Here is a 115,343-nt window from a genome sequence, read left to right as displayed (position 1 = left end):
TATGGCGGCGCGCGAACAGATCAATGCCGCGGCGCCCAAGGGCAAGGACGGTAAGCCTGCTTACAAGCTCTCAGTCAACGACTTCATCATGAAGGCCTGGGCGATTGCGCTGCAGCGCGTGCCGGCCGCCAACGCTACCTGGGCGGGTGACTCAATCCTCTACCACAAGCGTTCCGACGTTGCGGTTGCCGTGTCGGTGCCGGGCGGCCTCTTCACCCCCGTGGTGAAATCGGCCGACACCAAGACGCTGCGGGAGATTTCGGAAGAGGTGAAGGACCTTGCCGGTCGCGCCCGCAACAAGAAGCTGGCGCCGCATGAGTACCAGGGTGGTTCGACCTCTGTCTCCAACCTCGGCATGTTCGGCATCAAGCACTTCGCCGCAGTGATCAACCCGCCCCATGGCACCATCCTTGCGGTCGGTGCGGGCGAAGAGCGCGTCTATCCCGAAAACGGCCAGATCAAGATCGGCCAGTTCATGACGGCCACACTCTCCTGCGACCACCGCGCCGTCGACGGTGCCTTGGGTGCCGAAGTGCTGGGCGTGTTCAAGGGCCTGATCGAGAACCCGGTGATGATGCTGGCCTAGGGGCAGGGTGCATGAAGACCATTCTGGCCTATGGCGACAGCCTGACCTTTGGTGCCGACCCTGGCGGCGGGCCGCGGCATGCTTATGAAGACCGCTGGCCGACCGTGCTGGAGAAGGCGCTTGGCGGCCAGGCACGCGTCATCGCCGAAGGGCTTGGCGGCCGCGCCACCGCCTATGACGACTGGACGGCTGCGGCCGATCGCAACGGCGCGCGCATCCTGCCGACGCTGCTCGAGAGCCACAAGCCGCTCGATCTCGTTATCATCATGCTCGGCACCAATGACCTGAAGCCCTTCGTTGCTGGCTCGGCAGCCTATGCGGCACGGGGGGCACGGCGGCTGATCGAACAGACCCGCGGGCACTTTGCGTCCATCGGCGAAGTGGTGCCGCAGATTCTGCTCGTCTCGCCACCCGCCGTGGTGGAGACCAGCAACGAGAACATGCTGAGCAATTTCGGCGGGCTCGACCATCTCCTGCGCGAGTCGCAGGACTTTGCCCGCCACTATCGCCGCCATGCCGAGGAAACCGGCGTCGCCTTCTTCGACGCGTCTACCGTTGCCAAGGCCGATCCGCGCGACGGCGTTCATCTCGATGCGGCCAATACCCGCGCCATCGGCGAGGGCCTCGTGCCGCTCGTCAAACAGGTTCTGGGTCTCTGACCCCGTCTACTTCTGGAGGCCCATATGGCTGACCAATACGACCTTCTCGTCATCGGCGCCGGCCCCGGCGGTTACGTTGCTGCCATTCGCGGCGCGCAGTTGGGCATGAAGGTGGCCATTGTGGAGCGCGAGCACATGGCCGGCATCTGCTCGAACTGGGGCTGCATTCCCACCAAGGCGTTGCTGCGCTCGGCCGAGATCTACGGCCATATGAGCCATGCCAAGGATTACGGCCTCACCGCCACCCAGTTCGGCTTCGACCTTGATGGCATCGTCAAGCGTTCGCGCGCCATTGCGGCGCAGATGAACAATGGCGTCCAGTTCCTCATGAAGAAGAACAAGATCGACATCATCTGGGGTGAGGCGACCATCACGAAACCCGGCGAGATCAAGGTGGCCGCGTCCAAGAAGCCGGTGGTGCAACCACAGGGTCCAGTGCCCAAGAATGCCCTCGGCGAAGGCACCTACAAGGCCAAGAACATCATCATCGCTACCGGCGCCCGTCCGCGCGTGCTGCCCGGCATCGAGCCGGACGGCGACAAGATCTGGACCTATTTCGAGGCGCTTAAGCCGGCCGAAATGCCCAAATCGCTGGTTGTCATGGGTTCGGGCGCCATCGGCATCGAATTTGCGTCCTTCTATCGCTCGCTGGGCGCCGACGTCACGGTCATCGAACTCCTGCCACAGATCCTGCCGGTGGAAGATGCCGAAATTTCCGGCCTCGCCCGCAAGCGGCTCGAGAAGCGCGGCATCAAGTTCCTGACCGATGCCAAGGTCGCCAAGGTCGAGAAGACCGGTAGCGGCGTGGTTGCCCATGTCGAGACCAAGGACGGCAAGACCCAGCAGGTTGCTGGCGACAAGCTGATCTCGGCGGTCGGCGTGCAGTGCAACATCGAGGGCCTCGGTCTCGAGACAATCGGCGTCAAGACTGAGCGCGGCGCCATCGTAATCGACCATTATGGCGCGACCAATGTCGCCGGTATCTGGGCCATTGGCGACGTTGCCGGCCCGCCCATGCTGGCGCACAAGGCCGAGCATGAAGCGGTCATTACGGTTGAAAAGATCGCCGGCATGAAGGTGCATGGCCTCGACAAGACCAAGGTGCCAGGCTGCACCTATTGCGAGCCGCAGGTGGCGAGCGTGGGTCTTACTGAGGCCAAGGCCAAGGAATTGGGCCGCGAGATCAAGGTCGGCCGCTTCCCCTTTGTCGGCAATGGCAAGGCCATCGCCCTCGGGGAGCCGGACGGCTTGGTCAAGACCATCTTCGACGCCAAGACCGGTGAACTGCTGGGCGCCCACATGGTCGGTGCCGAAGTGACCGAACTGATCCAGGGCTTTGTGGTGGCGATGAACCTCGAAACGACCGAGGAAGAGCTCATCCACACGATTTTCCCGCACCCGACCCTGAGCGAAACCATGAAGGAAAGCGTTCTGGACGCATATGGCCGGGCGCTGAATATCTAGGGCGATCGTTGCCCCGCATCTCGGCACACCCAAGGAGTTATCCACATGGTCAAGGCAATTCAGGTCGGGCTGGGACACTGGGGATTTAGCTGGACCAAGGACGTTATCCCCAAAGTTCCCAACATCCACATGGTGGGCTATGTGGATAGCAATCCAGAGGCGACCAAGCGCGTGCAGAGCGAGCTCGGGATAGAGGAAAAGCGCCTGTTCAACGGCCTCGACGAAGCCGCGCAGGCAATTGAAGCCGACCTGGCCATCTGCACCCTGCGCACCGAGGCGCATTATCCCGTCGTCAAGCGCTGCCTTGAACTGGGCTTCAACGTGCTGGTGGAAAAGCCCTTCGCGTCGACCATCGCGCAAGCCAAGGAGCTCGTGGCGCTGGCCAAGCAGCAGGGGCGGGTGCTGATGGTGTCGCAGAACTATCGCTTCCAGCCCGCACCGATCGCCGCCGCCGAACTGATCGGGGCGCAAAAGTTCGGGCCGGTCAATCTGGTCTCAATCGAGTTCCGCCGCCATGCGCCGTCGCAGGGCTACCGCTATTGGGACATGCCCGATCCCCTGCTGGCGGATATGTCCATTCACCATTTCGACCTGATGCGCATGGTGCTCAACGACAATGCCAAGCGCGTCTCCTGCCGCACCTGGAACCCGGTAGGGAGCCCGTTCGGGCACCATCCGATCGGTGTCGCGACCATCGAATTCGAGAGGGGCACGATCGTCTCCTATCGCGGTTCGTGGATGAGCAGCGGCCCGGCCACGCCCTGGGCCGGCGAGTGGACGATGGATTGTTCGGAAGGCGAGATCATCTGGACCTCACGCGACAATTTCATGGGCCAGAGCAGGCCCGACAGGTTGAGCCTGCGCGAACGCGACAAGGAGCTCGAGCCCGTTGAACTGGCGCCGATTGAGCTGCCGGACCGGACCGGTACGCTCGGCGCCATTGCCAAGGTTATCGAGACGGGCTCCATCCCCGCGCGCTTCAGCTCCGGCGAGGACAACATCCACTCGCTTGCCCTGGTGCAGGCGACGATCCTTTCGGCATCCCGCAGTGGCGAATGGGTCGAGATCGAAGAAGTCATGCAATAGGCGGGGCACCGCCGGCACCAAGATCGGGTTGAACCGGCACTCTCAGGGAGCGATATAGGGGCCATACCCCAGTCAGGACCGCCATGGTTACGCTCATAGACAATTCGGCGCTCAAGCCGCGCCATCCCGAGAAGGCCAACCGGCCCGATAGCGTCGTCCTGCGCAAGCCGGACTGGATCCGGGTCAAGGCGCCGGGCTCGCCGGTCTACAAGGAGACGCAGCAGATCGTGCGCGAGAACAATCTCGTGACGGTCTGCGAGGAAGCCGGCTGCCCCAACATCGGTGAGTGCTGGAGCAAGAAACACGCGACCATGATGATCATGGGCGAAATCTGCACGCGCGCCTGCGCCTTCTGCAACGTCCGCACCGGCCTTCCCGGACCGCTCGATCCGCACGAGCCAGAAAACGTCGCCAAGGCCGTCGAGAAGCTGGGCCTCGAACATGTGGTGATCACGTCGGTCGACCGCGACGACCTGGCCGATGGCGGTGCGCAGCACTTTGCCGACGTCATTCTCGCCATTCGCGCCCGCAATCCGCGCACCACCATCGAAATTCTGACCCCGGACTTCCTGCGCAAGGAGGGCGCCCTGGAGGTCGTGGTGGCGGCCAGGCCCGACGTCTTCAACCACAATCTCGAAACAGTCCCGTCCAAATACCTCAAGGTCCGCCCGGGCGCGCGCTACTTCCACTCCATCCGGCTGCTGCAGAAGGTCAAGGAACTCGACCCTACCATGTTCACCAAGTCGGGCATCATGGTGGGCCTGGGCGAAGAGCGCAACGAAGTGCTCCAGCTCATGGATGACCTCCGCTCCGCCGATGTCGATTTCCTCACCATTGGCCAATACCTGCAGCCGACCAAGAAGCACACGCCGCTGATCCGCTTCGTGACGCCCGAAGAGTTCAAGTCCTACGCGACGGTGGCCACGGCTAAGGGCTTTGCCCTAGTATCCTCAAGCCCATTGACCCGCTCGTCGCACCATGCGGGCGAGGACTTTGCCCGCCTCAAGGCTGCCCGCATGGCAAAGTTGGGCCACTGATGAAGCGCTTCTTCGAGCGGCACGTCCCGCATCTGCCCCAGCGCATGTTCGAGATCGTTGCCGATCTCGAGGACTATCCGCGCTTCATTCCAAACTGTCGCGCCATGGAGGTTCGCAAGGACCCGGCTAGCGATGAACAGACACGCCTGGCCAAGATGACCCTGTTCTTCGGCCCCATCACGCAGGCCTATACCAGCCGCGTGGTTGCCGATCCCGGGGCGCTGACCATCAGGGCCAAGGCCGTTGATGGTCCGTTCGCCTACTTGGATAGCGTCTGGAGCTTCGAGCCGGAAGGCATGGGCACGCGGGTGCGCTTCGAGATCGACTTCAAGATCTCCAACCCCTTCATTGCGGCCATCGCCGAACCGGCCTTCGCCGCCAAGCAGCAAGAGATCATGCGGGCCTTTGCGGAGGAAGCGGACCGACGCTTCGGCGGCTAGTGCTGGTCGCTGGTGAGCACCTGCAGGACCAGTTCCATCGCAGCGTCGACGCTGGCGCGGCGGATGCCGTCCCGTCCCAGGTCACCAAAGCGGTGCTCGATGACGACGGTGGCCAGTTCCGAGGATACGGCAACATAGACCAGGCCCACCGGCTTCTTTTCGCTGCCGCCGTCTGGTCCGGCGATGCCGGTAACGGCAACAGCGTAATCGGCCCTCGCCGTGTTGCGCGCGCCGTCCGCCATTGCCCGGGCAACCTGGTTGCTGACGGCGCCGTAGTCGCGGATCAGTCGGGCCTGCACATGGATCATGCGGGATTTGGCGGCATTGGCATAGGTGACATAGCCGCCGTAGAAGGCGCCTGACGCTCCGGGTATGTCGGTGAGTGCCGCGGCGATCATGCCGCCTGTGCAGCTTTCCGCCGTGACAAGCGTCCGCTGTCGCTCGGTCAGCAGGTCGATGATCTGTTTGGCCGGCGCTGGCGCTGCAGCAGTTGTCTTTGTCGCCATCAATCCCCCCTTGGCAGTTCTATGCTTGCGCTGGCCATGGCCACGATACCTTCCTCCCGCCCGGTGAACCCGAGTCGTTCGCTTGTCGTTGCCTTGATCGCGATGCGTGACGTCGCGATGCCCAGCCCAGTGCCGATGACCTCCTGCATCGCCGGCACGTGGACCGCGATCCTCGGCGCTTCGCACACGATTGTCACGTCAAGATTGACGATGCGGCCGCCGCGCTCGGCAACGAGCTTGCCAGCATGCCTGAGGAAGATGATCGAGGCGGCGCCTTTCCACTGCGGATCGGACGGGGGGAAATGCACGCCGATATCCCCTTCGCCGATGGCCCCGAGGATGGCGTCGGTCAGCGCATGAAGGGCAACGTCAGCATCGGAATGGCCCTTGAGCTTCTTGTCATGCGCGATCCTGACCCCGCCCAGCCACACCGCATCGCCCGGCTCAAAAGGATGAACGTCAAAGCCAGTGCCGACGCGCGTTTCCATATCTATGTCTCCTTGGAGGATGCGCTCGGCGCGCCGGAAGTCTTCGGGATGGGTGATCTTGAAGTTGTCGGGCTCGCCCATCACCATGGCAACGCGCAGCCCGGCCCATTCGGCGATCTCGGCATCATCGGTGAACTGCCGGCGAATGGTGGAGGCGCGCATATGTGCCGAAAAGATCTGGCCGAAGCGAAAGCCTTGCGGGGTTTGTGCCGCGGCGAGTTGGCTGCGATCTTCAGTGGCGGCCACGTGCTGGCCATCGAGCGTGCGTTTGATCGTATCGGTAACCGGAAGTGCGGGCAGGGCGCCGTCATATTGGTCCAAGGTCGCCACCACGTCACCGACCAGGTCATGGTAGGCAAAGGGCCGCGCGGCATCGTGGATCAGCACGATGTCCGGCCTGGTTGGCGCGAGGGCCTTGAGGCCTTCAAGCACGGAGGCTTGCCTGGTTGCGGCGCCATGAACCAGCGGCAGGAGCCGGGCGTCAGTCAATCCCAACGCGTCATAGAGATCGCCATGGTCGGGATGGATGACGGGGAGAATGGTCGTGACATAGGGCAGGCTGAGAAAGGCGTCGACGGTATGGGCAAGCACCGCCCGTCCGCCGATCTTGCGATACTGCTTGGGTTCGCCTGAACCGTCCGCGCTTGCCCTTTCCCCCTTGCCAGCGGCTACGATGATAACGGCGATCGACTTTTGACGCATGGGAAAGGGGCACTCACGACTTGAAACCGTCACACGCTCGTGGTCTAGCGCCCGCCATGCCATGCGGCAAGTGCAGGGCAGAGACGCACAGGCGTCGGCAGTGTGCTCTTGCACCGCTGCCGGTTTTGACTATTGTGCAGGCACTGTTTCAACTCTGACTAATTCTGGTGCACAGCGTGTCGGGTAGCGCCTCTATATTGAGCATCGGGCCGCATCGGCTGCGTAACAATGCCTTCCTCGCGCCTATGGCCGGCATCACCGACCGTCCCATGCGCAAGCTGGCCGAGCGCTTCGGCGCCGGCATGGTGGTGTCCGAGATGATCGCCAGCAACGCCCTGGCCGTGGGCAATCAGGACATGGCCCGCAAGCTCGGTCGCCCTGGAGCGCTGCCGCACATGGTGCAGCTTGCCGGCTGCGAGGCCGAATGGATGGCGCGCGGCGCAAAAATGGCCCACGACGCCGGGGCCGACATCATCGACATCAATTTCGGTTGCCCCGCCAAGCGGGTGACCAATGGTTTTTCGGGCTCCGCACTGATGCGTGTGCCCGATCATGCCATGACGCTGATTGACGCCGTGGTGGGCGCCACGCCACTGCCGGTGACCGTGAAGATGCGGCTGGGCTGGGACGATGACAGCCTCAACGCCGCGGATATGGCGCGCCGCGCGGTCAATGCCGGCGTCCAGATGATCACCGTGCACGGTCGAACGCGGCAGCAATTCTACAAGGGCCACGCTCGCTGGGAACTGGTGCGCGCCGTGGTCGAGGCGGTGGATGTGCCGGTCGTGGTCAATGGCGACATCGTCGATCTCCATACGGCGCGCGAGGCGCTGCGCCTGTCAGGTGCTGCGGCGGTGATGCTGGGGAGGGGGGCACAGGGCCAGCCCTGGAAAGTGGCGCAGATCGGGGCAGGGCTGCTGGGACAGGCGGGTCCGGAGGCGCCTTCCGGCGCGGCAAGGACTGCTCTTGTTGCCGAGCACTACGAGGACATGCTGGCCGAATATGGCACGGCTGTCGGCCTCCGCGCTGCGCGCAAGCATCTCGACTGGTACATGGAGGCCGCGGGCATTGTGCTCGCCAAGCCCGAGCGGACGCAGTTTCTCAACAGTGACGATCCGGCTGATGTGCTTCGCCAGATCGGCCATATCTTCACCGACCAGGAAAAGGCTGCGGCATGAGCGGCACCGAAGCAAAGACCACGGCTCAGCCTTCCGAGTCCTTTCCCTCTACGGCCGTGCTGCAGGCCTTGCACCAGCCCATCATCGTCTGTGGCGAAGACCGGCAGATTACCTTCGTCAACTACGCGGCCGAGGCCTTTTTCGGTGCATCGCTGAGCGTGCTGTCGCGCCAGCGGCTTGATGATTTGATCGCCTTTGGCTCACCCATCATTGGGCTGGTCGAGGCCGTAGCGACCCGGCGCGCGCCGATGACGGAATACCGGGTCCGCGTCGGATCCTCGCGCTTCGGGGACGAACGCATCGCCGACGTGTTCGCCAGCCCGCTGTCGGACAATGACGGGCGCGTAGCACTCCTGATCCAGGAGCGCACCATGGCCGACAAGATCGACCGGCAGATGGTGTCCCGTGGGGCGGCGCGCTCGGTAACCGGCCTTGCCTCCATGCTGGCCCACGAGATCAAGAACCCGCTTTCGGGCATACGCGGTGCGGCGCAATTGCTGGAGCAGACCGTCAGCAGCGAGGAAATCCCGCTGGCGCGCCTCATCCGCGAAGAAACCGACCGGATTGTCCACCTGATCGACCGGGTGGAAGTATTCGGCGACGAGCGCCCCATGGAGCGCGAGCCCATCAACATCCACGTGGTACTCGATCGGGTAAAACTCTTGGCGCGCAATGGCGTAGCGCGCGGAATAGCCTTTTCCGAAGAATATGATCCGTCGCTGCCACCCGTCTTCGGCAACCGTGACCAACTGATCCAGGTCTTCCTGAATTTGGTGAAGAATGCCTCGGAAGCCCTTGAGCGGACGAGCAATCCAGAGATCAAGCTCTCGACGGCATTCCGCCCCGGTATCCGCATCGCTGTGACCGGCGTGTCCGAGCGCATATCGTTGCCGCTGGAGATCGTCATCGAGGACAATGGCCCCGGCGTGCCACCCGACATCCTGCCGTTCCTGTTCGATCCCTTCGTCACGACCAAGACCAACGGCTCAGGCCTTGGCCTGGCCCTGGTGGCCAAGATCGTGGGCGACCATGGCGGCGTGATCGACTGCGACAGCCGACCCGGCCGCACCAAGTTCAGAATTCTTCTCCCCGTCGCGAGTGGGGCATTTCAGGCACCAATCGAAGAGGAAGTGGCACAATGAGCCATGTTGTCCTGCTCGCCGACGACGATGCGGCCATCCGCATGGTCCTCAACCAGGCGCTGACCCGCGCCGGCTACGAGGTTCGTCCCACCGGCAATATCTCCACCATGTGGAACTGGGTCAGCCGGGGCGAGGGCGATATCCTCATCTCGGACGTTGCCATGCCGGACGGCAATGCCTTCGAGGTTATGCCCAAAATCAAGAAGCTGCGGCCGGACCTGCCCATGATCGTCATGAGCGCGCAGAACACGTTCATGACGGCTATCCGCGCGTCGGAGGTTGGCGCTTACGAATACCTGCCGAAGCCCTTCGATATCACCGAAGTTCTCTCGGTCGTCGCCCGCGCCCTGGCCGATGCCAAGAAGCCCGCCAGCGCCGAGCGCAAGGCCGAGGAGCCGGGCGAGACCATGCCGCTGGTGGGGCGCTCCACCGCCATGCAGGACATCTACCGGGCCCTGGCGCGCCTGATGCAGACCGACTTGACCGTGATGATCACCGGCGAAAGCGGCACCGGCAAGGAACTGGTGGCGCGGGCGCTGCATGATTTCGGCAAGCGCCGCAACGGCCCGTTCGTTGCCATCAACATGGCGGCCATTCCGCGCGACCTGATCGAGGCCGAACTGTTCGGACACGAGAAGGGCGCCTTTACCGGCGCCAACACCCGTTCCTCAGGCCGGTTCGAGCAGGCCGAGGGCGGCACGCTGTTTCTCGACGAGATCGGCGACATGCCGATGGACGCGCAGACCCGCCTGCTGCGCGTGTTGCAGGAGGGCGAATATACGATGGTCGGCGGGCGCAGCTCGATCAAGACCAACGTCCGCATCGTGGCGGCGACGCACCGCGATCTGAGCCAACTGATCCGCCAGGGCCTGTTCCGCGAGGATCTCTACTATCGCCTGAACGTCGTGCCGATCCGTCTGCCGCCGCTGCGGGAGCGGGTGGACGACGTGGGCGACCTGGCGGCGCATTTCCTCAAGGCAGCGCAGCGGGAAGGTGAGCCCATCAAGACCATCGCGCCCGACGCCATTCGCCTGATGCAGAACTACTCCTGGCCAGGCAATGTGCGCGAGCTGGAAAACCTGGTGCGACGCCTATCCGCCCTTTATGCCGACGAGAGCATCTCGGCCGAGATCGTGCAGAACGAACTCAACATCGCGGATCGTACGCCGACTTCTGCTGCGGCCGGGCCAATGGACGTGTCCATGGCGGTCGAGACGCATGTTGGCCAGCTCCTGCGCGAGTACGAGCCCAACCTGCCGCCGGCCGGCCTTTACCAGCGCGTCATCGACAAGGTCGAGGCGCCACTGATCGCCATGGCGCTCAATGCCTGCAGCGGAAACCAGATAAAGGCAGCGGACCTGCTCGGGCTCAACCGCAATACGCTGCGCAAGAAGATCCGGACGCACAGCATCGAGATAGTCAAGCACAGCCGGCGTAACTAAGGCGCGTCGATGATCTCACGCCGGCCCCTGCGCTCGCTGAGGGCGAGCGTCAGGCCCGCCGCGACGACGAGGAACGCGCCAACATAGACGGTGGTCGCCGGCATTTCCCCCCAGAATAGATAGCCGAAGACAAAGGCCCAGAGCAGGGCGCCGTATTCGACGGTGCCCAATACGCTCGCCGGCACGAGCCTTGCCGACTCCACGAGCGTGTATTGGCCAAGTCCACCGACCAGCCCCGCCGCGACGCAGAGCGCAATTTCGCGCAGCGCCATGCCCTCCCACAGCGGAATGGCGATGATGCCCATGGCGATGGCGTGGATCAGGTTCTGCGCGAAGACCTGAACGATGGTGCGGTCGCTCTTGGAGATCGTGCGCATCAGGATCATGGCAATTGCCCAGCAGAGCGCTGCTGCAAGCACCATGGCCACGGGCCAGCCAATGGTGAAGCCACCGGGATTGGCCGCCACAAGAACACCGAAAAAGCCGATCGACGCCGCTCCCACGCGCGCCAGCGTGAGTTGCTCCTTGAGAAAGATCACGGCCAGGATTGTGGTGAGGATGGGTGCGAAATAGTAGAGCGTGGTCATTTCGGCCAGCTGCAGGTCGCGCCCGGCGCTGTAGTACATCACCCAGGCGGCGAGCGTCATCAGCCCGCGTCCAAGGATCAGCAGGCGATTGCTGGAACGCCAGAGATCGGTGATGACGCTGGTCCGCCCGATGGCGATGCAGAGCGTCAGGATGACGATGCTGCGCACGAAGAGGATCTGCGGCGCCGGCAGCTCGGTGATGACGCCCTTGACCATGGCATCGTGCAGCGAAAACAGCGAATAGGCGCCGATGCCCAGCCCCATCCCCTTGAGGCTGGCAGCTTCGATTTGCACTGGCGCTTGGGCGTTCACGGTGGGACTCTGAGTAGGGATGCGTGTGGTGTGTGCCTGTTGCGCTCGGGTCTGTCTAGATCGAGCGCGCTAGGCGGCTGGACTCTGCGAGCGTAGATCTCCGGGCCTCATTCGCAGGAAAATGCTCCACCTGAGCGTTTTCTGGTCGTGAATGAGTGTCACATTTTGGCAACATTTATCTTGAAGGGTTGGAGGAATTGGTTCAGACTCTACCTCTTTGGTGGAGACGGGGTGCCTTCCGGCGTTCATGAGTGATGTAGCGGCAATCAGGGAGGGGGCGCCCAAGCGGGCCGGTCGCGAGGGCGCAAAGCGGTCGAACTCGGTCTTTGCGGCTGCCTACAACAACCGTCCCCTGCGCATCCTGGGCTTCATCATCGTCTCGGCATCCGTGCTGATGTCGTCGATTTCCTTCCTGATCCTCACCGGCGCGACCGACATCGAGCCCTCTGCCAGCGTGTGGACCATCATCTGGGTGGTCACGGGCGTCCTTGTGCTGCTCGTGCTGGCTCTCGTGGTCACCGAGGCGGCGCTGCTGATCCAGGCACGCATGCAGCGCCAGGCGGGTGCCGGCATGCAGATCCGCATGGTCGCGATGTTTGCGCTCGTCGCTGCAATTCCGGCGGCCCTGGTTGCAGTCGTTGCGTCCATCTCATTGAACCAGGGCCTGGACCAGTGGTTCTCCGAACGGACGCGGGCCATGGTGGAGAGCTCGCGGCTCGTGGCGCGCTCCTACCTGCTCGAGCATTCGCAGGTCTTGCGCGACGACGTGATCTGGGTGGCCACCGAGATCGAGCAGGCGCACGACACCTATGATGCGGATCCCGAGCGCTTCCAGCGTATCCTAACGGCCCTGGCGGTGACCCGCTCCTTGCCGTTCACCTCGCTCGTCAACGCCGAAGGCGAAACGCTGATGCGGGCCGAGATCGCCGTGCAGGGTGCCTATCCGCAGCTGCCCGAGGGCATCACCGATGGTCTCGTCGAAGGCATCCCGGCCGAGATCGCGCCTGGCCGCATCAATCTCATCGGCTCGGTGATCAAGCTGCGCGGCTACGAGAACACCTATCTCTTCGTGGCCCGGCCGGTCGAGGCCGAGGTGCTCGAATACATGCAACTCACCGACCAGAACATCACCGAGTACCGCGAATATGCGTCCAACCGGCTGGTGTTCCAGATCACTTTCACAATCATGTATATCGGCTTGGCGGTCGTGCTGCTGCTGGCGGCGCTCTGGATCGGCATTGCCCTCGCCAACCGCTTCGTCGACCCGATCCGAAACCTCATGATCGCCTCCAGCCGCGTCAGCCGCGGTGACCTCGATGTGCAGGTGCCGGTGCAGGAGGGCAGGGGCGACCTGCGTGATCTCAGCAACGGCTTCAACCGCATGACGCAGCAGCTCAAGTCACAGCGCGAAGCCCTGCTGACCGCCAACGAGATGAACGAAAAGCGGCGCCAGTTCACCGAAGCGGTGGTGGAGGGGGTGTCGGCCGGCATCATCGGGCTGGATCCGTTCGGCGCGGTGACGCTGGTCAATGCCCGCGCGTGCGAGATGCTGGGCCGCGACGAAATCGACCTTATGGGCGAACCCATGGAGAAGGTCATGCCGCAACTGGCGCCAACGCTGGAACGCGCCCGCTCCGCGCGGCGCGGGCAGGTGCGCGACCAGATCCAGCTCGGAAACGAAACGGACCGCCGCACATATCAGGTACAGCTGACCCGTGAGGGTTCAATCACCGAGTCGAAGGGCTACGTGCTGACCTTCGATGACATCACCGATCTCGAGTCGGCGCAGCGCACCAGCGCGTGGGCCGATGTCGCCCGCCGTATCGCGCACGAGATCAAGAACCCGCTGACGCCAATCCAGCTGTCGGCGGAGCGTCTGCGCCGCCGCTATGGCTCCAAGCTCGAAGATGACCGCGAGGTCTTCGACAAATGCATCAACACCATCGTGCGCCAGGTGGGCGATATCGGGCGTATGGTTGATGAATTCTCCGCCTTTGCCCGCATGCCGGAAGCCGCGCCCGAGCGCGCCGACCTGTCGGACACTGTGCGCCAGGCGGTGTTCCTGGAAAGCGTCCGGCTTCCGGAAGTAGATATCCGCACCGTTTTGCCGGAAGAGGCGATCTATGCCTGGTTCGACAACCGGCTGATTGCACAGTCGCTCACCAACCTTATCAAGAATGCCGTCGAAGCCTTCGAAGGTGTTCACCTTCCTGAGGACATTCAGCCGACGATCACGGTGGAAGCACACCTCGAACGCAATGAGGCGAGGGTCTCTGTTTCCGACAACGGCAAGGGCTGGCCCAAGGACAATCGGCAGCGTCTGCTGGAGCCCTACATGACCACGCGGGAGAAGGGCACCGGCCTCGGTCTCGCGATTGTCGCAAAAATCATCGAACAGCATGGCGGCATTGTCGAACTCGTCGACGCAGAGCCCGATCCGCATGGTCGGGTCGGCGCCTGCGTCACCTTCACGCTGCCGCTGCAGGCACCAATTCTAAACATTCAGGATACCGGCTCCAGCCACTCGGCGGCGGTTCCTGACAATCAGGGGGAACCGCTGGCGTCAGCTTCGGTTCAACACTAATGGCGCTCGACATTCTGATCATCGACGACGAGGACGACATCCGCGAACTGATCGCGGGCATCCTCGAGGACGAAGGCTTCGAGACCCGCCAGGCGCATGACGCCGACAGCGGGCTCAACGAGATCGCGCGTCGCCGTCCCAGCCTGGTGTTCCTCGACATCTGGATGCAGGGGTCCCGCCTCGACGGATTGCAGCTGCTCGACGTGTTTCAGAGTCAGCATCCCGACATGCCGGTGGTGATGATCTCGGGCCACGGCAATGTGGAAACCGCCGTCTCCGCCATCCGCCGCGGTGCCTACGACTATATCGAGAAGCCTTTCAAGATCGACCGGCTGCTCCACATCACGCAGCGCGCCATGGAAGCGACCCGCCTGCGCAACGAAGTGGCCGAGCTCAAGGAACGCTCGGCGACCAAAAGCGCGGAACTGGTCGGCACGTCGCCGTCGCTGCAGCAGGTGCGCGGCATTATCGAGAAGTCCGCGCCCACCAATTCGCGCATCTTCATTTCCGGACCTTCGGGCGCCGGCAAGGGGCAGGTGGCCCGGCTGGTGCATCAGCGCAGCCCGCGGGCCGAGGCGCCCTTTGTCGAGATCAATGCCTCGCTCTATGCTCCGGACGAAGTTGCCGTGGTCCTGTTTGGCCGCGAAACGCGCGACAAGACCGGCATTCTCAAGGTGGAGGTTGGGGCGCTCGAGAAGGCGCATGGCGGTACGCTCTATCTCTCGGAGGTGACGACGCTGCCGGCGCAGGTGCAGTCGGCGCTGCTCCGCACCTTGGTGGAGAATCGCTTCAACCGCGTCGGCGGCACGCAGGCCGTGCCAATCGACGTGCGCATCATCTCGTCGAGTTCGCAGAACGTGGCCGCCCAGATCGAGGCCGGCGAGTTCCGCTCAGACTTGTTCCACCGGCTTTCCATCGTGCCCCTGCCGCTGACCCCGCTCAAGGAGCGACGCGAAGACGTGCCGCCGCTGGTTGCCGTCTTCATCGAACAGGTCTGTCGCATGCACAATCTGCAGCGCGTGACCGTCGGCGACGATGCCCTCGCGGTGCTCCAGGCGCAGGAATGGCCCGGCAACGCCCGGCAGTTGCGCAACTCCATCGAACGCCTGTTGATCCTGATGAAGGACCAGCAGCCTGAGGACGGTGTCATCACCGCCTCGATGCTGCCATCCGACATCGGCGAAGTCTTGCCGACCGTTGGAGACACCGACTCATCGGCGCATCTGATGAGCCTGCCGTTGCGCGAGGCGCGTGAAGTTTTCGAGCGGCAATACCTGCTGGCCCAGATCGAGCGCTTCGGCGGCAACATCTCCAAGACTGCCGAGTTTGTGGGGATGGAGCGAAGCGCCTTGCACCGCAAGATCAAGTCGCTTGGTCTGTGACAGCCAGGTACCATGCAGCCATGCGAATGGCGCGGTAGGCATGCCAAGTGATCTATGCCATAGTGCCAAAAGAGATGCTCAGATTGCGGCGCGGCGCTAGCGGTCGCAAGGTCGAAAACCAGCAATCTCAGCGAAAACAGCGGCAAGCAATGCCGCGGAAAAGAGGCCCGAATGCCCAGCGAAAAGCAGCCCAACCTCCAGGACTCGTTTCTCAATCACGTGCGCAAGCAGAAGGTGCCCGTCACGATCTTTCTCGTGAACGGCGTCAAGCTGCAGGGCGTCATTACCTGGTTCGACAACTTCTGCCTGTTGCTCCGGCGCGATGCGCAGTCGCAGCTTGTCTATAAGCACGCGATCTCGACCATCATGCCAGGTGCGCCGATCCAGCTGTTCGACCCGGAACAGAACACGGACGACTGACGTTTGACGGGCCAGGCCCTACCGGTTCATACAAAGATGATCGCCTCGGCGGCGAAGCGATCAAGAAAGTTGCAATGACCGATTTCGACGACGACGATACCGACCACCGGGGCGGCCCACAGGCGTTTATCGACCGAAGGGCGCAGCCGACGCGGGCGGGGCTCGTCGTGCCCGACGTGCGGGGCATGGTGTCCCAGCACTCGATCGAGGCGCGCAAGGCTGAGTTCGAAGGCCTGGCCGGTGCGATCCGGCTCGAGCTGGTCTTTTCCGAGGTGGTCAAGGTCCGTGAGATCAAGCCGGCGACCTTTATCGGTGGCGGCCACACGGAAACGCTTGCCGAGCGGGTCAAGGCCGACAAGATCGACTTGCTGCTCGTCGACGCGCCACTGACGGCGATCCAGCAGCGCAATCTCGAGAAGGAAACCGGTGCCAAGGTGCTCGACCGCACGGCGCTGATCCTTGAGATCTTCGGCGAACGTGCCGCAACGCGCGAAGGCGTGTTGCAGGTCGAACTGGCGCATCTCAACTACCAGAAGGGGCGCCTCGTGCGCTCCTGGACCCACCTGGAGCGCCAGCGCGGTAGCGGTGGCTCCGGCTTCATGGGCGGTCCGGGCGAAACGCAGATCGAAAGCGACCGCCGCCAGATCAGCGATCGCATCGTCCTGCTGGAAGACCGGCTCGACAAGGTCAAGAAAACGCGGGCGCAGCAGCGCCAGCAACGCGCCGGCACGCCGATCGTAGCGCTGGTCGGCTATACCAATGCCGGCAAGTCGAGCCTGTTCAATGCCTTGACCGGGGCAGGGGTGTTTGCCGAGAACCTCCTTTTTGCAACCCTCGATACAACCGTCCGCCGCCTCGAGCTGCCGCATGGCCGCGAGGTGATCCTCAGCGACACGGTTGGCTTTGTCGCTGACCTGCCCACCGACCTTGTGGCGGCGTTCCGCGCGACGCTGGAAGAGGTGCTCGACGCGGACGTGATCCTTCATGCCCGCGACATCGCCAACGAAGACCATCCCGCCCAGGCACAGGACGTGCTCGCCGTGCTGGCAGAGCTCGGCGTGTCAGCGGAAACCACGCCGATCATCGAGGTCTGGAACAAGGTCGATCTCGTCAACCCAGACGACCTGACCGGCATCGCGCCTGCCAGCAAGGTAGCCAATGTCGTGCAGGTCTCGGCCAAGAGCGGGCAGGGCATCGAGCAGCTCAAACTGGCCGTAGAAGCCGCTCTGGCTGAAAAGAGCCGCACCTACCATGTGCATGTGCCGCACACGGCCGGCTCCGACATCGGCTGGTTGCATTCGCATGCCGAGATCGTTTCGCGCGATGAACCGACGGAGCAGGGCTCCGGCTTCACCGTTCGCATCGAGCCGCGGCACAAGACAGCGTTCCTAGAACGCTTCAACGGCCGGATCGACAGCTCCGACGCCTAGGTCTTGTCGGCGGCGCGCACTTCGTTCCAGTAGCGGTCGAGCCGCTCCAGCCCAGCGTCCTTTGGTTCAATGCCGTCCTCACGGCAGCGCGCCTCCACATGGTGAAAGCGCCGCGTGAACTTGAAGTTCGCGTCGCGCAGGGCCGACTCCGGGTCCACCCCAGCGTGCCGAGCCAGATTCGCGACGGCAAACAGCAGATCCCCGATTTCCTCCTGCACGGCCGCTGCATCACCCGATGCCTGGGCCTCGACCACTTCAGCCAGTTCCTCGTCAACCTTGGCCTTAACCGCGGCGAAATCGGGCCAGTCGAAGCCGACCTTGGCCGCACGCTTCGTAAGCTTGCCGGCGCGGGCCAGGGCAGGCAGCACCTGGGGTACATCGTCGAGTAGGGACGGCGTGCTGTCACCCTTGTTTTCCGCCTTGGCGCGGCGTTCCTGCGCCTTGATGGCCTCCCAGCGGTTCTCTGAGGCTGCCGATGTTCCAGCCTTGACGTCGCCGAAGACATGCGGATGGCGGCGGATCAGCTTCTCGGTAATGGCCTGGACGACATCGCCGATGTCGAAATGGCCAGCCTCCTTGGCCATCTGCGCGTGATAGACGGGCTGCAGCAGCAGGTCACCCAGTTCCTCGCGCAGGTCGGAGAAATCCTGCCGCTCGATGGCGTCCGAGACCTCATAGGCTTCCTCGATCGTGTAGTGCCGGATCGTCGTGAAGTCCTGTTCCAGGTCCCACGGGCAGCCCGACACCGGATCGCGCAGGGCCGCCATGATCTCGATGAGGCGGGAGATGTCACGAGATGGCTGCATGTTTGCCTCGCTGGAATGACTAGCTCAATAGGTAGTGTTTTAGGCCTTCAGAGGGGTAGACCCCCGCATGTCCGGAATTCGCATAATATATAGTGTAGCGCCCAAAACTCCTTCCATGGTTAACGGAAAGGGGGCTTGGAAAATGTTCAAGCAAATCAATGACCTGATCCTAAAACCGCTGTCAACGCGGTTGGGGACGATGGTCACCGGTGGCCTAATCGGCTTGGGCGCGAATGCGCAACATGCCGATTGGGTGGGCACCGGGATAGCAGGAGGGCTCCTGATCGGAGCCGATCTGCTGGCGGCGTGGCTGCGCAAGCGCTCGATAGAGCGGAAGGCAGTCGCCAAGGCGGTGGCGTCGTGAGTTGGTTCGGTGGATCGCTCAACGTCTCGTCCGGTGGTCACGTCTATGACAGGACCACCGGCACATGGGCTGGCGAAACGCAAGGGAGCGTCGGTGACGGCGTGGACCGAAGCGTGTCGTCCAGCGTGTCCACGGTGTGGCACGATGCAAATGGTCCAACCGGGGTGCAGTTCCATAACCCCGGGGACCACGGCGGCACTGGCAGCGTAAGCCAAGGCCACGTGGCCAGCGGGCCTGTGGCGGATCCGGTCGTCGCGGGCGGCAGCGGGCCGGGGGCGGGTACCGCAAACACGGACGGCCCCGGATCGGGCGGTACGGGTCCCGGCTCTGCGGGCGTTGTCGCACCTGCCGCGCCGCTCAAGGCGAAGATGAAGAGTACGACGACGCAGATAATGTTCGGTGTGCCGATCGTGCCAAACCCATGGGTGTCGAACACAGACCAATGGGAGGAGCGGTGGGGTGAGCCGGGTGACTGGCTAGGCGGTATCGCCGTTGGGGCAGCGGATATGCTGTTCAACGCGGGCCGTGCGTTGGATCACGCGACGGGCTCGGATGTCGTGTCGAACAAACGGCGCGACACGTTCAAGGTCGAAGATATCGCTGGCAAAGGTCAGCCGTACGTGAATGCGGTGACCGGCTGGATCGACGCGATGAATTCGCCGTTCGGGCCGGACAAGCCGATAGCCGGTATCTACAAGGGCGGCTTTTAGCCGCCGAAGAGTGCGTGGACGGCGCTCACCGCCACCCACGGCAGGAGCGGGGCGAGGCCCCAAACGAGCAATCTCAAAGCAGGTTTCGGCATGAAACGGCGTCCTTGCAAAGCATGTGCGCGGCGACGAGCCGCGATTTCACGTCTATGGAGAAAAGTGAGAAGCAAATGAAGAATGTCAATAGGAAGTCTACGAGCCCGGTTAAATATCCGCGCTCACGGCGTAATCATCCGATTATGCATCTGTCGTCAACGAAGCCCGGCGTGGCCCATCCGTTGGCGTTCATTCCCATCTTGCGAGAAGACAGCTTGGTGGGGCAGATCGATGCGGTTGTGGAAATGATGGAGACGAAGGAGCTCCTCATGAACGACGTAACAGCGCGGTTTACGGCGTGGTGTGTTCCCACGCTGGCACAAGAACGGTTCTTCGGTTCCCGTGAGGAGCTCGACCGCTCCTACATGGGCGAAAACTCGCTGGATGGCAGTGGGGTCACGCCGTATGTCGAGAATACAGTCGTAGGCGCGGGTGGTGCGGGCAACCTCCCGTTGTACAAAGCGGCGGGGCTGCATGCCAAGCCCGGCGACGTGGTGAACCTCGCATACTGCGAGAGTTATAACTTGGTGTACAATCACCGGGCAACACAGGCTTCTAAAAAGCTCGGCCATCGGACCAAGTGGGATGGCTCGCTCGCGCCAGCGTTCTGGCACCACCGCCAGTTCCCGCACATGGTGGCAGACTTTGACCAAGCCATGATTGAGGGGCAGGTGGCCCTGAACATCATCAATCCAATCGTGGATATTAAGGGGTTGTATCAGACGGCGGATGTGGGGACGGGCGGCAACGTGACGCCGTATGCTGCGTCGTCGGGGCCTGATATCGCCCGCGATAAGGTGCGCCCGTTGTTCGGGCCGATTACTGGTTATGGTCCGGGCCCGGCTGGTACTGTCTATGCAGAGATGCAGGACGCCGGGCTGTCGATGTCGCTGGCCGGGCTGGAGGAAGCCCGTAAGCTTCAGGCTTTCGCGAAACTGCGGCAACAGTTCGAGGGCCACGACGATGATTACATCATTGACATGCTCATGCAGGGCCTTTCCGTGCCCGATCAGCACCTGAAGCAGCCGTTTCAGGTGGCTGAACAGGTGGTCAAGTTCAGCCAGGGCAAACGCTACGCGACGGACAGTGGCAACCTGGACGATAGTGCCACGTCAGGCTTCGCCCGGGCCAGCATGCGGCTGCGTGTCCCGCGTATCAACACAGGCGGCGTGGTCGTGGTTCTGATGGAAATCGTGCCGGTCCAGTTGTGGGAACGGCAGGCGGATTGGTTCTTCCATAGCCGTCCCGAGAACGGGCGCGCTGCCCACGATTTCTGGCCGGATGCGGAGCGGGATACGCTGGACCGGCAGAAAGTCGATGTGGTGTACAATCGCGATATCGACGTTAGTCATAGCGACCCAACCGGGTATTTCGCCTTCGAGCCGATGAACGCGAAATATAATCGGGCACCGCCTATGATCGGCGGCAAGTTCTATCGGCCTGCGGCGGACACGCTGACCGACGACGCGCGTAAGCGGCTGTGGGCGGTGGAAGGCGTGGACCCGACCCTGACCGATAGTTTCTTCATTGTGAAGCTGCCGTTGCAGGTGAAGCCATTTCTCGACGAGGTTAACGATCAGTTCGAGGTCGCGGCGCGGGGTAACTGCGTTATCGACGGCAACACCCAGTTTGGCGGGCTGCTCATCGAGCAGACCGGCAACTATGAGAAGGTGGCGGAACAGGCGCCCACCGATCAAATCACGCAGGCTGAGAAGGATGCCAACCTATGACGGTGAAAATGCGCCACCTGGCCCGGTGGAAAAAAATGGGCATTGGGCTGAACCTGCCCGGAAAGCTCCGGGTGGTTGAGCTGGAGCTGAACGTGGATGTCCCAACGCGGTTCGACGTGGAACACGGGAAGGACGTTACGTTCCTGACTGTGGTGCAGCCGGGCGGGCCCGTTAGGGTGCAGTTCGCCGTAGAGGGTGACTGCACCGTGCTGCCGACCTCCTATCATCAGGAGGAGGGCGTGGGCGAAGTCTGGTACTTCACCGACGACGGCGAAATCCTGAATTTTGAGGTCACCACGCCGAGCTTCACCGAGCTGGAGCAGCGCATGGACACGACTCCAGAAATGGAGGTCGTGATCCTCAAGGCGCACCTGCGCGAAGAGCAGCGGAAGCGCGAAGTGGCAGAGTTGTTGCTGCGAAAGAAGCAGCGCGAGGAAGCGCGGGCGGCGGATGCCGACCCTGAAACCGGAGAAGTGACGGATGGAGAGCCTGTGGGAGCGTATACAGCGGCGCCAGAGGGAGGCGAGGGCGCTGGAGGTAGCACTCCACGCAAAGCGTAACTATCGGGGGGAGGTTAAGCTCCCCCCAAACACCGCGCCACCAGAATTGGCGGAGGAGGCAGGCCCAGAAGTGGGTCTGCCTCTAGCGTTAGCGGCGTTGGTGGATCGCCCGTTTCTCGAAACGGAACGCTATGCGGAGCAGCAGCGCCGCGCCGTCCGTGAGGGGGCACATCCAAAGGTGCTGAAATTCACCGACGCCTTCGTGCGGCGGTGCAAGCGCGTGGGCATTCCTATGTTTGCGCATTGTATCGTGCGGGGCGCGGCGCATCAGGCCGAGCTGTTCCGTACGGGAATGTCGAAGGATAGCCCCGACGATGGCCTTTGGCCGCATAGGGGCTGCGCCGTCGATCTGATCCATTCCGTCAAGGGGTGGAACCTCAATAGTGAGGAATGGAGGCTCATAGGGCACCTTGGGAAAGAGGTTTCCGATCAGATGGGCCTTTCTATGGAGTGGGGCGGGGATTGGAAGTTTTACGACCCCGCCCATTGGCAACTGCGCAAATGGCGCGATTTAGCGAGGGAATACCCATGGCCGACGAAGTGAATAAGGGCATCAAGGAACGTGTAAAGCGGGCCAAACTCGATCACGATCTGCACGTTGCGCTGCTCATGAAGCGCGAGGGCTTGAGCAAACCGGACGCAACGGTAATGGCGTATCTGGATGGCCTCAACGGCCTGAATGATCGCCTGAATCTCAAAGAGCCAAAGCTGATGTAAACCGGCGACGCGAGGCGCGGCTAACCTACGGGATTAGCCGCGCCTCAGAGCATCCTTGTCTTATATGCATTTATCGACACGCGGAAACGGGGTGGACGATGGCGTGCTTAGCACCAAATAAGTTACCGGACGGCACCGAGGTCGCGTGTCGAGAATGCAAGCTATGTCAGCTCAAGCTCAAGAATGATTGGGTGGGGCGCAACATAGCTGAAAGCAAAACGAGTAAGTTTTGCTACGTGATAACCGCAACCTACGGGCGCGGGAAGGTCGGGGAGGTGCTCCACGAACGCGCTGTGATCCTGACGTATTCGGACTGCCAGAAATTCCTAAAGCTGCTGCGGCGGCATGGGTACGAGGTCCGGTTCTTTATAACCGGCGAGTATGGCTCCGAAAAGCAAAGGGCACATTGGAACATCATCGTCTACAGCGACAACCCATTACCGCAGTTTGCGGGGTGGGACCAGTATGGGCGCTGGACGAAAAAAGCGCGGTACAAGCAGCGTTTCAATTGGGTGCGCTGCGGCAGCGAGGGGAATCCGATCTACTTGCAGAATAAGGAACCGGCCTATTGGTGGCCGCACGGCTTCGTCCATATAGACGAAGTGAACGTGGCGAGTGTCCGCTATGTATGCAAGTACGTGCTTAAAGACTTCGATGCCAACGGCAAACAGGGCCATAAGGGCCAATCGAAGGCACCGCCGCTAGGAACGGCGTATTTCCGGCAGGTGGCGGAGAGGTATGTGGCGCAAGGGCTCGCCCCGCAGTCGCCAGAGTATCGGTTCCCGGAGGCGAAAACCCGCCAGGGTGAGCCGATCCGGTACTGGCTCAAGGGCAGGGCGCTGGAGTTGTATCTCCAGCACTATATCGACGCTTGGGTGTCGCAGCGTCCGAACGACACTCGGCCACTAAGTGAGCTAGTGGACCTGTACGAGAAGTACGGCAGGGTTGTGAACGACGAGCAGCGCATGCTGCTGCGGCAGGAGTTCCCCCAGGGCGAAAGCCGCCAGCCGATCCCGACCGGAAGGCAGATAAAGGAGGGCGCGGAAGCGGCCCGATACGAGAACGCATTGCGTGAGTGGTCGGTAGCGCAGGACGAATTGTATGAGTTTGAACGCGACGAGCTAGAGGGCATCGCAGATGGGCAAGAACGACAAGAAATCAAACGACAGTTCGAACAGGAGCGGCAGCAGCGGCGGCGGGAGTTCCAAAACCGCTGGGGGCGGCACTACTTCCAAGGGTTCGGCTGGGTCAAGCCAGACGAGGTCGTCCCCGACGCCGGTGGCGAGGGACCCGGTTGTCAGTGCTGCGCCGTCGAGGCCGTCCGGCCCGACATACAGCGTCCCGACGAGTTCGGGCGGCTGGATGACGGGGTTCAGCGACAGCGGGAGCAGCGGCGGGTCGCATGGGGGAAGCTCGGAGAGCAGCCCCTCGGTCCGGTCGGGCGGTATAACCGAGACTACGCCGACCCCGGCAAAGCCGGAGCCGGTGAAGCCCGACCCGGTTCCGGTCACGCCGGACCCGGTGGTAAACAAGCCGGGTGATCCGGTCCAGCAAAGGCGCGTCCGCATTTCCGGCCTTCGGGTGGAAGTCGGACCGCCTAAGAAACAGTCTGCTGCACGAAGTTCAGACCCAAAAAGGGATGCGCGGCAGACGAAGAAAACAACGACGAAGAATGGTCAGGCAACGCAGGGCCGTTCGTCGGAGAAAAAGCCTGCTGCACGAAGTTCAGACCAAAGGGATGCGCGGCAGGCAAAGAAAAAGGTCGAGCCGATGCACTGCAAGGCGCGACCGAAAAACACACGGTCTAAAGGCGGCGGTTCCCGAGCCTTTGTGCCGTGGTGCTAGGGATGGGGCGGCGTTGGTAGTTGTGCCACGCCGCATGTTCCTCGGCGTCTAGACGGGTGCGAAACGCTCCCCATGCGTGAACCTTCCTGGCGGCAACGGAACCTTCGATAATGTGGCGGGCCTCGCCGTACTCATAGTAGATGTAGTATTTCCGTGGGCGCAAAGCGTACTCCTTCCATCCTAAGGCTTGGCCGCCCGGCCTTGAGGGAGCGCCCCCGCAGGGGGCAAGAATTGGCGCGGAGCGACAATCCACAGCCTCTTCTAAAAAGAAGCTGGACAAGGGGACCCAAATCAACTGATGGTTAACCCACTGGCCGCAAGGGCAGCGTTCTTTGACATCGTGATTAAAAGTCTAGGCGGCCGTGCATGGGCACGGCAGAGTTTTAGGAGTTTTGGTTCGCATAATATATATTATGGAACTCATGTATGTGCCTCATTCGATGCCGATGGCTTCTACGACCGCAGCATCAGCCATGGCGAGAGCCGCTTCCCTGGACTTGGCTGCGGCAACGAAACGGCCGTTGTGACAGAAGCTGGCGCCTATAATGCCCGATGCCGCTTCGAGGTCCCCGTCGGTCAGTCCGGCCCAGGATGCCGGCAGATCGGCACGCGCCTCGAAGCCTTCGTCTGCCTTGCGGATGGTTGTGAGGCACCAGTCCTTTTCGCGCGGATGGACGACAAACAGCAGATGATCGGCGCCGGCCTTGACGATGGCCGGGCGGAACGGCATGCCGCGTGGCAATTCGAGCACCCGCTTGTCACCGGCAGCAATGATGGCCTGCTGCACCACGGCCTCGGCGCGAAGCTTGGCTGCGCTGGCGGCGATGTTGGCTTTGACGAAGCTGCGGGCGATATCGAGCGCAAGTCTGAACTGCCGGTCTTCAGCGCCCGGTTCGCTATCGTCGAAAACGGGCTTCAGCGTTTCGAGCAGCGATGGCAGCGCCAGTGCTGCCAATGGTCCGGTTGGACTCAGCGCGCCATTGTCGGTGAGGTCGATGGGCAGAACGAAGCTGGCATCGAACTTGGCATGGACGAAATCGATGTGCTCGGCCGGCACGGCGAGTGCTGACAGGTAGTCGCGTCCATAGTGTTTCCAGACGAGGCCGAACGAGCTGAATGGCTGTCCATCGTCGCGCAATGGTGCGCCGCGCTGATGATGATCAAAGACCTGCCGCTGCGGGTCATATTCGCCTCCGACGTCATAGATGATGCGGTCGGCAGCGGGCGTGATCCATTGCGGCGCCCTGCTCCGCACCAGTTCTGCCTCCGGAAAAAGGCCGGTAAGCACGACGCTCGAGAGCAGTTCATCGGCATGAAAACCGCCAGAATGGGTAACGAGAAAGGCGGGAATCATGGGCGATGCGGCCTGTGGATACTTGCAGGGAATGCGCTCCAATTACCGGTTACCGGCACTAAGCTCAACGATCATAAAGCGGATGGACATTTTTGACCTTTTGGTCAAAATATCCGCGTGTCGCTGCGACGAGGGGATATCATGCGCTTCGGCTACAAGGCTTCTGCAGAGCAGTTTGCGCCCAACAGGCTCCTTGGCTTCGCTATCGAGGCAGAGGCGGCGGGCTTTGACTCCGTCTTCATCAGCGATCACTTCCAGCCGTGGAAACACACCGATGGCCACGCGCCCTTCGCGCCCAGCTGGATGGCGGCGGCGCTGGCCCGTACCGAGCGGGTCGTGTTCGGCACGTCCGTGCTGACACCAACTTTCCGGCTGCATCCATCGGTCGTCGCGCATGCCTTCGGCACTTTGGGTGCAATGTTTCCCGAGCGCGTCATCCTGGGTGTCGGCACCGGCGAGTCGCTCAATGAGGTGCCGTCGACCGGCATGGTCTGGCCCGAACTCAAGGAGCGTTCGGCGCGCCTGCGCGAAGCCGTTACGCTGATCCGGACACTCTGGAGCGAGGAGCGGGTCACCTTCAAGGGCGATTACTACCAGACGCAGAATGCGACCATCTATGACAAGCCCGACAAGATGGTCCCGATCTACCTGGCGGCCGGCGGGCCGCTCAACGCCAGATATGCCGGCCGCGCCGGCGATGGCTTCATCTGCACCTCGGGCAAGGGCGCCGAGCTCTATGTCGACCAACTCCTGCCCAATGTTGCCGCGGGGCGCGGCGAGTCCGGGCGCACCGATCTGCCCTTTGAGCGCATGATCGAGGTGAAGGTATCGTTCGATCCCGATCCGCAAGCGGCACTGGACAATACAAGGGCCTGGGCCGCCCTCGCCCTCAGCGCGGAAGAAAAGCACTCCGTGGAAGACGCGGCAGAGATGGAGCGCCTTGCGGCGCAGCTGCCGATCGAACGCATCGCCAAGCGCTGGATCGTCTCGAGCGACCCTGAGGAGCATGTCGCGGCGATCAAGACCTATATCGATTACGGCTTCGATCACCTGGTGTTCCATGCGCCCGGCGAGGACCAGAGCCGCTTCCTTTCGCTCTACGCGACGGAAATCCTGCCGCGCCTGCGCGCGCTGGCGCCGGGCGGCAGTTCCTAGGAGCCGGTCCATGGACATGCCGCGCTTCAGCGTTTGGGGGATCACTGGCCTGCCCGAGGTCGAACCGGGTGACGATCTTGTGGCGCTGATAGCGTCGGCCGTTGCCCGATCTGCCGAGCAGGACAAAGAGGCGGCTTTGCGCCACGGCGATATTCTCGTCATCACCAGTAAGATCGTGTCCAAGGCCGAGGGCATGCAGGTGCCCGCCAGCCAGCGCGAATGGGCCATTGCCGAAGACACGGTGCGGGTCGTGGCTGAGCGGGTTCATCCTGGCGGTACCTTTCGCATTGTCGAGACGCGGCAAGGCCTGGTCATGGCGGCGGCCGGCATCGACATGTCGAATGTGCCCGAAGGCACGGCTCTGCGCCTGCCGCTCGATCCCGACGCTTCGGCCCGTGCCCTGTGCGTCGGGCTGCGAACAAGGTTCAACGTCGATCTCGGCGTCATCATCACCGATACGATCGGCAGGGCCTGGCGCGTCGGCCAGACCGACATGGCTATTGGCGCCGCCGGCATGCAGCTTACCGACGACCTGCGCGGTGCGGTCGATGCCAATGGTCGGCCCCTCCATGTGACGCAGGCGGTCATCGCCGATGAGATCGCCGGCGCGGCTGATCTGGTGAAGGGCAAGACCAGCCATATTCCGGTCGCGGTGGTGCGAGGCCTGGGCCGCTATGTCCAGGGTCTCGATGCCCCCGGCGCCCGGACCCTGACCCGGACCGGCGATGACGACATGTTTCGCTTCGGCTCTGCCGAAGCCTATCGCCTCGGCTATGAAGCCGCCCTGGCGGAGCTCAAGACCCAATCCAAGCAGCGTCAGGATTGACCCCGGTGTCCACCCACTCCCCGCTCCGCCCAAGGTATCTCCGTCTTGCTCCGCCAGCCTTGCTGGCCCTGTTCGCAGCGGCGGCTCTTCCTGCGCAGGCCGCGACCACTTACCCGTTGACCGTGGAAAACTGCGGTGTCAGCGTCACCTTCGATCAGGCGCCGCAGCGCGTGGTCACCATCAAGTCCACGGCCACCGAGATGCTGCTGGCGCTGGGGCTCGAGGAGCGGATCGTCGGCGTCGGCTTCCAGGATGGCCCGGCACCGCCCCCGTGGTCCGACCGGGCGGCCGCCTTGCCGGTGCTGGCCGAAAAGCTCCCTTCGCAGGAAGTGGTGCTGGCGGCCGAGCCGGACCTGGTCTATGGCGGCTGGGAAAGCAACTTTGCCGCCGACGGCGCGGGCGAGCGCCCTGCCCTCGCGAACCTTGGCATCGAGTCGTACGTCTCTCCAGCCGCCTGCCGCTCCGCCGATCCGGGCAAGCTAAGCTTTGACGCAGTCTTTGCTGAGATCAGCGAAATCGGGAACATCTTTGACGCGGCTCCTGCGGCCGAGGCGCTGATTGCCGAGCAGCGCGCGACGCTTGCCGCCGTCACCCCGGACACGCGCGGCCTCACCGCCCTGTGGTATTCCTCCGGAACCAAGGCGCCCTATGTCGGTGCGGGTACGGGAGCTCCCCAGATGATCCTCGAGGCCCTGGGGCTCACCAACATCATGGCCGAAGTCGACGATCCTTGGATATCCAGCAGCTGGGAAGCGGTTGCGGACAAGGAGCCGGACGTCATCGTGCTGGTCGACGCGGTCTGGAATTCGGCCGACCAAAAGATGCGGCTGCTGGCCGAGAACCCGGTCACGAGCCAACTGCCGGCCGTGGTCAACCAGCGCTATCTTGTGGTGCCGTTTCCCGCCTCGGAGGCCGGTGTCCGAAATGCCGGAGCCGTAGTGGACATGGCGGCGCAACTGGCCGCGCTTGATCTGACGCCGTGACAGCATCGCGCCGGCTTGCCGCTTATGCCGGGCTCGTGGCGCTGCTGCTGGCCAGCCTGATCATTTCCGTTGCCCTCGGCCCCGCTGACCTCACGCCGCATGAGGTCTGGCTGACCGTCGGGCAGCATCTGGGCCTGCCGGTGACGAGCCCTGTGAGCCGCTTGCGCGACGCGATCATCTGGGACCTGCGCCTGCCGCGGGTGGTCGCCGCCGCTGCTGTTGGGGCCGGCCTGGCGCTTTGCGGTGCCGTCATGCAGGCGCTGACGCGCAATCCGCTGGCGGACCCTTACCTGCTTGGCCTCTCCTCGGGCGCCTCCCTGGGCGCAGTCACCTTTCTGCTGCTGGGCGCATCGCTGTGGATGCCCCTCGGAGCCTTTCTTGGCGCCGGAGCCGCCATGGCACTGACCCTCGTGATGATGAACCTCCTCGGCGGAGCGACGCCGACACGGGCCATTCTGGCGGGCATCTCCGTGTCGGCCTTGGCAGCCGCGGCCACGTCCTTCCTGATCTTCTGGTCCGCCACCGGCGACTCGTACCGCGAGATCCTGAGCTGGCTCATGGGTTCGCTCAGCGGCGTCGTCTGGACGGAAGCTTTGCTTGTTCTCCTGGCGCTCCTTGTTGCGGGTGGCCCAGTCCTTCTCGCCGGTCGCGCCCTTGATGCCTTCGCCTTCGGTGACACGGCCGCTGCCAGCCTCGGCATCGACGTTGGCCGCTTGCGCATCTGGCTTCTGGCCGGCACGGCGCTGCTGACTGGAATCCTGGTCTCGATCGGCGGCGCCATCGGCTTTGTCGGATTGATCATCCCCCACCTGGTACGCCTCGGTACCGGCTCCCGTCACCGAGCCCTCCTGCCCCTCTCCATGCTCACCGGCGCCATATTCATGATCTGGACGGACGCCGCAGCGCGTACGCTGTTTGCACCGCGCGAACTGCCGGTGGGCATCATCACCGCCCTCCTGGGCGCCCCGATCTTCCTTGCCGTCCTGCTCCGCTACCGGAGGGTCACATGACAGGTCTCATCGTCCAGAACCTCGATGTCGCGCTAAGCGGGCAAAGCCTCGTGCGAGACATAACGTTCTCAGCGCCAGTTGGAGCGGTTACCGGGCTGATCGGCCCGAACGGAGCCGGCAAGTCGACCCTGATGCGGGCCATGCTCGGTCTGGGGCCGATCGGCGGCGGCACTGTTCATTTCGGCGGCGAGGATCTCCTGGCCCTCCCCGCGCGGCAGCGTGCACAGCGCGTTGCCTTTGTGGAGCAGAGCAACACTACCGAGGCGAGGTTGGCGGTTGGGGACGTAGTCCTGCTCGGCCGCATCCCCTTCCAATCCGTCTGGCAATTTGCGCCGTCTGCGGCGGATGTTGCCATGGTGGAAGCCGCCCTTGCGGCGGTGGGCATGCTGGCGTTTCGCGATCGCCTCTACCATACCCTCTCGGGCGGCGAGCAGCAGCGGGTGCAGATCGCCCGCGCTCTCGCGCAGGAACCTCGCCTCCTGGTTTTGGACGAACCCACCAGCCATCTCGATATCCACGCCCAACTCACCATGCTCGACCTGCTGCAGCAGCGGGCCCGCGCCGGCATGACCGTGGTGCTGGCCTTGCACGACCTGAACCTCGCCGCTGCCTATTGTGACCAACTCGTGGTGCTGCATGGCGGCGCCACTGCTGCGCAGGGCAATCCGAGCGAGGTGCTGAGCCCTTCCCTGCTCAAGGCGGTCTACGGCGTTGCCGCGTCCGTGCTTCCGCACCCTGCCACCGGCAAGCCGCTCATCGCCTACGATCTGCCCGCCGCCGAATAGCGATTGACAATTTCCTGGGCGGGACCCAGAAATTTGATCGGATGGTCAAATTTTAGACCGTGAGCAAATGGGAGGCAGTCATGGAGTTCGGCATCACCTTCAAGGGCTTCATCGAAGCCGAGCGGGCGCGGTATCTGGTGCGCGCCGCCGAATATGCCGGGTTCAGCTATTGCTGGTTCTATGACTCGCATATCCTTTGGCGCGACTGCTACGCCGCCATCGCCATGTGCATGGAACATACGACCGACATGCGCTTCGGTCCTCTGGTGACCAATCCTGACGTGCGCGATTGGTCGGTCGCCGCTTCCATCTTCGGCTCTCTATCCAAGCAGTCGGGCGGCCGCTTCGATCTGGCCGTTGGGCGCGGCGACTCCTCCATGCGCGTCATGGGCAAGAAACCCGCCACCCTCGCGCGCGTGGCTGAATTCATCCACAAGACCAAGGCCATGGTGCGCGGCGAGGAGGTGTCCTATGGCGACATCCCGGCAGCAGTGAAGTTCCCCTGGGCTGTTGGCCACCACATGCCGAGTTGGATCGCGGCCTATGGTCCGCTGGCGCTCAAGACCGCTGGCGAACATGCCGACGGCGTCGTCCTGCAGCTCGCTGATCCTGGTCTCTGCAAGTGGTTTACAGGCCAGTGTATCGACGCCGGCAAGGCGGCGGGCAAGGACATGTCGAACTTCCGATCGATGGCGGCGGCCCCTGCCTATTTCGGCGACAAGGCCCGCGCCATCGAGGCCACCAAGTGGTTCCCCGCCATGGTGGGCAACCATGTGGCCGACATCGTTGAGAAATACGGCGCCGACAGCGACAAGGTGCCGGCCAGCCTCACCAGCTATATCGAGAAGCGCCGCGGCTATGACTATTCAAAGCACGGCCAGGCCGACAATCCGTTCCTGGACTTCATCACCCCCGACGTCGTAGAGAATTTCTGCGTTCTCGGCGAACCCGACGAGCACATCGGCAAGATCCACCAGCTCAAGGATGCCGGCGTCACGCAGTTCAACATCTATCTCGACAGCGGCGACGAGGAGGAAATCATTGCCGGCTATGGCCGCCACGTGATCCCAGCCTTCCGCTGAGCCACTAGCGGTTGAGGATCGAACCGCTCATCACATCGATCTGCATGCCATCGAACGCCGGAGTAACATGCTCCGGCGTTTCCGCTTCCGTGCGAGCGTAATCGAGGTCGATGTGAAGGTCGCTCAGCACCACTTGCCGCGGTTTGAACCGGGCGATCCACTCAAGGCTTTCCGGCAGGCTCAGATGGCTCGGATGCGGCGTCGGCCGTAGCGCATCGAGGATCCAGAAGTCGAGCCCGCTGATCGCGGGGAAGGACGTTTCCGGAAAGCCTGATAGATCGACCGAATAAGCAAAGTCATGGACGCGGAAGCCCAGCGAGGTGATCTTGCCGTGTTCCTGCTCGAAGGCCAGCAGATCAATCGTGCCGCCTGGGCCCTCGACGACGACGTTGTTCCCGGCCACGATCTCGTGCGCGTTGAGAATGGGCGGATAGTCGCTGCCTGGCGGCGTGGCGAAGCAGTAGCCGAAGGCCTCGCGCAGCCGCGCACCGGTTTCGGCCGTGAAGTACACATCCACGCGCTTGCGGTTATGCAGCGCCAGCACCCGCAAGTCATCGATGCCGTGGATGTGGTCGGCATGCGCATGCGTATAGAGCACGGCATCGACTCGATCGACGCGGGCATCCAGCAACTGCTCCCGGATGTCGGGGCCGGTATCGATCAGGACCCGCGTCGGCTCGTCCGAGTCGTTCCGCCATCCCTCCAGCAGCAGAGCGCAGCGTCGGCGGCGGTTCCGCTTCTCCTGCGGGTCGCAATCGCCCCAGACATTGCCGATGCGCGGCACGCCGCCGGACGAGCCGCAGCCCAAAATGGTCGCGATGATCCGTTCGGCCGCCGGCATGGTCAGAGCGGGCTCGCCTTGCTGAAAAGCCGGTAGAAATTGGCAGTTGTCTCCGCGCCGACCTGTTCAAGGCTCAGCCCCCGCACCTCAGCCACCTTCTCGGCCGTATGCCGTACGAAACTCGGCTCGTTGCTTTCACCACGGTGCGGGATCGGCGCCAGGTAGGGCGCATCGGTCTCGACCAGGTACCGGTCGGCAGGCACGAACTTGGCGACCTCACGAATCTCCTCCGCATTGCGGAAGGTGATGATCCCCGAAAAGGAGATATAGCCGCCAAGATCGAGGGCCGTTCGGGCCAGGGCCTCGCCAGCGGTGAAGCAATGCAGCAGGAACGGAAATGCCCCCTGCCCCGCTTCATCCTGAAGGATCGCAGCCATATCCTCGTCGCACTTGCGGCTGTGGATAACCAGTGGAAGACCGGTGATACGTGCCGCTGCAATATGCCGCCTGAGGCCGGTGGCCTGCGCCTCGCGCGGAGCATTGTCGTAGAAGTAGTCGAGCCCGGCCTCTCCAACGGCAATGCAACGCTGATGGGCACTTAGCCGGATCAGGTCATCCGTTGTGATATGCAGTTCCTGGTCGGCATGGTGCGGATGCGTACCGACCGAGCACCAGACGTTCCGGTAACGTTCCGCTATCGCTGCATATGTGGAGAACTTTTCCACATGTGTGGAAATCGTCACCATTCCGTCGACACCAGCCGCCGTCGCCCGCTGGAGGACACCATCGATATCGGCTGCCAGATCCGGGAAATCCAGATGGCAGTGGCTGTCGATCAGCATCTATTCGGCCTTGCGCTCGAGACGGGCAAAGACGCCCTGCGGCACCGGCAGTGCCGTGCCGGGCACCAGACGGTTTTTCACCAGAGCGAGCGGGATCAGCCAATCCTCTTCCGGCACCGCCAGTTGCTCAAGGAGCTTGGCCGCCGAAGCCGGCACGAAGGCCAGCATCGGAATGGCCAGCCGACGCACCGTATCGGCCGTGCGATAGAGCACGCTCGCCATCCGTTGCGGATCGGTCTTCTTGAGTGCCCAGGGCTCCTGGGCGGCGAAGTAATTGTTGGCCGAGCTCAGCGCGGCAATGATCGCCCCCGTCGCCTCGTGCACCAGCTGCTCGTCCATGGCGCGCTGCGCTACCTGGATGGCCTCGCCCACCTCGGCCTCCAGCGCCTCGTCGGCCGCCGTCGCATGGCCGAATTCAGGCACCTTGCCGTCGCAGTTCTTGTTGATCATGGAGAGTGACCGCTGCGCCAGGTTGCCCAGGTTGTTAGCAAGGTCCGCATTGACGCGGTTGATCAGCTTTTCATGGCTGTAATCGCCGTCATTGCCGAAGGACACTTCGCGCAGGAAAAAGTAGCGCACGGCATCGGCGCCGAACTGCTCGACCAGCTCAAAGGGATCGATCACATTGCCCAGCGACTTGCTCATCTTTTGGCCGTCAACAGTCAGGAAGCCATGCGCGAAGACGCGGTGCTGCACCGGGATGCCGGCGCTCATCAGGAAAGCGGGCCAGTAGACAGTGTGGAAGCGGATGATGTCCTTGCCGATCACATGCAGATCGGCCGGCCAGAACTTCTGGAACAGTTCGCTCGCCTCGTCGGGAAAGCCAACGCCGGTGATGTAGTTGGTCAGCGCGTCGACCCAAACATACATCACGTGTCCCGGAGCATCCGGCACAGGAATGCCCCAGTCGAACGTGGTGCGGGAGATGGAGAGGTCCTGCAGTCCGCCCTTGACGAAGGAGATGATCTCGTTGCGCCGTTCCTTGGGTGCAATGAAGTCAGGATTGCTCTCGTAGAGCTCGAGCAACTTGTCCTGGTAGGCAGAGAGGCGGAAGAAGTAGGTTGGCTCCTCCACCCAGCTAACTTCAGCGCCACTGGGGGCAAACCTCTTGCCATTCTTCTCGGTCAGTTCGGCTTCGTCGAAATAGGCTTCGTCGCGCACCGAATACCAGCCCTTGTAGGTGGACTGGAAGATGTCGCCATTGCTGCTGGCGGCCATCTTCTTCCAGATGGCTTGGCTGGCCTCGTGGTGGCGCTTCTCCGTCGTGCGAATGAAGTCGTCATTGGTGATGGCGAGCACTTCAGCCAACCGCTTGAACTCGGCCGAATTGCGGTCGGCGAGCTCGCGCGGGCTGACCCCTTGTGTGGCAGCCGTCTGCACCATCTTGATGCCATGCTCATCGGTGCCGGTCAGGAAATAAACGTCCCGCCCCTCCAGCCGCTTCCACCGCGCGATGGCGTCGGTCGCGATCATCTCATAGGCGTGGCCGATATGGGGCGCGCCATTGGGATAGGAGATCGCAGTGGTGACGTAGAACGGCTTGAGGGTCATAGTGTCTCGGCTGGAATGGTCATTGCAGCATGTTTCCTGATCGCGTCGAAAATGGCGACAAGCGTCTGTTTCATATCCAGATTGATGCTGTCAGCCTCCGCGAAGAGGGCGTGTGCCTTGTCCCATAGCTCGGTGGCGGAGGCAAGGCGCATCCGCCCGCCCGCCTGCCCCGCCGCCTCGCGTGCTTCGGCCGCCACCCAGTCGGCGATCAGCTCGCGCGCAAAGGTCAGTTCGGCGCTTTGGCTATCGGCGCCCAGCACGTCGGCAAGCTTGATGTGGACCGCCGCAGGATGTTGCGCCGGGTTGCCGAGCCAGGCCTGCAGCGCCCCCAGCGCGGATTCGGCGCCCAGTGCCAGGGTCTCGAAGGCACGGCGCGGGCGACCGGCGGCAAGGGCAACGGCCTGTTCGAGCTCCACCTGTCCAAGGGCCCGGTCGTGCTCGGCGACCACGGCACGGACATCTTCGTCAGCCACCGGCCGCAGTGCCAGGTTATGGCAGCGCGACTTGATCGTGGGCAGCAGTTGCCCCGGTCGGTGCGATACCAGGAGGAAGATCGTTTCCGCTGGCGGTTCTTCCAGCGTTTTGAGCAGGGCGTTCGCCGCCGAGGGGTTGCAGTCGTCGATGCTGTCGATGATGGCAACACGGTGTCCCGCCCTGCCCCGTGTATGGTGGAGGCTGTCGCGCAGCTCACGCACATCCTCCACCCGGATCACGGTGTAGAACCCCTTGGCGTCCTTGGGCCGGCGACGCAGCAGAAATAGATTGGGATGCGCCATGGCCGCAATCTGCTCTTCCACTCGATGTGGCGGCTCGTCACCGGTCGAGGCAAGGATTGCGGCTGCCAGCTCGAAGGCAAAGGTCGCCTTGCCGATCCCCTGCGGTCCATGCAGCAGGATCGCCCCGGGAAGCCGCCGCTCGGCCAATTGGCTGAGGATGGCACTGCGGGCCAGGTCATGCCCACGCGCCCGTTGCCGCCGTTCCGGTGGCGGCACGTCGGCCAGGGCATCGGGATCGCTCACGCCGAAGGACCGTCTTGCAGTTCCGGGAAGCGGCCGCTGACGAGCTCCCAGATTTCAGCTTCCAGTGCGTCTTCCGGCTGGGCGGCGGAGACCAGGACGCACCGATCAGGCTTGGCCTTGGCAATGGCCACGAAGGCATCGCGCAGGCGCTCGTGCCAATCGAGTTCTTCCTTCTCGAACCGGTCACCGGTCAGTTCCAGCCCATCTTCCACAGCGCGTTGCGCGACGCGCTCGAAGGCGTCCTCGGGCTCCATGTCGAGAAGGATGGTCAGGTCCGGCGTATGCCCATCGAGCGCCAGCGACTCCAGTCCCGTGATCAGCTTGGGATCGACGCCCCCGGTCAGGCCCTGATAGGCCCGCGTGGAATCGTGGAAGCGATCCGACAGAACCCATATCCCCTTCCGGAGATTGGGGGCGATCAGCTGATTGACGTGGTCGAGCCGAGCGGCAGCGAAAAGAACGGCCTCTGCACCGGGCCCCCAGCTTTCGGAACGACCCTGCAGGATAAAGGACCTGATCGCTTCCGCCTTGGGGGTGCCACCCGGCTCCCGCGTCCGCACGACCTCGATGTCGCGCTGCTGCAGGTTGTGCTGCAGGCGCTTGACCTGGGTGGATTTGCCAACGCCTTCGCCACCTTCAAAGGTAATGAAGCGGGCGGGGCTGGTGTTTGGCGCATCGAGCATGGCGGCTTTCTAGCAGAGTCTTACATCCAGCCAAGAGCCAGTTGCTTCAGCGCGTCGGCAGCCTTGCGGGTAATGCCGCCCTCTTCCACCGTTTCTGCAGCATAAAGCGGCGCCACCTGCACCAGCTGGTCGTCGCAGAAGACGCGAAGTTCGGCGACCTGATCACCCTGCATCACGGGCGGCATCAGTGGCCCGGTATAGGACACCGAGGCGCTGAGGCACTTGCGCGAACCGCGCGGCAGGTAGAGCGCGATTTCGCCATCGCCGACAAGCGCAACGCTGCCGCTGGTGCCGCCATAGACATTGGCATGGGCCACGACCGCACCATCGGTATAGGCGGAGACACGCTCGAAGGCGCGGGAGCCCCACGTGATGAGCTTGCGCCCCTCTTCGGTGCGCTGCGCCATGGAGGTGAGACCATGCACCACACCGATGAGGCGCCGCCCGCCTTCGTCCGTCGAAATGACAGACCCGTAACCCGCCGCTTCCGTATGGCCCGTCTTAAGGCCATCCACGCCGATCCCCATCTCGACCAGGGAATTGCGGTTCGGCTGGGTGATGCCGTTCCACTCCATCTCGGGTTCGGAGAAGTAGTGGTAGTAATCGGGATATTCACGGATCAGGTAGCGGGCAAGGTCCGCCAGGTCGCGCGCCGTGACGTGCATGTTCGGATCCGGCAGGCCGGTCGGATTGGTGAAGTGTGAATCCGTCAGCCCGATATCCTGCGCCAGCTCGTTCATCATCGCGGCGAAGCTGCCTTCCGATCCGGCGATGCCTTCAGCCAGCACGATAGCCGCGTCATTGCCGGACTGGATGATCACCGAGCGCACGAGGTTTTCGACGCTGATCTTGGAATTAAGATCCGCAAACATGGTCGAGCCGCCCGAAGTGGCGCCGCCGGTGCGCCAGGCATGCTCGGAGACGAAGAACTCGTCCGTCATCTTCACGCGGCCGGCCCGGACTTCGTTAAACACGACGGCAATGGTCATGAGCTTGGCCATGCTGGCCGGCTCCATGGGCAGGTCTGCATCCTTCTGGAAGATGACGGTCCCCGATTCTTCATCCATGAGGATGGCGAACTTTGCCTGCGTCTCGAACTGCGCCTGGGCAAATACCGGCGTGATCAGTGCCAGCGTCGCCGCCACTACTCGCAAAATCCGCTTCACGTTCTCTCCTCCGCCGGCGCCTGCCGGCAGCCAGACTAATTGAGCTTTATGTCATTGAGCCCAAGATCGCGAGCCAGATCAAGAACATCTATTCGTGAAACGCCGGGCTTGAGGTAGGTCATCTTGAGGCGGGTCGCGTCGCGGCCGTTCACGGTAACCGGCTCTTCAGCAACCGCCCCGAGCAGGGCAAACTGCTGCGCCAGCGCGATGGCGTTGTTCTGGTTGGCGAAGATGCCAAGTGTGAGGTCAATGGTGCGGGCATCCGCATCCACCGACTCGACCCAGTCGGCCAGTTGGGGCGAGCGGGTCGCCATGGCATTGACCGCTGCATGCGCCGAGCCGATGGCCGCATCCGCTTGCTGCGGCGTCGTGTCGGCATAGGAGAAAAGGCCACCAAAGAAGTTGCCGGCAATGTCGGCCAGGCTGTTGGTGTTGTCGGCATAGGCGATGCGGGTGTCGCCGCCGAAATCGGCCGGACCCGAATAGCTGGCGACCAGCATGCGGGTGTCGTCTCCTTCTAGCGGTGCGGGACCGACATATTCGGCATGGATCTGCGCATGCCCATTGTTGACGTAACCGAGCATGGCGGCGGCGCGATAGGACAGGTCCATGATGCGGCCGGGCATGTAGGGTCCGCGATCGTTGACCCGCACGATGACCGAGCGGCCATTCTGCTGGTTGGTCACGCGCACATAGGATGGCAGCGGCAGGGTCGGATGGGCGCCGGTGATGGCGTTTGCCGAAAAGATTTCGCCATTGGCCGTACGGCGGCCGTGGAAGTCCGAACCATACCAGGAGGCTTCGCCGCTATCGGCATAGCCTGCCGGATTTTCCTGCGGCACATAGGTCTTGCCGCGCACGGTGTAGGGCTTACCAACTTGGTAGCGGCCGCCGCCCTTGGGCGGGTTGGGATTGGTGGTCACGCGGGGTGAAACGGCGACACCATATTCCTTGGAGGTGAAGGCGTCGCGCTTGACGGTCGCACCCAGCCCTCCGCCGGAACAGGCGGCGATCGCCGGTGCAAGGAGGGAAGCGAGGGCGACAAGGCGAATGGCGTTACGCCAAGGGGTCGTCGTCACGGTACGCAAACTCTTACGCTGGTCACAATGCGAGCGCAGATCATAACGCGATCAAAAGGCGCTCGCCTCCAAAGAACGCCTTTCTGGTTTCAGCGAGGTTAAGGCCAACAGAGTGTTAGCACTGTACGCACGATTTGATGTCAATTGGTTAGCCGGTCGGTCGGCCGGTCCTGGCCTTGCGCGCCAACAGATATAAAGATATCTTTATGTCACCCCCTTAGTACCCGGTTAGAGGTAGATGGCGATGAGCCAAGTCAATGACGCCCATATTCCCGACTGGACGGAAGTCCGCGCTGCCCTCACCAAGGCCGCGCAGGAACGCATCCTGATCCTGGACGGGGCCATGGGCACCATGATCCAGCGCCAGAACCTGACCGAGGCCAACTTCCGCGGCGAGCGCTTCAAGGCTTGGAATCAGCCGCTGCAGGGCAACAACGACCTGCTGGTGATCACCGAGCCGCAGCTCATCGAGGATATCCACTACCAGTATTTCATGGCTGGTGCGGACATCGCCGAGACCAACACCTTCTCGGCCACATCGGTCGCCCAGGCCGACTATGCCTGCGAGAGCGCCGTCTACGACATCAACTACCAGGGCGTGGTGGTTGCCCGCCGCGCCGCCCAGCGGGCGGAAGAGGCGGACGGCCGCCGCCGGTTTGTTGCCGGCGCCCTCGGGCCGACCAACAAGACGTCGTCCATGTCGACGGACGTCACCAGCCCTGGCTTCCGCTCCATTACCTTCGACCAGCTGGTGGAAGCCTATGGCGAAGCGATCCGTGGCCTGGTCGATGCCGGCGCCGATCTCCTGCTGTTCGAGACCATCACCGACACGCTCAACACCAAGGCAGGCATCTTCGCCGCCCAGCGGCTGTTCCAGGAGCGCGGCATCGATGTGCCGATCATGATCTCGGGCACGATCACCGATCTTAGCGGCCGCACCCTCTCCGGACAGACGCCGACGGCGTTCTGGTACTCGGTGCGTCATGCCAATCCGCTGACCATCGGCCTCAACTGCGCACTTGGCGCCAATGCCATGAGGGCGCATCTGGGCGAGCTCTCGGACGTCGCCGACACCTTTATCTGTGCCTATCCCAATGCCGGCCTGCCCAACGCTTTCGGTCAGTATGACGAGAGCCCCGAATTCATGGCCGAGCAGATCGAAGGCTTTGCCGAGGCCGGCTATCTCAACATCGTCGGTGGCTGCTGCGGCTCGACCCCGGACCATATCCGCGCCATCGCCAAGGCCGTGGGCAAATACAAGCCGCGCGCGGTACCCGAGGCCGACAGGCTCCTGCGTCTCTCGGGCCTCGAGCCCTTCACGCTCACCAAGGATATTCCCTTCGTCAATGTGGGTGAGCGCACCAACGTCACCGGCTCCGCCCGCTTCCGCAAGCTCATCACCGCTGGCGACTACACGGCGGCCTTGGACGTCGCGCGCGACCAGGTCGCCAATGGCGCCCAGGTCATCGACATCAACATGGACGAAGGCCTGATCGACTCCAAGCAGGTCATGATCGACTTCCTCAACCTGCTGGCGGCCGAACCCGACATCGCCAAGGTGCCGCTGATGATCGACAGTTCCAAGTGGGACGTGATCGAGGCTGGCCTCAAATGCGTGCAGGGCAAGGCGCTGGTCAATTCCATCTCGATGAAAGAGGGCGAGGAGCAGTTCCTCCACTATGCCCGCCTGGTGCGCGCCTATGGCGCCGCTGTCGTGGTCATGGCCTTCGACGAGCAGGGCCAGGCTGATACGCTCGAGCGCAAGGTCGAGATCTGCACGCGGGCCTACAAGCTCCTCACCGAAGAAGTCGGCTTTCCGCCCGAAGACATTGTTTTTGATCCCAATGTCTTTGCGGTCGCCACCGGCATCGAGGAACACAACGGTTACGGGGTGGCCTTCATCGAGGCGACCAAGCAGATCACCGAGACCCTGCCCCATGTCCACATTTCGGGGGGCATTTCCAACCTCAGCTTCTCGTTCCGCGGCAATGAGCCGGTGCGCGAGGCGATGCACGCCGTCTTCCTCTACTATGCCATCCAGAACGGCATGGACATGGGCATCGTCAATGCCGGCCAACTGGCGGTCTATGAAAGCATCGACCCCGAATTGCGCGACGCCTGCGAGGACGTGATCCTCAACCGTAACCCCGAAGCCACCGATCGCCTCCTGGCGCTGGCAGAACGCTATCGCGGCACCGCCGGCAAGGAAGCCGCCGCCAAGGATCTCAGCTGGCGCGAGAAGCCGGTCGAGGAGCGCATCGCCCATGCGCTGGTCAACGGCATCACCGAATATATCGAGGCCGATACAGAGGAAGCGCGCCTGAAGCTGCCCCGGCCGCTGCACGTTATCGAGGGACCGCTGATGGACGGCATGTCCATCGTGGGGGACCTGTTCGGCTCGGGCAAGATGTTCCTGCCGCAGGTGGTGAAGTCGGCCCGCGTTATGAAGCAGGCCGTGGCCCACCTCCTGCCCTTCATGGAAGCAGAAAAGAACGCCGGTGGCGATGCCGCCGGCCGCCAAAGTGCCGGCAAGGTGCTGATGGCCACGGTCAAGGGCGACGTCCATGACATCGGCAAGAACATCGTCGGCGTTGTCCTATCCTGCAACAACTACGAGATCATCGACCTCGGCGTCATGGTGCCGACGGCCAAGATCCTCGAGACGGCGCGCACAGAGAATGTCGATATCATCGGCCTCTCCGGGCTGATCACACCCTCGCTCGACGAGATGGTCCACGTGGCCGCCGAAATGGAGCGCGAAGGCTTCGATATTCCGCTGTTGATCGGCGGCGCTACCACCAGTCGTGTCCATACCGCCGTCAAGATTCACCCGCGCTACTCGGCGGGCCAGGCGGTGCATGTCAACGATGCCAGCCGTGCTGTGGGCGTGGTCGGAAACCTCCTGTCGAAGGACACCAAGGTCAGCTTCATCGAAGACATTCGCGCCGAATATGCCAAGGCTGCCGCCGCGCACGAACGTGCGGAGGCGGAAAAGAAGCGGGTGCCGCTGGCTGAAGCGCGCGCCAACCGCTTCCAACCCGATTGGTCCGGCTACACGCCGCCCAAGCCAAGCTTCATCGGCACCAGGGTGTTCGACGATGCGGACCTGGCCGAACTCGCCACCTATATCGACTGGACCCCATTCTTCCAGACATGGGAACTTAAGGGCCGTTATCCGGCCATTCTGGAAGACGAGCGCCAGGGCGAGGCGGCGCGCCAGCTGTTTGCCGATGCCCAGGCCATGCTGAAGCAGATCATCGACGAGAAGTGGTTCAAGCCGCGCGGCGTGGTGGGCTTCTGGCCGGCCAATGCCGTGGGCGACGACATTCGCCTGTTCACCGGAGATGATCGCTCCCAGGAACTGGCCACCCTGTTCACTCTGCGCCAGCAACTGAGCAAGCGTGACGGCAAGGCGCATATGGCCCTGGCCGACTTCGTTGCACCGCTCGGTATGCCGGACTATCTCGGCGCCTTCGTGGTGACCGCGGGGCTTGAGGAGGTGGCGATCGCCGAACGGTTCGAAGCGGCCAACGACGATTATTCGTCCATCCTGGTCAAGGCCCTCGCCGACCGCTTCGCCGAAGCCTATGCGGAGCAAATGCACGAGCGTGTGCGCAAGGAGCTCTGGGGCTATAGCGCCGACGAGACGTTTTCGGCCGAGGAACTGGTCGCGGAGACATACCGCGGCATCCGCCCGGCGCCTGGTTATCCGGCCCAACCGGACCACACGGAGAAGACCACGCTGTTCCGCCTGCTGGATGCAGAGAAGAATGCCGGCGTGACGCTAACGGAAAGCTACGCCATGTGGCCGGGCTCATCCGTCTCGGGGCTCTATTTCAGCCATCCGGATGCCTATTACTTCGGCGTCGCCAAGGTCGAGCGCGACCAGGTGATGGATTACGCCGAGCGCAAGGGCATGTCCGTGAGTGAAGTCGAGCGCTGGCTGGGGCCGATCCTCAATTACATCCCCGGTCCGGCTATCGTGGCTGCGGAGTGAGATGAAGCAGATCGACCCCATTCCGGTGACCCTCGTGACCCAGGGAGGCCTGCTCCCGCTCGACGGAGACACGGCGCTGCTCCGTCTGCCCGCCAATTCCGGTCACGGCCATGCCGACGGGGTGCAGTGCATGGCCTGCGCCATGCGCACGGACGTCCGTGCCCTGCTGTTCGACCTCCTTGAAGGAGCCAAGCAAGGCCTGCGGCCGGTGTTCAGCCGTGTCGTCGTGGATGCCAGTGCAGTGAAGGATCAGTCGGTGGTGGTGGCGGCGCTCACGGGCAAGCTGCCGGCCCAGGCCCTGCGCGACCACACGGTGGCGCGGTCGTTCTATCTGGCTGGTGCGGACCAGGCGGCTTCACCCGTGCCTTAGAGGCTATCCTTCAAACGGCACCAGTGGGGTATCAGCCTTGAGATAAAGCGGATGCTTGGGCGATCCATCGGCATTGGTGCCGAAGCACCAGAGTGGGATGCCATCCGCGCGTAGCGCAGCCACCAGTTCCTTGCCCGCTGCAGCCAGGGCCTTGTTGAGCTTGCCGTGGCAGAGCACCACCCGGTCTGCCATGGCGGCAGTTTCGCGCAGCGACGGCAGGTTGGCCGGTGAAACTGCGACCACGCCCGGCGCCAGCAGCATTTTGGGGTCGGTCGCCCGGTAGTCGCCTACATTCCCCTTGGCCATGGCCGAGTACCCTTCGCGCAGGGCAAAGGTCCATTCCCGCGCGCAGGTGGGATCATTGACCGTCGCGTCGGCCGTCGACGGATTCATGCCGATAAAGAGGATGAAGCGGTCGGGGAAGCTCTCGCCCAGCCAGCGCCGCATGATCTGGCGATGCTCGGGGTCGCTGAACTGCGCATCCCCTTTGACGCCAGGCATCAGCGCCAGGCGAACCCGACCGCCGGGATCATGCGCGCTGCCGTCGATCATGCGGTGAGGTCGCTCGGCGGTACCAAGCCGTTGATCAGCGAGGCAGTGGTCACGGTGTTGGCAAGGAGGCAGGCGATCGTCATGGGGCCGACGCCGCCCGGGACCGGGGTGATGGCGCCGGCCACTTCCGCCGCTTCCTTGAAGGCCACGTCGCCCAGGAGGCGCGTCTTGCCTTCCCCACGCTCCGGCGCGTCGATGCGGTTGATGCCCACGTCGATCACCGTAGCGCCAGGCTTGATCCAGTCGCCCTTGATCATCTCGGGCCGCCCAACGGCGGCGATCACGATGTCGGCCTGCCGCACCACATCAGGCAGGTCGCGGGTGCGCGAATGCGCCAGGGTCACCGTACAATTCTCGCGCAGCAGCAGCTGCGCCATCGGCTTGCCGACGAGGTTGGAGCGGCCCACCACCACGGCATGGAGGCCAGACAGATCGCCCAGCCTGTCTCGCAAAAGCATCAGGCAGCCCAGGGGCGTGCAAGAGACCGGTCCCGGCAGCCCGATCGCCAGCTTGCCGACGCTTGCCGGCGTAAAGCAGTCGACGTCCTTGGCCGGATCGATGGTGTTGATGATCTTGAGCGGGTCGATCTGCTTGGGCACCGGCAACTGCACCAGGATGCCGTGGATGGCCGGATCGGCGTTGAGGCGCTCGACCAGCGCCAGCATCTCGGCTTCGCTCGTATCTTCCGGCAGCTCGTATTTTTCGGAGTGCATGCCCATCTCGACGGTCTGTTTGGCCTTTTGCGCCACATAGACCTGGCTGCCCGGATCATGTCCGACGATCACTACGGCAAGGCCGGGCGTGATGCCGTGCTCGCGCTTTAGGCGCTCGACATGACCGGCAATCCGGCCGCGCAGGCCTTCGGCAAAGCTCTTTCCGTCGATGATCGATGCGCTCATAGCGGCCTCCATGGTCTCGGGCGCAGCAATAGAAAACCACAGCCACTTCGTCCATGCTCGCCAGCAAATAAAAGGGCCGCAACGGCGGTGAAGCCATTGCAGCCCTTTGGAACATCACCAACCGCGCTGTTGAGGGCTTGGGGGACAAGCGGCCGGCACGATGTTCCTGGTCCACCAGCTGCATGGGTCGCTTGCCATTCCGGTGAACTGAGAAGGAAGATGGGAGCCAAATGCGGCGAGAAAAGCACCTGTCACGCCGTTGTGAATTGGAGACGCCAAGCGCGGCGCAGTTGCTGCGCCGCTGCGAAGCTGTCATTCAAGAAGGCTAGACATTGCAGCGCATGCAGCACGATTCCGCAGGGCAGGCTCAATCCGGGGCCTGCAAGATGAAAGAGCAAGAATGAGCACGATCAGCCCACCCCGCCTCGACAAGCAATCCTTTACCGATCCGGAAAAGGCTTGGGACTATCTGGCTGAGCTCTATCATCGCAACACGGCCTTTATCCGCGGGCACCTCGAGGCTCTGGCAAAGGGTGTCGTTCCCGCTGGGCGGGTACGCGCGTGCTATCCTCAGGTGGAAGTCCGCTCTACCAGCTATTCGCGCCACGAAAGCACCCTGCCCTATGGCTTTCTTCATACGCCGGGCCTTTACCGGACGACCGTGACGGCGCCGGACCTGTTCCGCACCTATTTCCAGGAGCAGTTCACCGTCATCCTGCGTAATCACGGCGGAACGATCGACATCGGCGAGTCGGATACGCCGATTCCGCTGCATTTCGCCGTGCGCCCCAATGAGCGCATCGATGGCGAGGCGCTCAACGCCCTCAATGTGCCGCTGCGCGACGTTTTCGATGCGCCAGACCTCGGCAATACCGACGACGAGATCGCCAATGGCACCTTTGTGCCGCCCAAGGGCGGTCCCTACCCGCTATCGGCCTTCACCGCGCCGCGCGTGGACTATTCGCTGTTCCGGCTCAGCCACTATACCGGCACCGATGCCAAGCACTTCCAGAACTTCGTCATCTTCACCAACTACGCCTTCTACATCGACGAGTTCTGCCGCATCGCCAAGCAGTATATGAGCGAGGGGCATGAGCACTACGAGAGCTTCATCGAGCCAGGAAACGTGGTGACGGACAACATGCTGCGCGGCGGCACGGTGGCCGGAACGGCGCCGGTGCGCGCGCCGCAGATGCCGGCCTATCACCTGACCGCAAGCCGCGGCCGCGGCATCACCATGGTCAATATCGGCGTCGGCCCGGCCAATGCCAAAACCATCACCGACCATATAGCGGTGCTCCGCCCCCATGCCTGGATCATGCTCGGTCACTGCGCCGGCCTGCGAAACTCGCAGGAACTGGGCGACTATGTGCTTGCCCATGCCTATGTCCGCGAAGACCACGTGCTCGACGCCGACCTGCCGCTCTCCGTGCCGATCCCGGCGCTGGCCGAAATCCAGGTGGCCCTGGAGCAGGCGGTGCACGAGGTGACTGAGACCGAGGGCGTCGAAACCAAGAAGATCATGCGCACCGGCACCGTTGCTTCGTTCGACAACCGCAACTGGGAACTGCGCGACCAGACCGAGATCACGCGACAGCTGAGCCAGTCGCGCGCCGTGGCGCTGGACATGGAATCGGCCACCATCGCCGCCAACGGCTTCCGCTTCCGGGTCCCCTACGGCACGCTCCTCTGCGTCTCGGACAAGCCGCTGCATGGCGAGCTGAAACTGCCGGGCATGGCCTCGGATTTCTACCGCACCCAGGTCAATCGCCACCTGCAGATCGGGCTGCGCGCCATGGAAATCCTGCGCGACCAGCCGGCAGAGCGGCTCCATTCGCGCAAGCTCCGCAGTTTTGCCGAGACGGCGTTCCAGTAGCGCCGTTGTGCTGGCCGGTTAAAGGCTCGCCAGCACCCCGGGCACGAGCAGCGGGACGTCCTCGCTGATGAGGCCGGGACCGCCGAAGCGGTTGGCCGCTTCGGCGTGAAGCCACACGGCGGCGCAGGCGGCCTCCCAGCCGCCCATGCCCTGCGCCACGAGGCCCGCGACCATGCCGGCAAGGACGTCGCCGGAGCCGGCCGTACCCAGCCAGGCGGGAGCATTGGCGTTGATGGCGGCGCGGCCATAGGGGCTGGCGATCACGGTGTCGCTGCCTTTGAGGATGACGATGGCGCCGGAGCGCTGCGCGGCAATCAGCGCCCGCTCGACCTTGCCCCCGTCGACGGTGCCAAACAGCCGCTCGAACTCGCCCTCGTGCGGCGTCATCACCACCGGGCGCGAACCTGCCCTGATGGCACTGAACAAGCGGGGGGCGTCATCGCTGAAGCTGGTCAGTGCGTCGGCATCGAGCACCACGGCTGACCCGCAGTCCAGCGCGGCCAGGACGTTCTCGGCCGTTGCATCGCCCCTGCCCGCCGCGGGACCGATCACCACAGCGTTGATGCGTTTGTCGCCAAGGAGGTCCCGCAGGGCTGCCGCGTCGGGTGCCGGCTTCAGCATCACCGCCGTGACGTGATTGGCATGCACCATCAGTGCCGCTTCCGATCCGGTTAGCGACACGAGGCCGGCCCCGATGCGAAAGGCACCCATCGCCGCCAGCCGCGCAGCACCTGTCTGCAGCGGCGGCCCTGACACAACAACAACATGGCCTCGGTCGAACTTGTTACCCTGGCGGTTCGTCTCTGGAATGCTCCAGAGGCTGGGGGTATTGTGCCAAGTCCAGGCTCTCACCGTCGTGAGCACGGCTTCGGGAATGCCTATATCGGCCAGCACTACCTCGCCGCAGTGCCCCCGACCGGGTTCAAGGAAGTGCCCCGGCTTGTGGCGGAAGAAGGTCACCGTCATCTCCGCCACCATGGCCGTTCCCCGCACGGCTCCCGTGGCGCCATCGACGCCGCTCGGTACGTCCACACTTACAACGGGTCGTGTGCTGCCGTTGACGGCGTCAATGATTGCCTTGAACGGGCCTTCGACATCGCGATCGAGACCCGCGCCCAAGAGAGCATCGACGATCAGGTCGGCGTCTTCGATATCCTCGTCCGTCGGTGCAGCGACGCGGCCGGTCCAGAGATCGGCCATTGCTGCTGCGTCGCCCTTGAGGTCGCTTCTCTCGCCCATCAGCCGCAGTTGAACCGGCCAGCCCTTCTGCTTGAGCAGCCGGGCTACCACGAAGCCATCTCCGCCATTGTTACCGGGGCCGCAAAGCACCAGCACCGAGCGCTGGTAGTAGCGCTCGATGATTGCCTCGGTGACGGCCTTGCCGGCCGCTTCCATCAGCGTCAGCGAGCTGATCCCGGCCTGAACGGCAAGCCGGTCTGCCTCGGCCATCTGGGCGGGCGTAAGGAGGACTTCCGGTGATGTAGGCATTGATCTTCCTAGGAGCGAAACAGAGATCTGCTGACAAAAAAGCCGCCCATTGCTGGGCGGCTCATGTTTAGCGCACAAGCACCTTAGTGGTGGTGCTCTTCGGGAACCTCGTCCTCGTCGGCCTGGATCAGCTTGGCGAGTTCTTCGCGGCTCATCTTGGTCTCGGTGATGTCGCCCTTGTCGGCGATGAAGTCGACGACCTTGTTTTCGAAGACCGGGGCCCGGAGGCCGGCAAGGGCCTGCGGGTTCTTGCGGTAGTAGTCGTAGACCTGCTGTTCCTGCCCGGGGAAGCGGCGCACTTCGGCGATCAGCGCCTGCTGGTGCTCTTCCTCGGTGACGTTCACTTCGTTCTGGTTGCCGATTTCGGCAACGACCAGACCGAGGCGCACGCGGCGCTCGGCGATCTTGCGGTACTGCTCGCGTGCGGCCTCTTCGGTCGTGCCTTCGTCTTCAAAGGACCGGCCATGGCTCTGCACTTCGTGCTCGACGCGCTGCCAGATCGTGTTGAATTCGGCTTCGACCAGCTCGGACGGAACGTCGAACTTGTGGCCCTCGTCGAGTGCGTCGAGGATCTGGCGCTTCATGTGCTGGCGGCTCATGGAGGCAAGCGCATTTTCCATCTGCGTCTTCACCGCACCGCGCAGGGCTTCGACGTCGTCGAGGCCGAGGCGCTTGGCGAAGTCGTCGTCCAGATCGCCCTGGTTGGGGCCATCGACATGGAGGATGGTGACTTCGAACTTGGCAGCCTTACCGGCCAGTTCGCTGCTCTGGTAGTCTTCGGGGAACGTGACGTCGATCTCGCGCGTCTCGCCCTTCTTCATGCCGATGAGCTGCTCTTCGAAGCCCGGGATGAATTCCTTCGAGCCGACCGTCAGGTGGGCATGGTCGGAGGTGCCGCCGTCAAAGGGCTTGCCGTCGATCTTGCCGACAAACGACAGACCCAGGCGGTCGCCATTCTCGACTACGGCGTCATCACCCTTATCGGTATAGCCACGGTTCTGGGCAAAGACGCGGTTCACTTCGGCCGTGACTTCCTCGTCGGTGATGTCGATCACCGGCTTGGTGATCTTGATGCCATCGAGGTTCATCAGCGACACGGGCGGCAGCACTTCGTACTCGACGTCGAAGGCGAGATCGGCATTGCCGTCGAGCACGTTGTTGATGACGGCCTGATCCTGCGGCAGATCAACCTTGGGCTGGGCTGCAGCGCGTTCCTTGCGCTCGTCGAGCGTGCTCGAGACCGTCGAGTTGATCGCATCGGTCATCACTTCGGACATGGCCGAGCGACCATAGACCTTCTTGAGATGCGCCAGCGGCACCTTGCCGGGACGGAAGCCCTTGATGTTGGCCTGGCCCTTGAGCTCTTCGAGCTTGGCATTGAGGCGCGAATTGAGGTCGGTTGCCGGAATGGTGACGCTCAGCTTGCGCTTGAGGCCTTCATTGAGGGTCTCAGTAACCTGCATTGGGTTTGTCCCGTAATCGTTGTTCTCGAAGGGCCAGATCCTAGATGGTGCGGGTGAGAGGACTCGAACCTCCACGCCTTGCGGCGCTGGAACCTAAATCCAGTGCGTCTACCAATTCCGCCACACCCGCAAAAGGACCCGTTGGCCGGGTTGCGGATGCATCTATATGAAGATGGAATGGGCGTCAAAGCCTAGCTTGGGGTTTTACGGTGCGGCCGTTCGGGCACCGTCTGCCGCCTTAAGTAGCACTCTGGCGCAGGATTGGCGTCACACCGCCCCTAGCGTTGCACAAAGATTGTGCAATCTGTCTACAATTTAGCTGCCTACGCTTTCGCCCGTTCGCTTCCACAAATCTATCAGGAGGCGAAAACCTTACAATATCAAGGCTCTATGGCCGCTCCAAAGGTCTGGCACGACCCGTGCATACGAATGGGCGGTACCGAAAGGGCAAGTGGAGGCTCTCACATGAAAAAGATCGAGGCTATCGTAAAGCCGTTCAAGCTGGACGAAGTCAAAGAGGCACTCCAGGAAGTGGGCCTGCAGGGCATCACCGTTACCGAGGCCAAGGGCTTCGGCCGGCAGAAGGGCCATACCGAGCTTTATCGCGGGGCCGAATATGTCGTGGACTTCCTGCCCAAGGTGAAGGTGGAAGTCGTGTGCCCTGACGAACTGGCGGAAAAGGCCATCGAAGCCATCCGCAACGCGGCCCAGACCGGCCGCATCGGTGACGGCAAGATCTTTGTCTACTCGATCGAGCAGGCAATCCGCATCCGTACCGGAGAATTCGGCGACGACGCGCTCTAGGGCCTGCCCGGCGCGACCAGCCGCAATAACATCAACCGCATTTCCGAATTTTAGGGGAAGACCTAATGACGACCGGAGCCGACCTCCTCAAGCGCATCAAGGACGAGAACATCAAGTATGTGGACCTGCGCTTCACCGATCCGCGCGGCAAGCTGCAGCACCTGACGCTCGACGTTTCGATCGTCGACGAGGACCTGTTTGAAGAAGGCACGATGTTCGACGGCTCCTCGATTGGTGGCTGGAAGGCCATCAACGAGTCCGACATGGTGCTGATGCCCGACCCGAACTCGTCCTACATGGACCCCTTCTTCGGCGCCTCGACGCTGGTCGTGAACTGCGACATTCTTGAGCCGCTGACCTACCAGCCCTATTCGCGCGACCCGCGCACTACGGCCAAGAAGGCCGAAGCCTTCCTCAAGGCCTCCGGCATCGGCGACACCGTCGTGTTCGGCGCAGAGCCCGAATTCTTCATGTTCGACGACGTGCGCTACTCGGCCACGCCCTACAAGGTGGGCTTTGAAGTCGATCATCCGGAACTGCCCACCAACAACGACACTGCCTATGAGGCTGGCAATAACGGCCACCACATCGGCATGAAGAAGGGCTACTTCCCCGTGCCGCCGCTCGACAGCGCACAGGACATCCGCGGCGAGATGCTCCAGGCCATGGCCGACATGGGCGTTGTGGTCGAAAAGCACCACCACGAAGTGGCGTCCGCCCAGCACGAACTCGGCATCAAGTTTGCGCCGATGATCAAGGCTGCCGACGACGTGCAGATCTACAAGTACGTCATCCACCAGGTCGCCAATGCCTATGGCAAGACTGTGACCTTCATGCCCAAGCCCATCTTCGGCGACAACGGTTCGGGCATGCACTGCCACCAGTCGATCTGGAAGGACGGCAAGCCGCTGTTCGCCGGCGACCAGTATGCTGGCCTCTCGATGGAAGCCCTCTACTACATCGGCGGCATCATCAAGCACGCCAAGGCCATCAACGCCTTCACCAACCCGACCACCAACTCCTACAAGCGCCTGGTGCCCGGCTTCGAGGCCCCTGTGCTGCTGGCCTATTCGGCCCGCAACCGTTCGGCTTCCTGCCGCATCCCGTTCGGCCAGTCGCCGAAGTCCAAGCGCGTCGAGATCCGCTTCCCCGATCCGCTGGCCAACCCCTACCTGGCCTTCTCGGCCATGCTGATGGCCGGCATCGACGGTATCAAGAACAAGATCCACCCTGGCGATCCGATGGACAAGGATCTCTACGAACTGCCGCGCCAGGAACTGATGCAGATCCCCCATGTCTGCGGTTCCCTGCGTGAAGCCCTGCAGGCGCTTGAAGCCGACCACGAGTTCCTTCTGGCCGGTGGCGTCTTCGACAAGGACCAGATCGACAGCTATATCGAGCTCAAGATGACCGAAGTCATCAAGTTCGAGCAAACGCCGCATCCGGTGGAATACGAAATGTACTACTCGGCCTAAGCCGAGATGTAGAGACGAGAAAAGGGCTCCTTCGGGAGCCCTTTTTATTAGCCGGCGCTGGCGGTGAGCCGCTGTTCCAGTTCATCGAGCGGATAGTGCTGGATGAACTCTATGGCGAAGCCGACCTCCAGCCGGCGCACCACCCGGCCGACCATGCTGCCGAGCGCGAGCGGCGTGCCCTTGCCGGGCAGGATCGCGGCCGAGATCGCGGCACCGGATTGCGAAATGTCGATGACGAAGCATGGCATGCGCGTGCCGTCGGCGAGGGTCAGCACGCTGCGCGGGTGGCGCGGCAGGAGCCGGGGAAACTCGCGCTTGTCGGGTACCTGGCTGTTGGCATTCTGCTTCTTCCAGCGGATCTTGGCGGCAAGCTTGGTCCGCTCCTGCTCATCGAGCTTGATGTCGACCACAAAGCCCGTCGGCAGTTCGCGCGCCACCTTGGTGCGCAGGATGCCGAAGTCCTTGAAGTGGGCGACGACTGTCTCGCTGTGACTGGCAAGTATCGGCGCGATGATCACCGCCTGCTGCGGCGATATCGAACAGAGACGGCAGGCATAGACCTGCAGCGCCTCGTCGGCGGTACTCCGCCGGTTTGAGATGGAATAGCATCCTGTCAGCGCGCCGACGAACCGGACATTGCTGTCCGGCCCGCGGCGTGCGCCGGCACTGGCAGTTGATGAATAAAGCAAGTTGCGTCCCCCACATTGCTCGGCGGGGATTATCAGACGCCAATCATGAATACTTCATCTACTTTCCGAATGCCGCATCTACTTGTTTGCGTTCGCGAAATCGCTAGCAGCGCAAGAAAAGCGCAGAGGCGTTTCATTCTTGCTCCGCAGCCATGGCGGCAAAATGCGGCTCGGGACCTTTCACTTCCTTGAGGCGTTTGTTTTCGATCAAGAAGAAGCGACTGCCCAATCCACGCACGAAACTGCGGTCGTGCGACACGAGAATGGACGTGGCGCCGTGCGCGAGGATCTCATCCTCCAGCCGCTCCTGGCCGGCGATGTCCACGTGGTTGGTCGGTTCGTCGAGCAGGTAAAAGTTCGGGTTCTGGAGCCTGATGGCCAAGAGTCCCAGACGCGCGCGCTGGCCAAAGGAGAGTTCGGCGATGGGCCGGTCCTGCTTTTCCAGCGGAAACCCCGCGGCCGCGAGCAAGCTCTTGGAGCGCTGGTCACCCTCGTCAAAGCGGCTGGTGATAAAGCCTAGCGGCGACTCCCTGGCCGGCAGGAAGCTCATGGCCTGGTCGATATAGCCCGCTGTTACCTGCGGACTGACGCGGATGCCAGGATAGTCCTGCCCCTGCATGGCGCGGTGCACCAGACCGATGAACTGCGACTTGCCCGTGCCGTTGCGGCCGAGAATGACCAGACGATCCCCTTGGAAGACGTGCAGCTTGTCAACCCGGAACAGCTTGTCGCCGGCCGGGCTGGTGACCTCCACATCTTCGAGCGCCAGCATGACCTTGGCCTGGGCGCCGCTATTGCCGAGCCTGATCTCCCCGCTGCGCTCCTTGTGCACCGAGAGCACGGCGGTTTCGATCTTGGCCGCTCGGTCGCGCAGGTATTTCGACTTCACCACCAGCAGGTCACTACCGGAATTGATGCCGATATTGGTAAGCTTGGCGGCCTGTTTCCGCAGGCGGCTGACCTCCTTGAGGTCGCGCTCACGCTTGGCCTCCGCCGCCTCGTCCAGTTCGGCCAGAGCAATGCGCGCCTTGCTATAGGGTAAGGGGAAGTAGTGGCTCGCGTCAGGCCGCAGGAACAGCGTGCGGTTGGTGGTCGCGTCGAGGAACTGCCGATCGTGGCTGGCGATCACGACCGGGATGTTGCGGGCCGCCTCGTTGATCCATTTCTCCAGCTGGAACAGCTTGCCAAGGTCGAGGTGATTGGTCGGCTCGTCCAGCAGCAGCGCGTCTGGCTGCAATACCCAGCAGCGGGCAATCAGCGCGATGCGCTGCCAGCCGCCACTGAGTTCGGTCAGCCTGCGGTTACGCATCTGCTGCGGGGTCTCGAACTCGTCGAGCACAATGTCCACCCGCCAACTGTCGGTATCACGCTCCAGCGGCGGCAAGGCTTCCAGCACGGCCTCATAGAGAGTGAGGTTCATGCTGGCTTCGGGCATGTCCTGCTCGACATAGCCGACGGTCAAGCCACGGGAGCGGGTGATGTCGCCCGTCGTCAGGTCGCCCTGCCCGGCCATGGCGCGCAACAGCGTGGTCTTGCCGCGGCCGTTGCCCGCGACGAGGCCGACGCGGTCACCGTCGCCGATCACGAAGTTCAGATTGGAAAAGAGAGTATCGGTGGCCACAAGGCCGGCATTGCGGAGGCTGATCGAGCCCATTGCATATTCTCACTGGTGCGGCGCACAGGCGCCAGATGTCCTTGATCGGCGGTCACGAACCGCCACGAAGGGCAAACCAGAAGAAGAGACAGCGAAAGGTGCGTGCCAGGTTCCGGTCAGCCCTGCAGCGAAAGCCACAGGGCAAAGACGGGGCCACGGGAGCGGTGCGGGTACAAAACAGCCATCGGCGCCCTCCCTTGTTGGTGTGCTGGCGTGAAGTGGATTTACCTGCGTCGAGCGCGGAAATCAAGCTGACGCCTACAGCAGGTAGAACATCGCCGCCACAAGGGCGACGACCCCGTAGCGCGGGGCGGTGAGCTTGGCCAACCGGTACGCAAGACCAGATCCGGCATGCGGCCAAACACCGAAGACGAGTGAGCCGGCGGGGACCGGATACGCAGAACTAGGATCCCGATCGGCTCGCATACGGCAACTCCAGACAAAAACCGTATGGGACGGTTCTAGCAGCAGCCCGTTTAAAAAAGTGCTTTCAAGAGGCAAACAGATCGTAAACCTGCCGCCCGATCTTGGGACGAGTTTGTACCGGACCTGCTCAGCGTGACCGTTGCGCCGGACGCAATTCCATCCGGTCTACGATGCGCCCCGAGCAAAAATTGTAGTCCAGCAGGTAAACGACGCCGTCGCGCGTGGCGCGGACCTGGACATGCTTGTCATTGGGCACGTTGAGCGAAATGTCGGTATAGCCGCGTGCCGCGATGTCCTCGCGGATCTGGTAGTCGGTCAGGCAGGTGATGCGCTCAGGATAGAAATCGCTTTCCTCGTCCCCGAAGAACACCCCGAAGCCCGGAGCCTGCGCCTGTGCGGGTAAGGCGATGCCCAGCCCCATCAGCAGGGCGGTCATGGCTATTGTTGCTTTGATAGACATTGCTTGCTCCATGTCGCGCCCTCTCGATCGCACCATCGGGGTGCAGGGTTGAACATGCGCGGAATCCGCCATTCATGTTCCGTTCATGTGTGGAAACTCCGGCTTCATGTGCCGGTTCCCTGCCCGGAACCCGTAACCGAAAGGATATGCTACAACGCGAAATCGCCCGATTCGGGCCAAGACGGAACCTGAATGTCCAACGCAGAAGACCTTTTCGGCGGCGCCGAGCCGCAGCGCGTCGCCCCCAAGCCGGCCAAGCCTGAGCCAAAGGTCGCGAGTGCTCCTGGCTCCTATTCGGCTGCCGACATCGAAGTGCTCGAAGGGCTCGAGCCAGTTCGCCGCCGGCCGGGCATGTATATCGGCGGCACCGATGCCAATGCGCTGCACCATCTCTTCGCCGAAGTCATCGACAACTCCATGGACGAGGCCATCGCTGGCCACGCGACGCGGATCGAGGTTCATCTGGGCGCCGATGGCTTTCTGACCGTCTCCGACAATGGCCGCGGCATTCCCGTCGAGAACCACCCCAAGTTTCCCGGCCGCTCGACGCTGGAAATCGTTCACACCGTTCTCCATGCCGGCGGCAAGTTCGACTCCAAAGCCTACGAGACCTCCGGCGGTCTCCACGGCGTCGGCGTGTCGGTGGTCAACGCGCTTTCCGACAGCCTGGTGGTGGAAGTGGCGCGCGAGCAGCAGCTGCATCGCCTGAGCTTCTCGCGCGGCAAGCCATTGGGCCCGATCGAGCCGCTGGGTCGCGTGCAGAACCGGCGCGGCACCACCACCCGATTCCACCCTGACCCGCAGATATTCGGCGAGACGGCGCATTTCTCGTCGGCCCGCCTCTACCGGATGACGCGCGCCAAGGCGTATCTCTTTGCCGGCGTCGAGCTGCGCTGGAGTTGCGACGAGTCGCTGGTGACCGAAGACGCACCGGCCAAGGCCGTCTTCCACTATCCCAACGGGCTCAAGGATTTCATGACCGCCCGCATCGAGGGCGAAACCCGCATCGTGGAAGAGCTGTTCCATGGCAGCCACGGCAAGCCGGGTACCCACGGCGCTGTGGAGTGGGCCATTGCCTGGACCCTGGGTGACGGTGGGGTCTCGTCCTACTGCAATACCGTGCCTACGCCCGACGGCGGAACGCACGAGAACGGCATGCGCAGCGCGCTTCTGCGCGGCCTCAAGAACTATGCCGAGCTGACCAAGAACAAGAACGGCGCGATCCTGACGGCAGACGACGTCTTTGCCCATTGCAGCGCCATGCTCTCGGTCTTCGTGCGCGAGCCCGAATTCGTCGGGCAAACCAAGGACAAGCTCGCCTCCGGCGAAGCCACGCGCATCGTCGACAATGCCCTGCGCGACGCTTTCGATCATTGGTTGGGCTCCTCGCCCAACCAGGCCGGCAAGCTCCTGGATTGGGCCGTGGAGCGCGCCGAGGAGCGCCTGCGCCGCCGCAAGGAAAAAGAAATCGACCGGGCCAGCGCCACGCGCAAGCTCCGCCTGCCCGGCAAGCTCGCCGACTGCACGCAGACCGCATCGCAGGGCGCCGAACTCTTTATCGTGGAAGGCGACTCGGCCGGTGGCTCGGCCAAGCAGGCCCGCGACCGCAAGAGCCAGGCCGTGCTGCCATTGCGCGGCAAGATCCTCAACGTTGCCGGCGCCAGCCGCGAAAAACTTGCCTCCAGCCAGGCCATTGCTGACCTGATCCAGGCGCTGGGTTGCGGCACGCGCGATCGCTACAGCGAAGACGACCTGCGCTACGACAAGATCATCGTCATGACTGACGCCGACGTGGACGGCGCCCACATCGCCTCCTTGCTGATCACCTTCTTCTTCCAGGAAATGCCCAGGCTGATCGACAATGGGCACCTCTACCTGGCCCTGCCCCCGCTCTACCGCATCTCGCAAGGCGGCAAGACGCTTTATGCCCGTGACGACGCGCATCGCGCCGAACTCATGGCCACCGAGTTCACCGGCAAGGGCAAGGTCGAGACCACCCGCTTCAAGGGCCTCGGCGAGATGCCGTTTGCGCACCTGCGCGAAACGACCATGTCGCCGAAGTCCCGCACCCTGCTGCAGGTCAAGGTTCGCGACGATATCGAGGCAACCCGGATCAGCGTCGACCGGCTGATGGGCTCCAAGCCCGAGGCCCGTTTCGACTTCATCCAGGAGAACGCCGCCTTCGTGACCGATCTGGACGTTTGACCGTTCAGTCGCAGCGGCAGGCAGTGCTAATCCTAACACTGCCAAAAGCGTTGACAGTCTAGGGCTTTGCGCTATGGTCCGCGCCGCTGGAGCATTTCCTGCTTGACGGCTGGCTTCCAAAACACAGCCCGTCATGTCTGAAGCTGCTGCAGGGTCACCCCGCCGTATTCTGCACTGCCCGGTGGCCGCCAGTCGTGGACGCGTCACGTTCTATTTCCGCTCCACTGCTGAAGACCCGGCGCGCCGTCCGAATGTCTCGGACCGGATCGAAGCCCCGGTCGCTATCTGAGTGGAATGACCTGATTTGACTGATTTTGCCGCGCTTGGCCTGTCCACCAAAGTAACCGATGCCGTTACCTCCGCCGGCTATACGACGCCGACCGAGATCCAGGCGCAAGCCATACCGCATGTCCTCCAGAAGCAGGACGTGATCGGCATTGCGCAGACCGGCACGGGCAAGACTGCCAGCTTCGTGCTCCCCATGCTGCACCTCTTAGAAAACGGCCGCGCCCGGGCGCGCATGCCGCGCACGCTGATCCTCGAGCCGACGCGCGAACTGGCCGCCCAGGTCAGCGAGAACTTCGAAAAGTACGGCAAGAACCATCGCCTCACCATGGCGCTGATCATCGGCGGCGTGTCGTTCGAGGACCAGAACAAGAAGCTCGATCGCGGCGTCGATGTCCTGATCGCCACCCCGGGCCGCCTGCTCGACCAGATCGAGCGCGGCAAGATCATGCTCAACGGTGTCGAAATCCTCGTCATCGACGAAGCCGATCGCATGCTCGACATGGGCTTCATCGACGACATCGAAAAGATCGTCAATCGCCTGCCGCCGCGCCGCCAGACCATGCTGTTCTCGGCCACCATGGACGCGCAGATCGAAAAGCTGACCAAGAAGTTCCTCAAGGACCCTGTGCATGTGCAGGTGTCCCGTGCCGCCTCCACGGCCGACACGATCGACCAGAAGCTGGTCAAGGTCGGCTCCAAGCCTGAGGACAAGCGCGCAACCCTTCGCGACCTGATCCGTGGCGCCGAGGGCCTGACCAACGCCATCATCTTCTGCAACCGCAAGCGCGACGTGGCAACGCTTGCCCGCTCGCTGGAGCGGCACGGCTTTTCCGCTGGTGCTCTCCATGGCGATATGGACCAGAAGAGCCGCATGGAGACGCTGGACGCCTTCAAGGGCAATCGCCTGACGCTGCTCGTGGCAAGTGACGTGGCCGCACGCGGTCTCGACATCCCGGCCGTCAGCCACGTCTACAATTTCGACGTGCCTGTGCACGCCGAGGACTACGTCCATCGTATCGGCCGCACCGGCCGCGCAGGCCGGTCGGGCGTTGCCTATACGCTGGTCGGGCCAGCTGACAGCAAGCACCTAGATGCCATCCTCAAGCTCATCCAGAAGCCGATCGACTACCTGGAGACGGCAGGCAAGCCTCAGGCAGCAGCTGCCGACACCGAAGGCGAAGCCTCCGAACGTCCCGCCCGCCCTGCCCGCTCGCGCCGCGGCGGCCCCCGTACCCGTCCGGAAGCGACAGGCAGCGAGGAAGCAGCACCACGTTCACGCCGCCGGCAGCCTGAGGCGGAGCAGCCCCAAGCAGCGGCTGAAGCTCCTGAACAAGTCTCGCAGGAGCCGGCACCAAAGCCGAAGCGCTCGCGCAACGAGCGCCCCCGTGGCCAGACTCGCGCCGAGGCCGAGGCAGAAGCCGCTTCGACCAGCACCTCGCCCTTTGGCGATGACGGACCGATCCCCGCTTTCCTGCTGCGGCCAACCCGCCTGCCGTCCTGACCTGTATCGATACTGTTGTTCACGGGCAGCCCTGTTGCTCGTTTTCCTGTTGTTCAGTCCGGAATGGCAGTATTCATGATCAGGGCTCGGCGGTTGTTTGCGGCGGCCGGTCCTACCATGACGCTTGAGGGAACGCGGTGTCAGACCAGGAATTCAAACGGGCGCTAGGCTATGCCAATGCAGCCTTCGACCTCCTCAAGAGGAGCGGCATTCCGCCCTATCCGCAGTTCTATGAGCTGCTCTATACCTACGCCACGGGCGTCAACCCGACGCTGAACAACCGGATCAACGCCATCTTCCGCAGTGGCAGCGCGCCCTCGGCTAACATGGCCGAGGTGCTCTATAACGAGTTCCTCAAGTCCAATGTTACTGATCGCATGTCCAGCGTCTCGGAGCGCATGCATGCGCGGATCGAATCGGTGCACCAGGCGATCGATGCCGCCATGGCCGGAGCTAGCGCCTATTCCGGGACGCTTGATGCGGCAAGCAGCGAACTCGATCAGGATATCTCGGCCGGAGCGCTCAAGGCGCTGTCGGATCGCCTGCTGACCGAAACCCGCCTCATGCAGCAAACCAATGCGGCCCTTGAGGAGAAGCTGTCCGCCTCGCGTGACGATATCGCGGCCCTGCAGCGCGACCTCGATGACGTGCGGCGCGAGTCCATGCTCGATCCGCTCACCAAGATCGCCAATCGCAAGTGCTTCGATGAGGGGCTGGAAAAGGCGGTGGCGGATGCTGCGCGCTCGGGCGATCCGCTCTGCCTGATGATCATCGACATCGACAACTTCAAGAGCTTCAACGACACCTATGGGCACCAGACCGGCGACCAGGTGCTGCGGCTGGTCGCCATGACCCTCAAGTCAAACATCAAGGGCGAGGATCTGGCGGCGCGCTATGGCGGCGAGGAGTTCGTGGCCATCCTCCGCTCCACCGATCTGGAAGGGGCGATCATCGTCGCCGAGAACGTCCGCAAGGCCGTCCAGGCCAAGGAGCTGCTCAAGCGCTCGACCAACGAGAAGCTGGGCCGGATCACTGCGTCCTTCGGCATTTCCTCCCACCGGCCGGGTGACACGCCGGCTTCCATGGTCGAGCGCAGCGACCTTTGCCTCTATGCCGCCAAGCATGCTGGCCGCAACCGGGTCTTCAGCGAAGCCCAGCTCAACGCCCTGCAGTCGGCAGTCCCTGGCATCTCGGCCGCCTAATCTGCCGGCAGAAGCTCCACGCCCAGGCCCGCCAGCATCTCCCAATAGGCCGGATAGGTCTTGCCGGTGCAGGCCGGGTCGAGAATGGTGATGCTTTCGATCTTGAGCCCAGCCAGCGCAAAGCTCATGGCGATACGGTGGTCATGATAGGTCTCGATCCGGGCAGGCAGCGTCTGGCCAGCCAGCGACGGATCCGAGGCGACCAGGAGATCGTCGCCCTCTTCGGTCGCAAGACCCGGCCGAATGCGATTGAGCTCGTTGGCGACAGCCCGGATGCGGTCGGTTTCCTTAACGCGCAGATTGCTGATGCCGACGAAGCGCACCGGCTGGCTGTTGAACGCGGCCAGCACCGCAAGCGTCGGTACAGCATCCTGCATCTGCGAGCCATCGATCACCGCTGGCATGTTCGGGAACTGCGCGATCACCGCCTGCGCCGCGGCATCGGGCTGGGTAAAGGCATCGTCGGCAACGCCCAGGTCGATCCGGCCACCGGTCAAGGCAGCCGCGCCCCACAAATAGGTTGCCGCCGACGCGTCGGGCTCGACCAAGAGGTCCGCCGCGCGATAGCCCGTGGGCTGCACCAGCCAGCTCCCGTCGTCGAGCTGTTCGACAGAGGCGCCAAAGCTGCGCATGGCGGCCAGCGTCAGGTCGACATAGCCGCGTGCGCCGATGTCCTTGCCGGTCAAGGCGACGATGATCGGACCCGTGCCAAGCGGTGCCGCCATCAGCAGGGCCGATACATATTGGCTGGACAAGCCGGCATCGATCTCCACCCGCCCCGCGCCGAAGCTTCCGGTGCCACGAATGGTAACCGGCGGGCAACCGGTTGGCGAAGAGGCGTCGATACCGAGCGACTGCAGAGCCGCCACCAGCGGCCCAATGGGACGCACCCGCATCTCGGCATCGCCGTCGACAACGACCTCGCCTTCTACGGTCGCCACGGCAGCGGTGAGAAAGCGCGTTGCCGTCCCGGCATTGCCCAAAAAAAGCGGCCCTTCCGGAGCCTGCAGGCGGCCGCTGCCGGTGACCACGAAGCTTGTGGCATCGGGCTCCTCGATGGTCACACCCATCTGCCGCAGCGCGGCCGCCATCAGGGTCGTGTCCTTGCTCTTGAGCGCGCCCGTCAGCCGGCTCGTGCCCTCAGCCAGAGCGGCCAGAAGGAGAGCCCGATTGGTGATGGACTTGGACCCCGGCGGCGAAACGCGGCCGATCAGCGGACGGTTAGGGGGAACGATCGTGAGGGCGGCGGGAAGCGGGTTCAGCATGATGCCGGATCAATGCATCAGGGCCCGGCCGTTCGCAACAGCCTTGTTGCGGGCTTGAGCCTCAGGCGGAAGCCCGAGCGTCGGCGATGGCCTTGAGATCGGCGGCCTTGAGTGTGACGCTCTCGCCGCAGCCGCATTCGCCCGTCTGATTGGGGTTCTTGAAGGTAAAGCCCGAGCTCATCTTGGCAGTCTCGAAGTCCATCACAGTGCCCAACAGGTACATGGTCGCCTTGGGATCGATCCAGACGTTGACGCCCTTGTCGGTGACATGGTCATCGCCCTTGATGGGCTCCTCAAGGTAATCCATCGTGTAGGCGACGCCGGCGCAGCCCGAGTTCTTGATGCCGATGCGGAGGCCAATCACCGGCCGCTCGGAATCCTCGATGATCTCGTTGATGCGCTCGGCAGCGGCATCGGTCAGCGACATGATCTTGAAGGCCATGATCCGGTCCTTTATCGGCGTTTCACGATATATAGAATGAAACCTCCGGGATTACCACCAGTTCAAGGCGACTTGAGCTTCTTCGCTCATGCGGCTCGCGTCCCAGGGCGGATCGAACACCATGTTCACCGTCACGTCCTGGATGCCTTCGACGCCGCGTGCGGCATTCTCCACCCAACCCGGCATTTCCCCTGCCACCGGGCAGCCAGGCGCCGTCAGGGTCATGTCGATGGTGAGCTTGCGATCATCGTCGAGATCGACCTTGTAGATCAGGCCCAGTTCATAGATGTCGACCGGGATTTCCGGATCATAGACGGTCTTGAGCGCGCCGATCAGGTCAGTGGTGATCCGCTCGACTTCTGCCTCCGGTAGCGCCGCACCCACATTGGGGGTGATGCGCGGTTCGGGAATGGTCGGCGCCGGGGCGATCTTGGATTCGTCGATTTCGATATCGTCTGTCATGGCAGTCCTCGCTTACGCGAAAAATTTCTGGGCGCACTCGATGCCGTCCACCAGCGCATCGACATCATCCTTGCCGTTATATAGGGCGAAGGAGGCGCGGCAGGTAGAGGTGACGCCGAAACGTTTGAGCAGCGGCATGGCGCAATGGGTACCTGCCCGGACGGCGATGCCATAGCGGTCCAGAATCGTGGCCACATCATGGGCATGGGCACCAGCGACTTCGAACGAGAAGATGCCGCCCTTGCCCGGCGCGGTGCCGATAAGCCGCAGCGAATTGATGCGCTGTAGCCGCTCCTGGGCATATTCGGCCACTTCGTGCTCATGAGCAGCAATGGCCTCGCGGCCGAGTGCACTCATATAGCCCAGTGCCGCTCCCAGCCCGATCGCCTGCACGATGGGCGGCGTTCCCGCCTCGAAACGGTGCGGCGGCTCGTTGTAGGTGACCTCGTCCATTGAGACGATGTCGATCATCTCGCCACCACCCTGGTAGGGTTGCATCTCGGCCAGAAGGTCGAACTTGCCGTAAAGGACGCCGATGCCGGTCGGTCCATAGAGCTTGTGCCCGGTCATAACATAGAAGTCGGCGTCCAGCGCCTGCACGTCGACCTTGACATGGACAGCGCCCTGCGACCCATCGATCAGCACCGGAATACCGCGCGCATGGGCGATCTCGATGATCTGCCGGATCGGCGTCACCGTTCCCAGCACATTGCTCATATGGGTAACCGCAACCATACGGGTGCGATCGGTTAGCGCAGCTTCGAAGGCGTCGAGATCGAAGCTGCCGTCGTCACGCACATCCACCCATTTGAGCACCGCCCCTTTGCGCTCCCGGTGAAAATGCCAGGGCACGATGTTGGAGTGGTGCTCCATGATGGAGAGGACGATCTCGTCGCCCTCGCCGAGCCGGGGACCGGCAAAGCTCTGCGCCACGAGGTTGATCGCCTCGGTTGCCGACTTGGTGAAGACGATCTCCTCGCGCCGCGCGGCGTTGAGGAAGGTCTGCGCCGCCGTCCGCCCGCCCTCATAGGCCTCGGTTGCCCGGTTGGCGAGCGTATGAAGCCCGCGATGCACATTGGCGTATTCATGCCGGAAGGCGTGGTCCATCCGATCCAGCACCTGCACCGGCTTTTGCGCCGACGCACCGCTATCAAGGAACACCAGCCGCTTGCCGTGAATTTGCTCCGAGAGGATCGGAAAATCGGCACGGACTGTTTCGAGGTCGTAGGTCATGGAACACATTTCCGGGCGCGAACGCCTGATATTTCACCGCGTCATTCCCGCGCAGGCGGGAATCCACCTTGGTCGGGCACGGCATCTGAAGAATGGATCCCCGCCTGCGCGGGGATGACGCCGTGGGAGGTTGGGACAGCTTGGGCCGTCCCGACCCATCACTTCCCCAGCAGCCACCTGTCGATCACGCCATGGAGAACCTCAGCCACGGCCTCGTCCTCGATTGGGTCGACAAGCTCTTCGAGGAAGCCGCGCACCAGCATGGTCTCGGCTTCCGCCTGGGGGATGCCGCGGCTCATCAGGTAGAACAGCGAATCCTCGTCGAGCTTGCCGCAGGTGGAGCCATGGCCACAGACGACGTCGTCGGCATAGATTTCCAGCTCGGGCTTGGAGAGGATTTCCGCCTCGTCCGACAGCATCAGCCCCTGATGCATGAACTTGGCATCGGTCTTCTGCGCGTCGCGTGCGACGACGAGCTTGCCCTGGACCACTGACTTGCCACGACCGCGGGCGATCGACTTGAACAGCGGCTGTGAACTGGTCTGCGGCACCGCGTGGCGCGCATCCATGGTGATGTCGGCGTGCTGTCCGTCCGATACGAGGTTCAGGCCGGTGATGTCGCCATGCGCGCCAGCGCCTTGATAGTGCGGGAACAGATGGGTACGCGCCAGCCCTGCCCCGGCATGGACCACCAGCGTGCGCAGCTGCCCGCCGGCGCCGACATGATACTCATTGGTGGCGAAGTGGGAGGCGGCTCGAGCCGACAGATCCACCGTCACATGGGTCAGCTGGGCACCTTCACCCAGCGTTACCAGGGTGGCATGGTTGCCGACATGGGCGGCGTCCGAGCTCGAGAAGGTCTCGACCACGGTAGCGGAAGCGCCATCGGCAACGAAAATCTTGATGGCGTCGGCAACGTGACCCGCCTCGCCCTCGCTGCGATGGGCGATCTGGATGACCTGATCCACCGACGCACCGATGGTCAGCGACAGCGCCTCGCGCACCAGGCTGTTGTTAAGCTGCACCAGCACATCGTCACGCGTGGTCAGCACTCCGCCCTGGACGGTGCCGATGTTGACGCCCTCCGGAGCATCGCCCTGGCGGGCAGCAACGCCGTTGACCAGGGTGATGTTGAAGGCGTCGTCAATCGCCAGCGAGGGAACGTCGCCCTCGGCCGCTTCGCGCGCCAGCGGCGGCACAGACTTCAGCAGCAGCTTGAGGTCGGTATAGTGATAGGCTTCGACACGACGTGTCGGCAGGCCGGCAACGGTGATGCGCTCGGCTGTGGCATCGGCGCCAACGCCTTTAAGCTGCTCGATCAGTGCGTTTTCGGCCGCACCCAGCCTCACGGGGACAGGAAAGGACATGGCTCAGGCCGCCGCGCCGTCGAAGTCGGCATAGCCCTTGGCTTCAAGCTGCAGCGCCAGACTCTTGTCGCCGCTCTCCACGATCCGGCCGTCGCTGAACACATGCACCACGTCGGGTACGATGTGGTTGAGCAGGCGCTGATAGTGGGTGATCACCAGCATGGAGCGATTGTCGGCCCGCAGCGCATTCACGCCCTTGGACACGACCTGGAGCGCGTCGATGTCGAGGCCCGAGTCGGTCTCGTCCAGCACGCAGAGCGAGGGCTTGAGCAGCGCCATCTGCATGATCTCGGCACGCTTCTTTTCGCCGCCCGAGAAGCCCACATTGAGCGGGCGCTTGAGCATGTCCGTGTCGACCTGCAGCTGGGCACCGGCCTCCTTGACCACACGCATGAATTCGGGGGTCGTCATCTCGGCCTCGCCCCGCGCCTTGCGCTGCGCGTTCATCGCCGCCTTGAGGAAGGTCATAGTGGCGACGCCCGGGATTTCGATCGGGTACTGGAAGGCAAGGAACACACCGGCGGCGGCGCGCTCGGACGGGTCCATTTCGAGGATGCTTTCGCCGTTGAGCAGGATCTCCCCCTCGGTGACCTCGTAGTCTTCCTTGCCGGCCAGCACATAGCTCAGCGTCGACTTGCCCGAACCGTTGCGGCCCATGATGGCATGCACTTCACCGGCAGGAATGGTGAGGTTCACGCCTTTGAGGATTTCACGCTCTTCGATACGGGCGTGGAGGTTACGGATTTCAAGGATCGGGGTGGTCATGTCATGGTCTCCAATTCGGGGGATCGGCTGGCAGCGCCTTAGGCGCCTGGCTCGCCGTCCCAATAATCTTCAATGTGGCGCTCGGGGTGACGGCTGATGTGCCGGAACTTTGCGCCGTTTCCGCCTGGCACGCTGGACACCAAAAACTTGCCCGAGTCAGGGTACTCGCAAACTTCTATGGGTGATTGGTTCGAGATGGCGACCATCTTCAACTGGACGCTGCCAGTGTTGATGATCTGATGCGCGGTTTCAGGGCCTCCTGCTGGCGCAACAAGCACATCGCCAGCCTTGAAGGCATGACGCTCGTTGCCGAACCGATAGGTGCCCTCCCCTTCTATGACGACGAACATCTCGTCTTCAACGTGATGGCTATGGAATGGTGCGCCGCTGCGGCCTGGCTCCACGACCGTATAGGTGAAACCGATGGACTTTAGGCCCGCCACCGTACCAATCCTATGCGCGTCGGCCGAGCCAAAGTGCGTGCCGCGCTCGCTCTGTTCGAGCGGTTGCTCGGAAAGTCGAACCACCGGAATGATGCCGTCACTCATCCCACGCTGCCTTCCAGCGAGATGGAGATCAGCTTCTGCGTTTCAACCATGAACTCCATGGGCAGGTGCTGCAAGACATCGCGGACGAAGCCGTTGACGATCAGTGCCACCGCTTCCTCTTCGTTGAGGCCGCGCTGCTGGCAGTAGAACATCTGGTCGTCCGAGATCTTGGACGTGGTGGCCTCGTGCTCGAAGATCGCCGTGCCATTGCGGCTCTCGATGTAAGGCACCGTATGAGCGCCGCACTTGTCACCGATCAGCAGCGAGTCGCACTGGGTGAAGTTGCGGGCGTTCTTGGCCTTGGCATGGGCCGAGACCTGGCCGCGATAGGTGTTGTCCGAGAAGCCGGCGGCGATGCCCTTGGCGATGATGCGGCTGGACGTATTCTTGCCCAGGTGGATCATCTTGGTGCCGGAGTCGACCTGCTGGTAGCCGTTGGAAATGGCGATCGAGTAGAACTCGCCGCGCGAGCCGTCGCCGCGCAGGATGCAGCTGGGATACTTCCAGGTAATGGCCGATCCGGTCTCAACCTGGGTCCAGGATATTTTCGAATTGGCGCCACGGCAGTCGCCGCGCTTGGTGACGAAGTTATAGATGCCGCCCTTGCCGTCCTTGTCGCCAGGATACCAGTTCTGGACGGTGGAATACTTGATCTCGGCATTGTCGAGCGCCACCAGTTCCACCACGGCGGCATGGAGCTGGGCTTCGTCGCGCATGGGCGCGGTGCAGCCTTCAAGGTAGCTCACATAGGAGTCGGCTTCGGCGATGATCAGCGTGCGCTCGAACTGGCCGGTCTTCTTCTCGTTGATGCGGAAATAGGTCGAGAGCTCCATCGGGCAGCGCACGCCCTTGGGGATGTAGACGAACGACCCGTCGGTGAAGACGGCCGAGTTCAGCGTCGCATAATAGTTGTCGGAAACCGGCACCACCGAGGCGAGGTATTTCTGCACCAGCTCGGGGTGTTCGCGAATGGCTTCCGAGATCGAGCAGAAAATGATGCCGTGCTTGGCCAGTTCCGCCCGGAACGTGGTGACCACCGATACGGAGTCGAACACAGCATCCACGGCGACATTGCTGCCGAACGGCGTGCCCTGCGGTTCACCGGCGCCTTCCACGCCGGCAAGGATCGCCTGCTCCTTGAGCGGAATGCCGAGCTTCTCATAGGTGCGCAGCAGTTCCGGATCGACTTCGTCGAGGCTCTTGGGCGCCGGTGTCGATTTGGGCGCGGCGTAGTAGTACATGTCCTGCAGGTCGATCTGCGGATAGTGCACCTTGGCCCAGGTCGGCTCGGTCATGGTCAGGAAGCGCCGATAGGCTTCCAGCCGCCATTCAAGCATCCATTCCGGCTCGTTTTTCTTGGCCGAAATGAAGCGGACCGTATCCTCGCTCAGCCCCTTGGGGGCCTTTTCGGATTCGATCTCGGTCTCGAAACCGTACTTGTACTTGTCGACATCGAGCGAGCGCACCGAGTCCACGGTGGCGCGATCGATGTTTTCCTTGAGCGTCGGGATATCGGCGTAATCCGCCATATTAGCTTCTCCTTGTAACCCTTCGGCGATTCAAGGTCGCCGCGAGCATCTGAATACGGTGCGGCTAGGCCGCCTGCCCCTGCCGCGCCCGTTGGCGCTCAAGGACGGATTGGTAACCGTCGAGGAACGCATCGACATCGTCTTCCGTCGAGTTCCAGCCGAGGCTGACCCGCAGGGCACAGCCGGCAAGTTCGGGCGAAACGCCCATGGCCGCTAGCACGTGGCTGGCGCCCACCTTGCCGGACGAGCACGCCGAGCCGGACGAGACCGACAGCCCCAGGAGGTCCAGCCCCATCATCGCCGCGGCATTGCCGATACCGGGCACGGCAAAATTGGTGACGTTGCCCAACCTTCGCTCGCCGAAAATGACGGCCGCGGGAATCATCGACCCCAGTTCAGCCTCGAGCCGGGCGATGAGCCGCGCCGGGTCGGCTGCCTGGTAGTGCGCCGCAAATGCCGCCGCCGCTGCGCCGAAAGCTGCGACCAAGGCTGCCGCCTCGGTACCGCCGCGCCGTCCCTGCTCCTGCCCGCCACCGGGAATGAGCCTGACGGCGTCGGCATGCGACTTCAGCAGCAGCGCACCGACTCCGGCCGGTGCGCCGATCTTGTGACCGCTCACCGCCATCATGTCGGGTGCCGAGGCGGCGAAATCGAGAGGCAATTTGCCAAAAGCCTGAACGGCATCGATGAACAGTGTGTGACGGGTTGGACCAACCAGGGCGTTGATGCGGCCCATGTCCTGCACCACGCCGGTCTCGTTGTTGACCCAGTGCAGCGCCACGAGGAGGTTGCCCTCGGCCTCAGCGACGATACGGGCAAGTTGCTCGAGATCGATGCTGCCATCCTGCAGCAGGCCCACCGTGAGCACCGGCAGCCCCGTTGCCTCGGCAGCCTTGGTAACCGCTGCATGCTCGCCGGCGCTGACAACGACCGCATTGGCAGCAAACGTCTTCGCCCCACCGACAACGGCCTGCGTGATGGCTTCGGTGGCGGAGCCGGTGAACACGACCTGCTTCCGCTCGGCTCCGGCCAGCGCCGCTACCTGGTCGCGCGCGGTCTCGATGAGGTTTCGCAACGCGCGACCATGACCATGGACGGAAGAGGGATTGCCGGTCAGTTCCAGGGCGGCAAGCAGCGCCGCGCGCGCCTCGGGCAGAAGCGGGGCGGAGGCATTATGATCGAGATAGATCGCTGCCTTGGTCATCGCCTACCTGTTGGGCGCCACGGACGCCGGCCATCGTTCTGGTGCAGGTCTGCGGCGCTTGCGCGCCCTCAAGGCCAAACACTTCTTGAAATTTGACGCCCAACGTCATTACAAGGGGCGCACTTGCAGGCCGCATGCGGCCCAAACCGAGTTTCGAATAATTCTAAACTGATTTTGTGAGCCATGTTTTAGGAGGCTGATCCGGCTTAGTCAAGCTGCCAGACCGCCTCAACCACCAGCTCCGAAACCGCACCAACAGAGCCAAACGGCCGGAAGAACAAGACCATGCCAGAAGTGATCTTCAACGGCCCCGAGGGGCGCCTGGAGGGCCGTTACCAGCCCGGCAAGGAGCCCAATGCTCCCATTGCGATCGTGCTTCATCCCCACCCGCAGTTCGGCGGCACGATGAACAACCAGATCGTCTATAATCTCTTCTATATGTTCGCCGAACGCGGCTTTGCCGTCCTGCGCTTTAACTCGCGCGGCGTCGGCCGGTCGCAGGGCCTCTTCGATCACGGCGTCGGCGAGCTTTCCGATGCCGCCGCTGCGCTCGACTGGTTGCAGGTCATCAATCGCGAATCCCGCGGCTGCTGGATTGCCGGCTTCTCCTTCGGCGCCTGGATCGGCATGCAGCTGCTGATGCGCCGTCCGGAAGTCGAAGGCTTCATCTCGGTGTCGCCGCCGGAAAACCTCTACGACTTCTCCTTCCTCGCCCCCTGCCCGTCTTCGGGCCTCATCATCCATGGCGACAAGGACCGCGTGGCGCCTCCTGCCTCGGTGCAGAAGCTGGTCGACAAGCTCAAGACGCAAAAGGGCATCACCATCGAGCAGCAGATCGTCGAGGGGGCCAACCACTTCTACGAAGGCAAGATCGACGAGCTGACGGCGGCCTGCGCCGAGTATCTCGACCGTCGCCGTCAGGAGATCGCGGACGGCGGCGGGCGCTGATTAGAGCGCATATCGGGCGGTCAATTCACGACAGCGCCATGTATTCACGACGTCATTCCCGCGAAAGCGGGAATCCCCCGTCGCACCCCCATTGAGATCCCCGCTTTTGCGGGGATGACGCGGGGATGGATGGAATGACGCGGTTGAGACGACGACATTTCCGGATCGCATAAATGACCAAGTTCAAATCCGATTTCCTGCGCGTGCTCGACGAGCGCGGCTTTATCCACCAGATCTCCGATCCCGAGGGTCTTGACGCCTTGGCCCTCAAGGGGCCGATCACCGGCTATGTCGGCTATGACGCGACGGCGACCTCGATCCACATCGGCAACCTCATCACCGTCACCATGCTCTACTGGCTGCAGGAAACCGGCCACAAGGCAATCAGCCTCATGGGCGGCGGCACCTCCATGGTGGGCGATCCCTCGTTCCGTGACGATCAGCGCAAGCTCCTCACGGTCGAGCAGATCGAGACCAATATCGAGAGCATCAAGAAGGTCTACGGCAATATCTTGAACTATGGCGGCTCCAACCCGGCCATCATGGTCAACAATGCCGACTGGCTCCTCAAGCTCAACTACATCGAGTTCCTGCGCGATGTCGGCCGTCACTTCTCGGTCAACCGCATGCTCAGCTTCGACTCCGTCAAGCTGCGCCTCGATCGCGAGCAGTCGTTGAGCTTCCTCGAGTTCAACTACATGATCATGCAGGGCTACGACTTCACCGAGCTCAACCGGCGCTACGGCACCGTGCTGCAGATGGGCGGGTCGGACCAGTGGGGCAACATCATCAATGGCGTCGACCTCTCCCATCGCATGGGCGGGCCGCAGCTCTACGCGCTGACGACGCCGCTATTGACCAAGTCATCTGGCGAGAAGATGGGCAAATCCGCATCGGGCGCCGTCTGGCTCAATGGCGAGCTCTTTTCGCCCTATGACTTCTGGCAGTATTTCCGCAACACCGAAGATGCAGACGTCGTGAAGTTCCTCAAGATCTTCACCCGCCTGCCGATCAGCGAGATCGACAAGCTTGGCGCCCTGGGCGGCAACGAGATCAACGAAGCCAAGAAGGTCCTCGCAACCGAAGTCACCGCCATCGTGCATGGCCGCGACGCTGCCATTCAGGCGGCAGCAACGGCTGCGAACACCTTTGAAGCCGGCGGCATTGATCTGTCGCTGCCCACGGCAACGGTCACCCATGCCGAACTCACCTCCGAGATCGGCATTCTCGCCGCCCTGGTGACGGCCGGTCTCGCTGCCTCAAATGGCGAAGCCCGCCGTCACGTCCAGTCCGGCGCTGTGCGCGTCAACGATGCCCTGATCGAGGATGACAAACTCAGCATCGGCGAAAACGCCCTTCTCCCCGAAGGCGTCATCAAGCTATCGGTCGGCAAGAAGCGCCACGCGCTGATCAAGCCGGTCTAGTCCGGCTCGTCGCCCTGGGGTGACGCACTGAAGCTGCGACCCCGATAGAGAATGCGTAGGACGGTGACGGTGTCACCGTCCACCACGAATGCCACGCTCACTCCGGGCAGTAGCCCGATGATCCTGAGACCGTCAGCTTCGCCTCTGACTGTTCCTCTTTCAGAGCCAAAGGCAAGCGAGTCGAGCCGTGCCTGTATACGGCTGATGTAGCGAGCCGCTACCGCCTGAGAGGTGACGTCGAGCAGCCAGGCGGCAATCTCCTGGAGATCGCGTTCGGCCGCCCCCAGAAGTATCACGCGCCGTTTGCGCATTAGCTGGTCTTACCGGCCGCCTGCGCTCTGATATGTTCCTGAATGCGGTCGAACACTTCATCGGCAGGGTAGCTTTTCTCACCACCCGCTTTCCAGCGCTCATAGGTGGGAAGCACCTCTTCCCGGACCCATCGATCAATTGCTTCCTCTTCGGAACGCAGCATCTTGATCGCACGGCGGACAAGCTCGTTGACGTCTCCCGCCCCGTCGCTCGCTTTCCTGTCGATGAAGGCAATATCGTCTTCGCTGAGCTCGAACTCACGCCGAACGGTCATGGTACACCTCTCGAGCCCAACATAGTCGATGGTAAGCCCGTTTTCTACTCACTCGGCCGCCGGCTTGGCCCGCGCCCTGAACTCGAACAGTTCGCGAAACGCGCCTGGCATCAGCACCGATAGCGGGTTGATGCGGAATTGCGGCTTGTCGAGCGGCCCTTGCACCGCGAAGGTCACGCCCAAGAGGCCCTCCCCCTCGCGGCCGCCGAGCAGCGGGCCCAGGATCGGGATCTGCTGGAAGGCATTGTTGAGCCCGAACAGCGGCACATAGGTGCCGGCCAGATCATACTGGCGCTGGTCGGTATAGATGAAGCCGCGCATCGTCCCGCCCACCGTGTCGCCCGTCAGCATCGCATTGGTGACCTGCACGCGGTCCGAAGTCCGTTGGAAATCGACTTGCGCCAGGTCGAAATCGAGGCGGTTCTCCTGCGCGATGGCGGCGCGCGAGTCCGAGTGATTGCCGAGGATTTCAGCAACATTGGCCTCATCCACGATGGCGAAGTTGCGCATCAGGAGCTGTCCGGCCTCTGCATCGACTTCCCTGTCGGTGGTCATCACCAGGTTGCCCGAACCGCCTGCCAGCTGGGAATAGACGCCCAGGAACCGCAGGATGGTCCCCGCATCGTTAAAGGCGACCGAGAGGGTACGGCCGCGAGGCGCAGGATTGGTGGTCACCGAAATGCCGTTGCCGTCGCTAAACTGTGCCGTCAGATGCGCGCGGCGCATGTCGCTGCCGCGCAGCAGGAGATCGAAGTCGACGTTGAAGGCGGTGGTGGCGTAATAGCCCAGCGCCCGATCGAGCTGGACATCAAGGGACAGCGTCTGGTCGATCTGCGTGGCCTGCACACCGCCCGCCCCTTCATCCAGTCCGAAGAACCGGCGCAGCATGGGCTTGAGATCGAGCTGGCTGCCGGTGACCTGCACCGCATAGCCACCCTCCATCGGCACCAGCGCAAGTTGAGCGTCGTCGTCGGCGCTCAGTGCAAAGGTACTGAAGCTTGCCGCCTGCAGGCCGTTGCTGGCGTGGTAGGTCAGGTCGCCCTTGGCGCGCACCGTGCCGAAGGAAAGGTCGATGTCGTTAAGCTGGGTGATGTCCCCGGCAGGCGTGACCGTGGCGCTCAGTGATCCCGCCGTGCCCGCCGCCTTGCTGATGCCGATGTCCTTGATGGTCATGGCCGCTTCGGTGAGATCCACGGCGATCTGCATGGCGCCATCGGCCAGCGGCTGCGCCACGAAGCGCACGCGGCCCGACAGGAATTCCGAGGCATCGAAGCCCATCTTGGCGAGGTCGGCCACTTCTATGGTGGACGAGACGCGGAAGCTCGGCTCGGTGGTCGGCGTTCCGGCAACCTCGATCTCGGCCTCCACGCCATCGATCTTTGCCGTACCGCCAAGCTGGTACCCATCCTGGTTGGCGCTGAATGACAATTGCCCTTCGCCGATCGTGCGCTCCTGGATCGGTTCCGCGCTGGCGAAGTCGGTCACGCGGCCGTTGACCACATAGTCCACGTCGACTGGCTGGTCCTTCGGCAAGGAAACGGTGGCAACAAGACCGAGGTCTACCGATCCGGTGAGGGAGGCAAGGTCCACGGGGAGCGTGGCGCCGGAAAGCAACTGCGGCTGCTGCTCCTGCGCCAGGGCCAGCAGGGCCGGTATGGGTGCTGCAACGTCCCCCGAGACCTCGACGAGGCCGCTCATCGGATCGGAATTATCCATGACCACTGCGGGATTCGAGACGCGGACCTCCCCCTCCTGCGTGCTCAGCATGCCGCCTCCGGCAGATACGGTAACGACCGCGTCGTCCACCTGGAGGCGCGTCTCCCCGTCCAAGGCAATCGCCGCCATGTCCGGCGTCGGCGACACGGCGACACCGGTGCCCACCATATCTATCTTCATGCTGCCGTCGGGTAACGGCTGGTTGTCCCGCTTGGGGTCCAGCGTGCCTACGGGAAAGGCGAAATCGAGCCGTGCTTTTGAGACCACGCCACCAGCCACATTGCTCACGAACCAATCGCGGCCGTCGCTCCCAACGATATAGGGCCAGAGGCGCTTGACGTCGTCGGCGCTCATGCCCTGGCCGGCAATCGAAAGGTCGAGCCCGAGACCCTCATGCAGCACGTCGACGCGGCCTGCCGCTTCAACAATCCCTTCGCCCTTGCGCGCCACGACGCGATCGATGCCGACGGCTCCATAGAGCGGCGCCGACCAGCCGGCGAATTGCAGGCTGTCGAACGGCTCGGCCTGCGGCGCGAGGTCTTCGGGGTTGATCGCCAAGTCGCGGGCGCTTGCCGAGATCGTCACCGTCGGCCCGAACTTGGAATCGAGGCCCATGGCAAAGACGCCGGAGATGAAGGCGCTGCTTTGCCCCACCTGCAGCGCCGCTTCGTCGAGTGTGAAGTGGCCGAGCTCGGGCTGCCAGGTGATGTCAAGGATCGAGGTGGCGACGGGAAAATAGTCTGTGCCGATGCGAAGGTCGGTACCGGTGAGATCGACCTTGAACCGCCCGTCCACCAGCTTGCCACCGGCAGGCTGGAAGTTGACGTCGATCGACAGCGCGCCGGCGCCGCGGAGGGCCGCCAGGCTCGTGGGGTCATCCAGGAACGGTAGGAGCGCCGCAAAGTCGAGGTTGGATATATCCGCCTCGAGCCGCGAATTACCTTCCTCGCTGACCGTTCGGGACAGGGTGCCGGTCATCGTCCGCCCACCGAGGGCTGCTGAGAAGCTGCCGCCGGTGTTGCGCCCGTCCGCGGATGGACCGATCTCGAGGTCTACATTCTCAAAGCGGCGGTAGAGGCCGTACACGCCGTCCACCATGTCGACCACGCCGTCGCGGACGACGAGCTTGGAAAATCGTCCCTGCTCGGCCTGTTCGACGATATCGACAATGCTCTGCTCGCTCGCCTCGAGGTTGAGGATCAGCCATTCGTTGTCCGAGCGCAGCGCGAAGGGCCGGTCGCTGCCTTCGATTGCGATACCATCCGAGGAAATGCCGATCGGCGGAAAGGCCTGCTCGCCCTCCTCGACCCTCACGACGGGCTGCGAGCCCTCTTCGCTGGTCTCCAGCTCGAAGCTGGAGATCCGCGGGCCGGACAGGTCCTGAACCACCTTGAGTTCGGGCGCGACTATGGTGATGGTGGCGCCTGGCTGGCCAAACAGGGCTCGAACCGGTGAGAAGCCGATCTCAAGCGCTTCCATGCGCACGGTCGAACCCGCCTTGCTGTCGGTCAGCGTTACTGGCTCGAAGCGGATCACCGGCCAGACACTCTGCTCGAGCGCCAGGTTCATCGATCCCAGTGACAGGTTGGTGCTGGCCGGTAAAGCCGACTGGATCACGGCGCGAACAGCGTCGCCGGCCAGGGGCAGCCGGACCGGCGTGACCAGCAAAACTAGATACAGCAACACCAGCAGGATGCACGGGATGCCCAATAGCCATACCGCCAGCTTGGCCGCATGCCGCAATGGGTGCCGTTTGCGCGGGGCAACGGAGCGAGTCGGAATGTCTGCGGGGGTGGTTGTCGCGCTCAATTGCTTCCAGGAAGAGGCTGGGCCGTCATCGGCCGATACCCCCGAGAATCAACCGCAGAAGCGGTCACTTGCCCAATGATACCGGCTGGAATATGGCACTTGCACCCACATTACGGCCTGAACTTACAGGCAAGGAGTAAACATCCTCATGCCAGAAGTAACCGAGGGCATGATGGCCCCCGATTTCAGCCTGCCGCTCGACAATGGCGAGATCTTTTCGCTGTCGGAGCACCGGGGCCGACCGGTTGTCCTCTTCTTTTACCCCGAAGACGATTCTGGCGGCTGCAAGGACGAGAATATCGAGTTCTCTGAACGCGCCGCCGCTTTTGCCGACCTTGGCGTCACACTGGTCGGGATCTCTCCCGACTCACTGGAAAGCCACGGCAAGTTCCGCCGCAAATATGATCTTCAGGTCCCCCTCGCCGCCGATCCTGACCGCCTAGCCATCGAGGCATTCGGTCTCTGGCGGCTCAAGAAGCTTTATGGCCGGGAATTCATGGGTGTGATCCGAGTCACGATCATCATCGATGCCGAGGGTCGCATCTGGCGCATCATGCGCGCAACGCGGATCCTGGGTCACGCACAGAAGGTCCTGGTGGCAGCGGCGGAGCTCGCCAGCGCGCGGCAGAAGTAGGCTTTATTAACCACGCTCGGTCATACTTTGCTCAGCATAAGGGTGCTGCCGCGGAGTCTTTCGAGTGCGTGTTCAAGCCAGTTTCGGACGGAGCGACAGCGAGCGTGATCGGGCGACAAGCCGTACGGGCATCCACCCGGCCCTGTTCTACGCCACGTTTGCGGTTCTTCTCGGCGGCAATGCGCTCTTGGGCACCGCCCTTCTCCTGTCGAGCGACATCAGCAGGCTCATGAGCGGGCAGAACGAACAGGTGATCGCCGCCTACGAGGATCGCATCGCACAACTGCGCGTGGAGGTGGACCGTCTCCATTCGCGCAGCTACGCCCAGGCCGGCGACATGAACCTCCAGCTCCAGGAGCTGGCGCAGCAGCAGGAAGTGTTGCTGGAACAGCATCAGCTGGTGCGCGTCCTTGTCGACAAGGCCGATGCGCTAGGCATCGAGGCTGCGGCGCTGGACAGCCCGAGCTCCCTTCCGCAGCAAACTACCACGGTTCCGCTGGCGGCGACCGGTAATCCGGATGTCGATGCGACCGCCGCCGCCGTGTCGCAGATGATGGATGAAACCCAGCTGGCGATGACCTCCATTGCCGAAGCTGCTTCGGCACGTACCGCCAGCATCGTCGCCGAATTGGAGGAACTGGGCATCGCCGTCGACCTCCCCTCTGCGGACGACGGCGTCGGTGGCCCTCTGTTGCCGCCGTCCGGTGACCTCCAGGCCGCTCCCCTGGTCGAGGATGCCAACACCGTTCTTGCTGCCCTGATGCGCTACAAGGCCGCGCGCGACACTTTCGACGGCGCGCCGATCCACATGCCGGTCGACGGCAACTTCCGGCAGAGTTCGGGCTTCGGCAACCGCAAGGACCCTTTTACCGGCGGACGGGCCTTCCACTCAGGTCTCGATTTCGCTGCCCCATCCGGCACAACCGTGCTAGCTGCCGGCGCCGGCAAGGTGACGTTCGTGGGCACCAAGTCGGGCTATGGCAAGACCGTGGAAGTGACCCATGCCAGTGGCCTCGTCACGCGCTATGGCCACCTCTCCGCCTACTTGTCCGAGATGGGGCAGGCCGTCCAGACCGGCACGCCCATCGCCAAGGTCGGATCGACCGGCCGATCGACCGGACCGCACCTGCACTTCGAAGTGCGGCGCAACGACAGCGCCATCAATCCCAGGGTTTTCATGGAGGCTGGCAAGCGCCTGCTGGCCGTCCTCAGCTAGGGAAGGTGTAGGCCCCGGACAGAAGTCCGGAGGCTTGGTTCGATTACTCCTGCGCCACCACGTCGGTCGCAACGCCCACACGCTGCGCCAATGCTGCTTCCATGAACTCATCGAGGTCGCCGTCCAGCACCACCGAAGGCTGGCCGCTTTCCACGCTGGTGCGCAGGTCCTTGACCATCTGGTAGGGCTGCAACACGTAGGAGCGGATCTGGTGGCCCCAGCCGATCTCGGTCTTGCTGGCCGCCTGCGCATTGGCGGCTTCTTCCCGCTTCTGCAACTCGGCCTCATAAAGGCGCGACTTCAGCATGGCCATGGCCGTGGCCCGGTTCTTGTGCTGGGACCGCTCCTGCTGGCACGCGACAATGATCCCTGAGGGAATGTGCGTGATGCGGATGGCGGAGTCCGTCGTGTTGACGTGCTGCCCGCCGGCGCCCGAGGCGCGGTAGGTATCGACCTTGAGGTCCGACTCGCGGATCTCGATGTCGATCGAATCGTCCACCACGGGATAGACCCAGCAGCTCGAAAAGCTGGTATGGCGCCGTGCCGCCGAGTCATAGGGGCTGATGCGGACGAGACGATGCACGCCGCTCTCGGTCTTGAGCCAGCCATAGGCATTGTGACCCGAAACCTTGATCGTGGCCGATTTGATGCCGGCTTCTTCGCCGTCATGCATTTCGAGCACTTCGACCTTCATCTTCCGGCGTTCGGCCCATCGGGTATACATGCGCAACAGCATGTTGGCCCAGTCCTGCGACTCGGTGCCGCCGGCGCCGGAGTGGATTTCCACATAGCAGTCGTTGGCGTCCACTTCGCCCGAGAGCAGAGTCTCGATCTGTCGGCGCCGGGCAGCCTGCCGGAGCTCAAGAAGCGCACTTTCCGCTTCTTTGACGATCTCGGCGTCGCCCTCGGCCTCGCCCATTTCGATGAGCTCGACATTGTCCCGGATGCCGGCCTCAAGTTCGCGCACCGCCTTGACGGCGACGTCGAGCTCGTCGCGCTCGCGCATCTTGACGCGGGCCTGTTCGGGATTGTTCCAGAAGTCAGGAGACTCGGTCTCGGCGGTCAGCGCGTCGAGGCGCAGTTCAGCAGTATCCCAGTCAAAGATGCCTCCTCAGCAGGGTCAGAACCTGCTCGATTTCGGCGACGGTCTTTTCGATTTCCGCACGCATATTGCTACCCATCAGTGTTTGATGGTGCATGTAGACGACGGCACCCGCCGGATCAACCCGCCGGTGCCGAACGATTGGCTAGAACTCGTTCCAATCTTCGCTGATCGCGGCGGATCCTGCTGAGCGATAGCGGCGGGGCGCAGGTTCGCTTACGCCCACCTCGCGGTTGGCAGGGGCTGCTGGCAGGAACGGTTTGCGTGCAGTGCTCCTGGTAACGAACACGTCCACAATCTGGTCGAGCTCGTGCGCCTGAGCCTGCTTCTGCTCGATGGCGGCATTGGTTTCTTCCACCATGGCTGCATTGTGCTGGGTCATCTGGTCCATGTCGCGGATGGCTCGCGACACCTGGGCAATGGCGCTCGACTGTTCCTGGTTGGCGCGCGCCATGTCCTGGATCAGCGCATCGTTCTCCGCGATGCCGCCGAGCATGCTGGTGAGCTTGCCGGTGGCCTCGGCCACGAGCTTGCTGCCGGTCGCCACTTCCTCTGCTGATTGCTCGATCAGCGCCTTGACCTCCGACGAGGCGCCTGCCGCAGACTGGGCCAGGCGTCGTACTTCCACGGCGACCACGGCGAAACCCTTGCCAGCGTCCCCTGCTCGCGCCGCTTCCACCGATGCATTGAGCGCCAGGAGATTGGTCTGGAAGGCGATGTCGTCGATCATGCCGATGATGTTGGAAATCTTGGCCGACGAGGTGGATATGCGCTCCATGGCGTCATTGGCCTCGGTCATGACGCCCCCGGTTTCAGCCGCAGTGGACGAAACTGCCCGGGACTTGCTGCTCGCCGTATCGGCCCGCTTGGCATTTTCATCGACCGTGGTCGCCAGCAGGTCCATGGTGGTCGACGTCTGTTGGATGGCCGTAGCCTGCTTGGCTGTCCGATCCGCCAGATCGTTGGCCCCGACAGAAAGCTCTGCCGTCGCTGTCTTGAGCGGGCCGGAAGTGCCACGGATGCGCTCCACGATGTCGGCAAACTTGGCCAGCGTCTGGTTATAGGCCGTCCGCACTTCATCCAGTTCGCCGACAAAGGTTTCGTCGATCTCGCCGGTCAGGTCCCCCCTCGCCAGGGTTGCGAGCCCCTCACCCAGCACCTTGACCGCATGCTTGCGGCTGGTGATGTCGGTGGCGTATTTCACGACCTTCAACGGCACCCCGTTCATGTCGAGGATCGGATTGTAGGTCGCCTGGATCCACACTTCGCGCCCGCCCTTGCCAACGCGTAGATATTCCGCTGCCTGGAACTGACCCTGTGCCAGGTCTCTCCAGAACTGGCTATAGGCCAGGCTATTGGCTTCGTCGGCCGGCACGAACATCCGGTGATGCCGACCCTTGATCTCGTCGAGGCGGTAGCCGAGCGCGCGGCAGAAATTCTCATTGGCGTGGAGGATTTCACCGGTGACGGTGAATTCGATCACGGCCTGCGATTTGTTGATGGCATCGATCTGCCCCTGCAGATCCGCTCGCTCCAGCTTGGTCGCGGTGACATCGGTGGCGAACTTGACGATCTTGACCGGCTTGCCGTCTTCCCCCAGTACCGGATTATAGGAGGCCTGGATCCAGACTTCCCGTCCGTCCTTTCCGAGCCGCTTGTATTCACCGGCATCGAACTGGCCGCTGCGCAGCCTTTGCCAGAAGGCTTGATAGCTACCCCCCCGGTCTTCTTCGGCGACGAACATGCTGTGGTTGCGTCCGATCACCTCCCCGGCCTCGTAGCCCATGGCCTGGAGGAAGTTCTGATTGGCGCAAGTTATGGTGCCGTCCAGGGCAAATTCGATAATCGCCTGTGAGCGATCGATAGCACCGAGCGTAGCTGCCTCGAGCTTTCTGGCTCGGCCGCCTTTGCGGCCGAAGAACTGAATGTCAACCACGATGAATCCCAACTTGTCTTGTCGGGATTGCCCTATACGTAAATTTACCTAATTCTACGTAAACCGTTTACCCTGTTGCCGAGCTAAGTTGTCGCAGACAAAAGGTTTTTCCGGAACCGCCTCAACGCAGCATCCCGCCGCGTAATTGAGACGCGCCGAAGGAAGAAGATGCCCTCCACCTGCTCGATCTCATGCTGCGCGACGCGGGCGACAAATCCCTCGAAACGCTCCACCTGCTCGCGACCCTCGGCGTCCTGAAAGCCAATCACAGCCCGGACAGGACGTTGCACCGGCACCTCGATCCCCGGCAGGGAGACCGAACCCTCGGTCCCTGTTTCCACTTCCTCTGCCAGTTCGACAATGCGGGGGTTGAACAGCAGCCGGTAATCGCGCTCTTGCGGATTCGTGGCGAAACTCACCACGGCAATCGGCTCATCCAGCCCCAGATGCGCCGCCGCCAGGCCGTAGGCACGAACTGCTTCTGCGGCCTTGAGCAGCGCCGCACCCGCCTTGATCATCGGTTCGTCCAGCGGTCGCGCCAATGCCTTCCGGCTCAGCGCCGGATGCGGATAGATGACGAATGGCGGCGCCATTAGAACAGGCCGCCCCGCCCGCCGCTCGGTGCCGGATAAATCCATTGGCCGGTCGTATAGTCATAGACCGGTTCGTTGCTGCCCGGCTGCGGGCTCACAGCCGGCTGGTTGGCAAAGCCGGAATCGTATTCCTGCTGCATCATCTGCTGCCGCTGGATGGCATCATACGTATTGGTGTCGATGCCGATCACCGAGGTCATCAGGTTCGGCCCGGTGCCTGGCTTAAAGGCTTCCTCGATGGCGGCCTCGCCGTCGAAGGCTTCGACGCCGGAGTCAGGATTGATCCAGGCGGTCTGCATGCCGCTCGGCTTGACGAAGGGGGTGGCCGGCTTGCCCTCCAGCGCCTTGGCCATGAAGTCCGTGAAGATCGGCACAGCAAAGGTGCCGCCCGTCGTGGAACTGCCCATCGAGCGCGGTTGGTCGTAGCCGACATAGACGCCCGTGGCCAGTTCGGGGGTGAAGCCGACGAACCAGGCATCCTTGTAGTCGTTGGTGGTACCAGTCTTGCCGGCGACGGGGCGGTTGAGCACCTTGGCGGCCGTGCCGGTGCCGCGCTGCACCACACCTTCCATCATCGAAGTGATCTGGTAGGCCGTCATCGGGTCGAGCACCTGCTCGCGATTGTCGATGATGGTGGGTTCGCCCTGCCCCGTCCACGCTTCGGCAGTGCAGCCCTGGCACAGGCGCTGGTCGTGCTTGTAGACGGTGACGCCATAGCGATCCTGCACCCGGTCGATCAGCGTCGGCACGATCTTGCGGCCGCCATTGGCGATGGTGGCGTAAGCCGCAGTCATGCGCATGTCTGTGGTTTCGCCGGCACCCAAAGCCATCGCGAGCACCGGCTGCATGGAGTCATAGACACCGAACAGCCGCGCATATTCCGCTACAAGTGGCATGCCGATATCCTTGGCAAGGCGCACCGTCATGACGTTGCGGCTGCGCTCGATGCCGCGGCGCAGCGTCTGCGGACCGTAGAACTCCTGGGCGTAGTTTTCCGGCCGCCAGATGGAGCCATCGCCATTGCGGATTTCCACCGGCGCATCCAGCACGACGGAAGCCGGCGTATAGCCGTTGTCCAAAGCCGCGGCATAGACGATGGGCTTGAACGAAGAGCCTGGTTGGCGCAGCGCCTGCGTCGCGCGATTGAACTCGCTCATCGCGTAGGAGAAGCCGCCCACCATCGCCAGCACGCGCCCCGTCCGGGGGTCCATCGCGACCAGCGCGCCTTCGATCTCGGGCACCTGCTGCAAGGTATAGATGCCGGTCTTGCCCGAAACAGGCGAAACATAGACCACGTCCCCGACCTTGAGGATTTCCCCCAGCGGACGGGACACCCACTTGATCTCGGGCCCCGAAAGCGTCCCGATGGTGCGTTCGTCGGAAATGGTGTTGTCCGGCAGGTTGTCGGGACGAAGCCCGATGCGGGCCTCGTTGCCGTTCATCTCCAGAACGACCGCAAGCTGCCACTCCGGCACGTCTCCGAGCGGGATGATCTTGGCAACGTCCTGCCCCCAATCCTCGCCGATCTCGATCGTGGCCACCGGCTCGCGGAAGCCGCGGCTCTGGTCATAGGCGATGAGCCCGTCCATAAGGGCGCGGCGGGCATACTCCTGCAGGCGCGGCTCCAGAGTCGTGCGCACCGAAAGGCCGCCGCCATAAAGCTGATCCTCGCCATAGAGCTTGGCGAGTTCCCGCCGCACCTCCTCGGTGAAATACTCGGCCGAATAGAGCTGGCTGCCGCCCGCGCGCGGAATGACGTTGAGCGGTTCGTCCTTGGCCGCTTGTCCCTCTTCGGCGGACACTAAGCCGTTCTCGATCATCCGGTCGATGACCCAGTTACGGCGCTCGATGGCCGCCTGCGGACGGCGGAACGGATGGTAGTTGTTCGGCCCCTTGGGCAAGGCGGCGATATAGGCAGCCTCGCTTAGCGTCAGTTCATAAAGCGCCTTGTCGAAGTAGTTCAGCGCCGCGGCCGCCACGCCGTAGGAGTTGAGCCCGAGAAAAATCTCGTTGAGGTAGAGCTCGAGGATGCGGTCCTTGCTGAAGGTGGATTCGATGCGGATCGCCAGCAGCGCTTCCTGGATCTTGCGATCCCAGGTCTGTTCGGAGCTCAGGAGGAAGTTCTTGGCCACCTGTTGGGTGATCGACGAACCGCCGCCCTGAATCGCGTTATTTCCGTCGAGCCGCGCCAGCAGGTTGTCGCGGACGGCGCGGAACACGCCGTCGATGGCGATGCCGCCATGCTTGTAGAAGTCCTTGTCCTCGGCGGAGAGGAAGGCGTTGACCAGCAGTGGCGGCATGGTCTCGATGGGCTGGAACAGCCGCCGCTCGCGGGCAAATTCCGCCAGCAGCGTCCCGTCCGCGGCATGTACCCGCGTGGTGACCGGCGGCTGATAGTCCTTGAGCACGGTATAGTCGGGGAGTTCAGCCGCCACGGTCGTGAGGTAAATGGCGGCTCCGCCCAGCGCTGCCAGCGCCGCAAACATCCCAAAGCCAAAAAGCCAGCCGAGCAATCGAAGCATATAGTCTAATCTCTCCCGGCACCGTCACAAGCTGCCGCAGGGGCATCGCGGCGCCTGCCCCAAAGCGCGCGATTCAGTTTCCAGATAATAGCAGACTGAACGGCGAAAGTTGATGGCAGCCCGTCAAAGCATTGCGAGTTCTGCGGCTTGCCGCCGCCGGTGGCCGAAATGCCACATCAATCCTGCGGCTCAAGGCTGTCGAAGTAGGTTGAGATGCCGCGCGCCAGGGCCTCGGCCGTGCGGTCCTGCCATTCGCCCTTCATGAGGTTGGCCATGTCGTCGGCATTGGAAAGGAAGCCCAGTTCCAGAAGCACCGAAGGTACGTCAGGCGCCTGCAGCACAAAGAAGTCTGCCTGTCGCACCGGGAAGCGCCGCAATTCGACGCTTGGCTCCAGCTGGTGGACGATGGCTTGGGCCGCCGTGAAGGACTGGTGCCGCATCTCGCGCCGCATCAGGTCCAGGAGGATGTCCACCACTTCGGGCGCCATCTGCGGCATGGCGAAGCCGGCGATGACATCGGTCTTGTTCTCGTTGTCGGCTAGCACCTTGTCGAGCACGTCGGTGGCATTTTCGTCTCGCGTATAGACACTGGCGCCACGGATATCGGGCTGCTGGAAGCTGTCGGCGTGGATGGAGAGAAAGAGGTCCGCCTTGTTGGTGCGCGCAAGGGCCACGCGCTCCTCGAGCCGGAGAAAGGTGTCGTCCTCGCGCGTTAGGGCAACGTCGAAGCGCCCGGATTCTACCAGCAGCTCCTGTAACCGAAGGGCAAAGGCCAGAACGACGTCCTTTTCCTTGATCCCGCTGGCGGTTTCGGCACCGCTGTCGATGCCGCCATGCCCGGGGTCGATTACCACCAGCGGTCGCGTAGCAATGGGTAGCTCCGAGCCACCCGCCGGGGTCGAGGCTGCGGCGACTGGCGGCGCAACGGTGCTCGACGCGCTGGCGTCGCGGGTGACGTTGGCGGCGAACTCCTCCGCTGTGGCGGGAATGATGTCGACCACGAGGCGCGCCGGCTGGCCTTCGAAGGCATCCAGCACATAAGCCTGCTGCACCTGTGCCGGCGAGCCCAGCGTCAGGATGGTGCGCACCCGGTCGGGCGCCGCCTGCTCCACGGCATAGGCGCTGATCATGTTGCCCTCGCCAGCCGGCGTACCGGTGGGCTCGGGCACCGAGAACGTGGCGGCGCGGACGTCGATGGCGATGCGATCGGGTTCGCTCAGCGACACCAGGGCGAACTCGGTCCGCGCCGCGAGGTCGACGATGAGGCGCGCACGGTCTGGTGTTGCGGAAACGCGGACGTCCATAACGTTGGGTAGTGCCACCGCGGCCGCTGGCGCTGCCGGTGCTGCCGTCTCGGCCGCCGGCGGAGGCGTCGCCGCAGGCGGTTCCTGTGCCACGCTCGACAGCGGCAGCATGAAGCCCGCTACGGCCAGGACCAGCGTCGGCAAGGTGATGGATCGAAGCGATTTCAGCAACGGCGGACCGGCCCCATATTCTTTCATCCGCATCAGCCACGACGTTCGGGCGAATCTGCGGCGCGCGGTTCTTATGCGACGATTTTTGCCGAGGACCAATAAAGGCGGCGTGAAAACCCGGCTCCGCCCGCGGGTCGACTTTCCTGTTGCCAATCCTTTGCAACATCCCTACACGCTTAAGGGGAAGCGCTTGCTTTCTGCAGTACCAGCTTTGATGGTCCATTGGGCCACTGATGCGGTGCAGGAAGTGGCCGGGATCGGGAAACTCGTGTGTTCCCGCCTCCGGCTCAGAAGCGGCAAATCTGGCGCTTCGCATAAGAATTTCGGTTCTTTTCTGAACCGGACGGCTGCCGAGAGGCAGTCCAATAGGAAGAGGTCAGATGGCCCGCAAGCGGACAAAGCGCGACGCGATCGAAATCACCGATTGCCGTTTTGTCACGCAGCATCTTCCGGCCATGACCACATCGACCGGCGCGTTGGAGGCAGAGCTTTTCCGCGCCACATTTCCCAAACCATTCGCCTCGCACAGCGCCATGCGGAGGATGCCGTTGAACCGGCGGCCTCTTGTCGGCGCGCGAGCGCGCGGAGTTCCCAATGGCTACCAAGAGAATGCTGGTGGATGCCATCCACCCGGAAGAAACACGGATCGTCGTCACATCGGGTAACAGGCTCGAAGAATTCGACTTTGAATCGGCGACCCGCCGCCAGTTGCGGGGCAATATCTACCTCGCCAAGGTGACGCGTGTGGAGCCATCGCTCCAGGCCGCCTTTGTCGAATATGGCGGCAACCGTCACGGTTTCCTCGCCTTCAGCGAAATCCATCCCGACTATTACCAGATCCCCGTTGCCGATCGCGAAGCCCTGCTCCGCGAAGAGGAGCACGAGGACGAGCACCACGACGAGGTCGCCGAGGACACTGGCGCCGCTCCGGAATCGGTGAGCGAAGCCGAACCCGAGGCTGACGCGACGGACGAGGAAGAAAGCCACATCGAGCAGGCGCCGGAAAACTCCGAGCCGGTGGAATCCATCGGGGGCGCCGACGCGCTCGAGGAAGTGCCCGAACGCCGCCGCCAGAGCCCCAACCGCCGCAACTACAAGATCCAGGAAGTCATCAAGCGCCGCCAGGTCATGCTGGTGCAGGTGGTCAAGGAAGAGCGCGGCAACAAGGGCGCGGCTCTGACGACCTATCTGTCGCTCGCCGGCCGCTATTCCGTGCTGATGCCCAATACCGCCCGTGGCGGCGGCATCTCGCGCAAGATCACCAACGCCGCCGACCGCAAGCGGCTCAAGGAGATCACCTCCGATCTCGAAGTGCCGCAGGGCATGGGCGTGATCCTGCGCACGGCCGGGGCCTCGCGCACCAAGGCCGAGGTCAAGCGCGACTTCGAATACTTGATGCGCCTCTGGGAATCGGTGCGCGAACTCACCCTCAAGTCGCAGGCCCCGTGCCTCGTCTATGAGGAAGGTTCGCTGATCAAGCGCACCATCCGCGACCTCTACAACAAGGACATCGACGAGGTGTTCGTGGCTGGAGAGCAGGCCTTTACCGAGGCCAAGGACTTCATGCGCATGATCATGCCGAGCCATGCCAAGAACGTGCAGCTCTATCGCGAAGAGCAGCCGCTGTTCAGCAAGTACGGCATCGAGACGCAGCTCGATTCGATGTTCTCGCCCACGGTGACCCTGCCCTCGGGCGGCTATATCGTCATCAACCCGACCGAGGCGCTCGTTTCCATCGACGTGAACTCGGGCCGCTCCACCAAGGAGCACAATATCGAGGACACCGCGCTCCAGACGAACCTCGAAGCCGCCGAGGAAGTCGCCCGCCAGCTGCGCCTGCGCGACCTGGCCGGCCTCATCGTCATCGACTTCATCGACATGATGGAGAACCGCTCCAACCGGGCCGTCGAGCGCAAGCTCAAGGATTGCCTCAAGGACGATCGCGCCCGCATCCAGGTCGGCCGCATCAGCCACTTTGGTCTGATGGAAATGAGCCGCCAGCGCATTCGCTTCGGCGTCGTCGAATCGTCGACCCACAAGTGCCCGATCTGCGACGGCACCGGTCTCGTGCGCTCCACCGAGTCGCTGGCGCTGATGATCATGCGCCACATCGAGGACCATGTGCTGCGCCGCCAGGGCCAGTCCATCAATGTCCGCGTCCCGGTCGAAATCGCGCTTTACCTCCTCAACTACAAGCGCGAGACGCTGATTTCGCTCGAGATCCGCAACCAGCTTTCGATCACCATCACCGCCGACAGCAAGATGACCGGCAACCAGTTCGCCATCGAGAAAGGCGAAGCACGCGTCATGGCCTATGCCGACACGCGCGTGACCGAGCACGTTCGCGTCGACAGCGCGATCATCGATGACGATATCGACGATGACGTGGTCGAGGACGAGGTCGATGATGAGGCCGACGAGGCGCCTGTCGCATCCGCCGAGGCTGGCGAAGGCGAGGGCCGTGGTCGTCGTCGCCGCCGCCGCCGCCGTGGCGGTGGTGGGGATCGCGAGGACGGTGGTCAGCGGCCGCAGCAGCAGCGCGCAGCCCAGGCCGAAGGCGTCGAAACGGAAGCCGGTGAGGAGACCGACGAGGACTCCTTCGAGGCCAATCCGGCGCGTCCGCGCGAGGAAGGCAATGGCGACGAAGAGCCGCGCAAGCGCCGCCGTCGCGGCCGTCGTGGCGGACGCCGCAACCGCCGTGAGGGCGACGAGGGCCTGCGCGTCGATGCGCCGAACAGCGACAATGCCGACCTGAATGCGGCCGAGGTGGAGGCCGTCGCCAGCGAGTTGCTGGTTCAGGACGAGATCGTCGCCGCCGAAGCCGCGCTGAACCAGGCTCCGGCGCCCGAAGCTCCGCTCGAGGAAGCCCCTGCCGCCAAGCCCAAGCGCACGCGCCGCAAGAAGGTTGAGGAAACCGCCGAGTCGCAGCCCGTGGACGCAGCCCCGGTCGAGGCCGTTGCTGCCGAGCCGGAAGCTGCGGTCGAGGAAAAGCCCAAGCGCAAGCCGCGGACCCGCAAGCCGAAAGCCGAGTCGGCCGAGGCTGCAGAGATCGCTCAGGCCGCCGTGGCAGAGATCGCCTCTGCACCCGTGGCCGAGGCCAGCACCGCCCCCGCGGCGCCCGCCGTGGCAGAACCTGCAGCGCCCGCGGAAGCCGCAGAGCCGCCGCGCAGCCGCCGCGTGAAAAAGGAACTGCCTGAGGAAGGCATCGTGGTGTCGTCCAGCACACCGCAGCCCGAGGCCGCAGCCGAAGGCGACGCGGCCGAGCCGCCCAAGAAAAAAGCCGGCTGGTGGCAGCGCCGCCTGGGCCTTGGCTAGAACACAAAGGGCGGTCCTCGGACCGCCCTTTTTCTTTGGGTGCCGCAGCAGCCCCTCCCCCGATCGTCACCCCCGGGCTCAACCCGGGGGCTCTACACTTGCGAGACAGCAGAAAGTGCAACGCCCTCGGGTCAAGACCGAGGGTGACGACCTCACGGCCAGCCCTCTAGCCCAGGAACACCCGCATGCGCTCCAGCGCCAGTTCGATGGTCTCCCGCTTCCCCGCATAGGAGAACCGGACATAGCGGTTGCCGCCAGCCCGATCGAAGTCGATGCCCGGCGTCACCGCGACCCCCGCTTCGTCCAGCAGGGTCTCGCAGAAATGCATGGCATCGTTGGAGAACCGTGCGATTCCCGCATAGGCATAGAAGGCACCATCGGATGGAGCGCCGATGTCGAAGCCGAGGCTCTGCAGCCCCTCGTTCAGCAGCATCCGGTTGCTGGCATAGCCAGCCTTCTGCTCCTCCGCATAATCGCGCTCGCCAAGGGCAACGGTTGCAGCGATCTGGCTCAAGGTGGGCGCGGAGATAAAGAGGTTCTGCTGCAGGATTTCGGCGCGCCGGACCAGGTCGTCCGGCAGCACCATCCAGCCGATGCGCCAGCCGGTCATGCAGTAATATTTCGAGAAGCTGTTGATGACGATGGCGTCGCGGGTGAGCTCGAGCGCGCTCACTGACGGCGCGGCATAGTCCAGCCCATGGTAGATTTCGTCCGAGATCAGCCGGACTCCCAGGCGGCGGCAGGTTTCGACGATATCGGCCAGTCCCGTCCGGTCAACACTCGCTCCCGTGGGATTGGCAGGGCTGGCAAACAGCAATCCGTCGAACGGCGTCTCGGCATGCGCTGCAGCGATGTCGGCACCCGTCAGGCGCCAGCCGTTTTCGGCGCTGAGCGGTATTTCGGTTATGCCGAAGCCGAGGCCGAGCAGCGTGTTCACATAGGCGGGATAGCCGGGCCGCGTGATGGCGATGCGGGCGCCCGGGCGAAAAGCCGTGTGGAAGGCGATGATGAAGCCCGACGAGGAACCCATGGTGCAAAGAACATTGTCGGGATCGACATGAACGCCATGCTGCGCCGCATAATAGGCGGCAATACCGTCGCGCAGTTCGCCGAGCCCCTTGGCGTTGGTATAGCCCTGCGCCAGCGGCAGCGCCTTGCTCACCGCTTCGATCACGCGCGGCGCCGGCGGTGCCCCCGGCTCCCCCACCTCCAGATGACAGACGGTGCGCCCGCCCGTCTCGATCGCCTTGGCGCGCTTGAGGATTTCCATGGCGTGGAACGGCATCAGTCCGTCGGCGGCTTGGTCGGTCATGTCTTGGTCTTTTCACCTGGATTTGGCATGAGCCCTACCCTTTGGCGTCCTCCCCCTCAACCGCTAATGCTGCTCTGTGCGGGTCGTCCTTCACTCCCTGCTGCCAAACCGGCCTCGGCTCTGCTATGAGCATCACGTCTGATCGGGAGTTTGCCTATGTCGCGTGTCACCATTGCCCTTGTTGCCGTTGCGGGCGTTCTGGCAGGCGCTCTGGGCTATTCGATCGTGAGCCGCCCGGCGCCGGCGACCGACACGGCCGCCATCCAGGCGATGATCGATGAGGCTTTCGCGCAGTATGATGCGAAACAGGCCAGTGCAACGGCTCCCGCGCAGGACGTTGCGGCGCTCGATCCCTCCGTGCTCAACCCGATGATCGAATCGTTCTTGATGAGCGATCCCAAGATCCTGCAGCGCATGTCGGTCGCGCTTGACGCCACCATGCAGAAGGAAGAGCGGGCCCAGGCTACCGGCGCCATCGCTGCCATGCACGACAAGATCTACAACGATCCTGGCCAGGTGGTGCTGGGCAACCCGGAGGGCGATGTCACCCTCGTTGAGTTCTTCGATTACAATTGCGGCTATTGCCGCAACGCCCTGCCCGACCTTGCCGCACTCTTGGCCGAAGACCCGAACCTGCGTGTCGTGCTCAAGGAATTCCCCATCCTCTCCAACGAATCCATCGACGCGGCGCGCGTGGCCGTTCTGGTGGGCGATGCCGATGTCGACTACTGGGCCTTCCACGAAACGCTGTTCACCAGCCGCGGCAAGATAGACAAGCAGGCAGCGCTTGCCGCTGCCGCGGACCTGGGCCTTTCGCCCGTATCGCTTGAGCTCGACATGAACAGCGAGACCGTGGCCAAGACCATCCAGACCTCCTACGAAATCGCCAAGGCGCTCAACATCACCGGTACGCCCACCTACATCATCGGTAACGAGATCATTCCCGGTGCCATTGGCGTCGGCGAGCTCAAGACCCGCATCGCCAACATGCGTGCCTGCGGCGATACCGTCTGCAACGGCTAGGAACCCGCTGCCCCGCTTTGCCTTTTCCGTGCATTTCGTATAACCGGGCTTGCAGCAGCGGGAAGCGGCGGTGCAAAAGGCGGAAATCATGGCAAAGCGTGTTCTCGTCCTCAACGGCCCGAACCTCAACCTGCTCGGCTTGCGCGAGCCGGACATCTATGGCGCCGAAACGCTTGCCGATGTGGAACAGCTTTGCCGGCGCACCGGCGCGGAACTGGGGCTGGAGGTCGATTTCCGCCAGTCCAACCACGAGGGCGAACTCATCACCTGGATCCACGCGGCGCGCGGCACGGCCGATGCCATCGTGATCAACCCGGCGGGCTATTCGCACACCTCCGTGGCCATCCACGACGCCCTCAAGGGCGTCGGCCTGCCCGTGGCCGAAGTTCATATTTCCAACATCCACCAGCGCGAAAGCTTCCGGCACCATTCCTATGTGTCGGCGGTGGCTTTCGGCGTCATTTGCGGCTTTGGCACTGGCGGGTATAGAATGGCGCTCACAGCGCTTGCCGAAAAACTCAATTAGATTTCAACGCGATCAGCGCGGGAGACGATAAGAATGACCAAGTCATCACAGGTGGATCAGGACCTGATCCGGGCCATTGCCGAGCTGCTCAACAAGGAAAATCTCGCCGAGATCGAGATCGAGCAGGAGGACTTCCGGGTCCGCGTCACCCGCTCCTACGCCAATGAGGGCGTCAGCTACGCCACTCCCGCTCCGCAATATTTCGCCCCGCCCGCAGCGCCAGCCGCGCCGCAGACTCCGGCAGGCTCGGTTCCCGCGGTCGCCCCTGCCGCTGCTGAAGACCTCTCCTCCAATCCGGGCACACTGACATCCCCCATGGTCGGCACCGCCTATCGCTCCCCCGAGCCGGGCAAGCCCGCCTTCGTCGAAGTCGGCACCAAGGTCAGCGAAGGCCAGACCCTTCTCATCATCGAAGCGATGAAGACCATGAACCAGATCCCGGCACACCGCTCGGGCACCGTGGCGCGCATCCTCGTGCAGGATGCCCAGCCGGTGGAATACGGCGAGCCGCTCGTCGTCATCGAATAAGGGGACTTCCATGTTTCAGAAGGTCCTCATCGCCAATCGCGGCGAAATTGCCCTGCGCATCCTGCGCGCCTGCAAGGAGCTTGGCATCCAGACCGTCGCGGTGCATTCCACCGCCGACGCCAATGCCATGCATGTCCGGCTTGCCGACGAAAGCGTCTGCATCGGCCCCAACCAGGCCAAGGACAGTTATCTCAACATTCCCTCTATCCTGGCTGCCTGCGAGATCACCGGCGCCGATGCTGTTCATCCCGGCTATGGCTTCCTCTCCGAGAATGCCCGCTTCGCCCAGATCCTGAGCGAGCACAACGTCACCTTCATCGGCCCTTCGGCGCACCATATCGAAATCATGGGTGACAAGATCACGGCCAAGAAGACCGCCGTCGAGCTTGGCATTCCCGTGGTCCCCGGCTCTGCCGGCGCCGTCGAGACCGAACAGGACGCCCTGCGCACGGCCCGCGAGATCGGCTACCCGGTCTTGATCAAGGCGACCGCTGGTGGTGGCGGGCGCGGCATGAAGGTCGCCAAGACCGAGGAAGACCTCCTGGTCGCCTGGTCCACTGCCCGCGCCGAGGCCAAGGCGGCCTTTGGCAATGACTCCGTCTATATGGAAAAATACCTCGGCAAGCCGCGGCATATCGAAGTGCAGGTGCTTGGCGATGGCAAGGGCAATGCCGTTCATCTGGGCGTGCGCGACTGCTCGCTGCAGCGCCGCCACCAGAAGGTCTGGGAAGAGGCCGGCGGCCCCACCATCAAGCCGGAAGAGCGCGACGAGATCGGCGAGATTTGCGCCGCCGCCATGCGCAAGCTTTCCTATTCGGGCGCCGGCACGATCGAGTTCCTCTACGAGAACGGTGAGTTCTACTTCATCGAGATGAACACCCGCCTCCAGGTGGAGCATCCGGTCACCGAGCGCATCACCGGCATCGACATCGTCTACGAGCAGATCCGCGTCGCCTCGGGCGAAACGCTCTCCATGCGTCAGTCCGATGTTACCTTTTATGGCCACGCCATCGAAGTGCGCATCAATGCCGAGGACCCGCAGACCTTTGCCCCCTCACCAGGCACCATCACCTTCTACCACCCGGCAGGTGGCGTCGGTGTGCGCGTCGACTCGGCGGTCTACCAGGGCTACCGAATTCCGCCCTACTACGACTCGCTGATCGGCAAGCTCATCGTCTATGGCCGCACCCGCGAGGAATGCCTGCAGCGCCTGCGCCGCGCCATCGACGAGTTCGTCATCGACGGCATCAAGACCACCCTGCCCCTGTTCCAGCGCCTGATCCGCGAACCCGACGTCCTCGCCGGGAACTACGACATCCACTGGCTGGAAAAATATTTGGCCGAGAACAAGGTCTGAGTGACCGCTGCGATGTGGCACAATCGGGTCACATCCACCGCGCGGCACCTCCCCCTTGACGAGGGAGGTTGGGAGGGGGTGTCGGGAGCCACGATGATGATCGTGGCCAGCCATCCCCCCACCCTTGATCCGTCCCCGCAAGGGGGAGGAAGTCGACTGAGGAACCTGTGCTTAGCGGGAGTTTCCTGATGGCTCGCCCGCAAGACCCCTTCGACCTCGAAATCACCCCCGAACTGATCCTGCGCGCCTATCGCGCCGGCATCTTTCCCATGTCCGAGGATGCCGAGGACGAGAACCTGTTCTGGGTCAGCCCTGAAAAGCGCGGCATCATCCCGCTCGACGGCTTTCATCTCTCCACCAGCCTGCGCAAGGCCATCCGCAAGTCCGGCTTCGTCATCCGCGTCGATACCGATTTCGACGCCATCATCGAAGGCTGCGCCACGGTGGGCGAGGATCGTGACACGACCTGGATCAACCAGACCATCCGGCAGGTCTATGGCGAACTCTTCCGCCGCGGTGTCGCCCATACGGTTGAAGTCTGGGACGGCATCGATCTCGTCGGCGGCCTTTACGGCTTGGCCATCGGCGGCGCCTTTTTCGGGGAATCCATGTTCCACCGCCGCACCAATGCCAGCAAGATGGCCATGGCCCATCTGGTGGGGCGGCTGCGGGCGGGCGGCTTCGTCCTCCTCGACACGCAGTTCCTCACCGACCATCTGGCGTCGCTCGGTGGCATAGAGATATCGCGCCAGCACTACGAAGAGCGTCTGGCCCAGGCGCTGCGCCTCGATGGCGACTGGTACGCGCTGGACCGAAGCGTCTCCGATCTCGGCGGAACCTGAAGCGGGCAGCGTGGTTCCTTCCGCAAGGAGAACACCATGATCCCCACCCGCATCCATGGCATCATCGACTATCTCGTCGCAGTCATCCTGATCCTTGCGCCCTTCCTCCTCGGCTTCGCCGACGGCAGCGCCGCGCAGTGGACGCCGATCCTGGTCGGCATCACCACGATCTTCGTGAGCCTCTTCACCCGCTACGAGCTCGGCGTCGTTCGCGTGGTGCCGATGGCGGCTCACCTCGCCATCGACATCGCCACGGGCATACTGCTCTTGGCCTCTCCCTGGCTCTTCGGCTTTGCCGACCGCATCTGGTGGCCGCATGTCCTGTTCGGCCTGCTCTACATCGTCACGCCGCTGCTCACGCAGCGCCGGAGCCCGCAGGACCTGGCGCGGTCCTAGTCCGCCAGCTTGAAGTTGAGGCGCGTCACCCACTTGTTCATGTCGGGCTCGTCATCGGGGTCGGTTTCGTAGATTTCCAGCCGGCAGCGGAAATGGTCGCCATCGGGCTTCTCAACCATGTCCAAAGGCTGGTTGGTGAGCCTTACCCACCCGATCAGCAGCCCTGTGACCGCTTCGAGTTGGTCGGGATGACCATGCCAGATCATCTCCATGAAGCGGCCCCCCGGCAGCGTGCCATATCGCACCCTTCCGGCCGCTGTCCCCTCGCGCGACATGGCCACCCCCGCCTCCACGTCGAGTGTGTCACTCATGTTGATACGGCGATAATTGTAGAACGGCGCGCCCACAGCCTCTATGCCCTGTTCGGCCAGATGGCCGAAGAGCGCGGGAAAGCCCTCGTCCGCGGGCTGCTGCATCTGGTCCATGCGCACGGTGAAGGTGATAAAGGCATAGGGCTGTTCAGCCCGGTCGATGATTTGAGGCAGGGTCAGCATGTCCAGGATTCCTCCGGTTCAGGTCACGTCCAGCATAGCGACGATTGACCGGAGAAGTATTCGACAGGCTCAGCGCTGGTCGGGCGGCGGCACGTCCGTGCTGACTTTGCACTCCACCAGCCACACGTCATAGATGGCGTGGTCGACGGCATTGAGCGCCGGGCTGTCGGCAAACATCCAGCCGCTGAAGATGCGCTTGGAGACGCCCGACAGGCTGCGCTGATCCACCTCGAGGAAGGCAGACACGCGCTGGCTCTCGGTGCTCGGCCGGCTGTAGCAGGCCCGCGGCGTGATCTCGAGCGCCCCGAACAGCACTGTTTCGTCGATATAGACGTCGAAACGCGTGATGCGGCCGGTGATCTTGTCCAGCCCGGCAAAGCTTGCCACCGGATTGGCCACGGGTTGGGCGGCACTCGGCAGCGCCAGGCTGAGCAGCGTCAGCCCGGCCAGAGCTGCCGGCAGGATGCGGGAAGGACGAAACAAGGTGCCGATCGCACCCGCTTATTCGGGCGACCAGGCGTCGTAGTCGCCGGTCACGCGCGGACGCTCGCCCTTGTTAAGCAGGCTGCCGTCGGGGCGATAGGCCTCGACCGTGCCGGTCATGTTGGGCTTGTGCGGCTTTTCCCAGGCCTTGGGGACATACTTCTGCTGCGTCGGCGGCAGTTCCATGCGGTGATGGATCCAGCCATACCAGCCCGGCGGAATGGTGGAGGCGTCGGCATAGCCGTTATAGGTCACATAGCGCCGGTCGGACTTGCGATCCTGGTAGTACTTGTTGCCGAATTCATCGCTGCCGACATAGTCGCCGAAGCGCCAGATCCACAACCTTGTGCCCCAGGTCTGGCCGTTCCACCAGGCGAAGATTTCAGAGAGAAACTGCTTGATACCGGATTTGGCCAATTGTCGATTCCGCGATGCAAAATGCGTGTTGGCGCGGTTTATCACGCCCAGCCGCGCGAGCCTAGCCCCAGTGCGGACCGCGATCAGATAAGTGGTCGCGCCACTGAGCGGGATGGGATCGCCTGGGCCCCGCACGCTTAGTCAAACTGACACAAAGCTGTCGTCCAACTGTTAGACCCATCCCTTAGGTAGCCCGCCATTCAAGTCTCAGCGGGGCCGCTCAATGACCATTTCCTCCCTTTTCAGCAAGACCCTCTTGGGTGCCGCAACGGCAGCCTTGCTTGCTGCGACATCCTCTCTTGCCATGGCGCAGGACCGTCCCGACCTCGTGGTCGGTGTAGCCGATCTTCCGGCAACGCTTGAACCGGGCAAGGAGCTGTCCAACGTCGGTACGCGCGTCAACTACAGCGTCTTCGACACGCTGATCCGCCGCGATTTCCTCTCGGCTGAAGGCGGCGGCGGCTCCAAGCTGGTGCCAAGCCTTGCGACCGAATGGACCCGCATCGACGACACGACCCTCGAGGTTAAGCTGCGCGAGGACGTGACCTTCCACAACGGCGCCCCGCTCACCGCTGAAGACGTGGTCTTTACCTTCTCCCCCGAGCGCCTCAGCGGCGAAAACGCCGTGCTCACCGAGGGTCCGGCCTACTTCTCCGTGCTGAAGGAAGTGAAGGCGATCGACGACCATACCGTTCATTTCATCACCAAGGCACCCGATCCGCTGCTTGAACATCGCCTGTCGTCATGGGCCTCCTGGATCGTCAACAAGGGCGATTGGGAAGCCAAGGCGGCGACCGATGGCGGCATCCCCATGTTCCCCGTGGGTACCGGACCCTTCATGCTGGACGAATACAAGGCCGACGAGTCCATTCGCCTGGTCGCCTTCGACGATTACTTCGGCGGCCAGCCGACGGCCGCGACCGTGACCTTCCGCGAGATCCCCGAGCCTTCGACCCGCGTCGCCGGTTTGGTGTCGGGCGAATTCGATATGATCACCAACGTCGCCCCCGACCAGATCCCGCAGATCAACGGCTATGAGGACATCGAGACGCGCTCGGTCGTCCTCGCCAACTCACACGTCCTCGTCTACGGCACGCAGGATCCGGTGATCAAGGACGCTCGCATCCGCCAGGCCATGAACCTCGCCATCGACCGCAACCTGCTCAACGAGGCACTCTGGGGCGGCCAGGCCGTCGTACCGAACGGGCATCAGTATCCCGAGTTCGGGGACATGTATAATCCGGACCACAAGGGTCTCCCCTACGATCCTGAACGCGCCAAGCAGCTGCTGGCCGAGGCCGGCTATGATGGCGGCCTGATCAAGTACACAACCCAGCCCAATTACTATCTGAACGCGCTTCCGGCTGCTCAGGCCATCGTCGAAATGTGGAAGGCCGTGGGGCTCAACGTCGAGCTCAACGTTGTGGAGACTATGACGGGCCTCGACATGGGAGCACTTCAGGTCCGCACCTGGTCCAACTCCACCCGTTACCCGGATCCGGTCGGCGGCCTATGGAACCTCTGGGGTCAATTCGGTGGCCCGCAGCGCGGCACCGGCAGCTGGGCCGGCACGGAGAACCTTGAGCGCTTCAACGAACTCGGCCGCATTATCGAGAGCTCGGTTGACCTCGAGACGCGCCAGCCAGCCGCCTGGGAAATGCTCGAAATCTGGGAAAAGGATGCTCCGGGCACCATTCTCTACCAGCCGCTCGAGACCTATGGCGTGTCCAAGGACATCAACTGGCAGCCTTACACCTTCTACTACATGGACCTGCGTCCCTATAACCTCAGCTTCAACGACTGATGGTTGTGACAACGCACCAGACGGGAGGCGGTACGCTAGCCGCCTCCTCGAAACTCCATAGCGTCGCCGATCCCGCACCGATCCTTGCGATCAAGGGCCTCGGCGTCCATTCCGGCCCGCATGCCTTGGTGGAAGACGTGAGCCTCTCGCTGCGTGCGGGTGAAACACTCTGCCTCGTCGGCGAGAGCGGCTGCGGCAAGAGCCTCACCTGCATGTCCATTCTGGGTCTGCTGGATGACAATCTCAGCATGCACGGCTCGATCCGCCTGTTCGGCACCGAAACGATCGGGGCACCGGAAAGGGTGCTCAACGAGTTTCGCGGTCGCGACGTCTCGATGATCTTCCAGAACCCGATGGTCTCGCTCAATCCAGTGCAGCGCGTCAGCGCCCAGATTGCGGAAGCGATAGTCGCCCATACCGCCCTGCGCGGCGCAGCGGTCGACCGCCGGGTGGTCGAACTGCTCGATCAGGTCGGCATCCCCAATATCGCGCGCAACAAGAACTACTATCCGCATCAGCTGTCGGGTGGCATGTGCCAGCGCGTGATGATCGCCATGGCGCTTGCCTGCAAGCCGCGCCTGCTCATCGCGGACGAACCGACCACCGCCCTGGACGTCACTATCCAGGCGCAGATCCTGCGCCTTCTGCGTGATCTCCAGGCCGACCTCGGCCTTGGCATCGTGCTCGTCACGCATGATTTGGGCGTCGTCGCCGAAATCGCCGACCACGTCGCCGTAATGTATGCGGGACGGGTCATCGAAGCGGCGCCTGTTGATGATCTCTTTGACAATCCGCGTCATCCCTATACCCGGGCCCTCATGAACAGCCGCATCGGCTTCAGCCGCCAACCGGGCACGCCGCTCGATGCCATTGGCGGCACCGTTCCGGCGCCGTCCGCGCGCCCGACTGGCTGCAACTTCGCGCCTCGCTGCCCGATGGCTCAGGACATCTGCGCCGAGGATCCCCCCTTGCTGCGCCAGGGCCAATGCGCCGCCGCGTGTCACTTTTCAGGCCTCGGCGTCGGAGCCATTGCATGAGCGACCAGGCAGGTATCATCGCCCGCGATCTGGTGCAGGTCTATTCTTCCGGCCGCAAGCTCTGGGGCAAGAGCGACGCCTTCCGCGCTGTGGACCGGGTCAGCCTCTCTATCGCGCCGGGCGAGACGCTCGGCATTGTGGGGGAAAGCGGCAGCGGAAAATCCACCCTCGGCCGCATGATCGCCGGCATCGAGGCACCGAGCAGCGGCTTGGTCACCTTTTGGGGCGAGCACTATGCGCCAGCCGGAAGCGCCGAATGGCGGCGTCAGCGCCGTCACGTACAGGTCGTCTTTCAAAATCCCGCAGCGGTGGTCGACCCGCGCTGGTCGATCCATGCGCAGGTGCGCGAGGCCCTAACCACGCATGAGCGGCTCGCCGCTTCGGAAGCCGATGATCGTGCTCAGGCCATGCTCGCCATGGTGGGGCTGGGCGCAATGGGCAAGCGCCTGCCGCACCAGCTTTCTGGCGGTCAGCTGCAGCGGGCGGTGATTGCCCGCGCCCTGGTGATCAACCCACGCCTGGTCGTCTGCGACGAGGCCGTAAGCGCGCTCGATGTGTCCGTACAGGCCCAGATCATCAACCTGCTGCTTGAGCTCCGCCAGAAGCTCGACCTTTCATTGATGTTCATTTCGCACGACCTTTCCGTGGTGCGCCACATCAGTCACCGTGTCGGCGTCATGCATGCCGGGCGCCTCCTCGAGATCGGGGACTCCGCCTCGCTCTTCGACAATCCGCAAAACGACTACACGCGCCGGCTCCTTGCCGCCATTCCGGCTGACAGCCCGCGTCAACGCCGCGAACGCGACATGCGCGCCTTTGGCGGCGCCGCACAGCCGACCAATCCTCAACTTTCGGTCCCATCATGAAGATCATCGCTCACCGCGGCGACAGCGCCAACCATCCCGAAAATACACCGGAAGGTTGGGCTGCTGCCTTCAGCAACGGCGCCTTCGCCATCGAGGCCGACGTTCGCCTTTCGAGCGATGGCGCCTGCGTCTGCGCCCATGACCGCGATCTCATGCGCTTGTTTGACCGTCCGGAGCGCCCGGAGGACCTGACCGCCGATGAACTGCTGGGGCTCGCGAGTACAAGCGGAGCACGCATCGTTGCGCTGGCAGACGTGCTGCAGCACGCTGCCGCCGACCGGCATGTGCTGCTCGACATCAAGGATGAGACGCTGCCGGCGCTGGAGGCCATCTGGACGGCTATCGCCGCGACCGTTCCACAAGCGCACCGGCATCAGGTGATCGCAGGCTGCCACACGCTGGAGGCGGTGCGGTTCTTTGTCGAAAAAGGTCAGACTGGGATCCTGGGCTTTATTCCCGGCCAGGAGCGAGCCGAAGCCTTCTTCGAAACCGGTGCGAAGATCGTTCGCCTCTGGGAGCGCGACGTATCAGCGGAACGCGTGAAGCAACTGCAGCAATGCGGCGCCGAGGTCTGGGTCACGGCCGGTGGCACGGGCACTCCATTCGGAGGCGGCGAAACCTCGCCGGAGCATCTTGAACATCTGCTGCAGGCAGGTGCAGACGGCGTTCTGGTCGACGACGTTGCCATGGCAAGATCTGTCGTGGAGGCCGCACGATGAGCAAAGGATCCACGCTGCTTGTCACCTTTGACGGACTCCGCCGCGACCGGGTCACGCCAGAGCTCATGCCGCACCTGATCCGGTTCATGGAAGAAGGCAGCAACTTCATCGATTCGCGTTCTGTCTTCCCCAGTGAGACACGCGTCGCTGTCACTTCCACAATGACGGGCTCTCCGCCCGGCGCACATGGCGTGGTCGCCAATCAGTTCATTCACCCGGTGCGGCCGGACGGCCTCTTCCGCACCTCCGAATGGGAGGATCTCGATCTTGCTGCTCAGGCCGGGCAACTGCTCGACAGCCAGACCATGGGGGAACGCATGGCGAAAGCTGGCCGCACCATGGCTGTCGTCAGCACGGCGACAAAGGGCGCATCGCGGATGATGAACTCCAGTGCCCATGCCCTGGGCCAGCCGGTCTTTTCCGTGCACGGCACGCCGGTCTCGACGCCCGATGTGCACGATGCTGTCGTCGCACATCTGGGGCCAATTCCCGCGGCAGGGGCGCCCAACCATGCCCGGGTCACCTATGCCGCCCGCGCGCTGATGGAAGTGATCTATCCGCGCCACAATCCGGACTTCTGCGTCTTCTGGATGAACGAGCCCGATACCAGTTCGCACAAGTTCGGCGTTTTGGGCGCTGAGACCGGTGCCGCCCAGCGCATGGCCGATGACAATTTCGGCCGCATCCTCGACTGGTGGCGCGCGGGCAATGGACCCCAGAACATCATTGTCATGTCCGACCATGGCCAGATCACTGGCCATGCCCAGCTCCCGACGCTCGACATCATTCCCCAGGAGTTTGGTCGCGCGTCGATAGGATCGTTCAGCAGCATCTATCTTCACGATGCCTCCGACGCCCGCAAGGCGGAGGTCGTCGACTGGCTGGTGCAGCAGAGCTTCTGCGGATTGGTCTTTGCCTCCGATGAACATGGCGTAGCCATCGAAGGCGCCCTGCCCTGGTCGGCCGTTCGCAACGATCACCCGCGCGGCGCCGATATCGGGTTTACCCTGCGCGCCACGAACTGCGACGAGGCTTGGGGGCCGGATGTGGATGGGTGCATCTTTGCCGCGTGGATCACCCCCGGCGGCGGTATGCATGGTGGTCTCAACCGCGGCGAACTTTCTACGGTTCTGGCGGCACAAGGCCCTGCCTATCGCCCGGCATTCCGCTCCGAAACACCACGCTGGCTGCCCGACATCGTGCCGACCGTGCTGACCACGATGGGTCTCCCAGCCGAGGGCTGCGAGGGCCGACCCATGGTCGAGGCGCTGGTGGGTACAGACCCTCGCTACGGCACCGCACCTGCAGTCCAGACACGCACGCTCAGCGCCGAGCGTCACGGACACCAACAATTCTTGCGGCAGTGGATCGTTGATGGGCAAACCATCGTCGACTGCGGCTGGACCGCCGGTACCGGAGCTTGGCGCCAGTGAACGCCCAATTTGTCGTCACCAAGCTCTTTCGCGGCGCCATGACCCTGCTTTTGGCCGTCACCTTCGTATTCATCGTGCTGCGCGCCTCCGGCGATCCAGTCCAGATGATGCTCTCTGACGAAGCCTCGCCCGAAGCCATTGAAGCCTTTCGCCGGCGCTGGGGCCTCGATGGCTCCTATCTCGAACAGTATCTCACCTATCTTTCTGCCATCCTGCAGGGCGATTTCGGCGACAGCTTCCGCGACGGTCGCCCAGCGCTCCAAGTGGTGATGGAGCGTGTGCCCGTCACGCTGCAACTGGGCGTAACCGCGCTCCTCATCACCCTGCTGGTCGGCATCCCCGCCGGCATCATCGCTGCGCTGCGCCGTGGTGAATGGGTCGACCACGCCGCGATGAGCTTCACGATCTTTGGACAAAGCGTGCCGAACTTCTTTCTCGGCATCGTTCTGATCCTTGTCTTCTCCATGACCCTGCGCTGGCTGCCAAGCTCGGGCACCGGCAGCTTCTGGCACCTCGTCATGCCGGCCCTGACCCTTGCCACCGCCACCGCGGCAACGGTCGCCCGCTTCACCCGCTCCTCCATGCTCGACGTCCTGCATCAACCCTTCATGCGCACCGCCAAGGCCAAGGGCATTCCCCACAACCGTCGCGTTCTGCGCCATGCCCTGCCCAATGCCGCCATTCCAGTCGTCACCGTGGTCGGTATGCGCATCGGAGGGCTGATCGGGGGTGCCGTCACCATCGAGACCGTATTTGCCTGGCCCGGCGTCGGCATGCTGCTGGTCAATTCGGTCAACCAGCGTGACCTGGCGGTGGTCCAGGCCGTGGTGCTGCTGATTGCCCTCACCATGGTCGTGGTCAATCTCATCGTCGACCTCACCTATGGCTGGCTCGACCCGCGCATCGAAGTGCACAACAGGAAGGCGGCGGCATGAGCAGCCTCGATATCTCCCCGCCGCCTTTGGCGCTGCGGCGCCATGGCTGGCTGACCCGCATCTGGAAGGCGCGCCCACCTCTTGTGATCGGCCTCTGCATCGCCTGGCTGGTCCTCGTCATTGTTGCGGCCCTTTTTGCCGAGTTTCTCGCGCCCTTCAGCTTCTCCGAACAAAGCCTGCTCAAGCGCCTCAAGCCGCCGGCAGCCTTCGGTGGGCCGGCGGAAAACCTCTTCGGCACCGACGATCTCGGCCGCGATGTGTTCAGCCGGGTGATCTACGCCATGCGCACCAGCATCCTGATCGCCATCATGGCGACGGTGATCGGCGCGACGGTCGGTACGGCCCTGGGCATCATCGCCGCCCATTTCCGCGGCTGGGTGGACGACGTCATCATGATGATGGTGGACTTCCAGGCCTCAATCCCGTTCCTGATCGTGGCCCTCGCCGTGCTGGCCTTTTTCGGCAACAACTTCCTGCTGCTGATCATCCTGATCGGGCTGTTCGGCTGGGATGGCTATGCCCGCATCGCGCGCGGACTCGTCCTGTCCACCAACGGCCAGGGCTATGCCTTCGCCATCCGCACGCTCGGCCTCCACCCGGCCAAGGTCTATCTGCGCCACGTCCTGCCCAATATGCTGGGCGTCATCATGGTGCAGGTGACCCTCAACTTCCCCGAGATCATCCTGCTCGAGACCTCCCTTTCCTTCCTCGGCCTTGGCGTCCAGCCCCCGGGCACCAGCCTCGGGCTCATGCTGGGCGAAGGCCGCAACTACTTGACCACCGCCTGGTGGATGGGCATTCCAGCCGGCATGGTGATCTTTTTGACCACGCTGGCCATCAGCCTCGTCGGCGATTGGCTGCGCGACATGTTCGATCCAAACCTGGGAGCCAAGGGCGCATGATTGGTGCTGAGAATCGCCTCGCCTCCATCCAAGAACTTACGTTCTCAGCCGTCCTGTCAGACCTTGATGGCGTCGTTTATCGCGGCGAACAGGCCGTTCCGGGCGCGGTCGAGCGGTTCAACCGATGGCTGAGCGAGGGCATCCCATACTGCTTCGTCACCAACAATGCGGAAAAGCACCCGGCAGCCTTTGCCGAGAAGATCCGCGCGCTCGGCATCTCCTGCGAGCCTGCACAGGTCGTGACCTCGGGCGATGTGACGCTCGACTACCTGCGCAGCCAGTTCCCTGCCGGAACCGGCCTCTATGTCATCGGCACCCGATCTTTCAAGGATCGCGTCGTCGAGGCGGGCTACAGGCTCGTCGACACTGGCGCCTCGGCCGTTGTGGTCGCCCTCGATCGCAGCTTCGACTATGACATGATGACCACGGCCCTTGGCAACGTTCTGGACGGAGCCAGCCTGATCGGCACCAATCCCGATCTTATCCGTCCCCTCGCCAGTGGCTTCGAGCCCGGTGCAGGCGCCCTCACCCACTCCATTGCGGCGGCATCTAGCGTCACCCCGGTATTTCTGGGAAAGCCCGACCCGACCATTATCCACACCGCCCTTGCCCGCCTGGGGACAGAGCCTGGCCACGCCATCATGATCGGCGACAAGCTCGATACCGACATTCTCGCCGGGCAGCGCGCCGGCGTGCGGTCGATCTTCATGGAGACCGGCGTGCCGCTTGATACCCGAAGCGACGTGGTTCCCAACTACATCCTGGCCAGTCTCTGACCCGAAGCGCCCTGCGCCGCCGCGCTATTCACCCATCGCGTGCGCACGCTCGATGGCAAGCTCTTCCTTGCTCTTGGGCGGCGCGTTTTTGTCCTTCTTGACGCCGCGCAGCATGAAGATCAACGGGATCGAGCCGACGCTGAGCAGCATCATGAGCCAGAAGTCGTCCAGGTAGGCGAGAATGGCCGATTGCTGCTGCACCAACCCGTTGATCATGGTGATGGTCTGCGCATTGCCGGCGAGGAGACCCGGCATCTGGCTTTGAACCGCCTGCGAGGACAGGTTGAGCCGTTCGGCCAGTTCGGCGTGATTCACCTGCATCATGCTGCTGAGCACCGCCGACACCAGGGAAATGCCGATGCCCTGCCCCATATTGCGGACCAGGCTGAACATGGCCGTAGCGTCGGCGCGAACGGTGGGGGAAATCGTGGCAAAGGCCATGGTGGACAGGGGCACAAAGAGGAAGCCCATGCCGAAGCCCTGCAGCGCCCCGGTGGTGATCACCGGCCAGTAGTCCATCTGCAGGTTGAAGCCGGTCATCTGCCAGAGCGAGACGCTCATGAGGACCGCGCCCAGGAGCATCAGGATGCGGGCGTCCACCTTGCCGCTGAGGCGCCCCACGATCATCATCGAAACCATCGTGGCGACACCCCGCGGCGCCATCAGGAGGCCAGTGAAGACGACGGAATAGCCCATGAGGTTCTGCAGCAAGGGTGGCAGCAGGGCGAGGCCCGAGAACAGGGTGATCCCCATCACCAGCATCATGATCGAGGCCAGCGAGAAGTTGAAATCCTTGAACATGCGTAGGTCGACAAAGGGCTGGCTGGCGGTCACCGAATGGACGATGAAGACCCAGAGCCCGCTGACAACGAGGCCCAGCTCGATCCAGGTCTCGGTAGATTGGAACCAGCTGTTTTCAGCGCCACGGTCGAGCATCAGCTGCAGCGCCCCGACGGAAAGCGCCAGCATGCCGAAGCCGAAGAAGTCGAAACGCCGCCGCTTGATCTCGGTATTGGGCATGTAGAGCAGCAGCATGGCCACGCAGAGCACGCCCACGGGCACGTTGACCAGGAACACCCAGCGCCAGTCGAAGCTTTCGGTCAGCCAGCCGCCCAGCGTTGGCCCCACGATAGGCGCGACCATGATGCCCATGCCATAGATGGCCATGGCCTGGCCGATGCGTTCCTTGGGGTTGATGTTGAGCAGCACGGTCTGGGCCAGCGGCGCGATCATGGCGCCGCAGAGGCCCTGCAGGATGCGGAACAGCACCATCTCCGGCAAGCCGGTGGCTATGCCGCAGAGAGCAGACGCGATGGTGAAGCCGACCACGGCAAAGATGAAGAGCTGCCGCTGGCCCAGGCGGTCGGCCATCCAGCCGGTCAGCGGCGTGGCGATGGCGGCGGCCACGATATAGGAGGTCAGGACCCAGGTGATCTCGTTCTGGGCGGCGCCGAGCGCCGAGGCCATATGCGGCAGCGCCACATTGGCGATGGTGGTGTCGAGCACCTGCATGATGGTGCCCAGCATCAGGGCGACCGTCAGCATGCCCTTGTTTTTGACGAGGACGGCAGGTTGTGAAGCGATCTGGGCCAACTTGGCCTCCAAGGGAAAAGCGGCACCGCCCGAAGGCGATGCCTGCCGGCGTTAGTGGCCTTGCAGCTTGTCGAGCGTGGACTTGCCGGTATCGACGCTCACCAGGGCGCTCATGCCCGAGCGCAACTGCACGGCAGCATCGGGTTCGAAATCGACGCGAACAGGAATACGCTGGACGACCTTGACCCAGTTGCCGGTGGCGTTCTGCGCCGGGATCAGCGAGAACTCGGAGCCTGTCGCCGCACCGATGCTGGTGACTTTGCCCTCTAGGGGCGCACCGGGGCTGGCGTCGACGGCAACCTCGGCAACCATGCCGACATGAATGCCGGCAAGCTGCGTTTCCTTGAAGTTGGCCTCGACCCAGGTGCCCCCGGTCTCGACCAGGCTGGCAATGGTGGTGCCGGTGGTCACGAACTGGCCGACATTGAGGTTGCCGATCTGACTGATCACTCCGTCGGCGGCAGCGACGACGTCGGTCTTGCTCAGATTGCGTTCCGCCAGCTGCACCTGGCTCAGGGCGGCAAGAACCGTCGGGTGCATGTCGGTTTCGATCTCCGGGTTGCCCGCCAGGGCGGCAACGGCGCTGGCCACCTGCTGCTCCGCCGAGGCCACGGCCGTCTGCGCTGCTCGAAGCGAGAGCTTGGGCTGGTCGAGGGTTGAGGCGGACGAAACGCCCTGCTCCACCAGAGTGTTTTGGCGGTTGAAGCTTGCCTGCTGGATTTCCAGCGTCGCTTTGGCAGCGGCAAGCGCGGTTTGTGCCGTCTGGTAACTGACCTTGAGCTGCTCCACGTTTACACGCGCCGAGCCAAGCGCAGCATTGGCCTGGTCGAGGGCAATCTGATAGGGCGCCGGATCGATGCTGAACAAGACATCGCCGGCATGGACCATCTGGTTCTCCGAAATGTTCACCGCCACGATACGCCCGGCAATGTCGGAGGACACAGCAACCTTGGCCTGCTGCACATAGGCGTTGTCGGTTTCCTCGAACCGCCCACCCGTGAGGTAGAAGTAGGCGCCGCCGCCAACCACCAGCAACGGCACGGAAACCATGAGCAGGAGTCGGCCAGGGCGGCGCTTCTTGGCTGGCGGCGCGGCCATCGCGGACGGGGCGGCTAGTCCGCTGGCCTCGCCGGCTTCAGCTTTGGATACGGGGGTACTCATCAGACACTATCCTTCTGCTCTGCGGCCAAGCCGCCGAGATTGTCACGAATTTGGGTGAGGCTGGCGCCAAGCCGCGCGAGGTCATCCGGCTTCATTCCGGCGACAGCCGACTGGTAAAGCTCGGTTCCCAGCGCCTTTGCCGTCTGGAACAGCGCCTCGCCCTCAGTCGTCAGGCGCACGAGCTTGGCCCGGCTGTCACTTGGGTCGGGCTGCCGATCCACGAGCCCGCGCTTCTCCAGCCGGTCCAGGATGCCGCTCATGGTCATGGGGTCGGCGTCCACAGCCGTGGCCAGCCGCACCTGGGACAGCGCGCCCTGGTGAAAGAGTTCCGAGAGCACGCGCCACTGCGGCAAGGTAAGGTCATGCTGCCGTGCAGCCGCCTCGAAGCGACGCCGGAAGGCTCTGGCCACCTCATGTATAAGGTAGCCGATAGAGGAATCAGGGGATGTCATCGCAGGCCATCTATATTGATGCGACACATATAATAAGGGCGCTTACTATATCAACTCGTTTGGTTGCAAACGCGGTATGCGTCGCCGTTCCCTCTCAGGCTCATTCCGCGCTGAGAGGGTAGTTGCGAGAGTGTCGATCAATGATGCGGATGATCAACTGCCGACTCCGCGCCATGAGATCGGTCGTGGGTGAGAACCGAGCCTGATCCAGTGCTGGCCGTGCGGCTGCCTTGCGTCAGACCCGCAGCCCGGCAAGCATTGCGCTGATCACCCGGTCCTTTTGAGCGTCCGTGGCTCCCGCGAGACCTTGAATATGCAGGCCCTGGTCCAGTGCCTGCAGCATCTTGCCCAGTCCCGACACATTGCTTCCAGGCGTGATCTGGCCGCGCGCAAGTGCACCGGCCAGGTTGCCGATATAGAGCGCCTCGATCTCCTCGCCGGCCGCCATGGCCTTGGCATAAGCGGCCTCTGGCACGGTGTCGCGCTGGGTCAGCGTGTTGATCATGAAGCAGCCGTAATACTGGCTGCCATATTGAAGCGCACGCAGCACCGCTTCGATGTTCTCCAGCCCCAGCGGCTGCCTCGTCAGGACGGCACGGTACTCGCTCAGAAGCTGCCCTAGGAACTTGTCGAGCGCCGCTTCATAGAGCCCGGCCTTGCCGCCGAATTCCTTGTACAGGCTGAAACGGTTGAGCCCGGTATGTGCCACCAGCGCCGCGAGATGCGCACCGTCATAGCCGAGGCGCCAGAACAGCTCCATTGACCTGTCCAGCACCGTCTCGCGATCATAACCCCGCGGCCTCGCCATTACAGATCGTTCGTTCTAGAATGCACTACGCCACCGCTTTGGCTGGTTACCCACCTCTCGTTCTGAAACAGGAGCACACCAATGTCCAGTTCCTTGTCTCCTGACCTGCCGCTAAGGCTTGTGGCTCTCGCAAGCCGAGAGTGGAGCCGCGTCACGATCGGCAAATCCCAGGCTGCCGTCTGGCGCCTCGAAGCGCCAGGAGAAACTTTGTTTCTGAAGTCAGCCCCACGCCACTGTGCCAACCCCCTTGATATTGAGGTCGACCGGCTCGCCTGGCTGGCGACAACAGGGCTGCCCTGCCCCGCAGTGCTGGATTTCGTCGAAGGGGAAGATACCGAGTGGCTATTGATGAGCGCCGTGGCTGGGGCTGATCTCACCACAATGGTGGAACGCCCGGAGGCGCTCTGTGCCATCATGGCCGACGCCTTGCGGCGGCTCCATCAGGTGGACCTGGCAACCTGCCCGTTCGATCACCGGCTGGATCGCAAGCTCGGGATGGCAGAAAGAAACTTCGTCGCCGGATGGGTGGACGAAAGTGACTTCGATGATGAGCACCAGGGTTGGTCAGCCGGCCAGGTCCTCGACTGGGTCAAACGCAACCGTCCTGACGAGGCGCACCTGGTTGTCGCACATGGCGATGCCTGTCTGCCCAACATAATGGCGCTTGATGGGGCGGTTTCCGGCTTCGTCGACTGTGGACGGCTTGGCATAGCCGATCCGTGGCAGGATCTCGCCCTGGCCTGCCGCAGCATCGCCTCCAACTGCGGCAAGCAGTATGTGCAGCACTTCCTGGCTAGGTACGGCGCCGAGTGGAGCGCCGATCGCAACCGCTACTATGCTACGATGGACAACCTGTTTTGATCCAATTCGGGACGTTCCGCTGGTATGCACCCCGCGGAACGACCCACAAGATGTAGCTGTGGAAAGCGTCGCGAAAAAGTCCGCTTGACACGAGTCGCAGGCACCCGCGCCCACGCCAAAGAGTCAGCCGCCGCGCCGGTTTGCAGCCGATTCATCTCGCTCGATCTCAGCGGCGGCAATGCTATTTACCCATTGTTAACGTTTGAAGACGCTTGCCGCTTATCCCCAATATCCCCATATGAAATACTAGATTTTGCGTCCTTTGTGACATTCCGCACCAGCGATGGTGTGCCTTGACGCGGTCGTGATCAAAAAAGTTGGATTCGACTCTGCGCCGTTTCGGGCTTTGAGTAGGCGCAACAGAACCGCCGAGTCTCCCCTCGCTGGTTCGACCATCATACAGAATGAGCTCTCGCATGCGCATCGAACGCCGCTTCACGTCTGCCGATCAGGACCGCTACGCATCCATCGAATTCCGCTCGGCCACGAGCGAGATCCGCAATCCCGACGGTTCGGTGGTCTTCAAGCTCGAAGACATCGCCATTCCCGCGACCTGGTCGCAGGTGGCGGCTGACATCATCGCGCAGAAATATTTCCGCAAGGCCGGCGTCGCCAAGGCGCTCAAGAAGGTCGAGGAGAACAACGTCCCCTCCTGGCTGTGGCGCTCCGTCCCCGACGAGGCTGCGCTCGCCAAGCTCCCTGAAGCCGAACGCTTCGGCTCGGAAATGGACTCCCGGCAGGTGTTTGATCGCCTGGCCGGCACCTGGACCTATTGGGGCTGGAAGGGCGGCTATTTCGACAGCGAGGAAGACGCCCTCGCCTTCCGCGACGAACTGGCCTTCATGCTCGCCACCCAGCGCGTGGCGCCCAACTCGCCGCAATGGTTCAACACCGGCCTTCACTGGGCCTATGGTATCGACGGCCCCGGCCAGGGCCATTTCTATGTCGACCCCTTCACCCACAAGCTCGTCTCCTCCAAGAGCTCCTACGAGCACCCGCAGCCCCATGCCTGCTTCATCCAGTCCGTCGCCGACGATCTGGTCAATGAGAACGGCATCATGGACCTCTGGGTCCGTGAGGCGCGCCTGTTCAAATATGGTTCGGGCACCGGCACCAACTTCTCGGCCCTGCGCGGCGCGGGCGAAAAGCTCTCGGGCGGCGGCAAGTCGTCCGGCCTGATGAGCTTCCTCAAGATCGGCGATCGCGCTGCCGGCGCCATCAAGTCGGGCGGCACCACCCGCCGCGCCGCCAAGATGGTCGTGCTCGATATCGATCACCCCGATGTGGAAGAATACGTCAACTGGAAGGTCAAGGAGGAGCAGAAGGTCGCCGCCCTCGTGACCGGCTCCAAGACCGTTAGCAAGCACCTCAAGGCCATCATGAAGGCCGCGGTGAACTGCGAAGGCTCGGGCGACGACTGCTTCGATGTCAGCAAGAACCCCGCCCTCAAGCGCGAAGTGCGCGCCGCCAAGAAGGCCCTGGTGCCGGAAAACTACATCTTCCGCGTCATCCAGTTCGCACGCCAAGGCTATACCGACATCGAATTCCCGGTCTACGACACCGACTGGGATTCGGAAGCCTACCTCACCGTCTCGGGCCAGAATTCCAACAATTCCGTTCGCGTCACCGACGACTTCCTCCGCGCCGTGGAGAATGACGGCGACTGGCAGCTGAAGGCCCGCCAGACGGGCAAGGTCACCAAGACCCTCAAGGCCCGCGACCTCTGGGAACAGGTCGGCTACGCCGCCTGGGCCTCGGCCGATCCGGGCATCCAGTACCACACCACCATCAACGAGTGGCACACATCGCCTGAAGCGGGTCCGATCAACGCATCGAACCCCTGCTCGGAATACATGTTCCTCGATGACACGGCGTGCAACCTCGCCTCGGTGAACCTCCTGCCCTACCGCAACCAGGACGGCACCTTCAACACTGCCGCCTACGAGCACACCGTCCGCCTCTGGACGATCGTGCTCGAGATCTCGGTGATGATGGCCCAGTTCCCCTCGCGCGCCATTGCCGAACGCTCGTTCGAATACCGCACGCTGGGCATCGGCTACGCCAATATCGGCGGCTTCCTGATGACCTCAGGCATCCCCTATGATAGCGCCGAAGGCCGCGCCATTGCCGGCGCCGTCACTGCCATCATGACCGGCGTCAGCTACGCCACCTCGGCCGAAATGGCCAAGGAGCTCGGGCCCTTCAAGGACTACAAGCGCAACGCAAAGCACATGCTGCGCGTCATCCGCAATCATCGCAATGCCGCCCACGGCAATGCCACCGGTTACGAAGGCCTCTCCATCACCCCGGTGCCGCTCGACCACGCCTCGCTGATCGACGCCGAGCTCAGCGCCCGCGCCAAGCTCGCCTGGGACAATGCCCTGGCGCTGGGCGAAAAGCACGGCTTCCGTAACGCCCAGGTTTCGGTTATCGCCCCCACCGGCACCATCGGCCTGGTGATGGATTGCGACACCACCGGCATCGAGCCCGACTTTGCCCTGGTCAAGTTCAAGAAGCTCGCCGGCGGCGGCTACTTCAAGATCATCAACCGCGCCGTGCCCCCGGCCCTGCGTACCCTCGGCTACTCGGAATCGGAGATCGCCGAGATGGAGGCCTATGCGGTCGGCCACGGCAATCTCAACCAGGCGCCCGGCGTCAATCCCTCGACCCTCAAGGCCAAGGGCTTCACCGAAGACAAGATCGAGGCCCTCAACAAGGCCCTCGGCTCCGCCTTCGATATCAAGTTCGTCTTCAATCAGTGGACCCTGGGCGTCGATTTCCTGAAGTCCCTCGGCGTCACCGACGAGCAGATGAACGACTTCTCCTTCGAGCTGCTGCCCTTCCTCGGTTTCTCGAAGAAGGACATCGAAGCCGCCAATCTCCACGTCGTGGGTGCCATGACGCTGGAAGGCGCCCCGCACCTCAAGGACGAGCACCTGCCCGTCTTCGATTGCGCCACCCCCTGCGGCAAGATCGGCAAGCGCTACCTCTCGGTTGAATCGCATATCCTGATGATGGCGGCTGCCCAGCCCTTCATCTCGGGCGCGATCTCCAAGACCATCAACATGCCCAACGACGCCACCGTCGAGGAGGCCAAGGAAGCCTATATGTTGAGCTGGCGCCTGGCGCTCAAGGCCAACGCCCTATACCGCGATGGCTCCAAGCTCTCCCAGCCGCTCAACTCCTCGGTGCTGGCTGCCGCCGATGACGAGGACGACGAGGACCAGGTCGAAGAGCTGATGGCGCAAAACGCCGCTGCCCGCGTCCCGGCCATTGCCGAAAAGATCGTCGAGCGCATCATCGAGCGCGAAGTGGAAGTCCGCTCACGCGAAAAGATGCCCGATCGCCGCAAGGGTTATACCCAGAAGGCCGTCGTGGGCGGTCACAAGGTCTATGTCCGCACCGGCGAATATGACGACGGCCGGCTGGGCGAAATCTTCATCGACATGCACAAGGAAGGCGCCGCCTTCCGCGCCATGATGAACAACTTCGCCATCGCCATTTCGCTGGGTCTCCAGTATGGCGTACCGCTGGACGAATATGTGGAGGCCTTCACCTTCACCCGCTTCGAGCCCGCCGGCATGGTCATGGGCAATGACCGGATCAAGAACGCCACGTCCATCCTCGACTACGTGTTCCGCGAACTGGCCGTCTCCTATCTCGACCGCAACGACCTGGCCCATGTGAACCCGGATTCCCCCACCTCCCTCTCGGGTGGCGTTTCCGAAGAGCAGAAGGCTCGCCCCGCTGCCCCCGCCCCGGTCCCGGCCGAGCGTTTCGTCTCCCGCGGCATGACCCGCGGCAAGACGGCCAACGCCTCGCTGATGCTGGTCCCAACCGCCGAGGCTGCCCGCTACGCCCCCACGGCCGCGAGCACCTCCACCGTCACCGCCATGCGCTCCGCCACGGCTCTTAAGATCGACCCGTCGCCAACAGCCCTCAACACCGCCGAACTCGACCCGATCCCCGCCCCGCCCCCCTCCAAGGACGCAGGGATCCTCCGCGCCGAAGCCCAGATGAAGGGCTATACCGGCGACCAGTGCACCGAATGCAACAACTTCACCATGGTCCGCAACGGCACCTGCCTGAAGTGCGATACGTGCGGGACGACGACTGGGTGTAGCTGAGGCTAATGATTGGTATGTGATCGCCCCATAAGGATGGTCAAAAGTCCGGTTTGTGCGCACTCAACGTCGCCCACAGTTCGCCTCAACAAATAGGTGAACAAAAAAGGCCCCGGGAAACCGGGGCTTTTTCATCATACCACCAGATACAGTTGTTTCTGGAGCACTCGCAGCCTCGGCGTCCTCTTCGCGCCCCATTGCGGCCGTTTGTGCCAGCTGCGGTCATGCCCAGAAGCAGACTCGGTATCTCCGGCAGCAATTGGACGGGTTCCGATGGTTAGGTGCTTTCTGCCGGCCCCTGAAGGCCCGGCGGTGGTACTGCATCCTTGTCCGGATCGCGGCCTTGGCTGCGGTCAAGCCATCGCATGACGGGGGTGACGGTGAGTCCGTGCATTACGATCGATAACGACCACAAGCGATAGAGTGGTCCATAGACGGTCAGCATATTCGAATTGTCCGTGGTTTAGGCCGTACGCAAGATAGTAGAACGGGCCAAGGGTCGGCCAAGCGCCCCTATCTGGTTGTTCGCCGCCTTTCTGATCATTCTCGAAAGCTGCCGTTCGCCAAAAGGGGAGGTGCTCGAGCGGCTACGGCGTTCCCGCGGGAGGCAGTTCTGGACCATGTCGATGATGTGCTGTGTAATTAGCAAATGACCGAGATGCTGAAAGGCACTGTGGCCAGACGCTGATCAGATCAAGCAGACATCCGCGCTGCCGAGACATCACGCACAGGGGGCATGCCGAACATGCGGCGGTACTCGCGCGTGAACTGCGGCACGCTTTCGTAGCCGACATCATAGGCTGCAGTGCTTGCTGAGGCGCCCTCTGCGAACATGCGCCGGCGCGCCTCGATCAAGCGCAGCTGCTTTTGAAACTGCAGCGGCGACAGCGAGGTCACCCGGCGGAAATGCTGATGAAAGGAGGAGACGCTCATGCCTGCCACGGCGGCGAGCTTCTCGACCGGCAGCGGCTGGTCAAAGTCCGCGCGAAGCAATGCAACAGCCTTGGCGATACGCTGGATGTTGCTGTCGGACCAGCCGAGGCGCCGAATGGCGGAGCCATGGCGGCCTGCCAAAAGCCAATAGTGCATCTCGCGCAGAAGCTGTTTGTGCAGCACCGGTATTGACGCCGGTCGTTCAAGCAAGTGCAGCAAGCGCTGCGCCGCATCAGCGACTTCAGTATCGGTCGGCTCGGTACGGACCGGCGCGGCATCGGCCACGCGAGTCAGCTTCATCTCAACACTAAGCTCAGTCAGAAGCGCCTGATCAAGGTCGAGTACCAGTGAGAAATAGGGTCGGCCCACACTGGCTTCAGTGATCTGGCTGACGGTCGGAACGTCAGCGGTGATGACGAGAGAATCTCCGGCTCCAAAATCGAAGACGTCGCTGCCCGCAGTGACGCGCTTCTGTCCCTGCACCACCAGCGCTACGAGCGGCTTTGAGATCGCATATTGCAATGCACTTGGCCGGCTGGCGCGGATCAGGGTTAAGCCGGGAACGGGCGTCACGGCAACACCATCCGGATCGGCATGGGCATTGGCGTAGCGCGCGACGGCGTCGAGCAAAGCCTGTGTCACGGTGGCACTTCCCTCTTGGAACGTGCCTCCACCCTAAGACGGACCCCATCGCGCGTAAAGCCATGTCGGAGGATTAGGCAAGGATCGGCTAGCTTCCGGCAAAACGTTCTGCTCGGGTTGGGCAAGTATCTCCTCATCGAAACCGGCACTGCTGTGGCAGCGCCAGAACAGGAGGACACGATGGCCCGACTTACAAAAAAGCGCGTGCTGATGCTGGCCAGTAACGGCTTTGCCGAATTGTTCGAGCCGCGTCAGGCGCTGATCGATGCCGGAGCGCGCGTTACCATCGCCTCAGTGGATGTCGAACCCATTGAGGGCGTCGCCGGAACACAGCTGGGTGGCATGATCCGCCAGTCGATCAAGCCGGACGCCCGCTTTCAGGACGTCGATCCCGCCGAGTTCGAGGCGCTGGTCCTGCCAGGCGGCGTGATCAATCCGGACCGGTTGCGCATCAATCGCCAGGCTATGGGCATTGTCGAGGCTTTTGCCGATCAGAACAAGCTGATCGCCGCCATCTGCCACGCGCCTTCATTGCTGATCCAGGCGGACCTGGTGCGCGGCAGGCGCGTAACCGGATGGCTGTCGCTGCGGACCGACCTACGCAATGCCGGCGCCTTGGTGGTGGACGAGCCCGTGGTGCGCGACGGCAATTTGCTGACAAGCCGCATGCCAGATGACCTACCGCGCTTTTGCACCGCCCTGGTCGAGGCCCTGTCCGCCTGACCGCTTTTGCCTGATCAGACAAGACGCACGGACGATCGGGCAAAACCTTTCCCTACTGAACCCATACTCTCATTTCATCAAGCCAAGGAGACTTCCATGTCCAAAATCGCACTCGTCACAGGTTCCAGCCGGGGCCTCGGTCGCAACACTGCTCTGTCAATCGCCCGTCG

At 63.1% G+C, this 115,343-nt stretch carries 102 protein-coding genes and 1 tRNA gene (2 of these 103 cut by a window edge); 57 read left to right on the top strand and 46 right to left on the bottom strand.

The genetic code is table 11. From position 1 onward, the window contains the following. The 6 genes from VIL88_RS12185 to VIL88_RS12160 all read left to right on the top strand — a co-directional run. Window positions 1-586, top strand: partial view of a pyruvate dehydrogenase complex dihydrolipoamide acetyltransferase gene (locus VIL88_RS12185; RefSeq protein ID WP_331989179.1) — the 3' portion only. 800 nt of this gene lie to the left of the window's left edge; only the last 586 of its 1,386 coding nucleotides appear in the window; its start codon lies beyond the left edge, outside the window; it ends in the stop codon at window positions 584-586. An 11-nt stretch (window positions 587-597) separates the two neighbouring features. Continuing rightward, window positions 598-1,245, top strand: coding sequence for an SGNH/GDSL hydrolase family protein (locus tag VIL88_RS12180; protein WP_331989177.1), 648 nt, complete (start codon window positions 598-600; stop codon window positions 1,243-1,245). Window positions 1,246-1,269: 24 nt separating this feature from the next. Continuing rightward, on the top strand, window positions 1,270-2,709 hold the full coding sequence (lpdA, locus tag VIL88_RS12175; protein WP_331989175.1) for a dihydrolipoyl dehydrogenase: 1,440 nt from the start codon (window positions 1,270-1,272) through the stop codon (window positions 2,707-2,709). Between the two features lie 45 nt (window positions 2,710-2,754). Beyond that, on the top strand, window positions 2,755-3,795 hold the full coding sequence (locus VIL88_RS12170; protein WP_331989173.1) for a Gfo/Idh/MocA family oxidoreductase: 1,041 nt from the start codon (window positions 2,755-2,757) through the stop codon (window positions 3,793-3,795). 83 nt (window positions 3,796-3,878) lie between these two features. Further along, the gene (lipA, locus tag VIL88_RS12165; protein WP_331989171.1) at window positions 3,879-4,832 is read left to right on the top strand and encodes a lipoyl synthase; all 954 of its coding nucleotides are present in this window, start codon (window positions 3,879-3,881) and stop codon (window positions 4,830-4,832) included. Beyond that, entirely contained in the window at window positions 4,832-5,272 is a 441-nt protein-coding gene (locus VIL88_RS12160) for a type II toxin-antitoxin system RatA family toxin (protein ID WP_331989169.1), read from the top strand. Before lipA ends, VIL88_RS12160 begins: the two co-directional genes overlap by 1 nt. Here the strand turns inward: VIL88_RS12160 and VIL88_RS12155 are convergent. Both VIL88_RS12155 and VIL88_RS12150 read right to left on the bottom strand, forming a co-directional pair. Then, a complete protein-coding gene (locus tag VIL88_RS12155; protein WP_331989167.1) occupies window positions 5,269-5,778 on the bottom strand; it encodes a CinA family protein in 510 nt (169 codons plus the stop codon). The two genes, VIL88_RS12160 and VIL88_RS12155, sit on opposite strands and share 4 nt — an antisense overlap. Continuing rightward, on the bottom strand, window positions 5,778-6,968 hold the full coding sequence (locus VIL88_RS12150) for a bifunctional 2-C-methyl-D-erythritol 4-phosphate cytidylyltransferase/2-C-methyl-D-erythritol 2,4-cyclodiphosphate synthase (protein ID WP_331989165.1): 1,191 nt from the start codon (window positions 6,966-6,968) through the stop codon (window positions 5,778-5,780). Before VIL88_RS12150 ends, VIL88_RS12155 begins: the two co-directional genes overlap by 1 nt. Before the next feature lie 176 nt (window positions 6,969-7,144). On the opposite strand from VIL88_RS12150, the gene dusB reads away from it, so the two are divergent. From dusB to ntrC, 3 genes are read left to right on the top strand one after another with little or no spacing between them, the layout of a single operon-like run. Then, window positions 7,145-8,146 carry a tRNA dihydrouridine synthase DusB gene (dusB, locus tag VIL88_RS12145; RefSeq protein ID WP_331989163.1) on the top strand — a complete coding sequence of 334 codons (1,002 nt, stop codon included), beginning with the start codon at window positions 7,145-7,147 and terminating at the stop codon, window positions 8,144-8,146. Next, on the top strand, window positions 8,143-9,288 hold the full coding sequence (locus tag VIL88_RS12140; protein WP_331989161.1) for a two-component system sensor histidine kinase NtrB: 1,146 nt from the start codon (window positions 8,143-8,145) through the stop codon (window positions 9,286-9,288). The genes dusB and VIL88_RS12140 overlap by 4 nt, the downstream gene beginning before the upstream one ends. Further along, on the top strand, window positions 9,285-10,730 hold the full coding sequence (gene ntrC, locus VIL88_RS12135) for a nitrogen regulation protein NR(I) (protein WP_331989159.1): 1,446 nt from the start codon (window positions 9,285-9,287) through the stop codon (window positions 10,728-10,730). Before VIL88_RS12140 ends, ntrC begins: the two co-directional genes overlap by 4 nt. Here ntrC and VIL88_RS12130 read toward each other — a convergent pair. Next, window positions 10,727-11,629: a DMT family transporter gene (locus VIL88_RS12130; RefSeq protein ID WP_331989157.1), complete on the bottom strand. Its 903-nt coding sequence runs from the start codon at window positions 11,627-11,629 to the stop codon at window positions 10,727-10,729. The two genes, ntrC and VIL88_RS12130, sit on opposite strands and share 4 nt — an antisense overlap. Before the next feature lie 247 nt (window positions 11,630-11,876). Here VIL88_RS12130 and VIL88_RS12125 point away from each other — a divergent pair, with 247 nt between their 5' ends. The 4 genes from VIL88_RS12125 (at window position 11,877) to hflX (ending at window position 17,445) form a co-directional block, all read left to right on the top strand. Then, on the top strand, window positions 11,877-14,213 hold the full coding sequence (locus tag VIL88_RS12125; RefSeq protein WP_331989155.1) for a PAS domain-containing sensor histidine kinase: 2,337 nt from the start codon (window positions 11,877-11,879) through the stop codon (window positions 14,211-14,213). Beyond that, window positions 14,213-15,595: a sigma-54 dependent transcriptional regulator gene (locus VIL88_RS12120; protein WP_331989153.1), complete on the top strand. Its 1,383-nt coding sequence runs from the start codon at window positions 14,213-14,215 to the stop codon at window positions 15,593-15,595. Before VIL88_RS12125 ends, VIL88_RS12120 begins: the two co-directional genes overlap by 1 nt. A gap of 171 nt (window positions 15,596-15,766) precedes the next feature. Beyond that, window positions 15,767-16,015, top strand: coding sequence for an RNA chaperone Hfq (hfq, locus tag VIL88_RS12115; RefSeq protein ID WP_300282205.1), 249 nt, complete (start codon window positions 15,767-15,769; stop codon window positions 16,013-16,015). A gap of 74 nt (window positions 16,016-16,089) precedes the next feature. Continuing rightward, on the top strand, window positions 16,090-17,445 hold the full coding sequence (hflX, locus tag VIL88_RS12110; RefSeq protein ID WP_331989149.1) for a GTPase HflX: 1,356 nt from the start codon (window positions 16,090-16,092) through the stop codon (window positions 17,443-17,445). Here the strand turns inward: hflX and mazG are convergent. Next, the gene (gene mazG / locus VIL88_RS12105; RefSeq protein ID WP_331989147.1) at window positions 17,442-18,251 is read right to left on the bottom strand and encodes a nucleoside triphosphate pyrophosphohydrolase; all 810 of its coding nucleotides are present in this window, start codon (window positions 18,249-18,251) and stop codon (window positions 17,442-17,444) included. The genes hflX and mazG overlap by 4 nt on opposite strands. Before the next feature lie 142 nt (window positions 18,252-18,393). Between mazG and VIL88_RS12100 the strand changes: the two genes are divergently transcribed. From VIL88_RS12100 to VIL88_RS12070, 7 genes are all read left to right on the top strand, one after another. Further along, on the top strand, window positions 18,394-18,615 hold the full coding sequence (locus VIL88_RS12100; RefSeq protein ID WP_331989145.1) for a hypothetical protein: 222 nt from the start codon (window positions 18,394-18,396) through the stop codon (window positions 18,613-18,615). Continuing rightward, window positions 18,612-19,325: a hypothetical protein gene (locus tag VIL88_RS12095; RefSeq protein ID WP_331989143.1), complete on the top strand. Its 714-nt coding sequence runs from the start codon at window positions 18,612-18,614 to the stop codon at window positions 19,323-19,325. The genes VIL88_RS12100 and VIL88_RS12095 overlap by 4 nt, the downstream gene beginning before the upstream one ends. Before the next feature lie 167 nt (window positions 19,326-19,492). Continuing rightward, window positions 19,493-21,148 (top strand): hypothetical protein, encoded by a 1,656-nt coding sequence (locus VIL88_RS12090; RefSeq protein WP_331989141.1) that lies wholly within the window; start codon window positions 19,493-19,495, stop codon window positions 21,146-21,148. Beyond that, complete coding sequence (locus tag VIL88_RS12085; RefSeq protein WP_331989139.1) at window positions 21,145-21,708, top strand: hypothetical protein; 564 nt, start codon at window positions 21,145-21,147, stop codon at window positions 21,706-21,708. The genes VIL88_RS12090 and VIL88_RS12085 overlap by 4 nt, the downstream gene beginning before the upstream one ends. Before the next feature lie 70 nt (window positions 21,709-21,778). Beyond that, entirely contained in the window at window positions 21,779-22,252 is a 474-nt protein-coding gene (locus tag VIL88_RS12080; RefSeq protein ID WP_331989137.1) for a hypothetical protein, read from the top strand. Continuing rightward, window positions 22,237-22,425, top strand: a complete 189-nt coding sequence (locus VIL88_RS12075) for a hypothetical protein (RefSeq protein ID WP_331989135.1) — start codon at window positions 22,237-22,239, stop codon at window positions 22,423-22,425. The genes VIL88_RS12080 and VIL88_RS12075 overlap by 16 nt, the downstream gene beginning before the upstream one ends. Window positions 22,426-22,523: 98 nt before the next feature. Then, window positions 22,524-23,966 carry a rolling circle replication-associated protein gene (locus VIL88_RS12070; RefSeq protein ID WP_422653343.1) on the top strand — a complete coding sequence of 481 codons (1,443 nt, stop codon included), beginning with the start codon at window positions 22,524-22,526 and terminating at the stop codon, window positions 23,964-23,966. Between the two features lie 737 nt (window positions 23,967-24,703). Here VIL88_RS12070 and VIL88_RS12065 read toward each other — a convergent pair. After that, window positions 24,704-25,624, bottom strand: coding sequence for an MYG1 family protein (locus VIL88_RS12065; RefSeq protein ID WP_331989131.1), 921 nt, complete (start codon window positions 25,622-25,624; stop codon window positions 24,704-24,706). A gap of 141 nt (window positions 25,625-25,765) precedes the next feature. Between VIL88_RS12065 and fgd the strand changes: the two genes are divergently transcribed. The 6 genes from fgd to VIL88_RS12035 all read left to right on the top strand — a co-directional run bounded on the left by fgd (window position 25,766) and on the right by VIL88_RS12035 (window position 31,465). Continuing rightward, window positions 25,766-26,779 (top strand): glucose-6-phosphate dehydrogenase (coenzyme-F420), encoded by a 1,014-nt coding sequence (gene fgd / locus VIL88_RS12060; RefSeq protein ID WP_331989129.1) that lies wholly within the window; start codon window positions 25,766-25,768, stop codon window positions 26,777-26,779. 10 nt (window positions 26,780-26,789) lie between these two features. Then, window positions 26,790-27,605 (top strand): coenzyme F420-0:L-glutamate ligase, encoded by an 816-nt coding sequence (gene cofE / locus VIL88_RS12055; RefSeq protein WP_331989127.1) that lies wholly within the window; start codon window positions 26,790-26,792, stop codon window positions 27,603-27,605. Between the two features lie 5 nt (window positions 27,606-27,610). Further along, window positions 27,611-28,588: a putative F420-0 ABC transporter substrate-binding protein gene (locus tag VIL88_RS12050; protein WP_331989125.1), complete on the top strand. Its 978-nt coding sequence runs from the start codon at window positions 27,611-27,613 to the stop codon at window positions 28,586-28,588. Then, a complete protein-coding gene (locus tag VIL88_RS12045) occupies window positions 28,585-29,598 on the top strand; it encodes a putative F420-0 ABC transporter permease subunit (RefSeq protein WP_331989123.1) in 1,014 nt (337 codons plus the stop codon). Before VIL88_RS12050 ends, VIL88_RS12045 begins: the two co-directional genes overlap by 4 nt. Beyond that, window positions 29,595-30,383 carry an ABC transporter ATP-binding protein gene (locus VIL88_RS12040; RefSeq protein ID WP_331989121.1) on the top strand — a complete coding sequence of 263 codons (789 nt, stop codon included), beginning with the start codon at window positions 29,595-29,597 and terminating at the stop codon, window positions 30,381-30,383. Before VIL88_RS12045 ends, VIL88_RS12040 begins: the two co-directional genes overlap by 4 nt. A gap of 80 nt (window positions 30,384-30,463) precedes the next feature. After that, the gene (locus VIL88_RS12035; RefSeq protein WP_331989119.1) at window positions 30,464-31,465 is read left to right on the top strand and encodes a TIGR03842 family LLM class F420-dependent oxidoreductase; all 1,002 of its coding nucleotides are present in this window, start codon (window positions 30,464-30,466) and stop codon (window positions 31,463-31,465) included. Window positions 31,466-31,469: 4 nt separating this feature from the next. On the opposite strand, the gene VIL88_RS12030 is transcribed toward VIL88_RS12035, so the two are convergent. Genes VIL88_RS12030 through VIL88_RS12000 form a run of 7 tightly spaced genes read right to left on the bottom strand, consistent with a single transcriptional unit; the run spans window position 31,470 to window position 38,586 of the window. Next, window positions 31,470-32,306: an MBL fold metallo-hydrolase gene (locus VIL88_RS12030; protein ID WP_331989117.1), complete on the bottom strand. Its 837-nt coding sequence runs from the start codon at window positions 32,304-32,306 to the stop codon at window positions 31,470-31,472. Window positions 32,307-32,308: 2 nt separating this feature from the next. Beyond that, entirely contained in the window at window positions 32,309-33,088 is a 780-nt protein-coding gene (locus VIL88_RS12025; protein WP_331989115.1) for a TatD family hydrolase, read from the bottom strand. Then, window positions 33,089-34,639 carry a methionine--tRNA ligase gene (gene metG, locus VIL88_RS12020; protein ID WP_331989113.1) on the bottom strand — a complete coding sequence of 517 codons (1,551 nt, stop codon included), beginning with the start codon at window positions 34,637-34,639 and terminating at the stop codon, window positions 33,089-33,091. Continuing rightward, window positions 34,636-35,658, bottom strand: coding sequence for an AAA family ATPase (locus tag VIL88_RS12015; protein ID WP_331989111.1), 1,023 nt, complete (start codon window positions 35,656-35,658; stop codon window positions 34,636-34,638). Before VIL88_RS12015 ends, metG begins: the two co-directional genes overlap by 4 nt. Then, window positions 35,655-36,341: a dTMP kinase gene (gene tmk / locus VIL88_RS12010; RefSeq protein WP_331989109.1), complete on the bottom strand. Its 687-nt coding sequence runs from the start codon at window positions 36,339-36,341 to the stop codon at window positions 35,655-35,657. Before tmk ends, VIL88_RS12015 begins: the two co-directional genes overlap by 4 nt. A gap of 20 nt (window positions 36,342-36,361) precedes the next feature. Further along, on the bottom strand, window positions 36,362-37,507 hold the full coding sequence (locus VIL88_RS12005; protein ID WP_331989107.1) for a D-alanyl-D-alanine carboxypeptidase family protein: 1,146 nt from the start codon (window positions 37,505-37,507) through the stop codon (window positions 36,362-36,364). Between the two features lie 35 nt (window positions 37,508-37,542). Further along, on the bottom strand, window positions 37,543-38,586 hold the full coding sequence (locus tag VIL88_RS12000; RefSeq protein ID WP_331989105.1) for a septal ring lytic transglycosylase RlpA family protein: 1,044 nt from the start codon (window positions 38,584-38,586) through the stop codon (window positions 37,543-37,545). Between the two features lie 244 nt (window positions 38,587-38,830). Here VIL88_RS12000 and metH point away from each other — a divergent pair, with 244 nt between their 5' ends. Continuing rightward, window positions 38,831-42,583, top strand: a complete 3,753-nt coding sequence (gene metH / locus VIL88_RS11995) for a methionine synthase (protein WP_331989103.1) — start codon at window positions 38,831-38,833, stop codon at window positions 42,581-42,583. Between the two features lies 1 nt (window position 42,584). Continuing rightward, entirely contained in the window at window positions 42,585-42,953 is a 369-nt protein-coding gene (locus VIL88_RS11990; RefSeq protein ID WP_331989101.1) for a hypothetical protein, read from the top strand. Between the two features lie 3 nt (window positions 42,954-42,956). Here the strand turns inward: VIL88_RS11990 and VIL88_RS11985 are convergent, their stop codons facing one another. Both VIL88_RS11985 and VIL88_RS11980 read right to left on the bottom strand, forming a co-directional pair. Next, window positions 42,957-43,505, bottom strand: coding sequence for a DUF1643 domain-containing protein (locus VIL88_RS11985; RefSeq protein ID WP_331989099.1), 549 nt, complete (start codon window positions 43,503-43,505; stop codon window positions 42,957-42,959). Beyond that, window positions 43,502-44,404, bottom strand: coding sequence for a bifunctional methylenetetrahydrofolate dehydrogenase/methenyltetrahydrofolate cyclohydrolase (locus VIL88_RS11980; protein WP_331989097.1), 903 nt, complete (start codon window positions 44,402-44,404; stop codon window positions 43,502-43,504). Before VIL88_RS11980 ends, VIL88_RS11985 begins: the two co-directional genes overlap by 4 nt. Window positions 44,405-44,804: 400 nt before the next feature. On the opposite strand from VIL88_RS11980, the gene VIL88_RS11975 reads away from it, so the two are divergent. Then, window positions 44,805-46,280, top strand: coding sequence for an AMP nucleosidase (locus VIL88_RS11975; RefSeq protein ID WP_331989095.1), 1,476 nt, complete (start codon window positions 44,805-44,807; stop codon window positions 46,278-46,280). Window positions 46,281-46,298: 18 nt separating this feature from the next. Here VIL88_RS11975 and VIL88_RS11970 read toward each other — a convergent pair whose 3' ends face one another. The 3 genes from VIL88_RS11970 to VIL88_RS11960 all read right to left on the bottom strand — a co-directional run bounded on the left by VIL88_RS11970 (window position 46,299) and on the right by VIL88_RS11960 (window position 49,361). Next, complete coding sequence (locus tag VIL88_RS11970; RefSeq protein ID WP_331989093.1) at window positions 46,299-47,768, bottom strand: NAD(P)H-hydrate epimerase; 1,470 nt, start codon at window positions 47,766-47,768, stop codon at window positions 46,299-46,301. A gap of 83 nt (window positions 47,769-47,851) precedes the next feature. Then, a complete protein-coding gene (tig, locus tag VIL88_RS11965) occupies window positions 47,852-49,231 on the bottom strand; it encodes a trigger factor (protein WP_331989091.1) in 1,380 nt (459 codons plus the stop codon). 45 nt (window positions 49,232-49,276) lie between these two features. Beyond that, window positions 49,277-49,361 (bottom strand) — tRNA-Leu (locus VIL88_RS11960). A gap of 335 nt (window positions 49,362-49,696) precedes the next feature. Here VIL88_RS11960 and VIL88_RS11955 point away from each other — a divergent pair. Then, entirely contained in the window at window positions 49,697-50,035 is a 339-nt protein-coding gene (locus tag VIL88_RS11955) for a P-II family nitrogen regulator (protein ID WP_035079039.1), read from the top strand. Between the two features lie 65 nt (window positions 50,036-50,100). Next, entirely contained in the window at window positions 50,101-51,510 is a 1,410-nt protein-coding gene (gene glnA, locus VIL88_RS11950) for a type I glutamate--ammonia ligase (protein WP_331989077.1), read from the top strand. Window positions 51,511-51,557: 47 nt separating this feature from the next. Here glnA and VIL88_RS11945 read toward each other — a convergent pair whose 3' ends face one another. From VIL88_RS11945 to VIL88_RS11935, 3 genes are all read right to left on the bottom strand, one after another. Next, entirely contained in the window at window positions 51,558-52,199 is a 642-nt protein-coding gene (locus VIL88_RS11945) for a PilZ domain-containing protein (RefSeq protein ID WP_331989075.1), read from the bottom strand. A gap of 133 nt (window positions 52,200-52,332) precedes the next feature. Beyond that, window positions 52,333-53,853: an ABC-F family ATP-binding cassette domain-containing protein gene (locus tag VIL88_RS11940; RefSeq protein ID WP_331989073.1), complete on the bottom strand. Its 1,521-nt coding sequence runs from the start codon at window positions 53,851-53,853 to the stop codon at window positions 52,333-52,335. Between the two features lie 553 nt (window positions 53,854-54,406). Continuing rightward, on the bottom strand, window positions 54,407-54,739 hold the full coding sequence (locus tag VIL88_RS11935; RefSeq protein ID WP_331989071.1) for a hypothetical protein: 333 nt from the start codon (window positions 54,737-54,739) through the stop codon (window positions 54,407-54,409). A 192-nt stretch (window positions 54,740-54,931) separates the two neighbouring features. Between VIL88_RS11935 and parE the strand changes: the two genes are divergently transcribed. The 3 genes from parE (at window position 54,932) to VIL88_RS11920 (ending at window position 59,935) form a co-directional block, all read left to right on the top strand. Beyond that, the gene (gene parE / locus VIL88_RS11930) at window positions 54,932-56,944 is read left to right on the top strand and encodes a DNA topoisomerase IV subunit B (protein ID WP_331989069.1); all 2,013 of its coding nucleotides are present in this window, start codon (window positions 54,932-54,934) and stop codon (window positions 56,942-56,944) included. Window positions 56,945-57,248: 304 nt separating this feature from the next. Continuing rightward, the gene (locus VIL88_RS11925) at window positions 57,249-58,733 is read left to right on the top strand and encodes a DEAD/DEAH box helicase (RefSeq protein WP_331989067.1); all 1,485 of its coding nucleotides are present in this window, start codon (window positions 57,249-57,251) and stop codon (window positions 58,731-58,733) included. A gap of 137 nt (window positions 58,734-58,870) precedes the next feature. After that, window positions 58,871-59,935 (top strand): GGDEF domain-containing protein, encoded by a 1,065-nt coding sequence (locus VIL88_RS11920; RefSeq protein ID WP_331989065.1) that lies wholly within the window; start codon window positions 58,871-58,873, stop codon window positions 59,933-59,935. Here the strand turns inward: VIL88_RS11920 and aroA are convergent. The 9 genes from aroA to VIL88_RS11875 form a co-directional block, all read right to left on the bottom strand. Then, window positions 59,932-61,200: a 3-phosphoshikimate 1-carboxyvinyltransferase gene (aroA, locus tag VIL88_RS11915; RefSeq protein WP_331989063.1), complete on the bottom strand. Its 1,269-nt coding sequence runs from the start codon at window positions 61,198-61,200 to the stop codon at window positions 59,932-59,934. The two genes, VIL88_RS11920 and aroA, sit on opposite strands and share 4 nt — an antisense overlap. 61 nt (window positions 61,201-61,261) lie before the next feature. Continuing rightward, complete coding sequence (locus VIL88_RS11910) at window positions 61,262-61,642, bottom strand: iron-sulfur cluster assembly accessory protein (RefSeq protein ID WP_331989062.1); 381 nt, start codon at window positions 61,640-61,642, stop codon at window positions 61,262-61,264. A gap of 51 nt (window positions 61,643-61,693) precedes the next feature. Next, window positions 61,694-62,104, bottom strand: a complete 411-nt coding sequence (locus VIL88_RS11905; RefSeq protein WP_331989060.1) for an SUF system Fe-S cluster assembly protein — start codon at window positions 62,102-62,104, stop codon at window positions 61,694-61,696. A 12-nt stretch (window positions 62,105-62,116) separates the two neighbouring features. Next, entirely contained in the window at window positions 62,117-63,337 is a 1,221-nt protein-coding gene (locus tag VIL88_RS11900) for a cysteine desulfurase (RefSeq protein ID WP_331989058.1), read from the bottom strand. A 158-nt stretch (window positions 63,338-63,495) separates the two neighbouring features. Continuing rightward, window positions 63,496-64,704 (bottom strand): Fe-S cluster assembly protein SufD, encoded by a 1,209-nt coding sequence (gene sufD / locus VIL88_RS11895; protein WP_331989056.1) that lies wholly within the window; start codon window positions 64,702-64,704, stop codon window positions 63,496-63,498. A gap of 3 nt (window positions 64,705-64,707) precedes the next feature. Beyond that, a complete protein-coding gene (gene sufC, locus VIL88_RS11890; RefSeq protein ID WP_331989332.1) occupies window positions 64,708-65,457 on the bottom strand; it encodes a Fe-S cluster assembly ATPase SufC in 750 nt (249 codons plus the stop codon). Between the two features lie 50 nt (window positions 65,458-65,507). Beyond that, complete coding sequence (locus tag VIL88_RS11885; protein WP_331989054.1) at window positions 65,508-66,017, bottom strand: cupin domain-containing protein; 510 nt, start codon at window positions 66,015-66,017, stop codon at window positions 65,508-65,510. Beyond that, a complete protein-coding gene (sufB, locus tag VIL88_RS11880; protein WP_331989052.1) occupies window positions 66,014-67,546 on the bottom strand; it encodes a Fe-S cluster assembly protein SufB in 1,533 nt (510 codons plus the stop codon). The genes VIL88_RS11885 and sufB overlap by 4 nt, the downstream gene beginning before the upstream one ends. Window positions 67,547-67,610: 64 nt before the next feature. Beyond that, on the bottom strand, window positions 67,611-68,750 hold the full coding sequence (locus tag VIL88_RS11875) for a cysteine desulfurase family protein (RefSeq protein ID WP_331989050.1): 1,140 nt from the start codon (window positions 68,748-68,750) through the stop codon (window positions 67,611-67,613). Window positions 68,751-69,035: 285 nt separating this feature from the next. Between VIL88_RS11875 and VIL88_RS11870 the strand changes: the two genes are divergently transcribed. After that, entirely contained in the window at window positions 69,036-69,698 is a 663-nt protein-coding gene (locus VIL88_RS11870) for an alpha/beta hydrolase (RefSeq protein ID WP_331989048.1), read from the top strand. A 173-nt stretch (window positions 69,699-69,871) separates the two neighbouring features. Then, a complete protein-coding gene (gene tyrS / locus VIL88_RS11865) occupies window positions 69,872-71,122 on the top strand; it encodes a tyrosine--tRNA ligase (protein WP_331989046.1) in 1,251 nt (416 codons plus the stop codon). Here tyrS and VIL88_RS11860 read toward each other — a convergent pair. Genes VIL88_RS11860 through VIL88_RS11850 form a run of 3 tightly spaced genes read right to left on the bottom strand, consistent with a single transcriptional unit; the run spans window position 71,119 to window position 75,233 of the window. After that, complete coding sequence (locus VIL88_RS11860; RefSeq protein WP_331989044.1) at window positions 71,119-71,418, bottom strand: type II toxin-antitoxin system RelE/ParE family toxin; 300 nt, start codon at window positions 71,416-71,418, stop codon at window positions 71,119-71,121. The two genes, tyrS and VIL88_RS11860, sit on opposite strands and share 4 nt — an antisense overlap. A 14-nt stretch (window positions 71,419-71,432) precedes the next feature. After that, window positions 71,433-71,708 (bottom strand): hypothetical protein, encoded by a 276-nt coding sequence (locus tag VIL88_RS11855; protein ID WP_331989042.1) that lies wholly within the window; start codon window positions 71,706-71,708, stop codon window positions 71,433-71,435. A gap of 48 nt (window positions 71,709-71,756) precedes the next feature. After that, complete coding sequence (locus VIL88_RS11850) at window positions 71,757-75,233, bottom strand: AsmA-like C-terminal domain-containing protein (RefSeq protein WP_331989040.1); 3,477 nt, start codon at window positions 75,231-75,233, stop codon at window positions 71,757-71,759. A gap of 148 nt (window positions 75,234-75,381) precedes the next feature. Here VIL88_RS11850 and VIL88_RS11845 point away from each other — a divergent pair, with 148 nt between their 5' ends. Then, window positions 75,382-75,867: a peroxiredoxin gene (locus tag VIL88_RS11845; RefSeq protein WP_331989038.1), complete on the top strand. Its 486-nt coding sequence runs from the start codon at window positions 75,382-75,384 to the stop codon at window positions 75,865-75,867. 64 nt (window positions 75,868-75,931) lie between these two features. Continuing rightward, window positions 75,932-77,083, top strand: a complete 1,152-nt coding sequence (locus VIL88_RS11840) for a M23 family metallopeptidase (protein WP_331989036.1) — start codon at window positions 75,932-75,934, stop codon at window positions 77,081-77,083. Window positions 77,084-77,126: 43 nt separating this feature from the next. Here the strand turns inward: VIL88_RS11840 and prfB are convergent. From prfB to VIL88_RS11815, 5 genes are all read right to left on the bottom strand, one after another. Beyond that, window positions 77,127-78,252, bottom strand: a protein-coding gene (prfB, locus tag VIL88_RS11835) for a peptide chain release factor 2 (protein ID WP_331989034.1) whose coding sequence is annotated in 2 segments (ribosomal slippage) — window positions 77,127-78,182 and window positions 78,184-78,252 — 1,125 coding nt in all. Because the reading frame shifts where the segments join, the coding sequence is not laid out codon by codon here. A gap of 78 nt (window positions 78,253-78,330) precedes the next feature. Further along, complete coding sequence (locus tag VIL88_RS11830; protein WP_331989032.1) at window positions 78,331-80,121, bottom strand: methyl-accepting chemotaxis protein; 1,791 nt, start codon at window positions 80,119-80,121, stop codon at window positions 78,331-78,333. Window positions 80,122-80,204: 83 nt separating this feature from the next. Further along, window positions 80,205-80,759 (bottom strand): peptide deformylase, encoded by a 555-nt coding sequence (locus tag VIL88_RS11825; RefSeq protein WP_331989030.1) that lies wholly within the window; start codon window positions 80,757-80,759, stop codon window positions 80,205-80,207. After that, window positions 80,714-83,236 carry a penicillin-binding protein 1A gene (locus VIL88_RS11820; protein WP_331989028.1) on the bottom strand — a complete coding sequence of 841 codons (2,523 nt, stop codon included), beginning with the start codon at window positions 83,234-83,236 and terminating at the stop codon, window positions 80,714-80,716. The genes VIL88_RS11825 and VIL88_RS11820 overlap by 46 nt, the downstream gene beginning before the upstream one ends. A 176-nt stretch (window positions 83,237-83,412) precedes the next feature. After that, window positions 83,413-84,738 carry an N-acetylmuramoyl-L-alanine amidase gene (locus VIL88_RS11815; RefSeq protein WP_331989026.1) on the bottom strand — a complete coding sequence of 442 codons (1,326 nt, stop codon included), beginning with the start codon at window positions 84,736-84,738 and terminating at the stop codon, window positions 83,413-83,415. A 567-nt stretch (window positions 84,739-85,305) separates the two neighbouring features. On the opposite strand from VIL88_RS11815, the gene VIL88_RS11810 reads away from it, so the two are divergent. Then, complete coding sequence (locus VIL88_RS11810; RefSeq protein WP_331989024.1) at window positions 85,306-88,026, top strand: ribonuclease E/G; 2,721 nt, start codon at window positions 85,306-85,308, stop codon at window positions 88,024-88,026. A 166-nt stretch (window positions 88,027-88,192) separates the two neighbouring features. On the opposite strand, the gene VIL88_RS11805 is transcribed toward VIL88_RS11810, so the two are convergent. Next, window positions 88,193-89,338 carry a pyridoxal phosphate-dependent aminotransferase gene (locus tag VIL88_RS11805; RefSeq protein WP_331989022.1) on the bottom strand — a complete coding sequence of 382 codons (1,146 nt, stop codon included), beginning with the start codon at window positions 89,336-89,338 and terminating at the stop codon, window positions 88,193-88,195. A 156-nt stretch (window positions 89,339-89,494) separates the two neighbouring features. Between VIL88_RS11805 and VIL88_RS11800 the strand changes: the two genes are divergently transcribed. The 6 genes from VIL88_RS11800 to VIL88_RS11775 all read left to right on the top strand — a co-directional run bounded on the left by VIL88_RS11800 (window position 89,495) and on the right by VIL88_RS11775 (window position 94,010). Then, window positions 89,495-90,361: a DsbA family protein gene (locus VIL88_RS11800; protein ID WP_331989020.1), complete on the top strand. Its 867-nt coding sequence runs from the start codon at window positions 89,495-89,497 to the stop codon at window positions 90,359-90,361. Window positions 90,362-90,449: 88 nt separating this feature from the next. Continuing rightward, window positions 90,450-90,887 (top strand): type II 3-dehydroquinate dehydratase, encoded by a 438-nt coding sequence (gene aroQ, locus VIL88_RS11795; protein WP_331989018.1) that lies wholly within the window; start codon window positions 90,450-90,452, stop codon window positions 90,885-90,887. A gap of 33 nt (window positions 90,888-90,920) precedes the next feature. After that, on the top strand, window positions 90,921-91,415 hold the full coding sequence (gene accB, locus VIL88_RS11790) for an acetyl-CoA carboxylase biotin carboxyl carrier protein (protein ID WP_331989016.1): 495 nt from the start codon (window positions 90,921-90,923) through the stop codon (window positions 91,413-91,415). Between the two features lie 10 nt (window positions 91,416-91,425). Then, window positions 91,426-92,772 (top strand): acetyl-CoA carboxylase biotin carboxylase subunit, encoded by a 1,347-nt coding sequence (gene accC, locus VIL88_RS11785; RefSeq protein ID WP_331989014.1) that lies wholly within the window; start codon window positions 91,426-91,428, stop codon window positions 92,770-92,772. Window positions 92,773-92,960: 188 nt separating this feature from the next. Then, window positions 92,961-93,614, top strand: coding sequence for a leucyl/phenylalanyl-tRNA--protein transferase (gene aat, locus VIL88_RS11780; RefSeq protein ID WP_331989012.1), 654 nt, complete (start codon window positions 92,961-92,963; stop codon window positions 93,612-93,614). A gap of 36 nt (window positions 93,615-93,650) precedes the next feature. Next, window positions 93,651-94,010: an SPW repeat domain-containing protein gene (locus VIL88_RS11775; RefSeq protein ID WP_331989010.1), complete on the top strand. Its 360-nt coding sequence runs from the start codon at window positions 93,651-93,653 to the stop codon at window positions 94,008-94,010. Here the strand turns inward: VIL88_RS11775 and VIL88_RS11770 are convergent. The 3 genes from VIL88_RS11770 to VIL88_RS11760 form a co-directional block, all read right to left on the bottom strand. Beyond that, window positions 94,007-94,504 (bottom strand): GyrI-like domain-containing protein, encoded by a 498-nt coding sequence (locus VIL88_RS11770; protein ID WP_331989008.1) that lies wholly within the window; start codon window positions 94,502-94,504, stop codon window positions 94,007-94,009. The two genes, VIL88_RS11775 and VIL88_RS11770, sit on opposite strands and share 4 nt — an antisense overlap. Window positions 94,505-94,573: 69 nt before the next feature. Then, window positions 94,574-94,987, bottom strand: coding sequence for a DUF2155 domain-containing protein (locus VIL88_RS11765; protein ID WP_331989006.1), 414 nt, complete (start codon window positions 94,985-94,987; stop codon window positions 94,574-94,576). Between the two features lie 18 nt (window positions 94,988-95,005). After that, complete coding sequence (locus tag VIL88_RS11760; RefSeq protein WP_331989330.1) at window positions 95,006-95,389, bottom strand: NADH:ubiquinone oxidoreductase subunit NDUFA12; 384 nt, start codon at window positions 95,387-95,389, stop codon at window positions 95,006-95,008. Window positions 95,390-95,627: 238 nt separating this feature from the next. Here VIL88_RS11760 and VIL88_RS11755 point away from each other — a divergent pair, with 238 nt between their 5' ends. Genes VIL88_RS11755 through VIL88_RS11720 form a run of 8 tightly spaced genes read left to right on the top strand, consistent with a single transcriptional unit; the run spans window position 95,628 to window position 103,876 of the window. Continuing rightward, on the top strand, window positions 95,628-97,208 hold the full coding sequence (locus VIL88_RS11755) for an ABC transporter substrate-binding protein (protein WP_331989004.1): 1,581 nt from the start codon (window positions 95,628-95,630) through the stop codon (window positions 97,206-97,208). After that, a complete protein-coding gene (locus VIL88_RS11750; RefSeq protein ID WP_331989002.1) occupies window positions 97,208-98,245 on the top strand; it encodes an ABC transporter ATP-binding protein in 1,038 nt (345 codons plus the stop codon). Before VIL88_RS11755 ends, VIL88_RS11750 begins: the two co-directional genes overlap by 1 nt. Next, window positions 98,242-99,111 carry an ATP-binding cassette domain-containing protein gene (locus VIL88_RS11745; protein WP_331989000.1) on the top strand — a complete coding sequence of 290 codons (870 nt, stop codon included), beginning with the start codon at window positions 98,242-98,244 and terminating at the stop codon, window positions 99,109-99,111. Before VIL88_RS11750 ends, VIL88_RS11745 begins: the two co-directional genes overlap by 4 nt. Beyond that, window positions 99,108-99,830 (top strand): glycerophosphodiester phosphodiesterase, encoded by a 723-nt coding sequence (locus tag VIL88_RS11740; protein ID WP_331988998.1) that lies wholly within the window; start codon window positions 99,108-99,110, stop codon window positions 99,828-99,830. Before VIL88_RS11745 ends, VIL88_RS11740 begins: the two co-directional genes overlap by 4 nt. After that, window positions 99,827-101,263, top strand: coding sequence for an alkaline phosphatase family protein (locus tag VIL88_RS11735; RefSeq protein WP_331988996.1), 1,437 nt, complete (start codon window positions 99,827-99,829; stop codon window positions 101,261-101,263). Before VIL88_RS11740 ends, VIL88_RS11735 begins: the two co-directional genes overlap by 4 nt. Further along, complete coding sequence (locus VIL88_RS11730) at window positions 101,260-102,198, top strand: ABC transporter permease (protein ID WP_331988994.1); 939 nt, start codon at window positions 101,260-101,262, stop codon at window positions 102,196-102,198. Before VIL88_RS11735 ends, VIL88_RS11730 begins: the two co-directional genes overlap by 4 nt. Further along, window positions 102,195-103,100 (top strand): ABC transporter permease, encoded by a 906-nt coding sequence (locus VIL88_RS11725; protein ID WP_331988992.1) that lies wholly within the window; start codon window positions 102,195-102,197, stop codon window positions 103,098-103,100. The genes VIL88_RS11730 and VIL88_RS11725 overlap by 4 nt, the downstream gene beginning before the upstream one ends. After that, window positions 103,097-103,876 carry an HAD-IIA family hydrolase gene (locus VIL88_RS11720; RefSeq protein WP_331988990.1) on the top strand — a complete coding sequence of 260 codons (780 nt, stop codon included), beginning with the start codon at window positions 103,097-103,099 and terminating at the stop codon, window positions 103,874-103,876. Before VIL88_RS11725 ends, VIL88_RS11720 begins: the two co-directional genes overlap by 4 nt. 24 nt (window positions 103,877-103,900) lie before the next feature. Here the strand turns inward: VIL88_RS11720 and VIL88_RS11715 are convergent, their stop codons facing one another. The 4 genes from VIL88_RS11715 to VIL88_RS11700 all read right to left on the bottom strand — a co-directional run bounded on the left by VIL88_RS11715 (window position 103,901) and on the right by VIL88_RS11700 (window position 107,890). Continuing rightward, window positions 103,901-105,469 (bottom strand): DHA2 family efflux MFS transporter permease subunit, encoded by a 1,569-nt coding sequence (locus VIL88_RS11715; protein WP_331988988.1) that lies wholly within the window; start codon window positions 105,467-105,469, stop codon window positions 103,901-103,903. Window positions 105,470-105,520: 51 nt separating this feature from the next. Further along, on the bottom strand, window positions 105,521-106,630 hold the full coding sequence (locus tag VIL88_RS11710) for an HlyD family secretion protein (RefSeq protein WP_331988986.1): 1,110 nt from the start codon (window positions 106,628-106,630) through the stop codon (window positions 105,521-105,523). Continuing rightward, window positions 106,630-107,082 carry a MarR family transcriptional regulator gene (locus VIL88_RS11705; protein ID WP_331988984.1) on the bottom strand — a complete coding sequence of 151 codons (453 nt, stop codon included), beginning with the start codon at window positions 107,080-107,082 and terminating at the stop codon, window positions 106,630-106,632. The genes VIL88_RS11710 and VIL88_RS11705 overlap by 1 nt, the downstream gene beginning before the upstream one ends. Window positions 107,083-107,317: 235 nt before the next feature. Next, window positions 107,318-107,890, bottom strand: a complete 573-nt coding sequence (locus VIL88_RS11700; protein WP_331988982.1) for a TetR/AcrR family transcriptional regulator — start codon at window positions 107,888-107,890, stop codon at window positions 107,318-107,320. 81 nt (window positions 107,891-107,971) lie between these two features. Between VIL88_RS11700 and VIL88_RS11695 the strand changes: the two genes are divergently transcribed. After that, the gene (locus tag VIL88_RS11695) at window positions 107,972-108,751 is read left to right on the top strand and encodes an APH(3') family aminoglycoside O-phosphotransferase (RefSeq protein WP_331988980.1); all 780 of its coding nucleotides are present in this window, start codon (window positions 107,972-107,974) and stop codon (window positions 108,749-108,751) included. Between the two features lie 416 nt (window positions 108,752-109,167). Further along, window positions 109,168-112,878 (top strand): vitamin B12-dependent ribonucleotide reductase, encoded by a 3,711-nt coding sequence (locus tag VIL88_RS11690; RefSeq protein ID WP_331988978.1) that lies wholly within the window; start codon window positions 109,168-109,170, stop codon window positions 112,876-112,878. A gap of 690 nt (window positions 112,879-113,568) precedes the next feature. Here the strand turns inward: VIL88_RS11690 and VIL88_RS11685 are convergent. Continuing rightward, entirely contained in the window at window positions 113,569-114,450 is an 882-nt protein-coding gene (locus tag VIL88_RS11685) for an AraC family transcriptional regulator (protein WP_331988976.1), read from the bottom strand. Between the two features lie 180 nt (window positions 114,451-114,630). Between VIL88_RS11685 and VIL88_RS11680 the strand changes: the two genes are divergently transcribed. Then, window positions 114,631-115,173 (top strand): type 1 glutamine amidotransferase domain-containing protein, encoded by a 543-nt coding sequence (locus VIL88_RS11680; protein ID WP_331988975.1) that lies wholly within the window; start codon window positions 114,631-114,633, stop codon window positions 115,171-115,173. A 96-nt stretch (window positions 115,174-115,269) separates the two neighbouring features. Next, window positions 115,270-115,343 carry the beginning of an SDR family NAD(P)-dependent oxidoreductase gene (locus VIL88_RS11675; protein WP_331988973.1) on the top strand. It continues 682 nt past the right edge of the window, so only the first 74 of its 756 coding nucleotides appear in the window; it begins with the start codon at window positions 115,270-115,272; the stop codon falls past the right edge of the window.

Source organism: Devosia sp. (assembly GCF_036563435.1).
Classification (GTDB): Bacteria; Pseudomonadota; Alphaproteobacteria; order Rhizobiales; family Devosiaceae; genus Devosia.
Note: the sequence above shows the minus strand (reverse complement) of the source record. Positions and strands in the feature narration are given on the sequence as shown.

Excerpts from the sequence above, each read along its gene's own strand:
- VIL88_RS12180 (WP_331989177.1), top strand. The coding sequence starts at position 598 with ATGAAGACCATTCTGGCCTATGGCGACAGCCTGACCTTTGGTGCCGAC.
- lpdA (WP_331989175.1), top strand. The coding sequence starts at position 1,270 with ATGGCTGACCAATACGACCTTCTCGTCATCGGCGCCGGCCCCGGCGGT.
- VIL88_RS12170 (WP_331989173.1), top strand. The coding sequence starts at position 2,755 with ATGGTCAAGGCAATTCAGGTCGGGCTGGGACACTGGGGATTTAGCTGG.
- lipA (WP_331989171.1), top strand. The coding sequence starts at position 3,879 with ATGGTTACGCTCATAGACAATTCGGCGCTCAAGCCGCGCCATCCCGAG.
- VIL88_RS12160 (WP_331989169.1), top strand. The coding sequence starts at position 4,832 with ATGAAGCGCTTCTTCGAGCGGCACGTCCCGCATCTGCCCCAGCGCATG.
- VIL88_RS12155 (WP_331989167.1), bottom strand. The coding sequence starts at position 5,778 with ATGGCGACAAAGACAACTGCTGCAGCGCCAGCGCCGGCCAAACAGATC.
- VIL88_RS12150 (WP_331989165.1), bottom strand. The coding sequence starts at position 6,968 with ATGCGTCAAAAGTCGATCGCCGTTATCATCGTAGCCGCTGGCAAGGGG.
- VIL88_RS12140 (WP_331989161.1), top strand. The coding sequence starts at position 8,143 with ATGAGCGGCACCGAAGCAAAGACCACGGCTCAGCCTTCCGAGTCCTTT.
- ntrC (WP_331989159.1), top strand. The coding sequence starts at position 9,285 with ATGAGCCATGTTGTCCTGCTCGCCGACGACGATGCGGCCATCCGCATG.
- VIL88_RS12125 (WP_331989155.1), top strand. The coding sequence starts at position 11,877 with ATGAGTGATGTAGCGGCAATCAGGGAGGGGGCGCCCAAGCGGGCCGGT.
- VIL88_RS12120 (WP_331989153.1), top strand. The coding sequence starts at position 14,213 with ATGGCGCTCGACATTCTGATCATCGACGACGAGGACGACATCCGCGAA.
- hfq (WP_300282205.1), top strand. The coding sequence starts at position 15,767 with ATGCCCAGCGAAAAGCAGCCCAACCTCCAGGACTCGTTTCTCAATCAC.
- hflX (WP_331989149.1), top strand. The coding sequence starts at position 16,090 with ATGACCGATTTCGACGACGACGATACCGACCACCGGGGCGGCCCACAG.
- mazG (WP_331989147.1), bottom strand. The coding sequence starts at position 18,251 with ATGCAGCCATCTCGTGACATCTCCCGCCTCATCGAGATCATGGCGGCC.
- VIL88_RS12100 (WP_331989145.1), top strand. The coding sequence starts at position 18,394 with ATGTTCAAGCAAATCAATGACCTGATCCTAAAACCGCTGTCAACGCGG.
- VIL88_RS12090 (WP_331989141.1), top strand. The coding sequence starts at position 19,493 with ATGAAGAATGTCAATAGGAAGTCTACGAGCCCGGTTAAATATCCGCGC.
- VIL88_RS12085 (WP_331989139.1), top strand. The coding sequence starts at position 21,145 with ATGACGGTGAAAATGCGCCACCTGGCCCGGTGGAAAAAAATGGGCATT.
- VIL88_RS12075 (WP_331989135.1), top strand. The coding sequence starts at position 22,237 with ATGGCCGACGAAGTGAATAAGGGCATCAAGGAACGTGTAAAGCGGGCC.
- VIL88_RS12070 (WP_422653343.1), top strand. The coding sequence starts at position 22,524 with ATGGCGTGCTTAGCACCAAATAAGTTACCGGACGGCACCGAGGTCGCG.
- VIL88_RS12065 (WP_331989131.1), bottom strand. The coding sequence starts at position 25,624 with ATGATTCCCGCCTTTCTCGTTACCCATTCTGGCGGTTTTCATGCCGAT.
- fgd (WP_331989129.1), top strand. The coding sequence starts at position 25,766 with ATGCGCTTCGGCTACAAGGCTTCTGCAGAGCAGTTTGCGCCCAACAGG.
- cofE (WP_331989127.1), top strand. The coding sequence starts at position 26,790 with ATGGACATGCCGCGCTTCAGCGTTTGGGGGATCACTGGCCTGCCCGAG.
- VIL88_RS12040 (WP_331989121.1), top strand. The coding sequence starts at position 29,595 with ATGACAGGTCTCATCGTCCAGAACCTCGATGTCGCGCTAAGCGGGCAA.
- VIL88_RS12035 (WP_331989119.1), top strand. The coding sequence starts at position 30,464 with ATGGAGTTCGGCATCACCTTCAAGGGCTTCATCGAAGCCGAGCGGGCG.
- VIL88_RS12030 (WP_331989117.1), bottom strand. The coding sequence starts at position 32,306 with ATGCCGGCGGCCGAACGGATCATCGCGACCATTTTGGGCTGCGGCTCG.
- VIL88_RS12025 (WP_331989115.1), bottom strand. The coding sequence starts at position 33,088 with ATGCTGATCGACAGCCACTGCCATCTGGATTTCCCGGATCTGGCAGCC.
- metG (WP_331989113.1), bottom strand. The coding sequence starts at position 34,639 with ATGACCCTCAAGCCGTTCTACGTCACCACTGCGATCTCCTATCCCAAT.
- tmk (WP_331989109.1), bottom strand. The coding sequence starts at position 36,341 with ATGCTCGATGCGCCAAACACCAGCCCCGCCCGCTTCATTACCTTTGAA.
- metH (WP_331989103.1), top strand. The coding sequence starts at position 38,831 with ATGAGCCAAGTCAATGACGCCCATATTCCCGACTGGACGGAAGTCCGC.
- VIL88_RS11990 (WP_331989101.1), top strand. The coding sequence starts at position 42,585 with ATGAAGCAGATCGACCCCATTCCGGTGACCCTCGTGACCCAGGGAGGC.
- VIL88_RS11985 (WP_331989099.1), bottom strand. The coding sequence starts at position 43,505 with ATGATCGACGGCAGCGCGCATGATCCCGGCGGTCGGGTTCGCCTGGCG.
- VIL88_RS11980 (WP_331989097.1), bottom strand. The coding sequence starts at position 44,404 with ATGAGCGCATCGATCATCGACGGAAAGAGCTTTGCCGAAGGCCTGCGC.
- VIL88_RS11975 (WP_331989095.1), top strand. The coding sequence starts at position 44,805 with ATGAGCACGATCAGCCCACCCCGCCTCGACAAGCAATCCTTTACCGAT.
- VIL88_RS11970 (WP_331989093.1), bottom strand. The coding sequence starts at position 47,768 with ATGCCTACATCACCGGAAGTCCTCCTTACGCCCGCCCAGATGGCCGAG.
- tig (WP_331989091.1), bottom strand. The coding sequence starts at position 49,231 with ATGCAGGTTACTGAGACCCTCAATGAAGGCCTCAAGCGCAAGCTGAGC.
- VIL88_RS11955 (WP_035079039.1), top strand. The coding sequence starts at position 49,697 with ATGAAAAAGATCGAGGCTATCGTAAAGCCGTTCAAGCTGGACGAAGTC.
- glnA (WP_331989077.1), top strand. The coding sequence starts at position 50,101 with ATGACGACCGGAGCCGACCTCCTCAAGCGCATCAAGGACGAGAACATC.
- VIL88_RS11940 (WP_331989073.1), bottom strand. The coding sequence starts at position 53,853 with ATGGGCTCGATCAGCCTCCGCAATGCCGGCCTTGTGGCCACCGATACT.
- VIL88_RS11935 (WP_331989071.1), bottom strand. The coding sequence starts at position 54,739 with ATGTCTATCAAAGCAACAATAGCCATGACCGCCCTGCTGATGGGGCTG.
- parE (WP_331989069.1), top strand. The coding sequence starts at position 54,932 with ATGTCCAACGCAGAAGACCTTTTCGGCGGCGCCGAGCCGCAGCGCGTC.
- aroA (WP_331989063.1), bottom strand. The coding sequence starts at position 61,200 with ATGCTGAACCCGCTTCCCGCCGCCCTCACGATCGTTCCCCCTAACCGT.
- VIL88_RS11910 (WP_331989062.1), bottom strand. The coding sequence starts at position 61,642 with ATGGCCTTCAAGATCATGTCGCTGACCGATGCCGCTGCCGAGCGCATC.
- VIL88_RS11905 (WP_331989060.1), bottom strand. The coding sequence starts at position 62,104 with ATGACAGACGATATCGAAATCGACGAATCCAAGATCGCCCCGGCGCCG.
- VIL88_RS11900 (WP_331989058.1), bottom strand. The coding sequence starts at position 63,337 with ATGACCTACGACCTCGAAACAGTCCGTGCCGATTTTCCGATCCTCTCG.
- sufD (WP_331989056.1), bottom strand. The coding sequence starts at position 64,704 with ATGTCCTTTCCTGTCCCCGTGAGGCTGGGTGCGGCCGAAAACGCACTG.
- VIL88_RS11885 (WP_331989054.1), bottom strand. The coding sequence starts at position 66,017 with ATGAGTGACGGCATCATTCCGGTGGTTCGACTTTCCGAGCAACCGCTC.
- sufB (WP_331989052.1), bottom strand. The coding sequence starts at position 67,546 with ATGGCGGATTACGCCGATATCCCGACGCTCAAGGAAAACATCGATCGC.
- VIL88_RS11875 (WP_331989050.1), bottom strand. The coding sequence starts at position 68,750 with ATGACCAAGGCAGCGATCTATCTCGATCATAATGCCTCCGCCCCGCTT.
- VIL88_RS11870 (WP_331989048.1), top strand. The coding sequence starts at position 69,036 with ATGCCAGAAGTGATCTTCAACGGCCCCGAGGGGCGCCTGGAGGGCCGT.
- tyrS (WP_331989046.1), top strand. The coding sequence starts at position 69,872 with ATGACCAAGTTCAAATCCGATTTCCTGCGCGTGCTCGACGAGCGCGGC.
- VIL88_RS11855 (WP_331989042.1), bottom strand. The coding sequence starts at position 71,708 with ATGACCGTTCGGCGTGAGTTCGAGCTCAGCGAAGACGATATTGCCTTC.
- VIL88_RS11845 (WP_331989038.1), top strand. The coding sequence starts at position 75,382 with ATGCCAGAAGTAACCGAGGGCATGATGGCCCCCGATTTCAGCCTGCCG.
- VIL88_RS11825 (WP_331989030.1), bottom strand. The coding sequence starts at position 80,759 with ATGGATTTATCCGGCACCGAGCGGCGGGCGGGGCGGCCTGTTCTAATG.
- VIL88_RS11820 (WP_331989028.1), bottom strand. The coding sequence starts at position 83,236 with ATGCTTCGATTGCTCGGCTGGCTTTTTGGCTTTGGGATGTTTGCGGCG.
- VIL88_RS11815 (WP_331989026.1), bottom strand. The coding sequence starts at position 84,738 with ATGAAAGAATATGGGGCCGGTCCGCCGTTGCTGAAATCGCTTCGATCC.
- VIL88_RS11810 (WP_331989024.1), top strand. The coding sequence starts at position 85,306 with ATGGCTACCAAGAGAATGCTGGTGGATGCCATCCACCCGGAAGAAACA.
- VIL88_RS11805 (WP_331989022.1), bottom strand. The coding sequence starts at position 89,338 with ATGACCGACCAAGCCGCCGACGGACTGATGCCGTTCCACGCCATGGAA.
- VIL88_RS11800 (WP_331989020.1), top strand. The coding sequence starts at position 89,495 with ATGTCGCGTGTCACCATTGCCCTTGTTGCCGTTGCGGGCGTTCTGGCA.
- aroQ (WP_331989018.1), top strand. The coding sequence starts at position 90,450 with ATGGCAAAGCGTGTTCTCGTCCTCAACGGCCCGAACCTCAACCTGCTC.
- accB (WP_331989016.1), top strand. The coding sequence starts at position 90,921 with ATGACCAAGTCATCACAGGTGGATCAGGACCTGATCCGGGCCATTGCC.
- accC (WP_331989014.1), top strand. The coding sequence starts at position 91,426 with ATGTTTCAGAAGGTCCTCATCGCCAATCGCGGCGAAATTGCCCTGCGC.
- aat (WP_331989012.1), top strand. The coding sequence starts at position 92,961 with ATGGCTCGCCCGCAAGACCCCTTCGACCTCGAAATCACCCCCGAACTG.
- VIL88_RS11775 (WP_331989010.1), top strand. The coding sequence starts at position 93,651 with ATGATCCCCACCCGCATCCATGGCATCATCGACTATCTCGTCGCAGTC.
- VIL88_RS11770 (WP_331989008.1), bottom strand. The coding sequence starts at position 94,504 with ATGCTGACCCTGCCTCAAATCATCGACCGGGCTGAACAGCCCTATGCC.
- VIL88_RS11755 (WP_331989004.1), top strand. The coding sequence starts at position 95,628 with ATGACCATTTCCTCCCTTTTCAGCAAGACCCTCTTGGGTGCCGCAACG.
- VIL88_RS11750 (WP_331989002.1), top strand. The coding sequence starts at position 97,208 with ATGGTTGTGACAACGCACCAGACGGGAGGCGGTACGCTAGCCGCCTCC.
- VIL88_RS11745 (WP_331989000.1), top strand. The coding sequence starts at position 98,242 with ATGAGCGACCAGGCAGGTATCATCGCCCGCGATCTGGTGCAGGTCTAT.
- VIL88_RS11740 (WP_331988998.1), top strand. The coding sequence starts at position 99,108 with ATGAAGATCATCGCTCACCGCGGCGACAGCGCCAACCATCCCGAAAAT.
- VIL88_RS11735 (WP_331988996.1), top strand. The coding sequence starts at position 99,827 with ATGAGCAAAGGATCCACGCTGCTTGTCACCTTTGACGGACTCCGCCGC.
- VIL88_RS11725 (WP_331988992.1), top strand. The coding sequence starts at position 102,195 with ATGAGCAGCCTCGATATCTCCCCGCCGCCTTTGGCGCTGCGGCGCCAT.
- VIL88_RS11720 (WP_331988990.1), top strand. The coding sequence starts at position 103,097 with ATGATTGGTGCTGAGAATCGCCTCGCCTCCATCCAAGAACTTACGTTC.
- VIL88_RS11710 (WP_331988986.1), bottom strand. The coding sequence starts at position 106,630 with ATGAGTACCCCCGTATCCAAAGCTGAAGCCGGCGAGGCCAGCGGACTA.
- VIL88_RS11705 (WP_331988984.1), bottom strand. The coding sequence starts at position 107,082 with ATGACATCCCCTGATTCCTCTATCGGCTACCTTATACATGAGGTGGCC.
- VIL88_RS11700 (WP_331988982.1), bottom strand. The coding sequence starts at position 107,890 with ATGGCGAGGCCGCGGGGTTATGATCGCGAGACGGTGCTGGACAGGTCA.
- VIL88_RS11695 (WP_331988980.1), top strand. The coding sequence starts at position 107,972 with ATGTCCAGTTCCTTGTCTCCTGACCTGCCGCTAAGGCTTGTGGCTCTC.
- VIL88_RS11690 (WP_331988978.1), top strand. The coding sequence starts at position 109,168 with ATGCGCATCGAACGCCGCTTCACGTCTGCCGATCAGGACCGCTACGCA.
- VIL88_RS11680 (WP_331988975.1), top strand. The coding sequence starts at position 114,631 with ATGGCCCGACTTACAAAAAAGCGCGTGCTGATGCTGGCCAGTAACGGC.